Source organism: Cupriavidus sp. DF5525, assembly GCF_040149425.2.
Taxonomy (GTDB): Bacteria; Pseudomonadota; Gammaproteobacteria; order Burkholderiales; family Burkholderiaceae; genus Cupriavidus; species Cupriavidus pickettii_A.
Genome location: NZ_CP168266.1, coordinates 852439 through 965899, shown reverse-complemented (window position 1 = coordinate 965899; position 113461 = coordinate 852439). Strand labels below are relative to the sequence as shown.

Below are 113461 nucleotides of genomic sequence, written 5' to 3'. Positions count from 1 at the left end.
CGCTGCGGTACGGGCGCCCGCCGCCAACGGTCCGCTGCAAGGCGGCGCTGCGCACGGCGTTGCCATCGCGCCCGTGCCCGACGACTGGTGGCGGCTCTATGACGACCAACGGCTCGACCGCCTGGTGCAACAGGCGCTGGCCGCCAACACGGATATCCGTGCCGCCGCCGCCAACCTGCGCCGCGCGGTGGCGCTGCTGCACGAAGTCGAGTCTGAAAACCTGCCGCAGGGCGGCGCCAGCGCGAGCGTGTCGCGCGCGCAATTGTCGGCCGAGAGCTTCCTGCAGACCGAGAAACCGCCGGTGTTCAATCTCGGCGACTTCGGCCTGGGCGTGTCCTATCTGATCGATTTCTTCGGCAAGCTGGCCCGGGCCGACGAGGCCGCGCTGGCCGGCGCGCAGGCCAGCGAAGCCGCGCTTGACCAGGTGCGCGTCAGCGTGGCCGCGCAGACCGTGCGCGCCTACGTGCAGGGCTGCGCGGCCACGCATGAACTGGCGGCCGCCACGCGGCAGCTCGAGGTACAGCAGCGCACGCTGGGCGCAACGCGCCGGCTGGTGGCAGGCGGGCGCGGCGAGCCCGCCGACGTCGCACGCGAGCGCGCCCGCACCGAAGCGCTGCGCGCCGCCCTGCCCGCACTGGAGGCATCCCGCACTGCGGCGCGCTACCGGCTGGCACTGCTGCTCGGCAAGCCGCCCGCGGGGCTGCCGCCAGACGAGGTCGAATGCCATGGGGAACCCACGCTGCGCACGCCGCTGCCCGTGGGCGATGGCGCCACACTGCTCAGGCGCCGGCCCGATGTCCGCCAGGCCGAGCGCGAGCTGGCCGCCGCGACCGCGCGCATCGGCGTGGCCACCGCTGACCTTTACCCGTCGATCCGCATCGGCGCCAGTGCCGGCCTGACCGGCGTACTCAGTCACCTCGGCAGCGGTCCCACCGCACGCTGGAGCGTGGGGCCGTTGCTGAGCTGGTCATTGCCGACCAACGGCGTGCGCCACCGTATCCACGGCCATGAGGCCGCTGCGGAGGCGGCGCTGGCGCGCTTCGACGGCGCGGTGCTGCGCGCGCTGCAGGAAACCGAGACGGCGTTGTCCGCCTACACGCGCGAACTGGAACGGCACGAGGCCCTGCACGCCGCGTACGAGCATGCCGGCGAGGCCGCGAGGCAGCAGCGCCGGCTGCAGCAGGCGGGGCGCATTCCCTATCTGGCGCTCCTCGACGCGGAACGGACACTGGCCGATGCCGAGGCCGCGCTGGCGGCCTCGGAGGGTCACGTGGTGTCGCGCCAGGTCGACCTGTTCCTGGCGCTGGGCGGCGGCTGGCAGGCCGGCCGCATGGCCACGCCAGCCACATCGGCTCAAGATGAAAAAAGCGAATGATTTCACGCCGTTTAAATCATCACAGGAATGGATCAGCGTGACTACACTTCGTCCCGTGCCGCACGCTTCCCACGCCGCGGCACCGCCCACAAGGCGAACCGGACGGCATGTGGCAAGCAGATCCGCCGCTCCCGCAATGGCCCTGCCAGGCCATGCCGTCCTTCAACCCAACACAGCAGACATGCATAAAAACGATCTCAAAGCCCTCCTTGCCACGGCCATCTCCATCGCAGCACTCGGTGCCGGCGCCCTTGCCTGCAACGCCGCCGCGGCACAAGGCCTGAACGACCGCGGCGTCGCCGCCGACCGTGATGGCTACAGCATGCACAACGGCAAGCGCGATCCGTTCACCGAAGGCGCGCACGTCAACGGCAAGCGCGATCCCTTCACCGACGGCGCCCGCGTCAACGACAAGCGCGACCCGTTCACCGACGGCGCCAACCGCGCAGCCGCCGGCATGGAACTGGCCGGCATGGACCGCAGCGGCGTATCCGCGTCGCCGGCCCACGCCGCCGCGCGCACGCAGGCAGCCGCCTGACGCATCTGTCGCTGCCACGGCGCCAGCCGTGGCAGCAGCGCTGACCGGAATTGCCCGGTTCCGGCCAGTCTCCTTCCCCCCGCCTCCCGACCTCCCATGAAAACCGTCCTGCTCGCCCTGCTTGGCCTGGGCGCCATCACCGCATCCCTGCCGGCCGCCGCCGGCCCCGACTGGGCCGTCATCGAGCGCGCCCGCGCCGCGGCTCGCGCGCGTCATGCCGCCCATTGCGCACAACCGGCCGACTCCCCTACGCCGGCTACGGCATGCTGAACGCTGTCGACGCGCGCGCTCCGGTGCTAGATTGAGAAGGCGTGCGGCCGGCAAGCGCCAGCTGCGCCTGACAAGCCACAACCAAGCTACCCCACTACAAGCGAGGAGCCGCGCATGTCCCTGCCCCACCTTTCTTCCGGACAGATCGCCAGCGTGCTGCCATTGGGCACTCGGCTGGACCAGACCGCCACCCAGGCCTTGTTCAAGGAAGGCCCGCTGGAAGTGATGCGCCTGGTGCTGAAGGCGGGCAAGCATGTGCCGCCGCATTCGGTGGATGGCCCGATGACCGTGCACTGCCTGGAAGGCGAAGTGCGGCTGCGCGTGGACGGCGCCGAGCGCCACCTGCGCCAGGGCGACCTGCTCTACCTGGGGCCGTGCGTGCGCTACGACGTGACGGCCCTCACCGATGCCTCGGTGCTGGTGACGATGGTCTTGCCCGGCGGCTGCTGACCGCCTGCGCGGAGCCTACGCCACGCCAGGCTGCCAGCGGGCGCTGGCAGCCACGAAGGCATCGATCAGCGCCGCGACCGGTTCGCGGCGCAGCGCCGACTCGCGCACCAGCACCCCCACGTCGCGATAAAGCGGCCCGCCCGGCAGCGGCGCCTGCACCACGCCGGCTGCCTGCCGCAGCGGCACCAGCCCGGACGGGATGATGGCGCAGCCCAGCCCGGCTTCCACCATCTGCAGGATGACCGCCGGCTCGTCCAGCTCCATCCCTTCCCTGACCCATAGCCGCTGGCGCTTCAGGTAGCGCTCCACCAGCTGGCCGCCGGTGGAATGGCGGTTGTAGCGGATAAACGGCAGCGTCTCCAGCATCGCGCGCAGGTCCGGCGGCGCGCCGGCCGGGCCGATGCCGACAAAGCCCTCGCGCACCAGCGGCACCCACTTCAGGTCCGACGGAAGGCCCAGCCGTGGCCGGATCAGCACGGCGATGTCGAGTTCGCGCGCATCCACCTGGGTCAGCAGCTGGGTGGACATGCCCGGCACCACGTTGACGAGCGAGTCCGGAAAGCGCACGCGAAAGCGCCGCATCGCATCGGCCAGCAGGGTGGCCTGGACCGTCGAGACCGCGCCCAACTCCAGCGGCGCGGCGTCGGCATGCGCGCCGGCGCGGTCTTTCATCGACGCATAAAGCTCGACAAAGCGGCGCGCTTCCGGCACCAGCCGCCGCCCGGCCTCGCTCAGCGCCACGGACTTGCCGGTGCGGTCGAACAGGGTGCAGTCCAGTTCCTCTTCCAGGCGCCGGATCTGCGTGCTGACGGCCGACTGCGTCAGCGCCAGCCGCGCCGCGGCGGCGGAGAACGAGCCGGTTTCGGCGGCCACCAGGAAGGTCTGGAAGTAGCGGATCATCTATTGAAAACTCTGATACTCAGGTCAAAAATGATTCGCTTCATATTACGAGTCCTGCTGGCTACAATCAACCCACAGGCTTCGGCCCACCCTTCAGAATGCTCCCCGACAAAGGCCCCCGCATGAACGCAACCCCTTCCATCCCCCTGTTCCACCTGGCATTTCCCGTGCGCGACCTGGCCGAGGCCCGGCGCTTCTACGGCGACCTGCTCGGCTGCCCCGAAGGGCGCAGCTCCGAGGCCTGGGTGGATTTCAACTTCTACGGCCACCAGGTGGTGGCGCACCTGTCGCCGGAGGAATGCGGCCATCGCGCCACCAGCGCGGTCGATGGCGACGACGTGCCGGTGCGGCATTTCGGCGCGATCCTGCCAATGGCCGAGTGGGAGGCGCTGGCCGAGCGGCTGCGCGCGGCCGGCACGAAGTTCGTGATCGAGCCGCACGTGCGCTTCAAGGGCCAGGTCGGCGAACAGGCCACCATGTTCTTCCTGGACCCGTCGGGCAACGCGCTCGAGTTCAAGGCCTTTGGCGACATGAGCCAGGTGTTCGCCAAGTAAGGCGGCGCGCCGGGCTTCAGTCCGCCGCTGCGCTGGCGGCGGGCAGCACGTCTGTCAGTACCACCAGCGCAGCCTCGTAGTCATACCCTTCGATCGCATCGCCCAGCTGGCGCAGCGTGCCAGCCGGCATCGCCACCGCCAGCGCGGCGCAATGCATGGCGAGCGTCTGGCCGGCTTCGCTGGCGCCTTCACGCAGCTGCCGGCGCAGTACCTCCAGCACATGGGCATCCGGACCAGCGCCTGTCGCTACGGTCAACGCTGCCGGCACCGGCGGCAAATGCCGCCGCAGCGACGCCAGCAGGTCCGACAACGCCACCTCCAGCGCCTGCTGCAACGCCGCCTGCGCACCGTCGCTGGCCTCGCGCAGCGCGCTTTCCAGTGCCGCCGCGGCGCGGGACACTTCCATCGCGCCGAGATTGCCAGCGACCCCGGCCAGCGCATGGGCCAGCTGCCCCGCCTCCGCACTGCGCCCCTGCGCCAGCAGCGCGCCAGTGCGGGCGCCGGCATCGCCATAGTGGGCTTCGAACCGCGCCAGCAGGCCGCGATAGGTCTCGGCCTGACCGCCGGCACGCGCCAATGCCGCCGGCACATCGAGCTGCCGTTCGGCAGCCAGCGCGCGCAGCCACGCTGACATGGCTTCCACGGCGATAACCGTGCCTGACGTCGCCGGCAGCTTGCGCCCGCCGGTCAGCCAGGAGTGCACCGTGGCAAAAAACACCGCCGGGTTGATCGGCTTGGCGATGTGGTCGTCCATGCCGGCGGCCAGGCAGCGCTCGCGGTCCTCGGGCAAGGCGTTGGCGGTCATCGCGACCACCGCCAGGCCGGCCAGCCGCGCATCGGCGCGGATGCAGCGCGTGGCCTCGAACCCGTCCATGACCGGCATCTGCATGTCCATCAGCACCAGGTTGTAGGACTGCACCGCCAGGCGCTCCAGCGCTTGCAGGCCGTTCTCCGCCGTATCGGGCGTGATGCCGGCCTGCTGCAGCAGGTGTACCGCGACCTCGCGGTTGATCTCGTTGTCTTCCACCAGCAGCACGCGCCGCTGCGGCAGCGACCAGCCGGGTCCGGGCGCGGCGCGCACCGGCTTGTCAGGCCGCGGCGCATCCGGATCGGCCGCCAGCACGCGCAGCGTCGCATCGAACAGCACCGACGGGCTCACCGGCTTGAGCAGCAAGGCGTCGAAGCCGCTGCGCTCGCCCTCGCGCATCACCGCCTCGCTGCCGTTGGCGGTCACCATCAGCGGGCGCGGGCGCGGGCCGCGCAGCGGCAGGCCCGCCAGCCGGCGCGCGGTCTCGATGCCGTCCAGCCCCGGCATGCGCCAGTCGATAAAGGCGGCGTGATAGGGATCGCCGTGCGCATCGGCCTCGGCGATGGCGGACAGCGCGGCCTCGCCCGAGGCCGCTTCTTCCACGCGGAAGCCGAAGCCGCGCAGCATCGCGGCAATGACCTGGCGCGCATAGCCGTGGTCGTCCACCACCAGCAGCCGGCGGCCCGCCAGCTCGGGCCGCACCAGCAGCGCCGGCGCGCGCTGGCTGCCGGGCAGCAGCGACAGCTCGAACCAGAACCTGCTGCCCTGGCCCGGCGTGCTGTCCACACCGAGTGTGCCACCCATCAGCTGCACCAGCCGCTGGCTGATCGCCAGGCCCAGGCCGCTGCCGCCGTAGCGGCGCGTGGTCGAGCTGTCGGCCTGTTCGAAGCTCTGGAACAGCCTCTCGATCGCGTCGGGCTCGATGCCGATGCCGGTGTCGCGCACCTCGAAATGCAGCCGCACGCGCGGCATCGCATCCGCGCCCGTGCAGCGCGCCACGCGCACCACGATCTCGCCGCGCTCGGTGAACTTGACCGCGTTGGTGGTGAAGTTGATCAGCACCTGCCGGATCCGCAGCGGATCGCCGCGCAGCGCGTCGGGCACGTCCGGCGCCACTTCCACGATCAGCTCCAGCTGCTTGGCAGCGGCGCGCTCGGAGACCAAGTCGCCCACGGTGCGCAACACCCGCTCGAGCGAGAAGTCGATCTCTTCCACCTCGAGCTTGCCGGCCTCGATCTTGGACAGGTCCAGGATATCGTTCAGGATGCCCAGCAGGTGCTGGCCCGAGCGCTCGATCTTCTCGATATAGTCGCGCTGCTTGGGGTCGAGCCGCGTGCCCAGCGCCAGGTGGGCCATGCCGATCACCGCGTTCATCGGCGTGCGGATCTCATGGCTCATATTGGCCAGGAAGCTGGCCTTGGCCTGCGCCGCCGATTCGGCCGCGTGCGTGGCTTCGGCCAGCTCGGCGTTGGCCACCGCCAGTTCGCGCGTGCGTGCCGATACCTTGTGCTCGAGCGTCTGCGACAGTTCCATCAGCGCACGGTGCGCGCGCACCTGGCTGGTGATGTCGATGCCGACCGCGCCTACGCCGACCACTTCTTCGGTGGCCGGGTTGCGCACCGGGAAGCGCATCACCTGCAGCTCGCGCGGGCCCTGGCTGGAATACATCGTGTAGACCTGTTCCTCGGCCCGGCCGGTGGCCATCACGCGCTCTTCGATATCCCAGCGTTCCTGGGTGCCGTCCGGCATCACCGCGAGCTCGCGGTCGGTGCGGCCCAGCGCCTCGCGCTCGGTCAGGCCCAGTAGCGCCTGCGTGGTGGGGTTCAGCGCCAGGAAGGCATGGTTGCGGTCCTTCAGGTGCATGATCGCCGGCGCATGGTCGAGCATCGCGCGCAGGCGCTCCTCGCTCTGCGCCAGCCGCTGCTGGCCGCGGCGCAGCGCCCACGCCGCCAGCCCGATCAGCAGCAGGATCGACAACGCCATGCCGATCACCACGTTGCGCGTGGACAGGTACGAGTGGAAGGCCTCGTCCATGTCCTGCTCCAGCACCAGCGCACTCGCCAGCGCGGGCACCCACAGCCCCGCGCCGGCGACGCGCTTGCCGCGGTAGTCGCGGTAGCCGAACGCCAGCTGCAGGGTCTGGTGGCCCAGCACCTGCTGCGCCAACCGCGTCAGCGGCGCGCCGGGCGGCAGGCGCCAGGTGCCGTTGCCGTCTGCCACCGGCACGCGCGCCAAGGTGTTGAACATCGACGGCGTGCCGGGCGCCAGCAGCCCCTGCGCGGCCAGTTCTTCATCGAAGCGCGCAGGCGACACCAGCCGGCCATCGGCATCGATCATGTACAGGTCGCCGCTGCGGCCATAGCGCGCCGCGGTGACGAGCTGCAGCATCACCGCGTGTGGATCGATGCGCAGGCACAGCGTGCCGATGACGCGCTCGTCATCCCAGATTCGCGCGCATACCGCCTGGAAGGTGGGCACCTCCGCCCGGCCGGCGTGGTCGGCAGCGGCCGGCGGCGGTCCGGGGTACGGGGCCGACACCGCGGCGCCTTCGTGGCGCGCGCGCTGGGCCGTGCGGGCGGACTCCGGCATCAGCAACTGGCCGTTGCGCTCGGGCCGTTCGGACACCACGATCCGGTCGTCGGCCGTGACCAGGGCAAAGCCGATATAGCCATGCGAACGGTACAGCGGCGTGATCCAGCGCAGGAACCGGGCGGCCTGCACGGGATCGGCATCGCCCTGCGCGGCGAGCAGCGGCCGCGCCAGCCGTACCGTGGCTTGCAGCGCGGCGATCGACGCGGTGCGCCGCCGCTGCTCGCCGGACCAGACCTCGAGCAGGCGCGCCGTGGTGCTGACGGTGGCGCCGAGGCGCGCGCCCACGCTGGCCTGCTCGTTCTCGCGCACCAGCGAGGCGGCGGCAAAGGCCACCAGCCACACGGCCACCGCCAGCAGCGCGGCATAGGCCAGCAGCGGCCCGAACAGCCGCCCGCCAGTGCTGAAGCGTCCGCGCATGCCGTCAGCCTTGCGCGGGTGCCAGGACCAGCTCAGGTGCAGAGGCGGCGGGATCGGCGTACTGCAGGGCGATGGCGTGGAACTCGCCGGTGATTGCCAGGAAGGCGTCGACCACGCGCGGGTCGAAATGCCGCCCGCGGCCTTCTGCGATGATGCGCACGGCATCCTCATGCGTGAAGGCCGCCTTGTAGACGCGCCGCGAGATCAGCGCGTCATAGACGTCGGCCACCGCCATCAGGCGTGCGGACAAAGGGATGGCGTCGCCGGCGAGGCCGTCGGGATAGCCGCTGCCGTCCCATTTCTCGTGGTGGTGGTGGGCGATCTCGCGCGCATAGCGCAGGAAGGAGCTGGTGGTGCCGCACTGGGTTTCGGCATCGGCAATGGCGTCGCGGCCCAGCGTGGTGTGGGTCTTCATGACCTCGAACTCCTCGGCCGTCAGCTTGCCGGGCTTGAGCAGGATGCGGTCCGGGATGCCGACCTTGCCGATGTCGTGCAGCGGCGCGGACTTGAACATCAGGTCGATGGCCTTGTCGTCGAGCTGGGCGGCAAAGTGCGGGTCGTGCTGCAGCTTGCGCGCCAGCGCGCTCACGTAGTGCTGGGTGCGGCGGATATGGTTGCCGGTTTCGTTGTCGCGGGTTTCGGCCAGCGCCGCCAGCGCGATGATGGTGGCGTCCTCGATCAGCGTGATCTCGCGCGTGCGGCGCTGCACCTCCGCCTCGAGCCAGGCCGAGCGGTCGCGCAGGAAGTCGTGCGCCTGCTTGAGCGTGAGCTGGCTGGCAATGCGTGCGCGCGCCACCGGCGCGTTGACCGGCTTCATGATGTAGTCGACCGCGCCGACCTCGAAGCCGAGGGCCTCGTCGTGGGCCTCGGCGCGGGCGGTCAAGAAGATCACCGGCACGCTGGCGGTGCGCGGGTCGGCCTTGAGCTGGCGGCAGGCATCGTAGCCGTCCATGCCGGGCATCGACACGTCCAGCAGGATCAGGTCCGGGGGCGCCTCGCGCGCCAGTTGCAGCGCGGTGGCGGCGCGGGTGGCCACCTTGACGCGGTATGGGTCCTGCAGCAGCGCAACCATGGCCGCTATGTTCTCGGGAACGTCATCGACGACCAGGACGGTGGGCCGCTGGTCGGGGCTGGGAGCGCTCATGTATCGAAGTTGGCGGTTGGTCCGTCTTTTTCCTGCGCGCCGGGCGCGCGGGCCGCTTCGGGATTCCCGGATGGCGGGCTGGGTCGCGGCCGGCGGGTATGGCTGGGCATTGCGCGGGCGCGACTCTCTGCACAATCGGCAGAAAATGGCGCCGGCTATCCCCTCCCTAAGCGGGGTTCAGGTCCTCGATCTCCCGAAACCCAACCAAAATATGCCCAATAAGGCGCCAAAACAAGCTGAGGCAGGCCGCTCAGGCAATGCGGCGCATGGCCTCCCGGATCGGATCGGCCTCGGTGGGCCGCACCAGGCGCGCCACTTCCTGGCCATCGCGCAGAAACACCAGCGTCGGCCACAGCTTGATGCGGAACGAGCGCCCCAGTGGCCGGCCGCTGCCGTCTTCGATCTTGATATGGCGCAGCTGCGGATGCGCGGCAAAAGCCTCGGCCAGCGCCGGCTGCGCGCGCAGGCAGAAGCCGCACCAGGGCGCGCCGAACTCCACCACCGTGCCGCCCTTCAGGGCGTCCACCTCGGTGCGAGGCGGCTCGCTGGCCGCGTAGTGTTGGGTCATTGACATGGGTCTGGTTCCTGGTTGTGCTCACGATATCCGCCTTGCCTGCCAGATTCATTCCAGCGCCAGGGTGCGGGCAGGCAAGGGAAAGCGGACGATCTTGTCGAACCGACAGTGTAATTTCTACGCCGCCGGGCCGATTTCCCACCATGCGGGCAGCAACTGGCGCACCTCGGCGCCGGCAAAGCGGTCATCGATCAGGTACACCACGCCCCGGTCCTGCTGGGTGCGGATCACCCTGCCCGCCGCCTGCACCACCTTGCGCAGGCCGGGATACAGGTAGGCATAGGCATAGCCCTGGCCGAACACGGCCTGCATGCGGGCACGGAACTGCTCGTTGACCGCATTGAACTGCGGCAGCCCGAGCGTGGCGACGAAGGCGCCGATCAGGCGCTCGCCGGGCAGGTCCACGCCCTCGGCAAAGGCACCGCCCAGCACCGCGAAGCCGATGCCCTCGCCGCCTTCGACAAAGGCAGACAGGAATGCGGCCTGCGCCGCCTCGTCCATGCCGCGCGACTGCACCCAGTGCGGGATGTCGGGGTGCGCCTGGGCAAAGCGGGCGACCGCCTGCTGCAGGTACTCGTGGCTGCTGAAGAAGGCCAGGTAGTTGCCGCGCCGCTCACGGAACTGGCCTGCCATCAGCGCGACGATGGCGGGCAGCGACCGCTCGCGCTGTGCATAGCGGGTGGAAATGCGCCCGGCGATCCGCACCGACAACTGCTCGGGGCGAAACGGCGATGGTACTTCCACGCGCGCGCAGTCGGCCGGCAAACCCAGCGTATCGAGGTAGTAGCCGGCAGGATCGAGCGTCGCGGAGAACAGCGTGACCGAGTGCGCAGCGGCAAAGCGCGGCCGCAGGAACGGTGCGGGGATGACGTTGCGGAGGCACAGCCGCGTGTGGTTGCCACGTCCGCCGTGCGGCGACCGGTGCAGATCGAACAGCGAGTTGGCATCGAGCTGCTCGGCCATGCGGCCGAAATGCAGCGCGTCGAAATAGAAGCGCTGCAGCGCCGGGTCGTGCGCGCCGGGGTGCTCGGTCATATGCGTGAGCGCGGCGCCGCAGAATTCGTCCAGCGCGCGGCGAAAGGCAGCCGGCACTTCGGGCAGCACCTCATACTCGGCCTCGGCCTGCCGGGCCAGCGCGCGCCACTGGCGCGCCAGCCGTGCCAGCGGCTTCGCCACGGCTGCAGGCGCGCTGCGCCGCACCTCGCGCAAGGACTGCGGATCGAGTTCCACGGTGTACATCGCGCGGCCGCGCTCGACCAGGTTGTGCGCCTCGTCCACCAGCACGCTGGCGCGCCAGCCGTTGGCGGCAGTCAGCGCGTACAGCAAGGCGCTGCGGTCGAAGTAGTAGTTGTAGTCGGCCACCACCACGTCGCTCCAGCGCACCAGTTCCTGGGCCAGGTAGTAAGGGCAGATGTCGTGTTCGAGCGCCAGTTGGCGCACCGCGGCGCGGTCGCGCACCGGCACGCCGCGGGCCGCTTCGCGCGCGGCCGGCAAGCGGTCGTAGAAGCCGCGGGCCAGCGGGCAGGACTCGCCATGGCAGGCCAGCTCGGGATGCTCGCAGGCCTTGTCGCGCGCCACCAGTTCCAGCACGCGCAGCGGCTGCGCGCCGTGCCCGCGCAGCGCGTCGGCGGCCTGCAGCGCGACGCCGCGGCCGGTGGAACGGGCCGACAGGAAATAGGCCTTGTCGATGCCCTGCCCCGGCATGGCCTTGAGCACCGGGAACAGCGTGCCGACCGACTTGCCGATGCCGGTGGGCGCCTGCGCCAGCAGGCTGCGGCCCGTGCGATTGGCGTTGTAGACCGCCTGCGCCAGCTCGCGCTGGCCGGGGCGGAAGCCCTGGTGCGGGAAAGTCAGCTGCGCCAGTGCGGCGTCGCGCGCCCGCCGATGCGCCAGCTCCGCCTGCGCCCAGTGCAGGAAGCGCTCGCAGGTCTGCTCGAAGAAGTCTTCGAGTTCCGCCGCGGTGAAGTGCTGCACGACCGGATGCTCGCGCTGGCCGACGATGTCGAAATAGACCACGGCGATCTCCAGCCCGGGCAGCGCCAGCTTGCGGCACAGCAGGCAGCCGTAGATCCTGGCCTGCGCCCAGTGCAGGTGGCGGTGGTTGTCGGGCACCGCGGCGTCGCCGCGCACGGTCTTGATTTCTTCCAGCCGGTTGGCGGCGGGATCGTAGCCGTCGGCGCGGCCGCGCACGTGCAGGGGGCCGAAATCGGCGGACAACGCGACCTCCGCCTGGTAGCCCTCGCCGCGCCGGCCAGTCACCACCGCATGCCCGGCCACGCCCTCCTGCGCCGACGGCGTCGGCACGAAGCGCAGGTCCAGGTCGCCCGCCTTGGCGGTGAATTCGCACAGCGCGCGCACGGCGACGACGTAGGACGGCGCAGAAGGTGTGGCGGGAGGGGGCGGCAAGGCTATGGACACTACGAAGGAGGACAGCGGAGAAACTGTATGAATATACAGTATTGCCAGCGCGCTACCCCGCGGCAACCCGCCGGCATAAGGGGAGCCGGTGGATTGGCGACAGGATCGACTACTTCGTCAACTCCGGAGAACGTCTATCCGTGCGAGGCCGAGGATGCGCTGGTCGCTCGGTTCAGCTCAGCTCGCCGGCCAACCGCGCGTACGCAGCCGGCCGCTCTTGCCTCGCGCCGGCGTGCCACGTACCGGCCGCGCCCGGCGCGCAGGCTGGCCTTCCTGGCCTGCGCTGGTCGCTCCACTGCCACCTGACTGCTCGCGATACTCCGCCAGCAAGGCTTCGCGCTGCCGGACGCGCTCTTCCAGCACGGCCAGGGCCTGCCCGAGGCGGGTCATTTCGCTGCCCTGCTTCGAGGCAGACTCGGCGGCGTGGGCAAGCCGCTCCATGGCGGCCTTGCGCTCGGCCTCCAGCAGCTTCTGCGCATCCTTTGCCGCCACGCGCGCGGCATCCAGCTCCAGCGCCATGCGGCGCTCATTGGCGGCGGTGCGTTGCGTGAGAATTTCGCGCTCCTGGTCCCATGCCGCGCGCTGGGCGGCAAAGTCCCGCTGCAGGGCGTCGCGCGCCTCGAGCGCTGCGGCCGCTTCGGCGCGCAGCGCATCGACCTGCCGCTGCAAGGCCGCAGCCGCGGCTTCTGCGCGTGCGGCGCGGTCGGAGGCCTCGTCGCGGGCCCGCGTCAGTTCAGCCATGGCAGTCTCGGCACCGTCCAGGCGTGCCTGCATGACCTGGCGTTCCTGCGCCAGCGCTTCCTTCTCCTGCTCCAGCGCGGCCTGCTCCCCGGCCAGCGCCGCCTGGCGCTGCGTCAGCGCGGCTTCGGCCGATGCCCTGGCCACCTGCAGCGCGGCCTCCCATAGATAGCGCGCCGCTTCCGTGACCGGCTCCGGGCAGCCAGGCGCGGGCGCAAATCCCTGCGGATCCTGGATGCGCCCGCCCAGCGCGGCAAACCAGGCGTCCAGGTGCGGGCTGACCGTGTTGGGGGAACCGCGCCCCAGATGCAGGCGGATGCGTTCGATGGTCGGGCGCTGGCCCGCCTTCAGCAGGCTGTCGGCGGCCTGCCAGACGTCGTCGCGGGTGATGCCACGGCTGCGGAGGGTTTCCATGGTGGGAATCCGGCTAAAGGTCCAAGGGAGGGCAAATAAGGTTCGATAATGGAGACTTATCGGCTGTTATTCGTCATCTACGTATGATATATTACAGCATACATCATATTTAATATGATCAAGATCAAGCCAGCCCACGAGGCCTACTTTCCCCCCATCGTTCCCGATGTCGAACTACCGGCGCCGCTTCGCCCGTCCGAACTTGATCCTCTTGCCGAACAGGCCGCCAATGCGCTGCGCCGCGAAGGCGAATCGCAAAATACGGTGGCGAGCTACCGCTCTGCCCTGCGGTACTGGTCTGCCTGGTATGCCCTGCGCTACCGCCAGCCCGTGCAGCTCCCGCTCGCGCCTGCCGTCGTTATCCAGTTCATCGTCGACCACGCCACGCGCCAGACGCCGCAAGGTGTTGTCTGCGAGATGCCCGCGGCCATCGACCAGGCGCTGGTCGCTCATGGACACAAGGCACGACCCGGCCCGCCCGCGCTGTCCACGCTGACCCACCGGCTCGCAGTGGTGGCCAAGGCGCACCGCCTGCAGGACCTGTCCAACCCCTGTGCCGATGCCGCCGTACGCGAACTGATGGCCGGCATTCGCCGCGCCTATGCGCGCCGCGGACAGCGGCAGGCGCGCAAGGCCGCGCTCACGCGCGATCCGCTGCTGCGGCTGCTCGACACCTGCGACGACTCGCTGCGCGGCCTGCGCGACCGCGCGCTGCTGCTGTTCGCCTGGGCCAGCGGCGGGCGCCGCCGTTCGGAAGTCACGCGCGCGACCATGGACAACCTCACCCGGCTCGGGCCTGGTGAATTCGTCTACACGCTGGGATGGTCCAAGACCAACCAGTCAGGCAGCGCGCGCGCCGATACCGCCAAGCCCGTTACCGGCGCCGCCGGCCAGGCACTGGAAGCATGGCTGGCCGCCGCGGGCATCGGCAGCGGGCTACTGTTCCGGCGTATCCGCCGTGGCGGGCATGTGGGAGAGGGGTTGTCGGACGCGGCGGTCAACCGCATCGTCAAGGCGCGATGCGCGCAGGCGGGACTGGAAGGCGACTACTCCGCGCATTCGTTGCGCTCGGGCTTTGTCACGGAAGCCGCGGCCCAGCAGGTGCCGCTGGCTGAGACCATGGCCATGACCGGCCATGCGAGCGTGGCGACGGTGGTGCGTTATTTTCGTGCCGCGGACGCGCGGCGTTCGCGTGCGGCAGACCTGCTCGCGCCAACGCAAGCAACGGATGAGGACGCGTGACGCCCCTCCGCCCAAGCATGCGCCGGCGCCGCCGCAAATACGGGTATTTCGCTAGCCGTGGGCGCTGGTCCGGGCTGCATGGGCTGCCTATACTGGCAGCGCGCCGGACAGTGCCAGGTGAGCTGGTCCGGCCGCGCCCGGAGGTTCGGGCAGGCGATGGCGACCGGCCCGGACGTGCCCAGGATATGTCGAGGATGGGCCCCGGATGCGCTTTCGACCGCCTGCCTGGGCCCATACAAGTGGAAACGGAGATGGGCATGCCCAACGAACAATTCCTCGCCACTCAGGAAACGCGCCGCTCCGGGCTGAAAGCCCTGCGGGCGGCCTTGCTGCAGGTTCACAAGGAAGTCATCGGCTACGACAGGGGCCAGTACGAGCGCCTGAACGGCCCCATACCGGCCGGCCTGTTCGTGCAGTTGGTGACTGAAGACAACTTCTTCCGCTGGCTCGACCCGCTGTCGCGCCTGATCATCGAGATCGACGAAGAACTGGAATCAAAAGAACACCACGACGAAACCTGCCGTGCGGTGGCGCGTGCCGCCGAGAAGCTCTTCAGCGACGGCGCCGATGCGGGGTTCCGCAGGCGTTACCAGGAGGCCCTGCAGGATGAATCCGCAGTAATCGTGGCGCACGGACGGCTGATGTCCGTGATCGGACAGCTGCGCCAGTTGCCATAGCGGGACAGATCGCGCCCGGGAGGGCGGGACTGGCCGGCGGCCGGCCGCTATGGGCCTCTACTTATCCGGCGCGGGCCGGTGGGGCATGTGCGTGTCGACGGCGACCGGGTCGCTGGCCGGGAAGGTCTCTTTCAGCCCCTCATCCAACTCGCGCTCAAGCGCGTCGTCCTTTTCCTTTTGCTCGGCGGGGGTCGGGTAGGGCTGGTGCTTCTTCGGTGCGGGCTTGCTCATGGCATAGGGCTCCAGTGAGGCTCCGTTGGCGACCATGACCGGATCTCAGACGCCGCCCGGCATGGCCATCGTCGCGGCGCGCGGGTCAGTGGCCCCTGCCGCCACCTCCGCCGCGGCCAGCACCCCAGCCACCTCTTCCGCCGCCGCGGCCGCCACCATGCCAGCCCCCATGGCCATGACCATGATGCCCGTGCCAGTGGCGTCCGCCGTGGCCACCGCCGCGATAGATGTAGGAAAAGCTGCCATAGAAGCCGCCATAGCCGGGCCACGGTCCGTAGTACGGATAGCCTGCCGCGACCGGGTAGCCGCTGTAATAAGCGGAACTGACCGGATAAGCCGGGTAAGCCGCGTAGTCGTCCCCGGCATACGGATAGGCGACGCAGCCCGCCAGGGCCGCAACGAGGACTACTACTCCAACGCCATATCGCATGATCCCCTCCCGCCCGTGGCGACAGCCTGCATGAGGCCGTCTGTCAAAGTTAGACCACATCCGGCTCAGGGCAATTCCGCATAAAACGGGCCGGGTGCAGCCTGGTCCCGCGGGTGAGCCGGACGCCGAATTTGCAGGTCGCGACAATTCGCGCCCACATTTAGGACTTGTCCGATTTTCACTTGAGAAAGCCCGGAATACAGTCATCTTGCACCCGACCCACGGGTGCCCCGACTGAGCCAGGTTGACCCCCTTCCTGGCTCCTTAAGCTGCCACGATGGTTCCCCGCCATCGTGGCATTTTTTTGGCGCTGACTTTGGACGATGTCTTTGGAAAGGCGCAGGTCCTGCGGCTACAGGCCTTTCTCGACCATGTCGAGCAGCCGCTGGCCCAGTATCTCCGCCTGCTCCCTGGCGCGGCTGCGCAGCGGACCATCGATCAGCAGGATGGCCAGGCCATGGACCGCCGACCAGGCCAGGTACTCGGCGCCGGGCCGGCGCTCGGGCGGCAGCACGCCGGCCTCGACCAGCTTGTCGAGCGCCGCGCCCAGCAGCTGGAAGGGGTTCAGCCCGCTATTGCCTGCCTTGGCCGGGTCGGCGTCGTCTTCCACTTCATCCGGCACCGAGAACGCGGTGCGAAACAGCCCCGTCTCGGTCAGCGCAAAGCGCAGGTAGCCGGTGCCGACCGCGCGCAGGCAGGCGCGCGCATGGGCAGCGGCGCCGCGGCCCGGGCGCAGCCCGCCGATCTCGGCCTCCATGGCGATGGCCAGCGACGACAAGGCCGACGCCCGCACTGCCTGCAGCAGGTCCTGGCGGCTGGCGAAGTGCCGGTACGCGGCATTGGGTACCACGCCGGCGCGCCGCGTGGCCTCGCGCAGCACGACGGCGTCAGGGCCGCCTTCGCGGGCCAGGTCGATGCCGGCGTCGAGCAGTGCGCGGCGCAGATCGCCGTGGCGGTAGGTCGCGCGCGCCGGCGGCGCGGAGACGGCCCGGGTCATGCGGACCCCCTTGGATACGGATAGCGGTTCATTATGTATATCGACTTATAGTGAACAGTGTACACAATCAAACTGTCACAAGTTTGTTGCAGTCGAGAAATTTGGGGGCAATCCAGGGGCGGGATCAGAGAATTGGGGCGAACAGCTTGGCGACGTGCATCGCCACCCGCAGCGGCACCGGAGCGGCCAGGAATTCGTCGAGCCCGATGCGAATGGCCTGCGCGAAATCGGCCTCGAGCATGGCCGCCACGTCCGCGGCGAAGCCCTTGTCGGCGGTCATCACCATCAGCTCGAAGTTGAGCCGGAACGAGCGGTTGTCGAGGTTGGCGGTGCCGACCGCAGCCGCCTCGTCATCGATCAGGATGACCTTCTGGTGCAGGAAGCCGGGCTGGTAGCGGTACAGCTTGATACCCGCTGCCACGGCCTGGTACGCGTAAAGGGTGGAGGCGGCATAGACCACCAGGTGGTCGGGCCGCGCCGGGATCAGGATGCGCACATCCACGCCGCGCAGCACTGCCAGCCGCAGCACGGCAAACACGGCCTCGTCCGGCACGAAGTATGGCGAGGTGATCCACAGCCGGTGCCGCGCGGACTGGATCGCCTCGACAAAGAACAGGGAGCAGGTTTCCTGCGAGTCCGCGGGGCCGGACGGCACCACCTGGCAGGTCATGCGCCCGCCGGTTTCCGGTGGCGGCGTCAGCAGTTGCGGCACTTCACGAGCGGCCCAGTACCAGTCTTCGGCAAACGCCATCTGCAGGTCCAGCACGGCGCTTCCGCGCAGCGCGATATGGGTGTCGCGCCACGGCGCCAGCGGCGGGCGCTCGCCCAGGTATTCCACGCCCACGTTATGGCCGCCGACAAAGGCCTCGCGCCCGTCGACGACCACCAGCTTGCGGTGGTTGCGGAAGTTGAGCTGGAAGCGGTTGACGAAGCCGCGGTGCGTGGAGAACGGCCGCGCATCGACGCCAGCCTGCAGCAGCGTGCGCACATAACGGCGCGGCAGCGCGTGGCAGCCGATGCGGTCGAACAGGAAATACACCTTGACGCCGGCCTGCGCACGCTCGCACAGCAGCGCCTGCAGGCGTTGGCCCAGCGCATCGTCATGCACGATGAAGAACTGCACGATCAGCACCTGCCGGGCCCCTGCGATCGCGGCGAAGATGGCCTCGAAAGTCTGCACGCCGTTGACCAGCAGCTTGACGTCGTTGTTGGCCAGGCACGGCATGCCGGTCAGCCGTGGCAGCGCACGCATGCAGGCCTGCGGCGGGGTGTGGACCACGCAGGCGCTGCGCGCCTCGCGCTCGCGCGGGGTCATGCCATGGCGGATCTCGCGCAGGCGGTCGTCGTTGAAGCGGCGCGCGTCGACATAGCCGGCAAAGGTGCTGCGCCCGAAGATCAGGTAAGGCACCAGCGTGAAGTACGGCATCATCACCAGTGACCCCGCCCACGCGATCGCGCCGGGCGCGGTGCGCACCGTCATGACGGCATGCAGCGCGGCCACTACGCCGACGGCGTGAAAGGCCAGGATGACGAAGACGATGACACTCGGGCTCTGCAGCATTAGTGGGCTTGAGTCCCCGGACCGGAACGCGATGCGCGCTATTTTGGCACACCGCCGTCCGCTTGTTGTCAGCACGGCGTCGGCCCGGCCGCGTGGGGCTGCCTCCTTTTTTGGCACGCCGATGGGATGACGGCGCCAGGCCGTCGTCGGGCTGGCCGTCCCTGCCTTGTCCACAGGAACTGTGGACAACTTTCTTCTTCCGCCAACGGGCAGTTCGCATCCCTGCCGCCGACGCCACCGCCCTCGCCGGCTTCGCCCTAATAGCAAAAAGAAGCAAAAACCGCAGATCTTTCAGAAATGTCCGATTGTCCTTCGGATCACACCTTTTATACCCTTTGTGGTCGTCGATTTGCGTGAGGTCTTGGCCGTGCCGGTTTTAACCGCCGCGACACGCATTCGCTTCGATGCCTGCGGTTGTCGCTGTCGCTCCTTCACCAGTCGTCTCCGGTCCGATCGCGCTTGGCCGTTCCACTGCTCTGTTCTCGTATGTCGCCGTCGATAAATATTGCGTTGCTGCTGGGCAAGTCGCCCCAGCTCCAGGCTGTCTCCGAGCTGCTGGCACGCGCCGCCTTTCGCTGCAACGTCTTCGAGGCGGGGCGCGACCTGATACACAGCGTGACCCAGGCGCCCTACGACATGCTGCTGATCGACGACGAGCTGCCCGACATCCCGGCCATCGACGTGGTGCGTGCGGTGCGCGGCGCGCTCTCGCGTGACGTGCCCATCATGATGCCGCCACCGACAGCAGTGAAGACAGCCTGGTCGACGCCCTCGATGCCGGCGCGGATGACTACGTGTGCCGCCCGCTCAGTCCGCGCGTGCTGATGGCGCGCATCGCGGCACTGCGCCGCCGCGTAACCGGCGAGCGGCTGCGCCAGGGGCTGGTGGTGCGTGCCGGCGCGTACCAGCTCAACGGCGTAGGCCGCTTTGCCACGCTGCACGACGAACGCATCTCGCTGACACCGAAGGAATTCGACCTGGCGATGCTGCTGTTCTCGAACGTGGGCCGGGTGCTGCCCAACAGCCGCCTCGAGCAGACCGTGTGGCGGTAGGAACTGCCGCCGCTGTCGCGGGCGCTGGCCGGGCTGATTTCGCGCCTGCGCAAGACGCTGCGCCTCGGCATCGAGAACGGCGTCACCATCACCGTGGTCTACGCGCACGGCTACCGGCTCGATGTACTGGAAGAAGGTGCCGCGCCGCGCCTGCCTGCTGTGGGGCGCAAGATCACGGCGGGCAGGTTGACGGGCCGCTAGGCCGGCAACGTCGCGGCCAGCGACAGGAAGTCGAGCACGGCTATGCCCGAGGCCGAGCGCTTGGCCTCGCGCTTGGCCGCCGCGGCCGCGGCGCCGATCTGCTGGCTGCCCAGCCTCTGCAGCCCAGCCACGCCCTCTCCACTTACGCACACCACGCCCACTGCCATCGACACCGGCGGGAAGAATACCGGCTGGCCACGGCGGTCCTCGCCTTGCATGCCGCCGGCGGCGCGATCGGCGGCCGAGTACATCGCGCACGCCGCGTCGTTGAAGCGGCGGATCGCGCCCTCGATGCGCGCCCACCAGTCACCGCTCTGGTACAACACCAGGAAATCGTCGCCCCCCACGTGGCCGAGGAAATCACGCGCGGGGTCGCAGGCCTCGGCGAGGATCGCGGCCGCGCCCTTGAGCATTTCATCGCCCTTCCAGTAGCCGTACTTGTCGTTGAAAGGCTTGAAGTGGTTCAGGTCGACATAGCAGGCGCGGAACTCGCTCGCGGCCGCGATCAGGCGCTCGATATGCTGGTTCAGCGGGATATTGCCGGGCAGGAAGGTCAGCGGGTTGGCATAGCGCGCCGCCTCCATGCGCACCTCCGTAATCGCGCGGATCAGGTCCGCGCCGGTGCCCAGGCCGATATAGCGGCCCTGGTCGGTGATGACGAAGCCGTCGGCCAGCGAGCGCGTGTTTTCGCCCGACAGGATGTGCGCCATCTCTTCCAGGCTGGCGCGTCGGTCGAAGCAGGCCGGCTCGCGGTTTGCCATGGCGATGCAGGCCTTCTTGCCGTACAGCTCGCGGTGGAACGGCGCCGCATAGCGATCGATAAAGGCCTGCCGGCTGATGATCGCCAGCGGCCGGCCCTCGTCATTGACCACGGCCACCGCCTGCAACTCGGGCTGGCCCTGGAAGGTGCGCAGCACCGCATCGTTGCTGGTGGCCGGCGATACCGTCGGCGCCGGCCGCAGCAGCCTGCCCGCGGTCATGCCTGACCACCCCGAGCGCACCATCTGCGGAAACACCGCGATATGCCGCGACGCCAGCGCCTGGCGCACCTGCGCCGCCGCCTGCGCGGCTGGATGCACCACGGGCCGGCCCACGTAGTAGCCCTGCGCGCCGGTCACGCCGAGATCGCGGATCACCGCCAGTTCGTCCTCGTTCTCGATGCCTTCGGCAATCACGCGTCCGCCAAAGGCGCTCATCATGCGCAGCACGCCGCGCAGGATCTCCAGCCGGCGCGAGCACGAGGCAATGCCGCGCACCAGCGACTTGTCGATCTTGACGAACTGCGGCGACAGGTACGCCAGCAGGTCGAGGTTGGCATGCCCCGAGCCGAAATCATCCAGCGCGTATTGCATGCCGAGTTCGCGCAGCACCGACATCGCCTGGCCAAAACTGACGGCATCGCCGATCGGCGTCTGCTCGGTGACCTCGATCACCAGGCGCGACGGCGCGACGCCAGCCCCCAGCAGCGCCGCCATCAGTCGTCCGCGGTCGGCCAGCAGGTGCCGCAATGTCATCGGGCTGAAATTCAGGAAGACCTTGCCCGGCAGGTCCAGGCTGCGCCAGGCGGACAGCGCGGTGCGGGCCGCGTGCACCTCCAGGGCGATGGTGGCGGCGACGCCCTGCGCAAGCCGGAACAGCGCATCGGGCGCGGCCCAGGGCGAGCCCACCGGCCCGCGGATCAGGGCCTCGTAACCCAGGATCTCTGCATTGTCGACCTGCACGATCGGCTGGAACACCGCGTGCAGCGGTGGAATCCGCGCGAGCGCCGACGCCGGCTCGGCAGTGGCGCCGGGCGTGCGGTCGTGCGAGGGCGTGGCGGCAGCGTTGCCGGTCATGACGAGGAATCCGGGGGAAGTGGAGTAAGAGGTGGGCGGGCCACATTGCATGACATTTATATGACAGCACGATGACAGTCCATCTTTAGGACGTGTCACGCTGGCGTCACATTACCGCGTGACCATCCGTGCGCCGCTCCGCCACCGTCCCGCACAGAGGACGGGGCGTACGGCATTTCGGGTCAACCCCCGGGCCGCGCGCTCTCTGGAATCCGCACGCCCGTCTGGAGTCATCTCCGTGTTGCAAGTCCTCAAGACAAGCCTGCCCGGCCGGGGCCCCGCCGCCGCGCCCGCGCGGCTGGCCGCGCGGCTGGGCCGCCTGCCGCTGGTGGTGCGCCTGTGTGCCGCCTTTGCCCTGGTCTACCTGTTCGGCGCCGCCGTCGGATTGACCGGCATCGCCAACCTGGTGTCGATCAAGGCACGCACCGATACCCTGTACCAGCAGGACATGCACGGCGCCGTCTCGGCCGAGCGCGCGCAGTCGGCCCTGGCCGGCCTGGGCCGCGCGCAGCTGGCGCTGACCATGGCCACCAGCAGCACCGAGCGCGATGCGGCCGCCGACGACATTGCCGGCGCGCTGGCGCAACTCGATGCCGCGCTCGCCAGCGTGCACCAGGCGGGCGCCGCGCAGGCACAGGTGCTGGCGCGCGAACGGCAGCGTACCGCCGAACTGATCCAGGGCTATGTCACGCTGCTGCGCAAGCAGCCACTCGATCCGCTGCAGTTCGACAGCGCGGTCTCGGTCGACAGGCACTTTGTCACTGAGCAATTGCAGTCGCTCAGCCGACAGGTGGAAGACGTGCGCCAGCTGCAGGAGAAAAAGGCCGCCGCCACCGTGGCCAGCGTGGCGGCCAGCCAACTGCGCGCGCAGGCGTGGATGGTGGCGCTGCTCGGTGCCAGCCTGCTGGCCGCCGCAGCGCTGGCGTGGGTCGCGGCGCGCAGCCTGCGCGCCGAACTCGGCGGGGAGCCGCGCGACGCGGCCGAGATCGCGCGCCGCATCGCCGCCGGGGACCTGACTGCCACCATCGCACTGCGCGCTTCGGACCGCAGCAGCATGCTGCACCACGTGGCCGGCATGCGTGACCAGCTCGCCGGCGTGCTGGCGCGCATCCAGGCCTCCGCGCACGAGATCACCGCCGCCAGCCAGCAGATTGCCGAAGACAACCAGGCGCTGTCGGCGCGCACCAACCAGCAGGCCCGCGCGCTCGACGCCACCACGGACAGCATGCAGACCCTGGCCGCGCGCGTGGCCGAGGCCCATGCGCAGGCCACCGAATCGAGCCAGATGGCCAGCCAGGCACGCGCGGCCACCGACGCCGGCGCCGACGTGGTGCAGCAGATGCGCGGCGCCATGGACGCGCTGCATGGCCACTCGCGCCATATCGCCGAGGTCGTCGGCGTGATCCAGGGCATCGCCTTCCAGACCAATATCCTCGCGCTCAATGCCGCCGTGGAAGCGGCCCGCGCCGGCCCCGCGGGCCGGGGCTTTGCGGTGGTCGCGCAGGAAGTGCGTGCGCTGGCGCAGCGCAGTGCCGATGCGGCGCGCGAGATCGGCGCCATCATCGGCACCGCCACCGACGAGATCGAGCAAGGCGCGCGCCTGAGCGGCAACGTGGTGGCGGCGATGGACCGCATTGCCGCCACCGTCGAGCACAGCCACACACTGGCCGAAGCGCTGCGCACCCTCGCCGACGAGCAGGCCGGCAGCGTGCAGGCGGCGGGCCAGTCGGTGTCGCAGCTGCGGCAGACGGCGCAGCAGAATGCGGCGCTGGTCGGCGAACTGGCGGACCAGGCAGCGCGGCTGGATCACCAGGCGGCGGCACTTGCCGACGATGTGGCGCGCTTCCGTTTCTAGCCTTTTGTGGGGAATGTGTCGGGTAGATGTGTCTGCATGAAACATCTGACATGCCGGGGTAACCGGCATTTACGTCTTGCTCGACAAAGTTACAGATATGTTTCAACTAGACGGGCGCCGGTTACGTGTCAGCCCCGTCCTGGCGGGTAATCTTGCCTCACACCAACTGATCTGGCACCCGCACAGGAAATCATGGCTGAACGAATCATCATGCTGGACATCCCCGGCGTCCTGTACTCCGACCGCTCCCGCGCCCGCCTCGGCGGCATCCCGGATTCGGGCACGGTGCGCGACGTCAGGTTTTTCGATCCCGTGGCACTGGGCTTCGTCCGCCGGCTGTTCGGCGTGGCCGGTGCGCGCGTGGTGGTGTCCGACGCCTGGCGCCGCGGCACGCCGGCTGCGATCCTGCAGCAGCTGGATCTGCAGGTCGAAGGCATGACGCCGCCGGCCGCAGGTGGCCACGGCGCTGAAATCGCCGCATATTTTGCCCAGGGCAACGCCCCGATCCACTACGTGATCATGTCGTGCGCGGCGCCGGAATCGATCCCTGAGCCGCAGCGCGCACACCTGGTGAGCGTGGACCCGGCCGTCGGCCTGACCGTCGAGAACTTCCAGCAGGCCCTCGATATCCTGGGCATTGCCTGCCCTTCCACCGTTGCGCCCGCACCGCGCCTGGACCCGGACCTGAAGGCGAAGCTCGCGCAACTGCAGCAACTGGCTCGCGAAAATCCTGAGCGCTTCAACAGCGCGGCGCGCGCCGGCAACGAGCTGGAACAAAGGCTGGCGCACGCCTAAAGCGCGTTGTTGCCACGTTGATACCGCCGCAGGACGAACGGGGCGCCGCCATGGCGCCCCGTTTGCATTGGCGCCGGCCCCAGCCAAAGGCGTCGTCGAGATACAGCATCAGCCGCGCGCCGGCATGCTCGACGGAGCACCTGCCGGCTGCGCCGTCGGGCAAGATCGCTGGCGCGCGCATCGAGGCCGCACTGGGTTCCCCAAAAGCCTGAACGGCGGCAGGCATCTCACGGCTCTTCATCGCCGCTGCGGTCGCGGGTCTTGCCGGGATCGGCCTCGTCCCGCTGCGCACGGTCCTCATGCTTGTGGCGCAGATCTGTGCCGTTGTGCCCCTCCAGCACCCGGTGCAGGGCCACTTCGAAACGTCCGCCGAGCCACAGCAGCGCCATGCCCAGCAGCAGCGCAGTTCCCGTGACCACGTAATACCCTGCCCCGGCCGCCGCGCCCAGCACTGCGGCCAGCCAGATCGCGGCGGCGGTGGTCAGCCCCTGCGGACGCGCGTGCGTGCCATGCTTGGCGATCACGCCCACCCCCAGGAAGCCAATACCGGTCAGCACCCCCTGCAGCACGCGCGACAGCGCATCCGGCGGATGCCCGCCCAGCGTCACCAGGCACACGGCGGTGGCCGCGCCGAGCGACACCAGACCGAGCGTGCGCATGCCGGCCGCCTTGCCGCGCAGGTTGCGGTCCAGCCCGATCAGGGCACCGGTCAGGAGCCCGGCAAGCAGGCGCAGCACGAGATCAAGGCTGAACATTTCCATGGTGTCTGGCCGACGCATGCGGGATCGTGTGACGACCATGTGAGCTTACTCCAGCGCAACGATCCCGTATCATGCTGGCTTGCGCCGGCACTTGCGCCGCCCACAGTCGACTATTGCTTAGAACGCCACCATGCCGCACCTCGTCATCGAACTCACCGAAAACACCCGCCTGAACTGCTCGCCGGACGAGCTGCTCGATGAAGCCAATGCGGCGCTGCTGGCCTCGGGGCAGTTCCAGGAGGCGGACATCAAGTCGCGCTGCATCACCCTGCAGACGTACCGGCAGGGCGTGGATGCCGTGGAGCGGGCATTCGTCCATGCGCGCTTGTCGATCCTTGACGGCCGCGACACTGCCGTGCGTCAGGCGCTGGCGCAGTCGGTGTGCGACGTGATTGCCGAAGCGGTGCGCACCGGCGCCGACGGCGGGCGGAACGTGCAGGTCTCGGTGGAGGTCTGCGAGATGGAACGCGCGACCTTCGCCAAGCAGGTGGTGGCCTGAGCCGCTGGCAAATGGCTGCCAAATAAAAAGCCCGCGACCATTGCGGCCGCGGGCGGAAGCTTCCGGGGAAGACGCCGGGAGCTGCGTCATGGGGAGCGCCCCCGCACCCATGACCTGACCGATTCTATGGGGGAGTCCGGGGCCCCCGTTTGACGTGGATTAAATCCGCGCCAGTTGGCAAAGCCCGGCGCGCCTCGTCATCCCGCATCCATCACTTCCTTCGCCGCATCGGCGGTATGCACCGCATGGGCGGCAGCGGCCGTGCCGGGCGAGTCATCTCGCCGCACCGCTTGCACGATCTGGGCGAATGCCGCGTCTGCCTCCGGCATCGGCAGCAGCATCCAGACGTGGAACATCCCCTCATATTCGAAATACTGCAGCGGCAGGCCCTGCTCCTGCGCCAGCTCGCGGAAGCGCCTGCAGTCCGGCAGCAGGATGTCGTGCGTGCCGATGAACAGGGTGGTCGGCGGCAGCCCGCGCAGCACGCCGCGCATCGGGCTGACCTGCGGCAGCGTCACCGGGTCGGCGCCGGCATAGACCCGCCCGCATTCGATGCCCCCGGGGCGCGACAGCATCGGGTCGAACGGTTCCAATGCATCGATACCCGGGTTCTCTCCGGTAGCGTCCAGGAACGGCGACAGCAGCACCAGGCGGCGCGGCAGCGGCTGGGCGCAGTCACGCAGCACCTGCGCCAACGCCAGTGCCATGCCGCCTCCGGCGGAGTCTCCCATCACCGTCAGGTCGGCATCCGGATAGCGCTGCTGCATGGCCTGCCACAGCGGCAGCATGGCGCCGAAAACATCGCGATGGGTGTGCTCCGGCGCCAATGGATAGATGGGCACCGTCACGGCGCAGCCGAGCGCGTCGACCAGCTTGCCGATGAAATCCCAGTGCTGGCTGACGATGTCGAACACGTAGCCGCCGCCGTGCAGGTACAGGATGTGGCGCGCTTTCCCCGAGGCCGCCGCGGCCCTGGGCTGCACGGTATAGACCGCCATCCCCCCCACCCGCTCCAGGCTGACCGCATGCCGGGCGCACAGGCGCTTTGAAGGAAAGGCCCGGCCGGCCTCGCGGCGCCGGTGGATTTCATCATGGAGCGCCTGCGCGCTGGCAAACCGCTGCTTGCGGCGCACCAGGCGCAAGGCCATCCGCCACAGGCGGCATTGCAAACTGGGCATGTTCTCTCCCCCATGCGCCGGTCTGCGCCGGCGGCGACAGCATGTGCGCGCGGCACCAACGGTGCCAGCGCACAGAAAAAAAGGAGCCGGCAAGCGGCTCCTTCTTCATCAGGACAACGTGGCGCAGATCAGGCTGCGGCGTCCTTCAGCTTCTTCAGCGGACGGACCTTGACCTTGACGCTGGCAGGCTTGGCCGGGAACCAACGCTCTTCGCCCGTGAACGGGTCCTTGCCGAAGCGCTTCTTCTTGGCCGGCACTTGCTGGGCCGTGACCTTCAGCAGGCCGGGCAGCGTGAATTCGCCGGCGCCCTTCTTGTTCAGCGCGCTGACGATGGTGTTTTCCAGGTGGGCCAGCACCGTCTTCACGGCCTTGGCTTCCAGCTGGGTCTGGGCTACCAGGTGAGCGACCAGGCTCGACTTGTTGAAGGTGTCCTTCAGCGGGCGCGCAACGGGCGCAGCAGCGGGAGCAGCCTTCTTGGCCGGCGCGGCCTTCTTGGCGGCAGCCTTTACGGGTGCCTTGGTTGCCGCGGCCTTCTTGGCAGCGGGCTTGGTTGCAGTCTTCGCGGTCGGTTTCGCTTTGGTCGCCATATCGATATACATGAGTTGAACAATGGATGCCGGCGGATCGTTTTGCATTGCTTGGCAGCGCTGCTGAATCGCCCTGTCGGCGCCCACTGAATCATAGCGGAAACAGCCGTAAGTCAAGGGGTTTTCGTGCATGCGAAACGCAAAACCCCGTGAAAACCCCGTGTTTTGTCGCGGCTTTGCCTCAGTGGAAACGCGAAGAAGGCCTACGTCCCCCCGCTTTCGTGTTTGCGGCGGCCGCGAAAACGCCCCGCGCGCAGTGCGATGCGATGCCGTAGCGCGGCGTTTTTCATTCACTCGCCCACGCAAAACGCGAGCAGCGGACCCGCAACCAGGGCGCCGAGCGCGATCATCGGCAGGCTCGCATCGGCATGCTGCCATGCGTACCACAGCGCCGGCAGTTCGACCTGCATGCCGAAGATGCTCGCCACGGTCAGCAGCGAAAACGGCGCGGCGACGGCCAACGCCAAAGTGCGCAGCCGTCGCGTCGGCGGCGATGGAAGATGGCGGGCGAGGGTCTGCGGGTGCGGCATGGCCGGGCTCCTTGGCTGGGATGGCGGCATTGTGGGCACCGGCAGCTGAACGCGGCCTGAGGCTTCCGTTCAGCCCGCGTTCAGGCTTTTTGATGCAAACTTCGAGCCATGAAGCGATACTCTGCGGCGCTGCTGCGCCGCCCTGCCCGCGTGCTGATGGCCGGCGCGCTCGCTCTGCTGGTGCTGGCGAGCGTGCCGGCCGCGCATGCCGACAAGGATGCCGACCGCGCCCGCGCGGCGGTACAGTCGGGCGAAATCCTGCCGCTGTCGCGCATCCTGGAGACCGTGTCGAGCCAGTACGCGGGCGACGTGATCGGCGTCGAGCTGGACCGCGACGACGGCATCTGGCAGTACGAGGTCAAACTGCTGCTGCCGGGCGGCTCGGTGGCCAAGCTCGAATACGACGCGCGCACCGCCGCCCTGCTCAAGGCCAAGGGCCGTGGGCTGGAAGAGGCGCGCAAGAAGCGGTGAGCGCAGGGAGACGCTGATGCGCATCTTGCTGGTCGAAGACGAACCCACCCTCTGCGCGCAGGTCCGCGCCAGCCTGGCCGACGCCGGCTATGCGGTCGACACGGCCGCCGACGGCGTGGACGCCTGCCACCTGGGCGAGCAGGAACCTTACGACGCCGTCATCCTCGATCTCGGCCTGCCGCGGCTGGACGGGCTCTCGGTGCTGCGCCGCTGGCGCGCCGCGCAGGTCAACGTGCCGGTGCTGATCCTGACCGCGCGCGACAGCTGGACCGAGAAGGTCGAAGGCATCGACGCCGGCGCCGACGACTATCTCGCCAAGCCGTTCCGCATGGAAGAGCTGCTGGCGCGCGTCCGCGCGCTGATCCGGCGTGCGCACGGCATGCCCACACCGGAGCTGCAATGTGGCCCCGTGCGGATGAATCCGCGCGCGGGCAGCGTCACCGTGGACGGCGTGCCGGTGGTGCTCACCTCGCATGAATTCCGCGTGCTGGACTACCTGATGCACCACCCCGGCGCCATCGTCAGCAAGACCACGCTGACGGAACATATCTACGCGCAGGACTTCGACCGCGACAGCAATACCATCGAGGTCTTTGTCGGCCGGCTGCGCCGCAAGCTTAGCGTGGACGTGATCGAAACCGTGCGCGGACAGGGCTACCGGCTGCGCCCGCCTGCCGGCACGCAGCCCTAGATGCCCGCCCGCCTGCGCCGCTCCCTCGCGCTGCGCCTGCTGGTGGTGGCCGCGATCTGGCTCGCCGGGGCGCTGGGCGTCAGCGGCTGGCTGCTGTCGACGCTGTTCGAGCGCCACGTCAACCAGACCTATGTACGCCAGCTCGACCACCAGCTGGCAAGCCTGGCCGCGGCGCTGGACTGGAGCGCCGACGGCAAGCTGGTGCTCACGCGCACCCCTGCCGATCCCCGCTACGAGCTGCCTTATTCCGGCGCCTACTGGCAGGCGCGCGCGCCCGGCGCGCTGCTGCGTTCGCGCTCGCTGTGGGATACGGAGATGCCGGTGATAGTGGAACGGCACGTGGCCGGCACCCAGGCCGACGTGCGTCCCGGTCCCAGCCACCAGTCGCTGCTGGTGGTGTCGCGGCGGCTGGTGCTGGCATCGTCCGACACGCCGGTGGATGTCTCCGTGGCGCTGGACCGGACCGAACTGCGCGCCGCGCGCCGCAGCTTCGACCGCACGCTGGTGTGGTCGCTGACGGCGCTGGGGCTGGGGCTGATGCTCGCCGTGGCCGCGCAGGTGAAGTTCGGGCTCGCCCCGCTGGCAGGGCTGCGCCGCGCACTGGGCGCGATGCAGGCCCGGCGCGAGGCGCGCCTGGGCGGCGCCTGGCCCACGGAAGTGGAACCGCTGGTGACCGAGATCAATGCCCTGCTCACACGCAATGCGCAGGCGCTGGAGCGCTCGCGGGGACAGGCGGCGGATCTGGCGCATGCGGTCAAGACGCCGCTGGCGGTGCTGGCCAACGAGGCCGCGGCGCTGCCGGGCGCGGCTGCGCAAGCCGTTGCGGCGCAGGTCGAAGCGATGCGCCGGCAGGTCGACCGCCACCTGGCGCGCGCCCGTGCCGCTGGCGCTGCCGCGGCACGAGGCGTGCGCATCGACGCCGGCCCGGCCGTGCGGGAACTGACGCGCGCGCTGTCGCGGCTGCACGGCGAGCGCGCGCTGGCGCTGACGGTGGCGGGCGAAGGACACTTTGCCGGGGATCGGCAGGACCTGGTCGAGATGCTTGGCAACCTGCTCGACAACGCCTGCCAGTGGGCCCGCACGCGCGTGCAAGTCACGCTGCGCGAAGCGGATGGGGCGCTGGAAATCCTGGTGGAAGACGATGGCCCCGGCATGCCGCAACAGGCGCGCGAACTGGCCTCCGCACGCTTTGGCCGGCTGGATGAAACGGCTGCCGGCAGCGGGCTGGGCCTGGCGATCGTTACCGAGATCGCCGCGCTGTATGAAGGCAGCCTGGCGCTGGCCTCGAGCCCGCTGGGCGGGCTGGCGGCGCGCCTGCGGCTGCCGGCGGGACTGCCTTAGAGATTGCCTTAGAGATTGCCGTAGAGACTACCTTGGCGCGGCTCATTGCGTGCGGGCCGCCATGGCCTCGCGCGTATCGTGCGCCAGGCCCAGTGCAAAGGCGGTTTCGGCCACCAGGAACAGCGGGCCGATCAGCAGCCCGACCAGGTCATCGACAAAGGCCGGCTTGCGCCCCTCGTAGTAGTGGCCGACGAACTGGATGATCCAGCCCACCACGAACAACCCGATGCCGATTACCAGCCACCAGACGGTCGTCATTGCGGCAATCCGCGCACCGCCATAGAGAAACGCCGCCAGGATCGCCGCCATCGCCACCCCGAAGCCCAGCGACAGGCGCAGGTAGAACAGGCAAGACAAGATGTACACCAGCATCGCCGGCGTCATGTAGGCCGAACCGTCGCCCAGCGCCATCGCCGGGCGTGCCAGCAGCGTCGTCACCGCCAGCACGATCATCGGGATGCCGATGAAATGCGTGAAGACGTTGCGCGGGTCGCGGTGGTAAGCGGCATAGTTGGCCAGGTGTTCGATCAGGGTTTTCACGGGGGCGTCTCCTTTGTGCGCGGGCGTGCGCGTCCGGCGCGGCGTTGGCGCCGGTCGCTGCCGTCCGCTGCTGCACGGCGTGCGCGATGTGGATTTATAGTAGTGGGCGCGTGCCGGCCAGGTCTGTCAGGTTTTTGACAGTCCGCTGCGCTACAGCATGCCGTTGCGTGTGCTGGCAGACACGCCGGCGCAAGCCCCCGCGCAAGCGGGATAACCAGACAGGAGACCGGCATGGGACTGGCGCCCCCTCCGCAACGCCCCCACGCGCATTCCGCCAACGCCGCGCTGCCCGGCACCGCATCGCAACATGACGACCCGCTCGCGGCGGTGCGCACCGGCACCTGGTTCAGCCAGCTGCCACCAGCGCTGCAACAGGCACTGCTCGATGACGGCACCCTGCGCCGCCTGGTGCCGGGCGAAACGCTGTTTGCCCGCGGCGACCGCTTCGACGGCCTGTACTGTGTCGCCAGCGGCACCGTGCAGATCCACGCCAGCGGCGAATCCGGCAAGGCGGCGCTGCTCGGGCTGCTGGAGCCCGGCACCTGGTTTGGCGAGATCTGCCTGTTCGACGGCCTGCCCCGTACGCACGATGCTCGTGCGGTCAGCGCCACCACGCTGTGGCACGTGCCGCGCGCGCCCCTGGAACGGCGGCTCGCGCAGCAGCCGGCGTGGTGGCAGGCGTTTGGCCAGTTGCTGGCGGCCAAGACGCGCCAGGCCTTCGACTATGTCGAAGAGGCGCAGCTGCTGCCGCCGCCGGCACGCATTGCCCGGCGCCTGGCCGCGATCGCACGCGGCTACGGCAACCTGCCGGTGCAGGCGCATGCAGCGCAGCGCGTGCGCATCCCGCAAGAGCAGCTCGCGCAGATGCTCGGGCTGTCGCGCCAGACCGTCAACCACGCGCTGCGCGAACTGGAAGCACGTGGCCTGCTGCGGCTCGAATACGGCGGCATCGAACTGCTCGACCTGCCCGCGCTGGAAGCGCTCAACTGACCCATTCGCATCGGAGCCTCACACGCCATGATCTCGCTCGACGCGCCGCAACTGGACGCCTTTCTCGCGCGGCTGGGCATCGCCGCCCCGCCCTCGCCCACGCTGGAAGCGCTGGATACCGTGCTGGCCGCGCACCTGGCCAGCATCCCGTTCGAGAATGTCGACCCGCTGCTGCGCCGGCCGGTGCGCATCGAGCTGGACGCGGTCTTCGACAAGCTCGTCACGCAGCGGCGCGGCGGCTATTGCTTCGAACTCAACACGCTGCTGGCGGCCGCGCTGGCGGCGCTCGGCTACCCCGTGACGCCGCTGGCCGCGCGCGTGCGCTGGGGCATGCCGGAAGACGTGCCGACCGTCACCTCGCATATGCTGCTGCGCGTGGAAGTGGCGCATCAAAGCTATCTGGCCGATGTCGGCTTTGGCGGCCCCACGCCGTTCCGGGCGATGCCGTTGTCGGCGCCCACCGATGACAGCTTTCCCTACCGGCTGGTCTCGTCTCCGTCCGAAGCGGCTGGCACCGCCTTCCACAGCTATGACCTCGAGGCGCGTGGCGATGCCGGCTGGATCAAGGTCTACCGCTTCGACCTGACGCCGCAGCCGTGGATCGATTTCGTGCCGCGCAACTGGTACATGTCGACGCATCCGGACAGCATATTCCTGCACCGGCTGATGGCCGCGCGCACCGACGGCGGTACGCGCGTGACGCTGGCCGATGGCGACCTGGCCGAGCGCGATCCGGACGGCACGGTGCGGCGCCAGCGGCTGGAAACGCCCGAGGCCGTGCTGCAGGTGCTGTCGGCGCGCTTCGGCCTGCAACTGGACGATGTGCTGCGCCGCGCGCTGATGGCCGCCCTGCCGCCGCTGCTGGCTGGCTCCACGTCCCCCTGAAGCGCCTGATCCGCACCGGCGTTCCGCTGTGCGGCATGCTGCCATGCACGGCGCGCATTGCCCTCAGAAAGAATACTGATATGGCTCGCGCGCGCCCCCTGGGGCTGTGGACTGGGTGCACAGGCGCCACCATAATGTCCCGTCGATGCCGCCCGCGTGGCGCATCGCCAGGACAACAGCGCGGCACATGCCGCCTGCACAAAGCCGGCCCCTGATGCCGGCGCAGCCATACAGGAGACTCCATGTCATTGTTCGATCTGACGGGCAAGGTTGCCATCGTCACCGGCTCCTCGCGCGGCATCGGCCGCGCCATCGCCGAGCAGATGGCCGTACAGGGCGCCAAAGTCGTCATTTCTTCGCGTAAGGCCGAGGCCTGCCAGGAAGTGGTGGACGCCATCAACGCCCGCCACGGCGACGGCACCGCGATCGCGGTCCCCGCCAATATCTCGTCCAAGGATGACCTGCAGCACCTGGTCGACGAGACCAACCGCGTGTTCGGCAAGATCGACGTGCTGGTCTGCAATGCCGCGTCCAACCCGTACTACGGGCCCATGAGCGGCGTGACGGACGACCAGTTCCGCAAGGTGCTGGACAACAACGTCATTTCCAACCACTGGCTGATCCAGATGGTGGCGCCGCAGATGATCGACCGCAAGGACGGCTCCATCATCATCGTGTCGTCGATCGGCGGCCTGCGCGGCTCGCCCACCATCGGCGTGTACAACATCTCCAAGGCCGCCGACTTCCAGCTGGCGCGCAACCTGGCGGTCGAGTTCGGCCCGCACAACGTGCGCGTGAACTGCATCGCGCCGGGGCTGATCAAGACCGACTTCGCGCGGGCGCTGTGGGAAGACCCGGAGCGCTACAAGCAATCCACCCAGGGCGCCCCGCTGCGCCGTATCGGCGAGCCGGTCGAAATCGCCGGCGCAGCCGTCTACCTGGCCTCCGCAGCCAGCACCTTCATGACCGGGCAGGCCCTGGTCGTCGACGGCGGCGTGACCATCTGAGCTTTTGACGCAAGCGTTGCGCGGACGCCGGCGAGACCGGCGCCCGCCGCTTTCCTGCATTTCCCTCAACCTGCAGTGCAGTTCCGGGAGGCAGTCATGTCGAGCAATCCGCAAGTGGCCGGCAGCTGGCCGGTCATGTCCCTGGCCGAGGCCCACGCCCGGCTTACCGCGCCCGGCGCGCCGTTCGAAACCGAAACGCGCACGATCCGCGGCATCCCCACCAAGGTCTGGAAAAACGCCCCGCACACGCTGCGCGAGCTGTTCCTGGCCACGCGCGCCTTTGCCGACCGCACCTTCGTGGTCTATGAGGACGAGCGCGTTTCCTACGATGCCTTCCAGCGCGCCGCCATTGCGCTGGCCCATGCGCTGGTGCGCGACGGCGTGCGCAAGGGCGATCGCGTCGCAGTGGCCATGCGCAACCTGCCGGAGTGGCCGGTGGCGTTCTACGGTGCGCTGCTCACCGGCGCGATCGTGACGCCGCTCAATGCGTGGTGGAGCGGAGCGGAGCTCCAATACGGCCTGGCAGATTCCGGCAGCCGCGTGGCCATCGTCGATGCCGAACGGCTCGACCGGATCCTGGAGCACCTGCCGGCCTGCCCGGCGCTGGAACGCGTCTACGTGTCGCGCGCCGGCGGCACGGTGGCCGAGGCGCGCGTGGTGCCGCTGGAAAACGTGATCGGCCCCCCTGTTGCCTGGGCAACGCTGCGGGACCAGGCACCACCACAGGTCGAGATCGATCCGGAAGACGACGCCACCATCTTCTACACCTCGGGCACCACCGGCAAACCCAAGGGCGCGCTCGGTACGCACCGCAATTCTGCTTCGGTGGTCGCCGCCGGCAGCTTCAGCGTGATCCGCAACCTGCTGCGCCGGGGCGAGCCGATCCCCGCGCCCGACCCCGCCGCACCGCAGAAGGCCGCGCTGCTGGCAGTGCCGTTCTTCCATGTCACCGGCTGCATGGCGGTGCTCAACGGCGCGCTGGCGACCGGCGCCAAGATCGTGCTGATGCACCGCTGGGACGCACTGCGCGGCATGGGGCTGATCGAGCGCGAGCGTTGCACTTCGGCCGGCGGCGTGCCCACCATCGCGTGGCAGATCCTGGAGCATCCGGAGCGCGCGCGCTTCGACCTGTCGTCGCTGGAGAACGTCAACTATGGCGGCGCGCCGGCTTCGCCCGAGCTGGTGCGGCGCATCCGCGAGGTCTTTCCGCAGGCCGCGCCAGGCATTGGCTGGGGCATGACGGAAACCTCGTCGACCTTTACCAGCCACAGCGCGGAAGAGTACGAGATGCGCCCGGACAGCAGCGGCCCGGCCTTGCCGATCGGCGAAATGAAAGTCGTCGACGGACGCGGCGATGCGCTGCCGCCAGGCGAAACCGGCGAGCTGATGGCGCGCGGCGCCAATGTCGTGCGCGGCTACTGGAACAAGCCCGAGGCCACGGCGCAGACCTTTGTCGACGGCTGGCTGCGCACCGGCGATATCGCCCGGCTGGACGAGGAAGGCTACGTCTATATCGTCGACCGCATGAAAGACATGCTGATCCGCGGCGGCGAGAACATCTACTGCATCGAGGTGGAAAGCGCGCTGTATGAGCATCCCGCGGTGGTGGACGCGGCCGTGGTTGGGCTCGCACACCGGACGCTGGGCGAAGAACCCGCCGCGGTGGTCAGCATCAAGCCCGGCATGCAGGCGACCGAAGCCGAGCTGCAGGAGTTCGTGCGCAAACGGCTGGCGGCGTTCAAGGTGCCGGTGCGCATCCTGGTGTTCCCGGAGATGCTGCCGCGCAATGCCAATGGCAAGATACTGAAGTCGAACCTGCGCAAGCTGTTCGATGCCACCAACAACAAGGACACGACCAATTGAATCGAGCCCCATTGCATCCGATGCGGCAAATCGCCGCCGTGGCACTGGCCGCGCTGCTCGCGGGCTGCGCGGCCGGCGGCACCAACCTGTCCGCGGTGCCCGAGTTGCGCCCGGGCGTGCCGGCCGGCTACCTGGCGGCCGAAGCGCGCCCTGACAGCCTGAAGCTGCTGCCCACGCCGCCGGCGCAGGGTTCGGCGGCCCTGGCGATGGATGAGGATGCGGCGCGCCAGGCCGGCACGCTGCGCGGTTCGCCGCGCTGGCAACTGGCCAGCGACGATGCCGTGCTGAAATTCCCGCAGGCAGCCACGGCGTTCTCGTGCGCGCTCGGCGTGCCGGTCAGCGAGAAGGACACGCCCTACCTCTACATGCTGCTGCGCCGCAGCCTGGTCGATGCCGGCCTGTCCACCTACGGCGCCAAGAACCGCTACCAGCGCACGCGCCCGTTCGTCGCCAACAAGACGCAGATGTGCACGCCGGCCGAAAGCGCCCACCTGGAAAAGGACGGCTCCTACCCGTCCGGCCACAGCGCGATCGGCTGGGCCTGGGCATTGATCCTGGCCGAGGTCGAGCCGGAGCGTGCCAATGACATCCTGGCGCGGGGGCGCGCGTTCGGCCAGAGCCGCGTGGTGTGCAATGTGCACTGGCAGAGCGATGTCAACGAGGGCCGCATGATGGCCGCGGCCACCGTGGCGCGGCTGCATGCCGACCCGGTGTTCCGCGCCGACCTGGAAAAGGCCCGCCAGGAAGTGGCCGCGGTACGTGCAAGTGGCGCCCGACCGGCACGCGACTGCCAGGCGGAAACGGCGGCGCTGGCGCCCTGAGCGGCGCGCTGCCGGGGCCTGTTACTTGACGGGGATCACCGTGCCGGCCGGCACCGGCACGGCCGTCACGCTGTTCTGCGGGCTGCCGCTGACGATGCGGTCGGAATACGTCAGGTACACGAGCGTATTGCGCTTGCGGTCAACCGCGCGTACCACGTGCAGCGTCTTGAACAGGATCGACATGCGCTCCGAGAAGACGTTGTCCTGCTGCTTGAGTGGCGCCTTGAAGGCGATGGTGCCGACCTGCCGGCAGGCGATCGAGGCCTCGGGCGGATCTTCTGCCATGCCGAGCTGGCCCTTGATGCCGCCGGTGCGGGCGCGCGACACGTAGCAGGTCACGCCGTCCACCTGGGGGTCGTCATAGGCTTCGATCACCACCTTGTCGGAGCCGGTCATGCGGAAATTGGTGCTGACGCTGCCAATCTCCTCGGCCTGCGCGCCTGTCGCCGCCGCCACGCAGGCGGCCGCGGCCAGGATGGTACGGATGCGATTGGACTTCATGGCTGGGCCCGCGCTCCTCAGGTCACTGACGTCTTGATGTCGTCGTGGCGCTTTTCCATTTCCTGGCGCAACGCGCGGCGCTGCTGCGCGGCGGCAAAGCGCTGGCGCTCCACCTCGTCGCGCGGCTCCAGCGGCGGCACCTCGGCGGGCGATCCGTTGTCATCCACGGCCACCATGGTGAAGTAGCAGCTGTTGGTATGCCGCACCAGCTTGCTGCGGATGTTCTCGGTCACCACCTTGATGCCGATTTCCATCGAGCTGCGGCCGGTGTAGTTGACCGAGGCCAGGAAGGTCACCAGCTCACCCACGTGGATGGGCTGGCGGAACACCACCTGGTCGACCGACAGCGTGACCACGTAGCGCCCGGCGTAGCGGCTGGCGCAGGCGTAGGCGACCATGTCCAGGTACTTGAGGATGGTGCCGCCGTGGACGTTGCCGGAGAAATTGGCCATGTCCGGCGTCATCAGCACGGTCATGGAAAGCTGGTGGGACTGGTCGTTCATGATGCGGAGTCGGGGATTGCGGGGGCTGGATGGCCGGGGCGGCACTGACGACGACCCGGGCGCGCCGGCAGTTTAACCCGAGCGCAGCGGCACTGGTGTGCCCAGGCGGCCCCAAAAGAAAAAGCGGCCTGCCAGGCCGCTCTTCTAGCTGTGGACGCAGACCACTTACTTTTTCTTGTTCACGGCGTCCTTGAAACCCTGTCCGGCAGAGAACTTGACCGTCTTGGCGGCCGGGATCTTGATGGTTTCGCCGGTACGCGGGTTGCGGCCGGTACGGGCGGCGCGCTTGCCGGCGCTGAAGCTGCCGAAGCCCACCAGCGTCACCGAGTCACCCTTGGCCACTGCCTTCTTGATACTGTCCAGCGCTGCGTTGAGCGCACGCTCGGCAGCGGCATTGCTCAGTTCTGCTTCCGCGGCAATGGCCGATACCAGTTCACCTTTATTCATGGCTGATTTCCCTTGTTGGTCGTCGTCACCGATGAGCTGGCCTGGCGGCAAGCCATCGATCGGCGCAGTCTAATCTGCCCTTCGCGCGTTGAGCAATCCCCAGTGGCACCAATGCAACGAAAAAACCCGCAAATCCTTGATTGAGGCCGGTTAGCGGTCAATTTCCCACTCTTTTTCCGCTTGCCAGCGGCGCGATTTCCCGGGCTGTAGCGTTTGCCTGGGAATCTCGGCTGCGACTGCCACGACCGTCCCTACCCGCGATGGAACATATGCCCACTCTTGGGGCGCTGCACCACAACGGATCAACCAGACCTCGCACCAAGGCTCCATTCTGGCGCATTCCAGGCCCCGCCGACCAGCCGTTTCCGATTTTCACCCCGTCTCCGCAAGCTTGCCACGCGGCATTCCGGTGCGGTTTTGCTCAGGAAGGTGCAATGAGCACCAGGATGCAGCGAAAGCTGGAATGCTTTTTGCATACCCACGCTCCCATTTTGAGCATGAGGTGACTATGGACAACTGGAAGACTGGCACCGACGCCATGTTTATACTGCTTGGCGCCATCATGGTGCTGGCCATGCACGCCGGCTTTGCCTTTCTCGAACTGGGCACGGTGCGCAAGAAGAACCAGGTCAATGCGCTGGTGAAGATTCTGGTGGATTTTGCGGTTTCGACAATCGCCTATTTCTTTATTGGCTACACCATCGCCTATGGTGTGCAATTCATGGCCGGCGCAGAAACCCTGGCCCAGAAAAGCGGTTACGAACTGGTCAAGTTCTTTTTCCTGGCGACATTTGCCGCGGCCATTCCGGCGATTATCTCGGGCGGTATTGCCGAGCGTTCGCGCTTCAATCCGCAATTGGTCGCCACCTTTGTGCTGGTGGGCTTTGTCTATCCGTTCTTCGAGGGCATAGCCTGGAACCAGCGCTACGGCATCCAGGACTGGATCACGCACGTGACCGGCGCGCCGTTCCACGACTTTGCCGGCTCCGTGGTAGTGCATGCGGTGGGCGGCTGGATCGCACTGCCCGCGGTGCTGCTGCTGGGCGCACGGCGCGGGCGCTACCAGAAGGATGGCCGCATCAGCGCCCATCCGCCGTCGAACATCCCCTTCCTGGCGCTGGGCGCCTGGGTGCTGGCGGTGGGCTGGTTCGGCTTCAACGTGATGAGCGCGCAGACGGTCGACAAGATCAGCGGCCTGGTGGCAATCAATTCACTGATGGCGATGGCCGGCGGCACGCTGGCGGCCTGGGCGGCCGGGCGCAACGATCCCGGCTTTGCCTACAACGGCCCCTTGGCGGGGCTGGTGGCCGTGTGCGCGGGCTCGGACCTGATGCACCCGCTGGGGGCGCTGATCACCGGCGGTGTGGCCGGCGCGCTCTTTGTCTACCTGTTTACGCTGGCGCAGAACAAATGGCATATCGATGACGTGCTCGGCGTGTGGCCGCTGCACGGCCTGTGCGGCGCCTGGGGCGGCATCGCCGCGGGCATTTTCGGCGCGAAGGCGCTGGGCGGGCTGGGCGGCGTGTCGCTGGGCGCGCAGGCGATCGGCACCACGCTCGGCATCGCGATTGCGCTGGCCGGCGGCACCCTGGTATACGGCACGCTGAAGAAGCTGGTGGGCATCCGGCTCGACGCCGAGGGCGAATTCAATGGCGCCGACCTGACGCTGCATCGGATTTCCGCGACACCGGAGCGTGAAACCAACTGGTAACCCCGGCGGGACGGCCAGATTCAGACAGGCAAGCTGCCCGGACGCAGCTTGCCTTCACGATTATTTGCTTGCACTTCCCCGCACGGCGTTCCAATAATTGCCGTGCCCTCGTATTGCGCCGCGTCAGCGCGCAGGGCTTGCACCCAGTAGCCGGCAAAATCGGTATGGATGTTGCCGCCGGCAGCCGGGCGGACTCCCCAAACCGAAAGGAAACGCCGATGGAAGCCACCACGCTGGACAACCTCAAGACCCTGGTTGTCGCCTATGCCACGCAGTTCGGGGTCAAGATCCTCGCCGCCCTCGCCTTCTGGGTCATTGGCCGATGGCTGATCCACTTTGTCGTGCGCATGGTGCAGAACGCGCTCGGCAAGCAGAAGGTCGATCCGACGCTGCTGCGCTATGTCGGCTCGATCGTCACCGTGACGCTGAACGTGGTGCTGGTGATCGGCATCCTCGGCTACTTCGGCATCCAGACCACCACCTTTGCCGCACTGATTGCCGCCGCCGGCGTGGCTATCGGCATGGCCTGGTCGGGCCTGATGTCGAACTTCGCCGCAGGTGCGTTCCTGGTGGTGCTGCGGCCGTTCAAGGTCGGAGACTTCGTCACCATCGGCGGCGTCACCGGCACGGTGCGCGAGATCGGCCTGTTCGCGACCAGCCTGGACACGCCCGACAACGTCCAGACCGTGGTCGGCAACAACAAGATCTTCAGCGACACCATCCAGAACTTCACGGCCAATGCATTCCGGCGCGTGGAACTGAAAGCGCAGCTGGCGGGGAGCACCGACGTGGCCGAGGCGGTGGCGCTGTTGAAGGAGCGCATCGCACAGATCCCCAACGTGCTGGCCGAGCCCCCCGTCGACGTGGAGATCCTGGAGTTCACGCTGGTCGGCCCGGTACTGGCGGTACGCCCCCACTGCCACAACGACCACTATTGGCAGGTCTATTTCGACACCAACCGCGTCCTCCGCGAATGCTTCGGCCAGGCCGGCTATGCCGCGCCCATGCCGGCGCACATGGTGGTGGTGCAGCAGGCCGCGGCGGCCTGAGGCTGGCCGACGTCGGCGGGCGGCATCAGCGCGTGCCAGAGCGGCCGTAATGCCGCATCAGCACCGCGCCGATACCGCATACCGCCATCACCACCGCCAGCGGCAACGCGGTGCCGTCGCGCCACACGCTGACGGCACCGCCGCCCAGCGTGCCCAGTGAAAACTGCAGCGTGCCCATCAGCGCCGAGGCTGTGCCGGCGCGATGGCCCTGGTGCGCCAGCGCCAGCGCCGACGCATTCGGGGTGACACAACCCAGGGCCGCAATAAAGACGAAAAAACCGGCCAGCAGCACCGGCAGCACGGCCACGCCCGCGAGCGCCGCGACAGCCAGCCCGATCCCTGCCGCGCACGCCCCCAGCAGCGCGCGCCCCAGCACATGGTCGAGCGAGCGGCCGCGCACCAGCCGGCCATTGAGCTGCGACATCGCGATCAGCCCCAGCGCATTGGCGCCGAACACAAAGCCGTAGTGCGACGCCGCGATGCCATGCAGCTCGATCAGCACGAACGGCGAGCCGGAGATATAGGCGAACATGCCCGCCGAGCCGAAGCCGGCTGACAGCGAATAGCCCAGGAATTCGCGGTCGCGCAGCAGTTCGGCATAGCTCCTGGCCACGGTGCCGAGCCGCAGCGGCGCCGCACGGCTGTGGTCCAGCGATTCCTCCATGCGCCAGTGCACCAGCAGCAGGATCATGGTCCCGGCCGCCGCCAGCACCCAGAAGATCGTGCGCCAGCCCGACGCCGTCAGGATCGCCCCACCGAGGATCGGCGCGAGGATCGGCGCCAGCCCCATCACCAGCATCAGCGACGAGAACGCGCGCGCGGATTCATGCGCCTCGAGCCGGTCGCGGATCACCGCGCGCGCCATCACCATGCCCGCGCAGCCGCCCAGCGCCTGCAGGAAGCGCCACAGCATCAGCGACTCCACGTTGCGCGCCAGCGCGCAGCCAACGGCGGCCACCACATAGAGGCCCAGCCCGACATACAGCGGCGGCTTGCGCCCGAAACGATCGCTGAACGGCCCGTAGAACGCCTGCCCCAGCGCCAGCCCCACCAGGAAGGTGCCGAGCGTGAGCTGCACCTGGCCGATGTCCACGCCGAGATCGCCGGCCAGCGACGGGAAGCTGGGCAGGTACATGTCGATCGACAGCGGCGCGATCGCCATCAGCGAGCCGCAGATCAGCAGCCAGGCGGGAAAGCGCGCCGGCGAGGCAGCGCTCGGAGAACGAGACATGGAAGGCATCCGGGAACGGCGGTGGTCACGCGCAGCCGGCCTGCTTGTGAAACAGCCGGCCGTGCAACGCGTGCAAAGGACAATTGTTGCACAGCATAACGAAAACGCTGCGGCTCGGGCGTGCTGCGGTTTGAAACTGTCGTTCAGGAAAACTGGTGTTGAGCGCCGGAAAGTTCGGTCGCGCACCATGGCAACGCCACGCCAACGCCGGCTTCGATGAAGATGGCATGCCTGGCATTTTTGTTGGATAGTGATATCAGGCAAGCGCTTGCATGCATGCAGCAAAAACGCGCTCCCGATGCAATCCGGACGTCCTCGCAGTGTGCCGTGCCTTTCACGCCTGCCGGGGTGGAGAGTACAATGCGAGCCTGTCGGCGCGAGAGAGATCGCCAGAGCGCCGGCGGCCACGCAGAGACGGACGACAGTACCGGTCCCGGCAACGTTAGCTTGCATGAGAATACGACAAACGCCGCTTTCCGCTTCGCTTGGCCCGGCCGCACTCGCGGCTGCGCTGCTGTGGGTGCTACCCGTGCCATTGATGGCCACGGCCGCGCCGGCACTGACGCGCAACGCCGCCGCCTCGGCGCCGGTCGCCCCAGTGATCGATGAAGCCGAGGCCTTGTCGCGCATGCTCAAGGGCGCGGCCACCGGCCAGAACACCGGCGCCGCGGGCGTGCCCGAACTTCTGCGCAGCACCGCGCGCCCGGACAACGTGCTGGCGCGCGCCTGCCGCCAGCTCAACGACGCCCTGCCGATCGAGATCGATGGCGAGACGCGCCTGCGCCGCTGCCAGTCGATCCCGGGCAAGCACGTGCTGTTCCAGCTTGAACTCACCAACTATCGCGGGCCGATGCTGGACCTGGCCAGCTTCGAGGTCAATTACGCCGCGCCGCTGCAGCGCAATATCTGCGCAAACCGCGACGTGGAAATCCTGACCAAGCTTGGCGTCAGCCTGATGTTCCGCTATATGACGCGCAAGGACCGCGGCGAGCGCCGCGTGGGCGACGTCTATATCAACTCGCCGATCTGCACCGCCGCGCTGCGCTGAACACGATAACAAGAATCGGTTGCAACAGGAGATTGGTTGCAGCCAACGACAACGGCCCGCATGAAGCGGGCCGTTGTCGATTTTGCTGCTGTTGCCGCTTTCGGCTGCGTGCCTCAGGCCGCGCGCGGACGCAGCGGCAGAACGTTGGCGGCGCGCCGCATCAGCACGCGCGTGTCCTTCCAGCCGGCATCGGCCAGCGGCGAGCCCCACACCAGTTCATGCAGGCGCGCCAGCGCGAACGGGTTGCCCAGCAGCATATGCTTCTGCGCCGGGGTCAGCGCGCGCGGCCCATGGGTCAGCGCATGCACGACCAGCCCCTCGTGGCGCTTCCGTGCCGAATCCGGCTGGATGGTGCGCGGCGTGGCGGTCGCGCACATCAGTGCGTTGGTGACCGGGTCGACCACGGCATCGACAAAGTCCGGCGTCTCCGCGGCATTCTCAACATGCTGCTGCGTCTCGACGATCTCGCGCGGAACCAGCGTCTCCTCGGGGATCATGAACAGCCCCGCATTGCGCGAGGCACGTCCGAACGACACCCGCGACAACATCACCGACAGCGGGATCGACAGCGCCAGCGAGCCGACGATTGGCAGCAGCCACAGCACGTAGGACGGGTTCAGCCAGTACACCAGCCCGCCCCATGCCAGCCCCAGCGCGGTATGCCAGCCGTGGCGGCGGAAGGCCTCGCCCCAGGACGTCTCCGCGTCTTCACGCGGCGGCGACTTCCACGAGATGCCCCATCCGCTGTACGCCGCGATCACGAACTTGGTGTGGAACAGCATGCGCGTAGGCGCCAGCAGCGCGGACAGCAGCACCTCGATCAGCATGCTGGCGAACAGCTGCACCGCGCCACCGTAGCGCCGCGCCTGCTTCATCAGCAGCACCACGCTGGCCAGCTTGGGCAGGAACAGCAGCGTCGCGGTGGCGGAGAACAGCGCCAGCGCCTTTTCGGGATGCCACTCGGGCCAGGTCGGGAACAACTGGTACTGCTGCGTGAAGTACTCCGGCGGCACCAGCGCGTGCTTGGCCAGCATCGCGGTGGACAGCAGCAGGAACAGCAGCCACAGCGGCGCCGACAGGTAGGCCATGATGCCGGTCAGGAACACCGCGCGGTGCACCACGTGGAAACCCTGCTTGAGCCACAGCCGGAAGTTCATCAGGTTGCCCTGGCACCAGCGGCGGTCGCGCTTGACCTCGTCCAGCAGGTTTGGCGGCAGTTCTTCGTACGAGCCTTCCAGGTCGTAGGCAATCCACACGCCCCACCCCGCGCGGCGCATCAGCGCGGCTTCGACGAAGTCGTGCGACAGGATCTCGCCCGAGAGCGGGCCACGGCCCGGCAGCGGCGCCAGCGCGCAATGCTCGATGAACGGCTTGACGCGGATGATGGCGTTGTGGCCCCAGTAGTGCGATTCACCGAGCTGCCAGTAGTGCAGCCCCGCGGTAAACAGCGGCCCGTACACGCGCGTGGCGAACTGCTGCACGCGCGCATAGAGCGTTTCGCGGCCCACCGCCAGCGGCGCGGTCTGGATGATGCCGGCGCCGGGGTTGGCTTCCATCAGCCGCACCAGCGTGGCCAGGCAGTCGCCGCTCATCACGCTGTCGGCATCGAGCACCACCATGTAGCGGTACTTGCTGCCCCAGCGGCGGCAGAAGTCGGCCACGTTGCCGGTCTTGCGCTTCACGCGGTGGCGGCGCCAGCGGTAGAAGATGCGGCCGAAGCCGCCGACCGCGCGGCACAGTTCCATCCACGCATCGTGCTCGGCGGTGCGCAGGTCGGGGTTGCCGCTGTCCGACAGCACGATGAAATCGAAGTTGGCCAGGTGGCTGGTGCGCGCCATCGATTCATAAGTGGCGCGCAAGCCCGCGAACACGCGGGTCACGTCCTCATTGCAGATCGGCATGATGATCGCGGTGCGCGCCTCGGGCGCGAGCGGCCCGTCAGGCGCGGCCGAGCGCGAGATCAGGTGGCGGTCGCCGCCCTTGGCCAGCACAAGGAAGCCCATCATCGCCGTCCAGAAACCGGCTGACACCCACGAGAACAGGATGGCGAACAGCCCCAGGACCGCGATCTCGAGCGGGTCGGCGCCGTGGTACGGCAGCACGCTGGTCATGAAGTACGTGGCCAGCACGGTCTGGATCACGACCAGGCCCAGCAGGAACCAGCGGCGGTGCGAGCCCGCCGGGTGCCACTTGCCTTCGGCATCGGGGCCGTCGTGCAGGGTGTCCCAGGTCTCGGGCACCGGCGGGCGGCCCAGCATGCGGCGCCAGGTATTGCGCAGCCAGCCGGTGACGATATGCGGCGGCCACTGGCGCGGCACCATCGAACTGCGCTCGGGCTCGGGGCCGGTGTCGACCTTGACGGTGCCGTCTTCGCGCCGCTGCAGCAGCGATTCGCCGCCTACCTGCGGATTGCCGTACGCCATCGTGAAACGGCGGCCAACGGAGGCGTAGGCGCTGCCGCCCTGCGCGGCCGGCGTGTCCTTGGCCGCAAGGCGCGACTGCAGGCGCGCGATCGCGTCCTGCGCGTCGCGGCCGTCCGGAGTGACGGATATCACGGGGGCACCGGATGCCACGGGTGTCAGGGGTGCGGCAGGCGTGGCCGCGGCGCTTGGGCCGTCTGCCAGCAGTTCGCTGCGCACTTCAGGCGATACGGGCAGGCGGTCGACATAGCGCTCGCATGCCGCCGCCTGGGCCGGTCGCTGCTTTAGCCGGGGGGTAAGATGTAGCTCCACGTCTCGGATAGGGTTGTATTGCCGTTGCGAAGATAGCCGCGCAACTCTACCGGCTTGGTTTCGTCCTTGCGTCGCATCACCATGGTCATGCGCCAGCCGCCGGTCGCCTCATTGCGTTGCACCGACGTCTTCAGCAATTCACCGTTGGCATCGGCCGAAACCACCGGGTCGATGCGAACGTCAGCCGGCAGCCTGCGGAAGGACGGGCCTTCGAAGTCCACCACCAGCGAAAAGCTCATGTCCTCCTTGTTGCGGGTCTGGCCCTGGCCCAGACGGGTCTGGGTCACCCACGACAGCGGCGGCTGTTGTTCGCCGTCCTTTTGCCACAGCAGCCGGTATTCATAGTCGAAGGGTTGCTTCGGCTTGGGCGGGTTGTCCGGCACCCAGTACGCGACGATGTTGTCGTTGGTCTCGTCCGGCGTCGGGATCAGCACCAGCTCCACCCGGCCCGAGCCCCAGTTGCCGCGCGGCTGCACCCAGCCGCTGGGCCGGCGCTCGTACCACGCGCCGAGTTCCTGGTAGCTGTTGAAGCTGCGGTCGCGCTGCATCAGCCCGAAGCCCTGCGGGTTGGTCGCCGCGAAGGACGTCACCAGCAGCCGCTTGGGATTGACCAGCGGGCGCCACACCCATTCGCCCGTGCCCAGGTGGATCGACAGGCCGTCCGAGTCATGCACCTCGGGCCGGAAGTCCTGCGCCGGCGACGGCTGGTTTTCGCCGTACAGGTACATGCTGGTCAGCGGCGCCAGCCCCAGCTTGGTCACGTTCTCGCGCAGGTACAGGCGCGACTTGACCTCCATCGCGGTCTCCTCACCGGGCTTGATGGTGAAGCGGTACGCGCCGCTCATGCGGCGCGAATCCATCAGCGCGTAGATCGTGATCTCCTTGGCATTGGCCGCGGGGCGTTCGATCCAGTATTCGACGAAGCGCGGGAACTCCTCGCCCGAATTGAGCGCGGTGTCCACCGCCAACCCCCGCGCCGACAGCCCATACCACTGGTCCTTGCCGAGCGCGCGGAAATAGCTCGCGCCGAGGAACGACGCCAGCTCGTCCTTGCGCTTGCCGTTGAGCGGATAGAGGATGCGGAAGCCCGCGAAGCCCAGCGTCTTGAGCTTGGCGGCATCCACCTTGTGCGGGCCGTAGTTGAACGCAGAGGGGTCGAAGCGGAACTCGCGCACGCTGTTGCCCACCACTTCATGGATGCGCACTGGCTGGTCGAACACCATGCCCTCGTGGAAGAACGACAACTCGAACGGCGAGCGCGTGCCGCGCCAGGCGAAACGTTCGGGCTTGTATTCGATTTCACGGTAGCGTTCGTAGGACAGCTCGCGCAACTCGCGCGGCAGGTTCTGCGGGGGCGCCTTGTACGGCGATGCCGCCAGCTGGCGCGCGCGCGCCGCCACGGTGTCGAAGTCGAACGCATGCGCGGCCATGGCGCACAGCGCCAGCGCGCCACCGCCAAGCCATGCCGCAATCCGCAAGCCTGCGCGCTGCGCGCGGTGGCGGGCGCCCGGGCCGGCGGTGATTGCGCGAGCGGGCCGGGATAGCGTTGCGGACAGGTGTGGCGTGGCGGTCTGTGACATGTATGCCAGGGTGAGCGGTTAAATCGGGGTGACCGGCATCGGCGGTCGGAACGAAGGACGGCACAGCAAGAGACGGACCCGGCGCGAAGTGGCGTGGCCCGGACACGAAGCGAACGGCCCGTGGGGTATGTGTCTGGTTTGTTGCGATGCGCAATAGACCATAACAATTCGAGACGCCAAAGTCACGTTTCGATCACGCAAGGTTTGAAACAAATTGTTCACCAGGTTGCCCGAAAGCCGCTCCAGGCAAGGCTTTGCGGGCGTTGGGGTCACACGGCCACCCACCCGGCGTAGGCAATGCTTGCCGGCCCCTCACAATTCGCTGGATATCCGGGTCCGCCGCCCGGCGGACCCCTTAATACAGTGTTACTTTTTGGCCCCTTCCGAATACGTATCGAACTTGCCACTCCTGGCGCCGTCGGAATACGTATCGAACTTGCCGCTCTTCATGCCGCCCTGGCTGTAGGAGTCGAAGGACTTCTGCGCACCGTCCTGAATCGGCTCCAGCTGGTCAGGTCGCGCACCCGGATTCAGCGAGGTCACGTTGTCGCTTTTTGCGCCATCCGAGTACGGGCTGAATTTGTCCTGCTTGGCGCCGTCGGTGTAGGGATTGAACTTGTCGGTCTTGCCCGAGGTCTGGGCGTGCAGCGTGCCGAAGGCGCAGGCAAGCGCCAGGCCGATGGTGAGATAGCGCAGCTTCATGGGATCTCCTCTCGCAGGGATGGCTTGCCATGGCTATATAGAAAGGGGCGCAGCGGCAGCAGTTGCGGCGCGTGAGGGACGGCAAGCGTCGGGGCAACAATCAACGCTAGGTCAGGGCCTTGCATGTGTCAACCACGCGGCGCGGCATGCGCGCTCGCTGCGGCAGCGTAGCCTGCCGTGGTTGCCGTCGTCGGCAGCCCGGCATTCGCTTACAATGCCACCCAAACGCCACCACGAAGCCATAAAGGAATCGTCATGCTGCCTCGGCCCACACAACATACCGCACGCCCAGCCCAGCGTGCCGCCATCGCCGGCGCGCTGGGTGCCACCCTGCTGCTCGCCATGACCGCGCCCGCGCAGGCGTACTTCGACAACTACCTGAGCGGCACCATCATCGGCACGATGAACGAAAAGGAAGGCACGTCGTTTGCCAAGTCGGTGCGCAAGGCGCTGAACGATACCGCCGACGGCCAGGCCGTCGAATGGACCTACCCGGCCGCGGGACGGCGCCAGCAGATCGACGGCACCATCACACCCATCGAAAGCAAGACCGACAAGGGCCAGCCGTGCCGGCGCGTGAAGTCCGACCTCAAGCGCGGCAGCGCCGAGGAACACTGGAACGGCTGGTTCTGCAAGCAGCCCAGCGGGCAATGGAAGTCACGGCACGTCGGTGACTAAGCCGCGCTGATCCGGCACGTCGCGGCGCACGTGTCATGTTGTCTGCGACGGTGACCGGTGCGGATGCGCCGCCGGATCGATGTCCGGCGCGCCCGGCCGCTCGTACCACTTGGCCTCCGGCACATAGACCGTCTTTTCCGGCTGTGCCATGAAATGCGGCGACATGATCTGCACGCCGTGCGCATTGAACTGGTCCTGGATCGCCGCATGCAGCGCCGACAGCGCGAAGAAGCGGTTGCGCGGCTGGTCCAGCGCGGCGAACAGTTCGTACTCGACGTAGAAATCCGACAGCCCGCGCTGCAGTACATACGGCGTGGGCGACGGCGCCAAGTGCGTGGCCTCGGCGGCGGCCGCGAGCAGCATGGCATGGACCTGCCGCCACGGCGTGTCGTAGCCGATGGTGACCGAGGTCGAGATCATCGCCGCCTGCCAGCCCTCGTGCGCTTGCGGATCGCGCACGCTGCCGTGGCGCGTGTAGTTGTGAATGGCGCTGCCGACCACCACCGCATTGGGCAGGGTCACTTCTTCATTGCGCAGGTTGATGACTTTCACTGACAACGCGTCGAGCGAAGCCACGGTGCCGACGGTCTCGCCGATGCTCACCATGTCGCCGCGCCGCAGCGCGCGCGAGTAAACCACCACCATGCCGCTCATCAGCTGGTTGACCACATTGGCCGATCCCAGCGTCACCATAAAGCCGAGCAGCACCGACAGCCCCTTGAACACATCGCTCTCCGAGCCGGGGATATATGGGTAGGCAAAGGTAAAGCCCAGCGCCCAGATCAGCACGGCCGCCACCCGTCGCGTCGCACCTGCGGTTTCGGGGTGCATGCCGGGCACGGTGATCTGGCCCTTCTGCACGGCCTTGAAGATATTCGACACCAGCCGCTGCACCGCGCGCGTGATCAGCAGGATCACCGCCACCGTGACCAGGCCCGGCACTGCCGCCACCATCGACAGGGCGATGCGCGACAGCAGCCCGGCGATAAACGCGCCCATGCGGTCGCCCATCGGCTGCGTCAGCGGAAACTGCTCCAGCGCAAAGTCCAGCCAGGCAAAGGCGAGCACCAGCACCAGGCCGATGGTCAGGATCTGCACGATGCGGCCGATCAAATGGTAGAGCGCGCCGGTCCAGTCGAACTCCGCGCCGGTGCGCTGTTCCAGGTGCCGCTGCAGGGCCACCTGCACCCGGGTACGCAGCGCGATGCCCGCACGCCCCACCCCCCACGCGAGTGCGACGAGCACCGCCAGCCCCAGCGCGCTCAGCGCAGCGCCGCGCAAGAGGTTGGGCCAGTGCAGGTGCGCGCGCCGCGCCTCGACGGCCTGTTGCAGCCCGGCCGCGGCGCGCGTGGCAGCGGCTTCCAGCGTGAGGTTGTCTTCCGGGGACAGGTCCTGCGCGGTGAGCACGAACAGCAGCCAGTCGCCCTGCCGGAACGCGATCATCGGGGCCTCGCCTAAGGTGCCGCTGACCTGGCCAGACGGCAGCGCGAGTTCGGCTTCGGAGAGTTCGTCAAACGCCTGCTGCGCCCGCGCCACGCGCGCAGCCGGGCCGGCGCCTGCAATGCTGGCGCGCAGTGTGGCGACCGGCCGGTCCATCAGCCGCAGCTCGGCCGCGTCGCCGGTGTGTACGACAATCGCCGCCGGCGCTGGGGCGGACACTGAGGCTGGCAATGGGGCTGGCGCCGCCGCCAGGCCGGCATGCGTCCAGCCCATGCAAACCAGCCAGGCCAGTCCGGCCACCCATGCTGCCGCCGTCCGCTGCCACCGCCGCCATGCTGCAAGCGCTGCCATAAACGCTCCCGTCCGAGTTCGCCTTGCCAGCGCGACGGCCACACGCCATGCCTGGCACGATGCCCGCAAGCATAGCGTGGGCCGGTGCATGCGCAAAGCCGGCGCGGCGGGGCCACCGCGTGCGGCAGACGAAAAAAAGGAGGCCGAAGCCTCCGTTCTGATCCGCCTGACACGCCCTCCCCCCGGACGGCACGCATTGCGTGCCACAAGGCTGTCATCTCGCGCAGCGGTGGCGGCCGGCCCGGCCCGCCATCGATGCGTGGCGGCATGGCGGTAAGGGCGCCGCTTGCGTCCCCGCTTGCCGGGGAGCCGTGCGTCCGCCCGCCAGTTTGGCAGCGGCGCTCAGGCGCCTTTCTTCGCCATCGGGTCCTTGGTGCCGGTTGCGTGGCTCTTCTTTTTCTTGGCGCTGGTCTTCTTGGCCTTGGCCTTGCCGCTGTCGGCCTTGGCCGGCGCAGCCTTGGTCGCCGCCGGAGCTGCCGGCGTGGCCGGGGTTGCCGGCGTCTGCGCCATCGCGCCCGCGCCAAACATTGCCATCGACAGCATGACGATCCACTTCTTCATTTCGGTCTCCTCGTGAGCCCCTGCATGTGGGAATGCCTGCAATGACCGGGGCGCATTGTTCTGCGCCCTGTCATCAGCATCAACGAGGATGGTTTGTACGCGGTTGACGGGGACAAACCCTGAGACGATGTACTTGTGCGCCGTGAATCGCCGCCCGGCTCAGCGGCACAGCCGCCGCAGCAGCTCGCCGGCGATCGTGCCCGGCCCGGCCGGCTGGAAGGTACCGTACTGCGGCGCGCGGATCGTATAGAGCGATTCGCCTCGGGCAAAGCGCTTGCTGTACAGCGTCTGCTCGACCACCGCGAACATCGAGTTGGCGCAGTTCAGCACCATGCGCTTGAGCGACGAGCGGATCGGCTCGCCGCTGGCGGTGCGGATCACGCCCGACGGGGAATTGCGCATCACCACCACGCCTACCTCCGTGCCCTGGCGGCGCACGGCGGACTGGTCGAAATAGGAGATCACCCCGTTGGCGCCCATCAGCGGAATCCAGCGCTGCGGGTCAGGCGCGCCCGGATCGGGCGCCACCACCAAGCGGCAGCCTTCCCTGGGAGTGGAGCGGAACACGGTGCCGGCGCCAGGCACCTGGCACTCGTACAGCCCGGCGGCGGCGGCCGGGCGGGAGGCCGGCGCGGCGCTGCCTTCGGCATGCGCCAGCGGTGCAGCCAGCCCGAGCACGCAGCCAGCGAGCGCGGCTGCGTACCCAAAAATGCGGAACGTCATGGAATTGCCCTCGTATTGACGGGAAAAGCGATCCGCATTGTCGCACACGGGTGCCGCATTCCGACACATCCCGATACGTTTTCAGACCGGAACGTGCGGCAGGCACACCGCCGTCAGCCGTGCAATTCCCGCCAGGCCACCAGGTCCTCGATGGTCAGCACCGGCAGCCGGTACATCTCGGCGAAGGCCAGCGCCTCGGGCCGGCGCGCCATGGTGCCGTCCGGGTTCATCAGCTCGCACAGCACCGCGGCCGGCGACAGGCCCGCCATGCGCGCCAGGTCGACCGAGCCCTCGGTATGGCCGCGGCGCTCCAGCACGCCGCCGTCGCGCGCCACCAGCGGGAACACGTGGCCGGGGCTGACGACTGCATCGGTGCCCGCGTCTGCGGCAATGGCGGCGCGAATGGTGGTGATGCGGTCGGCGGCGCTGACGCCGGTGCTGACCCCCTCGCGCGCCTCGATCGAGACCGTGAAGGCCGTGCCGTACTGGCTGCGGTTGTGCTCGACCATGGGCCGCAGGCCCAGCTGGCGCACCTTGCCCGTGGTCAGGCACAGGCAGACGATGCCGCTGCATTCGCGGATCATCATCGCCATGTTGGCGGTGGTGAGGCGCTCGGCGGCGAGGATCAGGTCAGCCTCATTTTCGCGGTCGTCATCGTCGAGCAGCACGACGGGACGGCCTTCGCGCATGGCGTCGAGCGCCTGCGCGATGCGCTCGGCAAGCGCACGCGTATCGGTATCGACGGCAAAGGCCGCGGACACATCGGGATCGACAACTTCGGTGGAATGGCCAGGCATTGAAACGCTCCTTGTTCAGATCATTTGGGCGTTCCAGGGGAAGGGTCGACAGAGTTGCCACGCTGCGCACGGCACGTGCACAGACAGCCCCGCCCTGCGCGCGCGGCGCAAGGCAACGGCAAGGCCGCGGGCCAGGGCAAATGCGCCAGGCCACGCGGGCAAGCTCCGCCCATCTTCTTTCATCCGGACTATGACCGTCGGCCCTGGCCTCTCACCAGGTCTGCTGACCTCGCACGGGAATGCGAGCGCTCGCGGGCTCGCCGGGCACGCATTGCGCACCGCGGCATACCGCCGGTGGGGACTTTCACCCCGCCCTGAAGACGTAACGTACCGGTGCGGCCCTGCGGCCAGCACCGGCCCGCGAATGTTAGCACGATTGAATTTTTCTATTTGCTCTCCGCAGCGCCCCCCTCGGCGCTGCAACGCGCGTCGCCGTGTACTACAAATAGGTTAAGGAGGCTGAGCCTACGCAAGCGGCGCCGTCGCGGCTGCCGGGCCATGCCACGCCTGACAACCACGCAGCATCGTTTCTCCGTGCTTCCCATGCTCCGACAAGATCAAGAAGCCAGGCCAGACCGCCATGCGAGTTGTTCCTCCTTTGACCCCACGCCATCCCCGCGAGCGCAGCCGCGATGGCTGCCGCGACGCCGGGCGCGCCACGCGGCCCTCGCGGCGCTGGTAGCGCTGCCCTTGTGCCTGGGCTCCGCGGCCCGCGCCGCGCCGGCCGTGCAGCTGAACTACGGCTTCGACAATGACCATGATGTACAGAAGGCCGAGGTCGCCCTGCTGTGGGATTCAGGCTGGGCCTGGGGCAATCCGCAGGGCTGGCAGGTTGACCTGCAATGGGAAGTCAATGTCGCGCGCTGGTTCAGCAACAGCGATCACAACCCGAACGACCTGTGGGAGTTCGGCGCCTCGCCGGTGGTGCGCATCGCGTGGTGGCGCCACAACTGGGTGCCGTTCCTGGAACTGTCGGTCGGGCCGCGCCTGCTGACCGGCACGCGTACCTCGGATGACCACGTCATCTCCACCGCCTTCCAGTTCTCGGAATATGCCGGCATCGGCGTGACGGTCGGCAAGGACCGCCGCTTTACCGCGGGCTACCGCTACCAGCACCTGTCCAACGCCGGCATCAAGGACCCCAATCCCGGCACCACCTTCCACGTCATCTACCTGCGCTACCGCTTCTGACGGCGGCACAGTCCGCCTCGCCCAGCGTTTCAAACAGGGCGCGCGTGCCGTCGTCCGCCGGGAAGAAGCATTCGATGCGCAGCTCCTGCAGGGTGATGTCCTGCGGAATGCCGAGCGTGGTCAGCGTCGAGAACAGCGACGCGCGGAACGCGCCTGCGTGCAGTACCACAGGCAGCACCGGCGGCGGCGAGCCCTCGGCGCCGTCGTCCTCGGGCAGCAGCACGCCGCCCGGCCCCACCATGTCGGGATGCCAGGCGGCGATGCGCCGGAAGATCTCGCGCGCGGTCTGGTCGTGGGCCTGCACCTGCAACTCCTGCCAGACGCGCCGCACCAGGTAGCGGCCGACCTGGCGGGCATTCTCGATCATCGGCCACAGGCCCTCGGGATCGAACACGGTCAGCATCAGGTTGATGCGCCGCCGTCCGGCGTTTTCCTCGTCCGACAGCGACGCCGGCGCGCGGCCGTCGAGCAGCGTGTCGAGCATGCGCCGGTAGGCCCCGTTGGCGTCCACCAGGTTCCAGAACCGGTCCAGCACCACGGCCGGGTAAGGCTCCTGCTTGGACAGGATCAGCGTGATCGCCTGCTGCACCATCTGCAGCGGCGGCGAGGCCAGCGCGTGTTCGCTATAGGCCGGGGCAAAGCCGCTGGCCAGCAGCAGCCGGTTGCGCTGGCGCAGCGGCACGCCAAGCCGGTCGGCCAGTGCCAGCACCATTTCGCGGCTGGGGCGTGCGCGGCCGGATTCCAGGAAGGAGATGTGGCGCTGCGACACCCCGGCGGCCAGGGACAGCGCCAGCTGGCTGTAGCCGCGCTTGCCGCGCCAGTAGCGCAGCAGGCCGGGGAAGTCGAGGGTGGCTTCGGAAGCGGGGGTCAGCGTCTCCATGGGATGCATTACAGCATGCACCGCGGCGAATAACCATTACCTGGCAGGTAGTGGCTCCAATTCAGTGGCATGCGGATCGCCGGCCCCCGCCGCGCGCACTGCGTCGATCAGCAGGCGCATGGCCGGCGTGGCGGCACGGCGCCGGCGCACCACGATCCCATAGGGCACCAGCCGCCCGCGCATCGGCACCGGCAGCACTGCCAGCGCGCCCAGCGAGCCGAAGTAGTCCGCGATGGCACCCGGCACGACGGCAATGCGGTCACTGTCCGCCAGCAGCGGCAGCGTGCCCATGATCGACGAGGTCTCGATGATGTCTTCCGGCAGCGGCACGCGGTTGTCGCGGAAGGTCTGGTCGATGATCTGCCACATCGGCACGGCCGCTGGCGGGATGATCCAGGGATAGCCAGCCAGGGAAGCCAGCTTGACGCTGCGCTTGCCTGCCTGCGGATGGCCGGCACGCGCCACGATGGCCAGCGACTCCTCGAACAGAGGCTCGAAGTCGAGATCGTCGGCCATCGTACCCTCGGGGATGCGTCCGATCACCACGTCCAGCGCATCCTGCCGCAGCGCCTGTACCAGCACGTCGCTGGTGTCGACCTGCATCACGATATGCAAATGCGGATAGCGCGCCTTGAGCGCGTTGATGACGCCGGACAGCACCGAAGGCACCGGGGCCAGGATCGAGCCGAGCCGCACCTTGCCCACCTCACCCGCGGCGATGGCGGCAAATTCATCATGCAGGGCATCCAGGTCGGCCAGCACCACGCGCGCGTAGCGGATCAGCGCCTCGCCGAATACCGTCGGCTCGATGCCGCGCGCATGGCGCGTGAACAGCAGCGTGCCGACCACGCTCTCGAGCTCGTGCAATGCCTTGGTGACGGCTGGCTGGGACAGCGCCATCTGTGCGGCGGCGCGCCGCAGCGAGCGGTGCTCGGCCAGGGCCAGGGCCAGGCGCAGATGCCGCATATGCAGGCGTTTGCGCAGCGTGGCAGCGCTGGAGAGGGGGGCGGAGAGGTCTGGCATGGTGGCCGCTCAGGAGGAGCCTCGGCGAAGAGCGGCCTTTATAGCATGCGTGCGGCGGCTGGCAGCGTAGTGGGCGTGTCCGTTGCCGCTGGCTTTCTCCCCTCTCACGCTTGCGGGAACGTCATCATTTGCGCCGGCGCAATGCGATAGAACCTCGCCGCATTCCCGGCCAGCACGCGCTGCCTGGACACAGGATCCGGCAGCGCCTCGCACACCGTGCCGAGGATCGTACCGAAGTCCGCGCTCAGGCCCGAGACCGGCAGGTTGCTGCCGAACATCGCCCGCTCATGCCCGAATATCGCCAGCACCTCGCGCACGATGCGGCGGTTGCCCTGCGCATCCCAGCGCCCGCCGGCCAGCCCGAACTCCGACAGCTTGACCGACACATTGGCGCAATCAGCCAGCGCCTCCATGCCGGCACGCCAGCAAGCCAGGCCCTCCTCCGAGCGATCCAGCGGCAGGCCCGCGTGATTGAGCGCAATGAGCACCCCCGGCAAGGCCGCCGCCACCTGGGCCGCCTCGCGCAAATGCCAGAACGGTACCCGCAGGTCCCACGACAGGCCATGGCGTTCCAGCCGCGCCAGGTCATCCAGCCAGTCCTGGTCCTGCATCGACCCCGGGCGGCCGGCCACCGACTCGCCCGGCGCCGCCGCGGTCAGCGGTTTGCATCGCGTCCCCCTGACCCGCGCGAAGCCAGCCTGGCGCGCCAGCAGTTCGGCGCACCCGGGAGTCCCGAACGGCGCGTAGGCCACCACCGCTGCAGCCATGCCGGGGCGCCAGGCCTGGCGGTGCAGCCACGCGGTCTCGTCGACGGCTTCGCTGCGCTCGCGTTCGGCCTCTACATGCACGGTGGCCAGCACGGTGACGGCGCTGGTGTCATGCGCGTACTGGGCCTCCAGGTAATCGCTGCGCAGGGCCTGGTAATCGCCGAGAAAAAAGGCCTGCGGCCGGTATTCATCCTGCAGCCAGGGATAGCGGCCGCGACCGAGTTGCCACAGGTGGTGGTGCGCGTCGACGATGGCCAGGCCTCGGGGCAGCGCCCCGTTTGCTCCCCGGTTCATCGGCACCGCCCCGGCAAGGTAGCGGCCAGGACGCTGGCCAGTAGCAGCGCGGCGACCAGCAGGTAGACACCGGCGCCCGCGCCGACGCGCTCGATCAGCACGCCCGCCGCGTAAGGGCCGCAGAATCCGCCCAGGTTGCCGAGCGCATTGATCACGCCGCGCGCCACGCCCGCGTGCTCGGCGGCCAGCAGCCGCGGTGGCAGGGTCCAGAACACCCCCGCTGCGGACTGCAGGAAGAAGCCACTGCCGACCAGCAGGCCATAGGACAGCCAGGTATTGTCGTGCCACCAGACCGAACCGGCCAGGCAGGCGGCGAAACCCAGCAGCGGCCAGACCACGAAAGCCTTGCGCCGGCCGGTGCGGTCGGACAGCGAGGAGATCGCGAGGATGCCGGCCATGGTGCCCAGATATGGCAGCACGGCCAGCATGCCGACCTGCCCCATGCCGCCTCCGGTCAGGCCCTTCAGGATGGTGGGCAGCCACAGCGTGTAGCCGTAGATCCCCATCTGGTAGAGAAAATTGACGGCGATCAGGCGCCAGATCACGTCCTGCGACAGGATGTGCGCCAACACCGCCCGCGTGCCGCCGGCACCCTGCCCCACGTCCGCGCCAGCGGCGGCCGCCTGCTGCTCTTCCTCGCGCAGGCGGGCCAGCAGATAAGCCTTCTCTTCGGCCGAAATCCAGCGCGCCTGCTCCGGCCGGTCACAGGCCAGCTTCCACCACACCCCGAGGCAGGCCAGCGAAATCAGGCCTTCCACGATAAACAGCCAGCGCCAGTCGAGCGCCGCGATCACCAGGCCCGACAGCGGCGCGGTGATGATGCCGGCGATCGGCACGAACAGGATCACCAGGGCGTTGGCGCGTCCGCGTTCGTGATCGGGAAACCAGTTGCCGACCATGGTCAGCACCACCGGCAGCATGCCGCCCTCGGCCACCCCCAGCGCAAAGCGCAGAATCAGCAGTTCGGCCTCGTTGCGCACCAGTCCGGTCAGCACGGAAATGACGGCCCAGGCCAGCATCGACCAGGCGATGAAATTGCGCCCGCTGCCGCGCACGGCCAGCTTGCCGCCGGGAATCTGCAGGAAGAGATAGCCGACAAAGAAAATGCCGCCGGCCAGGCCGGCCATGCTGGCGCCGATGCCGAGCGCGTCGCCCATCCCGCCCGGCATCGCGAAGGCGATATTGACGCGATCCATGTACGAGACGATGCAGACCATCAGGATCGGCGGGATGATGCGCCACCAGCGCTGGGCCGGAATGCTGGCGGCACCGGTAACGGGTGCCGCATCGATGGCGACGGACGTGCCGGCGCCGGCTTGGTCCAAGCCTTTCATATTCTGTCTCCGTACTGATTTCTGGTGTCAGCCGCCGGCTTCTGCGCTGCCTTCGCAGCCTTGTCGGTTGAAACGCCCGCTGGCTACCGCGGCGGCAAAGCCAGGATGGCAAGGCCGTCCGGTTCCTTGCCGGTAGTGAAGGCATGGCGCAGGGTCAGGCCAGGCAGGTCAAGCTGGCCGACGGTGTGGTCGTTGAGCGCGACATAGGCGCGGCTCGGGTCTGCGGGATGGAAGGCGAGCGCGATCGGCTTCGCGCCGGTATCGACCCGACCGGTTTCGGCGAGCGTGTCGGGATCGAAAATGCGGATGCTGCGCTCGCCGTAGTTGAGCACGAACAGGCGATCGTCCGGCGACCAGTAGATACGGGTGGGGTCCTCGCCGGTCGGCACCGTGCGCAGCGCTTCCATCGTGCGCGCGTCCAGCCGGGTGAGAGTGTGATCGTCGCGGCTGGCGACGTAGAGCGCTGCTTCGTCGCGGCTCAGGCAGCAGCCCTCCGGGCGCCTGCCGGCGTTGGCCGCGCGCGGTGCGCGGGTGGCATCGTAGGGGTGCACCAGTGTCACGGTATGCGACAGCAGGTTGGTCACGTAGGCCCGCTCGCCATCGGCCGACAACACGAACAGATGGCTTTTCACCCCGCCCGCCGGCACGGCGCGGTCCGGCACCGGGCGCTCCAGCGGCGCCTCGAACACCAGCAGCATATTGTCGCGCTCGCTCAACGCGTAGACGCGCCCTTGCCGGTCGATCTGCAGGCCATGGATGCGGTGATAGGGCGAGCAATCGAGCCGTGCCCCGACCGCGCCGCGCATCAGGTCGACTGCGATCACCGCGGCGCCGCCGTCGCCGGCATGCGCGAAGGTCTGCACGCCATAGTGGCCGACGTAGCCACACAGGCGCTCGCGGTCCACCACGAATTCATGGGGATAGTCCGGCAACTGCACGCTGAAGCGGCGCTGACCGCCAGCCAGTTCGTAAGCGCTGAAGCTATGGCCGAATTTCTCCACCAGCACGGCCGTCCATCGGTTGTCCATTCTGTCTCCTTGTGATTCGCACGCCTGTGGGATCCAGGCTTTTTGCATGGCGGCACAGGTGCTGCCACGGACAGAAGTTTGGCGCAGCAAACGATAACTATCTATTGAATATTAGGCAACGAGCTATATCCATTGGTTATCGCTACGCCGACCGCGGCAGCCGCGGCCACCATCGCCAGCCGGCCCGGCGCCGAGTCGTCATGTGCGGATGGTATGCTTGGTGCTTTCAACTCACACGCAAAGGGCGCGCACCCTGATGGAAATTGCCATACTGCTGGCGCTGATTCTGCTCAACGGCCTGTTCGCCATGTCCGAGATCGCGCTGGTCACGGCCCGCAAAGCACGTCTGCAGCGCCAGATCGAGAACGGTGACCGTGGCGCCATTGCCGCGGTCCAGCTGGGCGAGGACCCCACGCGCTTCCTGTCCACGGTGCAGATCGGCATCACGTCGATCGGCGTGCTCAACGGCGTGGTCGGCGAATCCACGCTGGCGCAGCCGCTTGGCCTCTGGCTGCAGGGCTTTGGCCTGGCCGCGGGCACCTCCGGCTATGTGGCAACCGCCATCGTGGTGGCCGGCCTGACCTACTTTTCCATCGTGCTGGGTGAACTGGTGCCCAAGCGCCTGGGCCAGATGGCCCCTGAAGCCATCGCGCGGCTGGTGGCACGCCCGATCGGCTGGCTGGCCGTCGCTTCCACCCCGTTCGTCAAGCTGCTGTCCAGCTCCACGCGGCTGGTGCTGCGGCTGCTGGGCACCAAGGTCGATCGCGGCCCGGGCGTGACCGAGGAAGAAATCCATGCGCTGCTGGTCGAGGGCTCCGAGGCCGGCGTGATCGAGCAGCACGAGCACACCATGGTGCGCAACGTGTTCCGCCTGGACGACCGCCAGCTGGCATCCCTGATGGTGCCGCGCGGGGATGTCGTCTACCTGGACGTGGAATCGCCGCTGGAAGAGAACCTGCGCCGCATCGAAGAATCGGACCATTCGCGCTTCCCGGTGGTGCGCGGCGGCATGCACGACATCATCGGCGTGGTCAGCGCGCGCCAGTTGCTGGCGCGCCGGCTGCGCGGCGAGCAAGCCGACCTCCTGGCCGTGCTGACGCCGGCGGTGTTCGTACCGGAAAGCGTGACCGGCATGGAACTGCTGGAGAACTTCCGCGGCTCCGGCGGCCAGATCGCCTTTGTCATCGACGAGTACGGCGAGGTGCTGGGTTTGGTCACGCTGCAGGACCTGATCGAGGCCATCACCGGCGAATTCAAGGCCGATGCCGCCGGCGAGGAATGGGCGGTGCAGCGCGAGGACGGCTCGTGGCTGCTCGACGGCCTGATCCCGATCCCGGAACTGAAGGACCGCATCGGCCTGCGCCAGGTGCCGGAAGAAGAAAAGGAGCGCTACCACACGCTGTCCGGCATGCTGTTGCTGCTGCTCGGCCGCCTGCCCCAGATCGCCGACACGGTGCAATGGGGCGACTGGCGCTTCGAGATCGTCGACATGGACGGCAAGCGCATCGACAAGGTGCTGGCCGCGCGCCTGCCGCCACAAGACGGGCCGGAGGACGAAACCACGGGCTGAGCCGCGAGGGCCATGCCCGGACGGTGTTCCTCCCCGCTGCCGGAACCGCGCGGCAGAGTCAACCTTCGGTCCTCCTGATGCGGCTTTGATCGACGTCAGATGAAAGTTGCGGGCCGGTCACTGTGCCCGCAACTTCCAGTGCTCCGCCGCTTCCCTTGGCTTATGATCGGACCCTGCGGCCGGCACGCGGCTGCGGCAGGCACGGTTCGCCAGGTGCCTGGACGGGGAATCCATGCCGCGCCAGCGGCTTGCAAAAAATACACAAACTGACAAAACAGGGAGACGCGGCCAGCGCAAGCGCCACCATCTGCTGTCCGCCATACCATCCATGCATCCAGACGCCGATGACATCGCCGCGCGTGCGGCCGGGGGCGCGAATGTGCCGAATGGCCCGACCGGAGCATCTGGCCCGGTCAGTGCCACGGCCCCTGCCAGCCTGGTCTCCGCGCTGGCGGCGCGCCGCACCCGCGCCGGGCAGCCGGAGGCCATCCTGGCGATCCGGCTCGACCGTTTTGCCAGCGCCTGCGAAACGCTGGGCGCGCAGCGCGCGGGCCGCCTGCAGGCCCTGGTAGTGGCCCGCATCGTGGGCCTGCTGCCGCCGGGCGCCGTCATGCACTGGGTAGCGGCGGCCGACCTGGGCGTGATCACGGCGCTGCCTGACGGCACCGTCGACCCCGCGCCGCTGGCCAGCCGCATTGCCAACGACCTGGGCCGGCCGTTCTCGCTGGATGGTTTTGAACTCTTCCTCTCCTGCAGCATCGGCGTGTCCGCAGACCATGCGGACATCCCGGCCGAGCGCAGTCTGCAGCAAGCCTTCGACGCCATGCTGCGGGTCGACCGCCAGGGCGGCGCCGGCCTGGCGCGCGCCGACAAGCCTGCGGCACCCCCGGCCGCCCCGCTGCTGGCCGCCCTGCCCGCCGCGCTCGAGCGCGGCGAACTGAGCCTGCAACTGCAACCACGCGCCGACTTTGCCGACGCCAGGGTCAGCGGCTATACGGTGCGGCTGCGCTGGCACAACCCGGCGCTGGGGCGCGTAGCGCCGCAGGATTTCCTGCCCGCGGTGGAAGCGCTCGGGCTGGTCGGGCCGATCGGCAGCTGGTTGCTGGAGAGCGTGCTGCCGCTGGTACGCGCCGCCGACGTCATCGCCCCGCTGCAGTTCACCCTGCTGGCCTCCAGCGCCCAGCTGCACCGCCCGCAGATGGTGGACGCGCTGGTCCACATTCTCGACGCCGGCGGCATCGCGCCGCAAAGCTTGTGCATCGAGGTGCCGGCCAGCGCCGTGCCGGCGGACGCCGACATCCTGGCACGCTTCACCGCATTGCGGCGCCGCGGTATGCAGCTGGCGCTGGGCGACTTCGACGACAGCACTGGCTGCCGCCACGCCCTGGCGGCGCTGCAGCCGGACCGCGTCACGCTGGACGTGCGCCGCCTGGGCCATGCCGACCAGCCCGGCGACAGTTCCGACCGCCTGCGCGACGCCTGCCTGCTGGCGCGCCGTGCCGGCGCAGCGGTCTGTGCCAAGGGCATCGAGAGCCGCCAGCAACTCGACGCCGTGCGCGCGTGGGGCTGCCATAGCGTGCAGGGCTACCTGCTGGCACAGCCGTTCCCGGCCACCTGGCTGCTGCAGACCCATGCGGCTATCCAGCAACGCGCGCAGGAACTGCTGGGGAATGTCGACTAAAGCGCCGACTGAAGCGCCCGGGCACCGTTGCGTCCGTTGCACGATTTACAAATTGGCACATACCAGATATCAAAGGCGCTCACGGCAGCGGTAAAATCTGCGGCAAACCCTCAATACAAGAATCCGTCGATTCTCAACATTCTCGAAAGGAGCCCGGCGTGAAGAAAGGTTGGATCTGGTGCGTTTTGTTTGCCACCCTGTTGGCTGGCTGCAACACGATGGCGGGGCTCGGCCAGGACATTCAGCGCGGTGGCCAGAAGCTCGAAAGCTCGGCGGACCGCCACAAGTAAGCTGTCCGGACCCAGTCCCGCGGGCGCGGTCCCAGACCGCGTCGACATGAAAAAACGGCACGCCAGCGCGTGCCGTTTTGCTTTGCTGCCGATGGCTTTTTCAGCGCTCAGCCTTGCTTGCGCAACGCCCGCGCCTGCTCGGCCAGCGTACGGATACGGCCCCAGTCGCCGCTGGCGACGGCATCCTTGGGCACCACCCACGAACCGCCCACGCACACCACGTTGGGCAGCGCCAGGTAGGACGGCGCCAGCGCGACGTCGATGCCGCCGGTCGGGCAGAAGCGCAACTGCGGCAGCGGGCCGCCCAGCGACTTGAGCATCGGCACCCCGCCCGCGGCCTGCGCCGGGAAGAACTTGAGGAAGGTGAAGCCGGCTTCCAGCGCCGCCATCGCCTCGCTGGCGGTGGCCACGCCCGGCAGCAGCGAGATCCCCGCCCCTTGCGCGCCCGCGGCCAGCGCCGGCGTCAGCCCCGGCGACACGGCAAACTGCGCCCCCGCGCCGCGCACGGCGTGCAGCTGATCGACGGTGAGCACCGTGCCCGCCCCCACGCAAGCCTGCGGCAGCGCGGCGGCCACGGCCTTGATCGCCTCCAGCGCCACCGGCGTGCGCAGCGTGATTTCCAGCAGCGGCAGGCCGCCGGCGACCAGCGCCTCGCTCACGTGCAGGGCTTCGTCGACCGAGTGGAACTCCAGCACGGGAATCACCGGCACGTCGGCCAGGCGTTGGAGCAGCGGGGAAGTCTGGTTTTGCATGGTGGCTGTCTCGGGAGGAATGGTTAAAAAAACGCAGAGATTTCAGGGATGTCGGCTCACGCGATCACCGACACCGACTGCGCCAGGCGTGCCAGCACAGTCTGCGAATCGGGGATCGGCGCCACCGCGCCGTAGCCGGTGGTGGACAGCGCCGCCGCCACGTTGGCGTAGCGCGCCGCCTCGAAAGGATCGGCACCCGCGGACAGGCGCGCGATAAAGCTGCCGCCGAAGCAGTCGCCCGCGCCGGTGGCATCGACCGGCTTGACCGGGTACGGCGGCACCAGCGTGCGCGATTCAGGCGTGGCGACATAAGCGCCCTCTTCGCCCAGTTTCAGCGCGACCAGTCCGATGCCGCAGCCAAGCAGGTAGTCCGCGATGGCATCGCGGTCGTCCAGCCCGGTCAGCACCGTGATGTCGTCCCAGCTCGGCAGGCACACGTCGGTGAACGCAAAGGCCTCGCGCATGATGCCGCGCGCGCGGGCCAGCGACCACAGCCGCAGCCGCAGGTTGGTGTCGAGCGAAACCTTGACCCCGGCCTTGCGCGCATGCTCCATCGCCGCCAGGCCGGCATCGCAGGCGCTGGTGCTGATCGCCAGGCTGATGCCGGACAGATGCAGGTAGCGTGCCGCGGCAATGGCGCCCAGCGGCAACTGCTCATGCTGGTAGCGGCTCGCGGCCGAGCCTTCGCGCAGGTAGTCGAAACGGTGGCCGTGGTTGTCGTGCGTGACAAAGTAGACGCCGGTCGGCGCGCCCGGGTCGACGTACACGTTGCGCGTATCGACCCGCTCCTGCGTCCACAGCGCGCGCAGCCGCTCGCCGAAGGTATCGGCACCAACGGCACAGATATAGCCCGTGCTGGCACCCTGGCGCGCGGCCGCGATGCAGAAGTTGGAAGTGTCGCCGCCAAAGCCTTGCAGGTAGCGCGACGGATCGTCGGGCAGCTGGTTGAACTCCACCAGCGGCTCGCCATAGGCCAGGATATCGATGCTCATGGGGCAGCCCACCTCAGAAGAAGGTTTGCACGATGTCGATCACGCGCAGGTCGCGGTCGAGTACCGGGATATGGCGCCACTTGTCGAAGGTCAGGCACGGGTGCGAGATATCGAAGGCGATCATGTCGCCGACCTGCACGTCGTCGCCCGGCTGGATCTTCAGGTACGCGTGCTGGTCCATCATGCCGGTGACCTCCCAGTGCGCAGGCACATCCACCGGCGCCTCGCTGCCCGGGCGATACAGCCGCGCCGGGATCGGCATGCCGGCGTCGAAGGCCGCGTCGCGCTTGCCCATGCCGATGATGGCGCGCTCCGGCTCGGGGATCGACTGCACATAGGCCCATAGCTGCAGCGCCGGCAGCAGGCCTTCGCGCATCTTCTGCGCGACCGGGTTGCTGGCCAGGATGCGCTGCTGCGCGGCGCGGTAGATGCCCACGTCGTGCGTCAGGTAGCAGCCCGGGCGCAGCACGATGTCGATCGGCGCGCCGATGTCGGTGCGCGCGAATTCCTCGGCGACCACGTCGTACCAGGCCGACCCCGCGCCCGACATCACCACCGGGCTGCGGCCAAAGCGGCCGTCCTTTGCGAGTTGCCGCGTGACCGCGACGGTACGCTGCAGGAAGCGGCGGATATCGGCCTCTTCCTGCAGCACGCCTTCATAGATCTCCACGCCCGCCAGCGACAGCGCATCCGGCCAGCGCGCCAGTGCGTCGAGCACGGCCTGCTGCTGGGCGTCATCGCGCACGCCGGTGCGCCCACCTTCCACGCCAAGCTCCAGCAAGACCTGCAACTTCTGCCCGCGCTCGCTGAAGAACTTGCCGAGCTGGTCGACCAGCGCGGCCGAATCCACCAGCGCGAAGAACTCGAACTCCGGATCGCGCAGCAGGTCCGCGATGATTTCCATATTGCGCCGGCCCACCAGCTGGTTGGCCATCAATACGCGCTTGACGCCATGCGCGTGTGCCGCGGCGGTCTGGTGCGCGGTGGCGAGCGTGATGCCCCACGCGCCCGCGCCCAGTTGGCGCGCGAACAGCTTGGGCGCCATCGTGGTCTTGCCATGCGGCGCAAGCAGCACGCCGTATTCGTTCATGAAGCGGCGCATCCATTCCAGGTTGTGCGCAAGCCGGTCTTCATAAAGCACCGCGGCCGGCAGGCTCAGTTCTTCCTGCAGCAGGCTCCAGCCGGTCTGGCCGGCATCCGGGGCCAGCGGGGCTTCCATCCGGCCCAGCGCCTTGTTGAGTGGATCGATCACGCCGGCCTGATACTTTATTTCACGCATCCTTGTCATCACCCTGAAAAAATCTGATTGACGTAATGATAGCCCTGAAAATAAGATATTTCATCCTTGTTATAAAGTAACACGCAGTCGGACCGAAGTGTGCCCCGGCAGCCTCCGGACTGGTGTCCGCGACGCGGCGCCAGTCACTGTTATAGCCCCTGTGCGCAGGGGCTGCCGACTCCGCCACATTGCGCCCGGACCACTTTCCGACCCGACCAGCCCGCCCATGACCGCCCCCTTCGACATCCTGACCCGCATCGCCGAGCGCGGCCCCGCGCTGCGCCTGGCCGAGCAGAAGGTCGCGCAGGTGGTGCTGGAAGACCTGGCCGGCGCGGCCGCCGCCAGCATCAACGAGCTGGCGCGCAAGGCCGGCGTCAGCGAGGCCAGCGTGACCCGCTTTGCCAAGGCGATCGGTTGCCGCGACGTGCGCGACCTGAAGCTGCGGCTGGCGCAGGCCACCGCGGTGGGCGCGCGGTTCCTGCAGCCGGGCGGCGTGCCCGGCGGCGAAGAAGCCCCGGCCACGCTGGCCGACAGCATCCATGCCGAGATCATCAACGCGCTCGAAGTCAATCGTGGCCTGATAGATGCGCAGCGCATCGAGCAGGCCGCGCGCCTGTTGCTTGGCGCACGCATGGTCTACGCTTTTGGCATGGGCGGCGGCTCGTCGTTCATGGCCGACGAGGCGCGCCACCGGCTGGCGCGACTGGGACAGCCGGTGGCGAGCTACCAGGACGCCCTGCTGCAGAAGATGGTGGCGGCGACATTGAGCCGCGACGACGTGGTGCTGGCGTTCTCGGCCAGCGGCCGCGTGCCGGAGATGCTGGCCAGCTGCGACATCGCGCGCGAATACGGCGCGCGGCTGATCGCGGTGACCGCGCTGGGCTCGCCGCTGGCGGCGCGCGCCGACGTGCTGCTGCCGGTGCGCACGCTCGAGACCGATTTCATTTTCAAGCCGTCCGCGTCGCGCTACGCGATGCTGATGGTGCTGGACGTGCTGGCCACACAGTGCGCGCTGCTGCAGCAGGACCAGAGCAAGGAGCGGCTGCGCCGGCTCAAGTACGTGCTGGACAGCCACCGCGGCGAATTCAGCCCCGGCACCGGCCCTGACAGCCGCCAGCCGCTTGGAGACTGACATGCCTCACCTGTTCGATACCCTGATCCGCTGCGTGACGCTGCTCGATGGTTCGGGCGCCACCGCGCGCCTGGCCGACGTGGCGCTGCGCGACGGCCGCATCGCGCGCATCGATGAAGCCGGCGCGATCGATCCCGATGCCGCCGCGCACGTGGTCGAAGGCCACGACCTGGTGCTTGCGCCGGGCTTTATCGACGTACATACGCACGACGATACCAACGTCGTGCGCCAGCCCGAGATGACGCCCAAGCTGTCGCAGGGCGTCACCACGGTAATCGTCGGCAACTGCGGCATCAGCGCCGCGCCGGTGACGCTGGCCGGCGAGCCGCCCGACCCGATGAACCTGCTCGGCCATGCCGACGCCTTCCGCTACCCGGATTTCAAGGCCTACGTCGATGCGGTCGAGGCCGCGCAGCCCGCTGTCAATGTCGCCGCGCTGGTCGGCCACACCGCGCTGCGCAGCAACCATATGGACCGCTTCGACCGCGCCGCCACACCGGCCGAGATCGCGGCGATGCGTGCGCAGCTGGAAGAAGCGCTGCAGCACGGCGCGCTCGGCCTGTCCACCGGCCTGGCCTACGCCAACGCCTTCAGCGCGCCGACGGAGGAAGTGCTGGCGCTGGCCGAACCGCTGGCCAATGCCGGCGCGCTCTATGCCACCCACCTGCGCAGCGAGTTCGCCGAGATCCTGGACGCGATGGACGAAGCCTTCCGCATCGGCCGCCATGCGCGCGTGCCGGTGGTGATCTCGCACCTGAAATGCGCGGGGGTCGACAACTGGGGCCGCAGCACCGAGGTGCTCGACGCCCTCGACGGCGCGCAACGCTGGCAGCCGGTCGGCTGCGACTGCTACCCCTACACCGCCAGCTCGTCCACGCTGGACCTGAAGCAGGTCACCAGCGACTTCGACATCATGGTGACCTGGTCCGAAGGCGCGCCCGAGATGGGCGGCCGGCTGCTGGCCGATATCGCCGCCGAATGGCAGGTCGACCTGCACGAGGCCGCGCGCCGGCTGATGCCCGCGGGCGCGGTCTACCACTGCATGGAGGATGCCGACGTCGACCGCATCCTGAGCCACCCCGCCACTGTGATCGGCTCCGACGGCCTGCCCAACGACCCGCTGCCGCATCCGCGCCTGTGGGGCGCGTTCCCGCGCGTGCTGGGCCACTATGCGCGCGACCGCGAGCTGTTCCCGCTGACGGTGGCCGTCAACAAGATGACCGGCCTGTCCGCCGAGCGTTTCGGCCTGCACCAGCGCGGCTTCGTGCGCGAAGGCTACTGGGCCGACCTGGTGCTGTTCGACGCGACCACCATCCGCGACGCGGCCAGCTTCACCGATCCGATGCAACCGGCCGAAGGCATTGCCGCGGTCTGGGTCAACGGCGAGCTGTCATGGCAGCAGCGCCAGAGCACCGGCGTGCGCGCCGGCAGGTTCCTGGCGCGCGGCGCGGCCTGACCCCGGCTTCCTTTCTCAATCTTTTCCCTGCAACAAATTCCAGGAGTTCCCATGGATATCAAACGATTCGGCGTCGAAGGTGGCACCGGCACCGGCGGCCAGCACATGCCCTTTGCCCGCGCGGTCGCGGCCGACGGCTGGCTCTACGTTTCCGGCCAGGTGCCGATGGTCAACGGCGAAGTCATCGACGGCGGCATCGTCGCGCAGACCCACCAGGCCATCAAGAACGTGCTGGCGATCCTGGCCGAGGCCGGCTACGGCCCCGAGCACGTGGTGCGCTGCGGCGTGTGGCTGGACGATGCGCGCGACTTCGCCTCGTTCAACAGGATCTTCAAGGAATACTTCGGCGCCAATCCCCCGGCGCGCGCCTGCGTGCAGTCGAGCATGGTGGTGGACTGCAAGGTCGAAGTGGACTGCATCGCCTACAAGAAGCCGGCGGCCTGAGCCTACTGCCTGCTTGCCATCGCTGAGGGTGTGTGCCCCTCTCCCATGAAATGGGAGAGGGGCCGTGGGAGAGGGCCGGGCGTATCCATGATGCGCCGCCGGCCATGGAACCTCCTGCCCTCTCCCCCGCCCCTCTCCCGCTTGCGGGAGAGGGGAGAAAACCAAAAAACCTGAATCGCTGCCGCCACAAGCGGCTTTTTTTCCACGCAAGGAGACAATATGGGTGCCGTCACCGGAACCACGCTCTTGGTGTATGCGCTGATCGCCGTGATCGCCCTCGTGGTGCTGATCGCGCGCTACAAGCTCAACCCCTTCATTACCCTGGTCGTCGTCTCGGTGCTGCTCGGCTTTGCCGTGGGCATGCCGATGGGCGACATCGTCAAGTCCTTTGAAGCCGGTGTCGGCGGCACGCTCGGCCATATTGCGCTGGTGGTGGGCCTGGGCACCATGCTCGGCAAGATGATGGCCGAGTCCGGCGGCGCCGAGCGCATCGCGCGCACGCTGATCGATTTCTTCGGCGAAAAGAACGTCCATTGGGCAATGGCGACCATCGCCTTTATCGTCGGCCTGCCGGTGTTCTTCGAGGTGGGCTTCGTGCTGCTGGTGCCGATCGCCTTCAACGTGGCCAAGCGTACCGGCACGTCGATGGTGCTGGTCGGCATCCCGATGGTGGCCGGCCTGTCGGTGGTGCACGGCCTGATCCCGCCGCACCCGGCCGCGCTGCTGGCTGTGACGGCGTATGGCGCCGATATCGGCAAGACCATCATGTATGCGCTGATCGTCGGCATCCCGACGGCGGCGCTCGCCGGCCCGCTGTTCGCCAAGCTGATGGACCGCTACGTCAAGCTGCCCGAGGTCAACCCGCTGGCCGACCAGTTCACCGAAGAGGATGAGAGCGTCAAGGAATCGCACCATCTGCCGAGCTTTGGCATCACGGTGTTCACCATCCTGCTGCCGGTGATCCTGATGCTGATCGGCAGCTGGGCGGACGTGTTCACTACGCCCAAGACCTTTGCCAACGACTTCCTGAAACTGATCGGCAACTCGGTGATGGCACTGCTGATCGCCGCGCTGGTGAGCTTCTACACCTTCGGCAAGGCGCGCGGCTTCAATCGCGAGATGATCCTCAAGTTCACCAACGAGTGCGTGGCGCCCACCGCCATCATCACGCTGGTGGTCGGCGCCGGCGGTGGCTTCGGCCGCATCCTGCGCGACTCGGGCATCTCCACCGCCATCGTCGACGTCGCCACCGGCGCCAACGTGTCAGTGCTGGTGCTGGGCTGGCTGGTGGCGGTGATGATCCGTATCGCCACCGGCTCGGCCACGGTGGCCATGACCACCGCCGCCGGCATCGTCGCGCCGATCGCGGCCAGCGTGCCGGGCACCCGGCCCGAGCTGCTGGTGCTGACCACCGGTGCGGGCTCGCTGATCCTGTCGCACGTCAACGACGGCGGCTTCTGGCTGGTCAAGGAGTACTTCAACATGACCGTGACCCAGACCTTCCAGACCTGGTCGGTGTGCGAAACCATCATCTCGGTGGTGGCGCTGCTGCTGACGCTGGGGCTGGCCACGGTGATCTGAGCGTTTCCCTTCCGCGCCCCCCTTTCGACGGGGGCGCACCGCGAGGCCCCGGCAGCAACCGGGATTGCCTTGCCCCCGCCCGGCCCTTTGCGCACTGGCTCTGAAGCAACGGTTTACAACCCTACGGCCAGCGCCTAAGGTCAACCAGTGTGACTCGCCGGGAACCGCCCCATGTCGATCGACCGCCGCTCCTTCCTTGGCCTGGCCGCCGGGCTGGCCGCCACCGCCGGATTTGGCGCCGTCGTGCCCGCTGGCGCCGCCACCGTGGCCGCGCCGATGCGCCGCAACATTCCGGGCACCACCGAAGCCCTGCCCGTGATCGGCATGGGCACCGCCGACACCTTCAACGCCGGGGCCACCGCTGCCGACCGCAAGCCGCTGGCCGAGGTCATGGGCCTGCTGCTGCAGACCGAAGGCTCGGTGGTCGACACCGCGCCCAGCTACGGCACCGCCGAGGCCGTGACCGGCGACCTGCTGCGCGCGGCCAATGCCCGCAACCGCGTGTTCCTGGCCACCAAGATTTCGGCCCCGGCCGGCGCCCCCGCGCAGGCGCAGTGGGCCCATTCGCTCGCAGACCTGCACGTGGACAAGGTCGACCTGTTGCAGGTGCACAACCTGATCGACTGGCAGGCCAACCTGCGCTGGCTGCGCGAGCTGAAGGAACAGGGGCGCATCCGCTACCTGGGCATCACCCATTACCGCGAAGACGCGCACGAAGCGCTGGAAAAGATCGTGCGCAGCGAGCGCATCGATTTCGTCCAGGTCAACTATTCCATCGCCGAGCGCAATGCCGAGCGTACCCTGCTGCCGCTGTGCGAGTCGCGCGGCGTGGCGGTGCTGGCGAACCGGCCGTTCCAGGACGGGCGCCTCTTCCGCGCCGTCAAGGACCGCCCGGTGCCGCCCTGGGCCGGCGATATCGACTGTGGCTCCTGGGGCCAGCTCTTCCTCAAGTTCATCGTCAGCCATCCGGCCGTGACCGCGGCCATCCCGGCCACCTCCAAGCCGCGCAATATGGCCGACAACCTGGGCGCGGGGCTGGGCCGCATGCCCGATCCCGGCCAGCGCGAGCGCATCGCCGCGCTGCTGGCCTGACGCGCAAGGCGCCCGCGCCGTGGACGATCCCGCCGTTCCCGATCCGCCCGCTTCCGGTGGCGTGGCGCGGCTGCGGCGCAGCTTCGGCATCCGCCCTGGCGAGGCCGGCGCGGTGGTGGCCGGCTTCCTGTTTTTCTTCTGCCTGTTCGCCAGCTATTTCATGCTGCGCCCGGTGCGCGAGACCATGGGCATCGCCGGCGGCGTGAAGAACCTGCAGTGGCTGTTCACCGCCACCTTCGTGGTGATGCTGGCGGCGATCCCGGTGTACGGCGCTGTCTGTGCATGGCTGCCGCGGCGGCGCTTCGTGCCGTGGGTGTACGCCTTCTTCATCGCCAACCTGCTCGGCTTTGCGCTGGCCACGCGCGCGCTGCCGGACAACGTCTGGCTGGCGCGCGTGTTCTACGTGTGGCTTTCGGTGTTCAACCTGTTTGTGGTCTCCGTGGCATGGAGCCTGATGGCCGACGTGTTCCGGCCCGAGCAGGCACGGCGCCTGTTCGCGCTGCTGGCCGCCGGCGCCAGCGCGGGCGGGCTGACGGGGCCGGTGCTGGGCGGCTGGCTGGTGCCGCAGATCGGGCTGACCGGCCTGATGCTGCTGTCCGCCGCGCTGCTGGCGGCGACGCTGCCCGGCGTGGGCTGGCTGTTCGGCTGGCGCCGCCGCGCCGGTGCGGGCCAGGCTTCGGCTGGCGAGGCCCAGGCCGCGGCGGATGCGCACGATCCTGCCAACCCCGTCGGCGGCGGGCTGTTTGCCGGGCTATCGCTGTTGCTGCGCTCGCGCTACCTGCTTGGCATCGGCCTGTTCGTGATCCTGCTGGCCACCGCCAGCACCTTTTTGTATTTCGAACAGGCGCGGCTGGTGTCCGAAACCTTTCCCGACCGCACCCGCCAGACCCAGGTTTTCAGCGCGCTGGACGCCACCGTGCAGGCGCTGACCATCCTGGTCCAGCTGTTCTTCACCGGTCGCATGGCGCGCCGCTACGGCGTTTCGCTGCTGCTCACCGCGGTGCCGCTGGCGGTCGCGGGCGGTTTCCTGGTGCTGGCGCTGCTGCCGACCTTCGGCGTGCTGGCCGGCGTGATGATCCTGCGCCGCGTGGGCGAATACGCGCTGTTGCGCCCCGGGCGCGAGATGCTGTTCACCGTGGTCGACCCGGAAACCAAGTACAAGGCCAAGAACGTGATCGACACCGCGGTCTATCGCGCTGGTGATGCGGTCAGCGCATGGGTCAAGACCGGGATCGATGCGCTGTCGGGGCATCCTGCCACGGTGGCGCTGGCGGGTGCCGCACTGGCGCTGGGCTGGGCCGGGCTGGGATGGTGGCTGGGGCGGCGGCACGAGGGGCAACTGGTGCAACCCGGGGCTGCCAGCGCCAGCGCGACGAGCGCCCACGCCGCGCCGTCATCGCCGCCGTCGCACTGAAAGCGCGCCTTGCGCGCCGCACAGGCTGGCCTCCGGCAGCCGGATGGCCGTATAGTCTTGCCCTCGGGCCCCGCATCGTCGCCATCGGCCACCCGCGGCCGCGCCCATCCGTATCCCTACCCCGGAGGACCCCACATGAAGACGAAAGCCGCCATCGCCTGGAAAGCCGGCGCCCCGCTGACCATTGAAGACGTGGACCTGGACGGCCCGCGCGCCGGGGAAGTGCTGGTGGAAGTAAAGGCCACCGGCATCTGCCATACCGATTACTACACGCTGTCCGGCGCCGATCCGGAAGGCATCTTCCCCGCGATCCTCGGTCATGAAGGCGCGGGCATCGTCACCGACGTCGGCCCCGGCGTGACCTCGCTCAAGCCGGGCGACCACGTGATCCCCCTCTACACGCCGGAATGCCGCCAGTGCAAGTTCTGCCTGTCGCGCAAGACCAACCTGTGCCAGGCGATCCGCGCCACGCAGGGCAAGGGCCTGATGCCGGACGGCACCTCGCGCTTCTCGCTCGACGGCAAGCCGATCTTCCACTACATGGGCACCTCAACCTTCGCCAACCATATCGTGGTGCCGGAGATCGCATTGGCCAAGATCCGCCCCGATGCGCCCTTCGACAAGGTCTGCTACATCGGCTGCGGCGTCACCACCGGCGTGGGCGCGGTGCTGTTCACCGCCAAGGTGGAGGCCGGCGCCAACGTGGTGGTGTTCGGCCTCGGCGGCATCGGCCTGAACGTGATCCAGGCCGCGAAGATGGTCGGCGCCGACAAGATCATCGGCGTGGACCTGAACCCGGCGCGGGAAGCGATGGCGCGCAAGTTCGGCATGACGCATTTCATCAACCCGAAGGACGTGGAGAACGTAGTCGACCACATCATCCAGCTGACCGACGGCGGCGCGGACTACTCATTCGAATGCATCGGCAACACGCAGGTCATGCGCCAGGCGCTGGAGTGCTGCCACAAGGGCTGGGGCAAGTCGATCATCATCGGCGTGGCCGAGGCCGGCGCCGAGATCTCGACGCGCCCGTTCCAGCTGGTAACGGGCCGCGAGTGGAAAGGCTCGGCCTTCGGTGGCGCGCGCGGCCGCACCGACGTGCCGAAGATCGTCGACTGGTACATGGAGGGCAAGCTCAATATCGACGACCTGATCACGCACACGCTGCCGCTGGAGCGCATCAACGACGGCTTCGACCTGATGAAGCGCGGCGAGTCGATCCGCTCGGTGGTGCTGTACTAAGGACGGCGCCGACATGGAACTGATCTCGCAACACGGCTGCCATGGCGGCGTGCAGCGCTTCTACCGCCATGATTCGACGGCCATCGGGCTACCGATGCGTTTCTCGGTCTACCTGCCGCCGCAGGCGCAGGGGGGTGCCAAGGTGCCGGTGCTGTTCTACCTGGCCGGCCTGACCTGCACCGAGGAAACCTTCATGATCAAGGCCGGCGCGCAGCGCTTCGCCGCCGAGCACGGCCTGATGCTGGTGGCGCCCGACACCAGCCCGCGCGACGCGGGCCTGCCGGGCGAGGCCGACGCCTGGGACTTCGGCGTAGGCGCCGGCTTCTATGTCGATGCCACCGAGGCGCCCTGGAGCAAGCACTGGCGCATGGAGAGCTACGTCGCCACCGAGCTGTTCGACCTGGTCACCACGGCGCTGCCGGGCGATGCCGGGCGGGTTGGAATCGTCGGGCATTCGATGGGAGGCCACGGCGCACTGGTGCTGGCGCAGCGCCATCCGGATCGCTTCCGCTCGGTGTCGGCCTTTGCCCCGATCGCCGCGCCCACGCGCTGCCCTTGGGGCGAGAAGGCCTTCACCGGTTATCTCGGCCCCGACCGCGCCACATGGGCCGAGCACGACGCCAGCGAACTGATGGCGCGCCAGGAAGCGGCGCCCTTCCCGGCCGGCATCCTGGTCGACCAGGGCCTGGATGACCAGTTCCTGCAGAGCCAGCTGCATCCGCATGCTTTCGAGGCCGCCTGCCAGGCGGCGGGCCAGCCGCTGACGCTGCGCCGGCACAGCGGCTACGACCACGGCTACTACTTCATCACGACCTTTATCGCCGACCACGTCCGCCACCACGCCGCGCAACTCTAGGCAATCGTGCCGATGTGACCGCGCCGGCCCCCAATCAGGGGATGTCCGGCGCGTGGGCTGGCTCCCATAATGACAATCCGACCGGCCACAGAAGCCGGGACAAGAAGATGGGGTCGAACAATGAACCAGGTCACTTCGGTTGGCGGTTATATCCTTGCCTTCCTCGCGGCGCTGCTGATCGCCGTGCGCTGGCTGCTCAGGAACGATCCGGTGTTGCGCGCGGACGAGCCGCCCGAGCCGCCCGAGCCGCCGCGGCGAACCGACTAGGCACGCGCCGCGCCACTCCCGACGCAGGCGTCGGCGACCTCACATCCTACGGACAGCGCAATGGCGCGCCCTTTGCCAGCGCCCACGGGCCCTGCTCGCCCCGTATCATTACAGGTCTCGCCGGACCGGGGCATTCTAGTCGCGCCGCCGACAGCCCCTGACCGATGTCCGTCCGGTTCGCCCTGCTCACGATCACGACCGCGCTCAGCGCCATGATGCTGGCCACCGTGTGGTCGCTGCGCCGCTGCGGGCTGCCCGGTGTTGGCGAATGGTGCAATGCCAACCTGACCGCGACCGGGGCGCTGGTGCTGTTCTCGCTGCGCGGCATGATCCCAGACATGCTTTCGGTCGGCGTTGCCAACGCCGCGCTGGCGTGGTCGCTGGCGCTGTTCTACGCCGGCAGCGTGCGCTTCTGCGGCGGCGTGCCGCCCTAGCACCGGCTGGTTGCAGCCACGGCAGTGACCACCGCCGGCGTGATCGTGTGGCGCTAGCCGTCGACGAATTCACCACGCGCGTCGTGATCGTCTCGGCATTCCACGCCGCTGCGCGCCCTGGTCGGGCTGACTTTGCTGCGCCGACGCCCGCGCGGGAAGTCGGCGCGCTTCTTCATCACGACCGCCTGCTTTGCGCTGTTCTTCGCCACCGGGCATGCGGTGCGCGGCACGCCGTCGGCGCTTCAGTGGCTGGGCAACCCCTACATGGCGCAACCGCATTGCGGCGCACAGCGAGCCTGCCTCGACTACGCAAGCGGCACCGGAGGCCGCGCACGCGCTCTGATCGTTGGAGACCATGTGGGTATCAATCCGATGAGGATGGACGCCATGTTTGCGCCAGATGCGTTATATCGCGGAGAACGACACATCGCCAAGTTCGGCTGCCAACTTGCGGCTGCTCCAGTGTGTCGAGCCGTCCTTGGGAGTATGCAAGTTCGCTCCAACACACGCGCCTCCAGCTTGGCCACCGGGCGCTTGGGCGCCCTGCCAAGATGGAACGACACCAGACCGGCCAGCCCTTGCGCCTCTTACGCCGACGTCCATCGCGAGATGAATCCGTCGTTGCAAGCAAGCTTGGAGCGAGTATCTATCCGGCGCTCTCCATCGGCCCAAAGTGCGCGTCACGCAAGGGCCGCATTGCCGTGGCGCTCGCGCATGACGGCCTCCAGGTCAGTACGTTGTCCGCTCGTCCGCATCGTTCGTTGCATGCCCAAGCATGTGGTCACGATACATCCAGTGATTCAATGGACTAGAAGATGCACGCCGCCAGCGCGATGCGCCGCGCTGCCCTCCGAGGTCTTCAGCGTCGGCGTCTGCCTCCGGGCATGAAGCTTCCTTGTAAATGAGCGGTTCATTTGATGGGCGACAGCATGACTGCGCCGAATGAGACCGGCAGCAAGAAATCCGGATGGCATGGATACCGATTTATGATCGATGGAAAACGGTTGCCGCAGTGGTATGCGTCGATGGCGGCAGCCTGCGGGGCGGGAAACTCGTCTCGGGAGGGCGGGTGGAACCCCATGGACCGCAGTGGAACTATCCCCAGGGGATAGCCCAGGATACGCCGCAGGTGAATCGCCTCGGCCTGTGCCATGTTGCTAGCGCATTCCTTGGCGTGGCAGGCGACGCTGTGGGTCAGGCTGATCTGCATGTTCAGCGCGATGCGCTGCAGCTCCATCGCGTACAGGTCGTCGATCAGCGAGGCCGGAATTGCGGGGTGGCCGAGCAGCGATTCCCACAAGGCCACGCCCGAGGATGAGCGGTCAATATTGCGCCAGCGCAGGACGGTCGTCCCTGCGCCAGTGGTTTGCAGGGCCAGTTGCACATCGAGCAGGTTGAAGGGGTAGGCCCTCGCCTGGGGCAGCACGCGCCGCTGTGCCAGGACGATCAAGCTGTCGCGCAGCGCCAGGCACTGGCTGGCCCAATGCCTCCAGACCCCCCTTACCTTTAAAAGGTTGTAAAAGGCACCCCTTTCAAGGTGACGAAAATTGGGGCACCCTCCGTGTTCTCGAACAGAAACCGGAGTCAATGGCGTGGTACTGGACGCAGTGGTGGAACGCTTTATCGAACACAGCCCGATCAGCGTGATGGCGCGCCTGGGGTTGCAACGCGCCCTTGATCCGGCCTGGATCGACGAGTTGTTCGAGCAAGAGCGTGAAACGCAGTACACGCGGGAGTTATTGTTCTCGACGACGGTGGAAATCATGTCGCTGGTCGCCGTGGGGCTGCGCCCGTCGGTGCATGCGGCAGCCAAGGCCAGTCCGGCGCTGCCGGTTTCCATCACCGCGCTGTACGACAAGCTCAGCCGGACCGAGCCGGGGCTGGTTCGTGCCCTGGTGCAAGGCAGTGCGCAGCGATTGGGGCCGGTCGTGCAACCGATGTTGCGCAAGCAGCCGCCATCGGTGAATGGCTATCGCCTGCGCATCGTGGATGGCAGCCATTTGCCGGCGAGCGAAAAGCGCCTGAAACCATTGCGGGGGTTTCGGGGTGCGGCCTTGCCAGGGCAGTCATTGGTGGTCTATGACCCGGACACGGCGATGATCGTCGATCTGGTGCCCTGTGAAGATGCGCATGCCCAGGAGCGGGCCATCATGGAAACCCTGCTCGCATCGGCCCAGCCGGCCGAACTGTGGATCGCCGATCGCAACTTCAGCACCCGGGCGATTCTTGCCGGGTGGCAGCGTCGCGGCAGCGCCTTCATCGTGCGGGAGCACGGCCGCAATCCGAGCCCCAGCGAGCTGGAGCCGTTACGCGAAATGGGCCGGGTCGAAACCGGCATCGTGTACGAGCAAGCGGTCAGCATCCCAGATGAATCGAACGCGCCGCTGGTGCTGCGGCGCATCGAGCTGCATCTGGATGGCGCCACCGAGGATGGTGACACCGTCATCCGCCTGCTGACCAATGTCCCGGCCGCCCATCTGACGGCCGAGGCAGTCGCCCGGCTATACCGGCGACGCTGGAGCATAGAGAATCTGTTTCAGCGACTGGAATCGGTGCTCAACAGTGAGATTCGTTCGTTGAGCCAACCGCGCGCGGCGCTGCTGGCCTTCGGCGTGGCGGCGCTCGCGTATAACGTACTGAGCGTGATTGCGACTGCGGTGAGAATCCGGCATGAGCTGGATACCAGCGACATCGAGCTCTCACCGTATTACCTCGCCAGCGAAATCCGGGCAACTTATGCCGGCATGATGATCGCGGTGCCGCCCGAGGTGTGGCAGGCCTATGACCTCCTCACCCCAGCTCAGCTCGGTCGCGAGTTGATCAAGATGGCGACGCACGTTGATCCCCGCGCGATGCGCAAACATACGCGGGGACCGAAAGCGCCGAAGAAGAAAGGCTATGTGGCCGGATGCGTAGCACGGCGGCATGTTTCTACCGCCCGTGTCATCAAGGCTGGACGTGTCGTCTAATCACCTTGAAAGGGGTGGTTGTAAAAGGCCTTTTAGGTAGGCTGCGTGTTCCAGTCGCTGGAAGTCCGCCTGTTCCAGCGCCGTGAAGCACGTCGGCTGGATGGGAATAGTGGGTACCGTCATTCCGTCGCACCCTCGTCGCGTTCGGCGGTGCCGGCCTGGTCATCGATGTCCATACCCCACTTTGTGCGGGTGAGGTGGAAGTCCGTCCACTGCCGCACGCACGGCGCGTTCTTCTCCGCAAAGTCATCGCGCGTCGTGCCAGCGAAGCGGTGCTGCTGGGCCAGCGAAAACAGGCTGCGCAGGCGCGCCATCGTTGAGCCAGCGCTCCAGCGTGTCAAGGTCGATCAGCGCCGCATGGTAGGCAAGGATCAGCTTGCTCGCGAGGTCATCGTAGTCGGCCAGCAAGTAGTTTGCGGCGAAGCCGAGCTGGGCGTTGACGAACAGCGGGAGTTTCACCGGTTGCACGTTCAGGTTCTCACCCAGGCTGAGCGCCGGAGGCACGCCGGCCAGCGCCTGCTCCACCTGTTCGCGCAGCGTCTGTAGACTCGTCTTGGTGTCGGCCAACTTGTCCTCGATGCGCAGCATCCACCAGCCCTAGTAGGGATCGTCCTGCTCGGCGCCGCACTTCATCTTGCTCATCACGCTAATGTAGCCGTTGAGCCCGATAATGCCGGGACGCCCCTCCGCGGCAGCGCGGCCATGCTGGTTCGATCCCGACTGATCTCGATCCATGACCCCCACACGGGGTGGACGTGCAACAGCCCGGGGTGGAGCCCCTGTATCAGCCACGAACCTGTAGTGGTTTGACGGCTGCTGCAGGTCAGCGCTACTAGCTAAGGCGGCGACATGCAGCGGCCCATCTTTGCCAACTGTGTTACGACTACTTCAGTCGCACTTGGCAGAATGTGCTAATTAAGGCGTATTCTCGCTTGCAAACGCGATCACAGCGGCTCGATGCTTCTTTGAAAGCCTATGAAATACAAGCAGCAACTCGGCTTCGTCGTCTGCTGATGCATAGAAGTAGGACGTAGGCACCTTCAGCACGGCGGCTATCCTTTCGACAAGCAGCCAATCAGGCGTTCTTTTCCCGAGTTCGTACCGATTCATTCGCGTGCTGGCAGACATAGGGTCTAGCCCGGATTCAATCCCCAGCTTTTCTTGCGATAACCCGGCACGCTGCCGCGCCTCCTTAAGTCGTTTCGCGAGTACTGACATTTCTGCCTTCTGATTGGTGAAGACAGGATCGTCCGGCGTTGTTCTGGCGCAAATACTACCGATTTGGTAGTATTCATATTCTTAATGATGATCGGGAGGTTCGGGGCTTCACTTGATTGTGGCAAGGCGGCAATGGCCGAGCCCAGTGTCGCCTCGCTCCTCCATGGAGTGAATCTTATGGAGGCTGTGACCATGAACCCATCCCTCATCACCTCGGAACAACGCGCGCAACTGCTCGCCAACGGCCAGGCAAACGCAAGCCGGCCATGCTGGCGACCCGTTGCCCGTGGTGCGGCTGTTTACCCTGGACGAGCATGCGACCTGGCTACTGGCCGCACTGGACCCGGCCGATAGTGACACCGCCTACGGTCTGTGCGACGTGGGTATCGGCATGCCCGAACTCGGCCATATGAAGGTCCGACCTTGCATCCATCGTTGGGCCGCTCAAAAAGCCGATTCTTCGCGACCTGTACTTCCGGCCTACGCGACCGCTATCGGCGTATGCGCAGCTGGCGCAGGTCGACGGTTTGATCCCCGACTGACCGAACCGGCTGGCCCACTCTGGTAGGCCGGCCCGAGAGGTTGTGCTTTGGGCCGCCGCTGTCGCTCAGAGCAAACAACCTGGAAAGACCGATAAGGCGGGACCTGAGGCGCTTGCTCTAGCCCCGGAAGATCCAAAGCCTGACGCCTCAGGCGATATCTCGTTGACGAGCTGGTAGAGCTGCTGTGAGAAGAGGCCCCGCCTGAGATACGGCTTGATGTCTCAGCGGCTGGCCGTTTCCATGCAGGCGTGGCGCATCGGACGATGCCGGGGCGGCATCGCTCTCGGGCGACCGTCCGGGTCTTGGCCTCAGAAGGCGAGCCCTAATCGAAGTCCGTTTGATCACTACCCGACGAGGACTGAACGTGAATCCACAACAAGAACCGCAGTTGAAACCCCTGAACGCACCGGGCGGCGTCTTTCCCGTTCCGGCACGCTCGCTGGGTCCTCACGACTACAAGACCTTGGCCCTGGCTGCCCTTGGCGGCACGCTCGAATTCTACGACTTCGTCATCTACGTCTTCTTCGTCACGGTGCTGGGGGCGCTATTCTTCCCGGCCAACATGCCTGACTGGCTGCGACAACTGCAGACCTTCGGTATTTTCGCCGCGGGCTACCTGGCACGGCCGCTGGGCGGCATCGTGATCGCACACTTTGGTGACCGGCTGGGCCGCAAGCGCATGTTCACCCTCTCCATCCTGCTGATGGCCGCGCCCACGCTGATGATCGGCCTGCTGCCCACCTACGCCAGCATCGGCGTAGCCGCGCCGCTGCTGCTGCTGGCGATGCGCGTGCTGCAGGGCGCGGCCATCGGTGGCGAGATGCCCGGTGCCTGGGTGTTTGTCGGCGAACACGTGCCGAGCCGGCATTACGGTTTCGGCATCGGCACGCTGACCGCTGGCATCACGGGCGGCATCCTGCTGGGTTCGCTCGTTGCCGTCGCCATCAATCGCCATTACTCGCCTGAGCAGGTGAGCGATTTCGCCTGGCGCATTCCCTTCCTCCTGGGCGGTGTCTTCGGGCTTGTGTCCGTGTACCTGCGCCGGTTTCTGCACGAGACCCCCGTGTTCCGCGAGTTGGCTAGCCGCAGCAACCTGGCGCGCGAACTGCCGATCCGCACCGTGCTGCGCGATCACCGCTCGGCCAGTCTGTTCGTCGCACTGCTGACCTGGGTACTTTCCACCTCGATCGTCGTGGTCGTGCTGTATACACCCGCCTACCTACAGAAGGTGCACCACATTCCCGCCGCGCTCGCGCTCGAGGCCAATGCTTTCGCCACCCTCACGCTGACCATCGGCTGCGTGATCGTCGGATGGGCGAGCGACCGCATCGGCACCCGCGCCGTCATGCTGATCGGCTGGGGCGGACTGTTCATGACCGCCTACCTCTTCTACGGCAGCCTGCCCGGCACGCCTGGCACGCTGTTCTGGCACTACGGACTGCTGGGTCTGTTCGTCGGCACCATCGCCACCGTGCCGATTGCCGGCGTGCACGCCTTTCCGGCGCCGGTGCGCTTCACGGGTCTCTCGTTTGCCTACAACATGTCTTACGCAGTCTTTGGCGGCCTCACGCCGATGATTCTCACGCTGTGGCTGCAGCACGACACCATGGCGCCTGCTCACTATGTGGCAGTGCTGGCCGCTGTCGGATTCTTGCTTGCGTTCTGGCCCCTCGCCAGGTGCGGCCATGCCATGCGCAATGGCGTGGCCAGCACGGCTGGCCACGCCGGTCGATAACGAAGGAGCACGAAATGAACGCGACGGAAAACACGCCACCAGTACGCCTGCTGACCCCCGCCGAGCTGGCTGTCTGCATCAAGGTGTTCCGCGACGCCCGGCAATGGACTCAAGAGCAGTTGGCCGTGATCGCCGGGCTCAACGTGCGAACCGTTCAGCGCGTCGAGCAAGGCTGGCCCGCCGGCCCCGACACCTGCCGGGCGCTGGCCAGGGCGTTCGATTTCCTGGACATCGACGCGCTCAACAAGCCATTCGCGATTCCACCCGAAGACGAACTCAAGGCTGCGCAGGAACAGTTCGAGCACGAGCACGTCACCTTCGCGGCGATTCGGCTGACCACGGGTAAGCAGTTGGCCGAGCTGGCGCAGACCAGCACGATGGACATGTCGCAACTGGCCTTCGAGATGGGCCGCGAAGCGGATAAAAGCTTCGCCGCGCTGATGGAATATTTCCGCGACTACCGGGATGGCCTGGACTCTTACACCGAAGCGCAGAAGCGCGAGGCGTCTGACACGATGCAAGCCAACATCGATGTGCTCAAGACCCTTGGCGTTTCGCTATGCTATGCCGAGCGCAAAGTGCTGCTGAAGGGGGGCTCGGACCCGGACAGGCCAATGCCAGCTAACGTCCTGTACGTGATCGGGTTTCCGCTCGGCAAGGAACCCAAGCTATTCGCCACGCCAACTTCCGTTGATATTCGTCTGTAGATCCTATGAAGTGAAGCACTCCACGAGCTGACGCCTACAATCAGCTGCTGAGGTTTGCTCACAGGAGAACATCATGCGTACCGATCAGTCATACACGGATAGTAGTGACGTACTGGTGTTGGCTGTGTCACTCGAGCTCGCTGCCGAAACGTGGATGGTAAGCGGGCCGCCAGGTACAGAGCTCGAGAGGGTATGGCGCCCACAGCCCTACATGAACTAGCCGAACACTGCCGTGCTATCCCCAGGGGATAGCACGGCACACCAAGCCTTCCATGCCCGTCCAGCCGACGTGCTTCACGGCGCTGGAACAGGCGGACTTCCAGCGACTGGAACACGCAGCCTACCTAAAAGGCCTTTTACAACCTTTTAAAGGTAAGGGGAGTCTGGAGGCATTGGGCCAGCCAGTGCCTGGCGCTGCGCGACAGCTTGATCGTCCTGGCACAGCGGCGCGTGCTGCCCCAGGCGAGGGCCTACCCCTTCAACCTGCTCGATGTGCAACTGGCCCTGCAAACCACTGGCGCAGGGACGACCGTCCTGCGCTGGCGCAATATTGACCGCTCATCCACGGGCGTGGCCTTGTGGGAATCGCTGCTCGGCCACCCCGCAATTCCGGCCTCGCTGATCGACGACCTGTACGCGATGGAGCTGCAGCGCATCGCGCTGAACATGCAGATCAGCCTGACCCACAGCGTCGCCTGCCACGCCAAGGAATGCGCTAGCAACGTGGCACAGGCCGAGGCGATTCACCTGCGGCGTATCCTGGGCTATCCCCTGGGGATAGTTCCACTGCGGTCCACGGGGTTCCACCCGCCCTCCCGAGACGAGTTTCCCGCCCCGCAGGCTGCCGCCATCGACGCATACCACTGCGGCAACCGTTTTCCATCGATCATAAATCGGTATCCATGCCATCCGGCTTTCTTGCTGCCGGTCTCATTCGGCGCAGTCATGCTGTCGCCCATCAAATGAACCGCTCATTTACAAGGAAGCTTCATGCCCGGAGGCAGACCGATTGCGGCTGACGGACGATGGACCGCCGGAGTTGCGACGTCCACAGATGAGCCCCCAAAGTGAAACAAAGCTTCGCGAACCCGTTTCACGAAAGGAGCTTGCAAAATGAATGCGTCTGACACAGCCCTTCCATAGCATTTAGCCCCCTCCCCTTTGACCGGCCGGCGGCGGTCAGGCCTCGTCCGCAAACTTACGGTACGCGCCGGGACGCGACCCGGTCCAGCGCCGGAACGCGCGGTGGAACGCGCCCGGTTCGGCAAAACCCAGTTCCGCAGCGATATCCGCCACCGGCCGGCCGGAATGGCTTAGCGCCTCGATGGCCAGGTCGCGCCGCAGAGCGTCCTTGAGGTCTTGGTAGCTGACGCCTTCGTCCATCAGCCGGCGCCGCAGCGACGACGCCGACAGGTTCAAGCTGTGCGCCAGCGCTTCAAAGGTGGGCCACTGCTCCGGCCGCTGGTTGCGCAGCAGTCGACGCACACGCGCGCCCACGCTGGCGCGGTCCGAGTACTTCACCACCACGTTGTGCGGGGCCTCGCGCAGGAAGGACTTCAAGCTGCGTTCGTCCTGGCGCACCGGCTGATCGAGCAGCGCGGCATCGAACACCAGCGCCGTGGCCGGCTGGCCAAAGGCCAGCTGGCGCGAGTACATGACGCGGTACTCCGCGCTGTAGGCAGGCTCGTCATAGTCGAACGCCGCCAGCAGCACTGGCACGCGCCGGCGCAGCAACCAGCTCATCAGGCCGAGCAGCATGATCAGCATGGTTTCCTTGGCGAACACGCCGGGCCGCCGGCCTAGTTGGCCGCTCGGCGCGGTCAGCACCAGCGCCGCCTCGTTGCCGTGCCGGTCCAGCCGCACGCCGATATCGTCCAGCAGCAAGCGAAAATACCGCGTGATTCGCTCCAGGCCCTGCCCCAGCGTGCGGCTGCCCGCCACCGCGTGACACAGCATGGCAAAGCTGCCGCACTTCATGCTGCGCGAATCCTGGCCGAAAAATTCATCGTCGAGCGCCGCCGCCACGGCCAGCCACAGCTCGCTGTAGCTGGCGGCCGACACGCGCGCCTGCGGCACCGCCAGCAGCGCCGGCGCAATGCCGGCGCCGCGCAGCACGGGTTCCGGGTCGATGCCGCGCGGACGCAGCCCGGCAATGGCGTGGTGGACGAAACAGATGGCAACGCTGCCTTTTTCCATGGCGCTAGGTGATGGCGTGCAAGCCGGCAGGCCCGCTGGCAAAGCCATCGGCAAAGCTGCCGGGGCGCCAACGTGGCAAACGAGTTCAGGAAGATTGGCGGATTTTGGCATAGGAGCCCGCCCGCGGCGTTCCTACACTGCCCGCAGGTCAACGCCGAACGCGCATTCTGCCTCACTTGCCGCGTGGCGCCAAACGGAGCCCTGAACAGGCTCCCCATACGCCAGCCCCCATAGCCATGCACAGCGACTACACCGAACAGCAAACAATGATCCGCGACAGCGCGCGCGCCTTTGCCAGCGAGCGCCTGGCCGCGGGCGCCGCACAGTGGGACCGCGACGGCCGCCTGCCGGAAGACGTGGTGGCCGAGATGGGCGCCCTGGGCCTGCTCGGCATGATCGTGCCCGAGGAATGGGGCGGCACCTATACGGACTATGTCGCCTACGCCCTTGCCATCGAGGAAATCGCAGCGGGCTGCGCAGCCTGCGCCACGCTGATGAGCGTGCACAACTCGGTGGGTTGCGGGCCGATCCTGCACTACGGCACCGACGCGCAGAAGGAGCGCTACCTGGCCAGCCTAGCCAGCGGCGAAATGATCGGCGCCTTCTGCCTGACCGAGCCGCAGGCCGGCTCCGAGGCCCACAACCTGCGCACCCGCGCCAGGTTCACCGACAACGGCTGGGTCCTCAACGGCAGCAAGCAGTTCGTCACCAATGGCAAGCGCGCCGGCGTGGCGGTGGTGTTTGCCGCCACCGAGCCCGAGCGTGGCAAGAAGGGCATCTCCGCCTTTCTCATCCCCACCAATACGCCGGGCTTTATCGTCCATGCGCCGGAAAAGAAGCTGGGCATCCGCGCCTCCGACACCTGCGCGATTACCCTGGAAGACTGCACCGTGCCGCACGACGCGCTGCTCGGCGAGCCCGGCGAGGGGCTGCGCATCGCACTGTCCAACCTGGAAGGCGGGCGCATCGGCATTGCCGCGCAGGCGATCGGCATCGCGCGCTCGGCCTTCGAGGCGGCGTGCCGCTATGCGTCGGAGCGCATCCAGTTCGGCCGTGCGCTGCGCGAGCATCCGCCCATCGCCAACATGTTGGCCGACATGGCCACCGAACTGAACGCCGCGCGGCTGCTGGTGCACCGTGCCGCGCGCATGCGCAGCCAGGGCGTGCCGTGCCTGTCCGAGGCCTCGCAGGCCAAGCTGTATGCGTCCGAACTGGCCGAGCGCGTCTGCTCCAAGGCGCTGCAGATCCACGGCGGCTACGGCTACCTGGAAGACTACCCGGTCGAGCGCCACTACCGCGACGCCCGCATCACCCAGATCTACGAAGGCACCAGCGAGATCCAGCGCATGCTGATCGCGCGCAGCCTGTAACCCTTGCCCTGCCCATACAACCACACCGTCCGGAGACAACCATGAGTGCCGTGCCCAAGACCGACAACGCCGTGCCGACCGTACCGCTGCTGATCAACGGCGAATGGGTGGAATCGTCCGCCACCGAATTCCGCCAGGTGGTCAACCCCGCCACGCAGGAAGTGCTGGCACGCGTGCCACTGGCCACGGCCAGCGAGGTCGCCGCCGCTGTCGGCGCCGCGCACCGCGCCTTCGCCACCTGGCGCCACACGCCCATCGGCGCGCGGCTGCGCATCATGCTGCGCTACCAGGCCCTGATCCGTGAGCATAGCAAGCGCATCGCCGCGATCCTGACCGCCGAGCAGGGCAAGACCCTGGCCGACGCCGAAGGCGATATCTTCCGCGGGCTGGAGGTGGTCGAGCATGCGTGCTCGATCGGCACGCTGCAGCAAGGCGGCTTTGCCGAGAACGTCGCCGCCACGGTGGATACCTACACGCTGCAGCAGCCGATCGGCGTGTGCGCGGGCATCACCCCGTTCAACTTCCCGGCGATGATCCCGCTGTGGATGTTCCCGATGGCCATCGTCTGCGGCAATACCTTCGTGCTCAAGCCCTCGGAGCAGGATCCGCTGTCGACCATGGAACTGGTCAAGCTGGCGCTGGAAGCCGGCGTGCCGCCGGGCGTGCTGAACGTGGTGCATGGCGCCAAGGACGTGGTCGACGCGCTGTGCACGCACCCGGATATCAAGGCGGTGTCGTTCGTCGGCTCGACCGCGGTCGGCACGCACGTCTACAACCTGGCCGGCGCGCACGGCAAGCGCGTGCAGTCGATGATGGGCGCCAAGAACCACGCCGTGGTACTGCCCGACGCGCACAAGGAACAGACGCTGAATGCGCTGGCAGGCGCAGGCTTCGGTGCGGCCGGCCAGCGTTGCATGGCCACCTCAGTGGTGGTGCTGGTGGGTGCGGCGCGCGAATGGGTACCTGACCTGGTGGCACGTGCCAAGACGCTCAAGGTCGGCGCTGGCGCCGAAGCCGGGACCGATGTCGGCCCGGTGGTGTCGGTGGCAGCAAAGGAACGCATCCTCGGCCTGATCGCCGCCGGCGAGCGCGAAGGCGCCACGCTGGCGCTCGATGGCCGCGGCGTGCAGGTGCCGGGGTATCCGCAAGGCAATTTCATCGGCCCGACCATCTTCACCGACGTCGGTACGCAGATGTCGATCTACACCGAAGAGATCTTTGGGCCGGTGCTGGTGGTGATCGGCGTGGAAACGCTGGATGACGCCATCGCACTGGTCAACCGCAACCCCTTCGGCAACGGCACCGGCGTATTCACGCAGAGCGGTGCCGCGGCGCGCAAGTTCCAGAGCGAGATCGACGTGGGCCAGGTGGGGATCAACATTCCGATCCCGGTGCCGGTGCCCTACTTCAGCTTCACGGGCTCGCGCGGGTCCAAGCTGGGCGACCTCGGACCGTATGGCAAGCAGGTGGTGCAGTTCTATACGCAGACCAAGACGGTGACGGCGCGGTGGTTTGATGACGCGACGGTGAATGATGGGGTGAATACGACGATCAGTCTGAAGTAATGCGAGGCACGTCGCAGGGCCGGCGGTTTGCTCCCCTTTCCCGCTTGCGGGAGAGGGGCCGGGGGAGAGGGCAGGCGCTGGCAGGACCTCTGACCTACGCGAACCACCGGCACGCGAACTTTCATGGCTGCTGAACTGACGCAGTAGCGATTAACATCCCCGCCCTCTCCCCCGCCCCTCTCCCGCAGGCCGGAGAGGGAGAAAAACAGGCAGGGATTTGACACCTTGTACGAAGGAGACACCCCATGCATATCGCCTTCATCGGCCTCGGCAACATGGGCGCCCCCATGGCGCTCAACCTGCTCAAGGCCGGCCACACCCTGACCGTCTTCGACCTCAACGCCACCGCAGTAGCCTCACTGCGCGCCGAAGGCGCCGCCGCAGCCGATTCCGCTCGCAAGGCGGTAGCCGAAGCCGACTTCGTCATCACCATGCTGCCCGCCGCGGCACATGTTCGCAGCGCCTACCTGGGTGAAGACGGCGTCCTCGCCGGCGTGCGTCCCGGCGTGCCGCTGGTCGACTCCAGCACCATCGACCCCGCCACCGTGCGCGAACTGGCCGCTGCCGCGGAAGCCCACGGCAATGCCCTGGCCGATGCCCCGGTCTCCGGCGGCACCGTCGGCGCGCAGGCGGGCACGCTGACCTTCATGGTCGGCGCCACCGAAGCACTGTTCGCCCAGGTGCGCCCGATACTGGCCGGCATGGGCCGCAACCTGGTCCACTGCGGCGGCACCGGCACCGGCCAGGTCGCCAAGATCTGCAACAACCTGATCCTCGGCATCTCCATGATCGGCGTATCCGAGGCGATGGCGCTGGGCGTCAAGCTCGGCATCGATGCCAACGTGCTGGCCGGCATCGTCAACACCTCCACCGGCCGCTGCTGGGCCTCCGACACCTGCAACCCCTGGCCAGGCGTGATCGAGACCGCACCGGCCGGGCGCGGCTACACCGGCGGCTTTGGCGCCGACCTGATGCTCAAGGACCTGGGCCTCGCAGCGGATGCCGCGCGCAGCGTGAAGCAGCCGCTGTTCCTCGGTGCGCTGGCGCAGCAGCTCTACCAGGCCATGAGCCATGGCGGCGACGGCCAGCTCGACTTCTCCGGCGTGATCCGCCAGTACCTGGAGCCCAAGCAATGATCGAGTTCGCCCTGCAAGGCCACGTCGCCACGCTGACGCTGAGCCGCCCGCCCGCCAACGCCTTCACCGCCGAGGGCCTGCAGCAACTGCGCGAGCTGGTGGCAAAGATCGACGCAAACCCGGAAGTCCGCGCCGTGGTCGTCACCGGTGCCGGGGAGAAGTTCTTCAGCGCCGGCGCCGACCTGAACGGCTTTGCCGAAGGCGACCGCGCCCATGCCCGCGTGATGGCACAGCAGTTCGGCAGCGCCTTCGAAGCGCTGCAGAACGCCCGCCCCGTGGTGATCGCCGCAATCAACGGCTATGCCATGGGCGGCGGCCTGGAATGCGCGCTGGCCTGCGATATCCGCATCGCCGAGGAACACGCGCAGATGGCGCTCCCGGAAGCCGCGGTCGGCCTGCTGCCGTGCGGCTGCGGCACGCAGACTCTGCCGTGGCTGGTCGGCGAAGGCTGGGCCAAGCGCATGATCCTGACCAACGAACGCGTCGACGCCGCCACCGCGCTGCGCATCGGCCTGGTGGAAGAAGTCGTGCCGCGCGGCCAGGCATTGCAGGCAGCGATGGCGATGGCGCAGCGCGCCGGCAACGTGAGCCCGCGCGCCGCCGCGCATAGCAAGCGGCTGGTGCACCTGGCGCGCCAGGGCGTGCCGCGCCAGGCCGCGCTGGCGCTGGAGCGCGAGCGCTTTGTCGACCTGTTCGACGATGCCGACCAGCGTGAAGGCGTCAACGCCTTCCTCGAGAAACGCGCGCCGCAATGGCGCAACGCCTAGGAGCCGGCCATGCGCCTGACTGAGGAGACCACGGCCGCCAACCTGGACGCCGCCGAACCCGAGGTGCTGTTCCACGCCGTCAACGGCGTCGGCATCGCCACGCTGAACCGGCCGCGCCAGCTCAATGCGCTGTCGTACCCGATGATCGTCGCGCTTGGCGCGCAGCTGGAGGCGTGGGCGCAGGACGACGCCATCCGCGCGGTCGTGCTGCGCGGGGCCGGCCCCAAGGCCTTCTGCGCCGGCGGCGACATTCGCGCACTGACTGACAGCTACCGCGACGGCACCCCGCTGCACCGGCGCTTCTTTATCGACGAATACACGCTGGACTACCGCCTGCACCGCTATGCCAAGCCGCTGGTGGCGCTGATGGACGGCATCGTCATGGGCGGCGGCATGGGCCTGGCGCAGGCGGCACACCTGCGCATCGTCACCGAGCGCTCGCGCGTGGCCATGCCGGAGACCGGTATCGGGCTGGTGCCGGACGTGGGCGCCAGCCACTTCCTGTCGAAGCTGCCGGTAGAGCTGGCCTTGTACCTGGGGCTGACCGGCGTCACCATCGGCGCGGCCGACGCGCTGCTGTGCGGGTTGGCCGACGCGGCTGTCGACAGCGGCTCGCTGGCCGGCCTGGAGCAGACACTTGCCGGCATTGCCTGGGGCAAGGACGTGCTGTCAGACCTGCGCCACGCACTGGTGCGCGAGCCGGTGGCAAGCGCCGCCGATGCGCCGCTGCTGCAGACGCTGCCGGCATTGCTGCGGCATTTCCCGGCACACGCCACGCTGCCCGAGATCCTTGCCGGGCTGGCCTGCCAGGACGATCCCCAATACACCGCGTGGGCAACCCGCACCATCGACGTACTGCGCACGCGCTCACCGCTGTCTGCCTGCGCCACGCGCGAACTTCTGCTGCGCGGCCGCCGCATGGACCTGGCCGACTGCTTCCGCATGGAACTGGCAGTGGTGGTCAATACGTTCTCGCAGGGCGATTTCATCGAAGGCGTACGCGCGCTGATCGTCGACAAGGACAACGCGCCGCACTGGCGCACCGCCAGCTATGAAGCCGTCGACGACGCCGCGGTGCAGGCGCTGTTCCGGCCGTGGTGGGCACCGGGCGAGCAGCCGTTGCCCCTGCACGCCTGAGCGGTTGCGGTGCCGTGAGCCTGGACGCGCTGCTGGCGCGCAGCGCGTGGGCCGGCTTGCTGACGCCGGAGCAACGCCAGCGCGTGCGCACCGAACTGCGCGAGCGCCTGGTGCCGCAGGGCGCCTACGTCAGCCGCAAGGGTGAGCCTGCGGATTGCTGGCTGGGTGTCGCGCAGGGATTGGTGAAGGTGCATTGCTCCGTCGCGTCGGGCAAGCGCGCCACGCTGACCGGCGTACCCGCCGGCGGCTGGCTGGGCGAAGGTTCGCTCCTCAAGCGCGAAGCGCGGCGCTATGACGTGGTGGCGCTGCGCGATTCGCGCATCGCCTGTCTGCCGCTGGCCACCTTCGAATGGTTGCTGGCCAGCAGCCTGCCCTTCAATCGCTATCTGATCACGCAACTGAACGAACGCCTCGGGCATTTCATCGCCACGGTCGAACATGAGCGCATGCATGGCGTCGAAGGCCGCGTGGCGCGTGCCCTGGCGGCGCTGTTCCATCCGGTGCTGTGCCCCGCCCTCGGTGCCGACGCGGCGTCGAGCCTGCACCTGACGCAGGAAGAAGTCGGCCTGTTGGCCGGCATCTCGCGCCAGCGCGCCAATGCGGCGCTGAAGGTTCTGGAGGATGAAGGCTTGCTGGCGGTCGAGCACGGCATGGTGCACGTGCTCGACCTGGAGGCGCTGCGACGTTACTGAGCCGCGCGCTTGGTGGTCTTCGCGGGTTTTGCCGCGTTTTCACCGTGCTCCGGCGCAGGCACCTTCACCAGCCCGTCCGCACGGAACATCGCCTTGATGCCCCGCACCGCCTGCCGGATGCGCGATTCATTCTCGATCAGCGCAAAGCGCACGTACTCGTCGCCATAGTCGCCAAAGCCGATGCCGGGCGACACCGTCACCTTCGCCTTCTCCAGCAGCTGCCGCGCAAACTCCAGCGAACCGAGGTGGCGATACGGCTCCGGAATCCGCGCCCAGATATACATCGACGCCTTCGGGATATCCACCGGCCAGCCCGATTCGATCAGCCCGCGCGCCAGCACGTCGCGGCGCGACTGGTACTGCGCAGCAATCTCGCGCACGCATTGCTGGTCGCCTTCGAGCGCCGCAATGGCCGCCACCTGCAGCGGCGTGAAGGTGCCGTAGTCGTGATAGCTCTTGATGCGCGTCAGCGCCGCCACAAGGTCCGGATTGCCCACCATGAAGCCGATGCGCCAGCCCGCCATGTTGTAGCTCTTGGACAGCGTAAAGAACTCCACCGCAATGTCCTTGGCGCCCGGCACCTGCATGATCGACGGCGCCTTCCAGCCATCGAAGACGATATCCGCATACGCCAGGTCATGCACGACAAAGATGTCATGCTTGCGCGCCAGCGCGATCACCCGCTCGAAGAAATCCAGCTCCACGCATTGCGCCGTCGGGTTCGACGGAAAGCCCAGCACGATCATCTTGGGCTTGGGATAGCTGCCGCGGATCGCGCGCTCCAGCTCGGCAAAGAAGTCGATGCCCGGCACCAGCGGGACCGAACGGATATCCGCACCGGCAATGACCGCGCCGTAGATATGGATCGGGTAGCTGGGATCAGGCACCAGCACCGTATCGCCGCGATCCAGTGTGGCCAGCATCAGGTGCGCCAGCCCTTCCTTGGAGCCGATGGTGACGATGGCCTCGGTATCGGGGTCGATCTCCACGTCATAGCGCTCGCGATACCAGTGCGAGATCGCACGGCGCAAGCGCGGGATACCCTTCGAGGCCGAGTAGCCATGCGTATCGGGCCGCTGCGCCGCCTCGGTGAGCTTGGCCACGATATGCGCCGGCGTGGCGCCATCGGGATTGCCCATGCTCATGTCGATAATGTCCTCGCCACGGCGGCGGGCGGCCATCTTCAACTCGGCAGTGATATTGAAAACGTACGGGGGAAGGCGATCGATGCGCGCAAAGCGGCGCTTGCCAGAAGCGGCAGTCATGGAGGGAGTCCTTTACGTAAGCGCCCGGAACCGTCCGAGCGACGTCGGCGGCCGTTGTCTCGGCCACCAGGGACTCATGTTAGCGGGGATGCGGCCGTTGCACAACGGCTGCGTGCGATCCTTACAGCCTTCCGCCGGGCACATGCGTGGGCCGGTTCGCCGGCAGGCTGCGCACGATGCAGTCCAGCGCGGGTGCGTCGGAGCGCCCGCCCAGCGCCGCACTGACTGAATCGCGGTATTCCTTGACCGAGATGCGCTGGTAATACAGCCGCGAGGTCTGGTCCAGCCAGTAGACGTAGTTGCTGTCATCGCTGTCGCCACTGGTACGGAGCCAGTCGCTGATATTGCTCGAGCCCATGACCAGGTTCGGGCACGCGGTCTTCAGCGAATCGAGATAGGCATTGAAGTCTTTCGCCTGGATATTGCGCACCGAGTCAGGCGCACAGGCGGCAAGGACAACCGCACTGGCAGCGAGCGCAAGGCGCAGGCTGGATGGGAGGCGGCAAGGCATGGCGGCGTGCGGCACAGCGAGTCCTCCTGAGCGCGGCGATGGCCTGATGGGCTTATCTTAGGCCATCGCGGCGGGCGCGTGCATCGCAGCGCAGGTACCTTGCGCCGCTTCGCCTCAGTCGTCCAGCGTCTCATGCACCGCCGCATCGCCGCGCTTCCAGTACGCCGATGCGCGGATGCGGCGCTTGTCGATGCCGCGCTCGCCGACCAGGTACTGGCGCACCGCCTTCATCGCCGCGGCTTCACCGGCGGCCCAGACATAGCCTTCGCCGCGCGGCAGCGTGAGCGTGCGCAGCGCTGCTTCCAGCTGGCTGCCTTCGGGCGCATCGCCGCGATGCAACCAGTGCAGGTCGAGGGGCGCCTGTGTCGGCAGCGGGGTCTGCGCGGCTGCATCAGCCACTTCCACCACCACGATGGCGCGGGTATCCGGGCCGAGTTCTTCAAGCCTTCGGCCGATTGCCGGCAGTGCGGTATCGTCGCCGATCAGCAGGTGCCAGTCGAACGCCGCCGGCACGACGAAGGAGCCGCGCGGTCCGCCAACGCCGAGGTACTGGCCGGCGCGCGCCTGGGCCGCCCACGTCGACGCGGGACCGTCGCCGTGCAGCACGAATTCGATATCCAGTTCGCGCTTTGCCGCGTCATGGCGGCGCGGCGTGTAGTCGCGCGCGGGCGGGCGCGGCTGGCCTTCCGGGAAGACGATGCCGTCAGGCGTCACCTGCGGTAGCACCGGCTTGTCGGCGCCATTCACCGGGAAAAACACCTTGACATGGTCGTCGAACGACGCCGAGGCAAAGTCCTCCAGGTCGGCGCCGCCCAGTGTCACGCGCAGCAGTTGCGGTGAAACCTGCGTGGTGCGCAGCACCTGCAGCAGGCGCATCTTGAGCGGATGACGCACGCGCTGGACCGTCAGGTCGCGTGCGGATTCAGGGGCGTTTGCAGTCATATTGGGATTCATTGATTTCGAGCCCGACGCTTGCCGGGTCCAGTTGCCGATGGCGCAGGCCAGTGTCAGCGCCACGGCTCAGGCCTTGGGACCTGCTTCGATTTCGGCCACCGCGCGAGACAGGATCTCGGCAAGGCGGCGCTGTTCGTCCACGCCCGCCTCGCTGCGCAACATCAGCGCGCGCTTGAGCGCGGTACGCGCCTGCACCAACTCGGGCAGCCAGCCGCCCTGCTCCGGCTCGACCTGCGGCTCGCCGCTCATCGCCCGGCGCATCCACTCCATCTTGCGCGCCACATGGCGCAGCTTGCCGAACATCACGTCGACACGCTCGCGGTTGGCCGAGAGATGGGCCCTGCCGGTGTCGGAGAGCTGGTAGCGCTTCTTGTTGCCTTCCGTATCGACGGTGGCGTAGCCGACCTCTTCCAGGTAAGTCAGCGCCGGGTACACCACGCCCGGGCTCGGCTTGTAGAAGCCGCTGGTGCGCGTTTCCAGCGCCTTGATCAGCTCGTAGCCGTGACTGGGTTTTTCCTCGAGCAGGGCCAGCAACAGCAGTTGCAGGTCGTCGGCGCTGAACTTGCGGCCGCGGCGCCAGCCTTCGCCGTCGAAGCCGCCGGGACCTTCGGGACCACCGGGCCCGAAGCCGTCATCGGGGCGCCCCCCCCAGAAGCCTCCGCCCTGGCGACCCATGGCGTAGTGCGCAAGGTGCGGGACAAGTCGCATAAAGAGGTGCCGGCCGTGGCCGGAGAAGCCGGAGTGATGGCGGGGGTGGCGCATGACGCCCTTCGCTATGTCGTAAAACATATCGTACGATATATATCGTAAGAGCGAATGTCAAGCTAAGGCAGATCGGCTTCCCGGGTCGGGCCCGTGTCCGGGCACACACAACAGGGTTGTATAGGGGCTTTCGGCTTTCCAACATTCAATTAGCGCCAAGCACCGCGACAGACGGTGGGGGCCAGGTAGCAAGACCACGAAGAATAAGAAGGCGAACGGGGAGACAACATGGGCGCCATCACGCAACGCAGGCTCAGAGCAGCCAGCATCGGCGCCATGATGCTGGCGTCATGGGGAACGGCGCTCGGCGCCATGGAGGATGCGCTGCTCAGCGCGGAACCGGTGGTTGCTGCGGCGCGGGGGTATGCCGCGGAAGGCGCCTATGACGTGGGCAGCCATTACCAGGGGGGCCATGCCCGCGCGGGCTACAAGTTTTCGCCGGCGTGGTCGCTGGAGGCCGGATACTGGCGCCGGCACCTCAGCTACGCCGACGACTCTGCCGGCATAGACAGTTGGCTTGCCTCAACGAGTTATGGCCTGATCGTGAGCCCGGATGCCGGCAGGAAGCTGACGCTGCGGCTGTCCGCATGGGGCAATTACACCGACAGTCTGAGCAAGTCCGGGCAGACGTACGCCAATAAGCTCGCCAACTTCACCATCGCACACCCGAACGATACGCAGGTGCAGGCAGATCTGATCTACACCGGGCAACCGTGGACCAACCAGTTCCTGACCGGCTTCATCAGTGCGGGCTATAGCTGGGTGCGGGCCGGCGATATCCAGGGCATGCTGCAACAAGGCGCGTGCCAGTATAACGTCAGGGTTGGTGCCGACAACATGGCCATCGGCACGCTGGCGGCGCCCTGCCGGATGGGTCGCGCCACCATCGCCAATGGCGGCTTCCGCGTCAACGCCACCCAATTCGGCCTGGATGCCGGCAACGGCTTCAATGACAGCGGCGCGTTCATCGGCGCCGGCGGATCGTGGCGATGGCGCTACGGCTCGCTGAGCCTGCTGGCCGGCTACCACGTCCAGTATTTCTTCCGTGAACTGGATGATCGCTATGCGACATATGGCGCGCCAAAGGCCCAGTTCAACCAGACCGTCGCACTGCAGGCGTCGTATGCGATCAACCGTTACGTGGATTTGTTCGTGCGCGGACAAGGCGCCCAGAACAGCCTGGTCGGATATGTGCCGATGCTCTACAACCCGGTCACGGCCAGACGGCTTGACCGATCATACGGGCTGTTCGCGATCGGGCTGCGCATCAGCGGGTTCTAGCCTTGCGGCGGGCGCCGGTTAGCGGCGATGCAGCTTGACACGTACGCCGTTGCCGGAACGGATCGTCACGCGCCCAACTACCTTGGGAACATGGTCCGGATCGGCTTCGACGCGATAGCGCCGCACGATGCTGGCGAGGATCAGCACCGCCTCCTGCGTGGCATAGGCGGCGCCGATGCACACGCGCGGCCCCTTGCTGAACGGGATATACGCGCACTTTGCCGATTCCTTGCCCGCGTCCGTGTCGAAGCGCGCGGGATCGAACTCGTCGGGCCGCTCCCAGAGCGTACGATGGCGATGTAGCAGCCACGGCGAAATCAGGATCGGCGAGCCTTCCTTCACCTCCTTGTCGCGAATACACTGGGACTGCGATGCCTCACGCACGAAGAAACCGACCGGCGGATACAGCCGCAGCGTTTCGCGGAACACATTACCCACTGTAGGCAGGCTCTTGATATCGCTCAGTTCGAAATCACGGTCCCCTACCTCGGCCTGAATTTCTTCAAGCATCTTGTCCTGCAGGTGCGGGCATTGCGAGATCAGGTAAAGCGCCCATGTCAGCGCACTGGCGGAGGTCTCATGGCCGGCCAGGAACAGCATGCAGACCTGATCCACCAGTTCTTCATAGTTGAAGCGATCGCCGTTGACGGGATCGACCGCCTCCATCATGCCGGCGAGAATATCCTGGCGACCGCCCGCCTGCCCGCTGTCACGCTCGGCAAGCCGCCGCGCGATGATATCGGACAGAATCACGCGAATCTTCTTCGCCGCACGCCTGCTGGCCCATGCCGAAAACACCGGCGGCAGGCGATAGATCATCAGGATCATCGCCCGCTGCGCGTGGTGCTGGAACTCCAGGAACGCGTCGTAGATCTCCTTGGCGGCAGACGCCTCCAAATTCTCCGACAAGATTGTCCGGAAGATGATGTCGGCGGTCACGTAGGTCATCTCGCCATCCACCTCATACGAGCGCCCGTCCGCCACCGCATCCAGTCGGCGGGTCATGCCCGCCACCGAATCGGCCATCAGCGAGAACACCAGCTTCAGCCTGGCCTGCGCGAAGGCCGGCTCCACCAGGCGGCGCTGGCGCTCCCACACCTTGCTGTTGGTGGTGAAGATGCTGGTGCCCAGCAACGGCTCCAGCATCCGGTGCATCAGCTTATGCTTGGGATACGCATGCGTATCGCCAAGGATCTTGCGCACCCAGTCGGCATCGTTGACCATGAAGATGTCCATGCCGGGCTGCGAGATCTTGCCCATCTTCATCGAGTAGCTGCGCTCGAACAGCACATCGATCCAGGAATTCCAGCCGCGCAGGAAGCGCAACAGGAAAGAACTCTTGCGCACGTGGGGCTTGGGATACGGGGGCTGGAAATTCATGAAGGTGGACTGCCGGAATCAAAAGGGCTGGATGCGGCGCGGACCGGCCGTCATTCGGAAATAGTCGTACTCGTTAGGCAAGGCACTTGCCATCAGGTACTGGAAATGAAGACGCTGCTTGCTGCGCTTCATCCGCGAATATTCCTTCTTGCCGAACATGCGGAAGGGCCGCACCACTTGCGCGGTGGGACGGCCGACCCCGGTGCCGGTAATACCGGAGATATCCAGCGGATTCGCCTGCGAGAAACATAGCGAGTCCGCGCGCGCGTTCATGTCAAACCACTGCATGTCACGCTCTTCAGACAGCCGCTGCAGGTCACTGAGGAAAGCCTTTGCCGACGGCATCAGGCTCAGCAATGGAATGCACTGCCCCAGGGTGATCAGCGTGATATTGCGGCGCTGCGCAGGCGTCAGCGCACCTGCCAGCCGAGCAGCGAGTGATGCAGCGACAATCGAACCGACGCTATGGCCGACCAGCAATACCTCGTCACAAGGCGACGCTTGCTGGTCGCGGCGAATCCAGTCGGCAAAGGCATCGATCCGTTCCTTGACGTCATTGGGCTCACGCACCCCCCAACCCTGGACGAACCGGTAAATCCGTAACAGCCAGAACACCGCCAGCCGATTTGCCAGCGTGACCCCAGCCCAGATCAGCACGACGCCACAGGCAATACCACCGGCCCAAGCGAACAAGTCATTGCCTGCGGCGCTGCCGATAGCTGCCTTGGCCGCCATGCCACCGGCAAGCGCCAGCATCAGCAACAAGAAGAGGTAGGCCAGCGGGTACAAGGCACTGTAAAACGGACCGCGGAACGTCTTGCCCAGGCGGCCAAACGCACCGCATCCGACATAGCCCGCGTAAGTCGCCAGCGAGGACAGCAGCAACTTAAGCAGATTCGGCTCCCAGTGCCGCCGTACCAGGTCGTCCCAATGCAGGAACTGGTACTCCGTCGACACTTCCTGCCCTTGCCATTGGCTGCTGACGTTCCACGCGCTGACATGTTTGTCCAGGCGCGAACGCGCGCCCACCTGAACGGTGGTGCCCAAATGAACCGATTGCTTGGCTGATTCTTCGCGATACAAGCGGTGATAGAAACCCGCGCCGCGTGGGTCGAAGCCGCTGACGTAGTACACCTTGCGGCGCCGCACGCCGCGAGCTGCCGCCGGCGCGGGCTGTTTTTTGGTGGCAGTCTGCGTCATTGTGTTCTGTGGTGCAGCTTCTTCTTCAGCACCAGGTCAACTACGGGTTGCTCGCGCTTGTTGGCGCGCCGGCAATGGTCCTTCTGGAACTTGTCGGTAAACCAGATGATGAAGCGCGCCCACCACCTATGCTGCTCCCGCCAGGCATGCGACGAGACCGACTCCCACGCGTAGCCGTTGAGCAGGGTCGCATTTACGAAATGATCCATTGCCCTCACCCCTGCCCGGCCCCGCTCGGTCTTGCCAAAGAAGCCGATATAGACGATCAGCAGATAACCTAGGACGGCCAGGGGCACGATGAAAATCATCAGCAAAAAGCCGGCGATTCTTTCTCTCATGACGATGGAATTGTGGTGATGAATGGGGCTGGTGGCACAGCGGTGGTGAGGCTGAGGGCCTGCTGCCAAGGGAAGACAGATCGGGGGAATCAGGCGCTCTGCAGTATACCGAGCACCATGGTTAACAGAGGTCCGCCGGGCTGTAAGACGGTTCTTGCCGCATTGATTGTGTGAATTCTGTTGTAGTTTTGGTACACAAGGGCACGCGCGGGAAGCCAATGCCCTCGGCAGCCCTGTCTACTCCTGCAGCGAGACGGGCCTGCTCCTAACTAGTACACTGCGTCAATTAAATGGCACCGGGCGAATTCGCCGAGTTGGGTCGTTGTACTTCCACTTGATGGGTGCCGGATTCTCGTTGTGCTGACGGATATAGCGCATCAGCTTCCGGTCCAGGTCCTTCACGGAAGTAAAGATACCGCGACTAATTACGTCACGCTGGATACGGGAGAACCAATTCTCCACCTGGTTCAGCCACTACGAATATGTGGGCGTGAAGTGCATGTGCACGTGCCGATGGGCCCGCAGGAATTCCTGGACGCGCGACGTCTTGTGGACGCTCACGTTGTCACAGATCACGTGGATTTCCTGACCATCTGGCTGATGGGCCACGATATCAGTCAGAAACGCCACGAACTGCACGCTGGTGTGGCGCGCCGCGGTCTTGCCTAGCACTTCTCCGGTGGCCGTGTTCAACGCGGCAAACAGGCTCAAGGTGCCGTTGCGCTTGTACTCGAATCCATGGCTTTCGGCACGCAGGCACGCCCGGGCGACAGCGGCAACATGCGGTCTTTGCGGTCCAATGCCTGGATCGCGGTCTTCTCATCCACGCAGAACACCACCGCATGCGCCGGCGGGTTCAGGTACAAGCCAATGACGTCGGCAGTCTTGGTCTCGAAGTCCGGATCGTTGGAGATCATGTGCTGTGCCAGTCGATGGGGACGCAGACCATGTTTGCGCCAGATACGTTGCACGGTCGAGACCGACACGTTGCCCAACTCTGCGGCCAGCTTGTAACTACTCCAATGCGTGGAGCCGTCGGCTGGCTTGCGCTTGAGCGTGGTGTTCAACACACGCGCCTCAAGCTTCTCCGGCGCACGCGCGGGGGCTCTGCCGGGATGGCGTGCGTACAGGCCCGCCAGCCGCTCGGCCAGAAACCGGCGCGACCAACGCGCGATAAAGCGCGAATCGCAACCGAGCCGCTGCATGATCGCGTCGCGCGGCTCCCCGTCTTCGAGCATCAGGATCAACCTGGCCCGACGCACATCCGCCACACGCACCGTTTGGCTGCGCGTGGCTGCCAACAATTGCTCTCGTTCGAGCTCGTCCAAGTTCATTTTCCCATGCATCCATCATAGATGAATGGGGTGCTATTTCAAAGACGCGATGGACTAGCATCGGAGACAATTCACGCAACCGGTCGCGTGCGAACGCGAGAAGGGCATTCGAACTCGTATTGCCCAGCAGCCTGTTCAGATTCGACGCGGGGCGCATCGTAGTGGACGACACAACAATCGATAACTCATGGCACAGATATAGCCAGCTGGCCGGATGAGCTATTGCAAATGGCAGCGCCTGCGCACCTCCATTCACCATCCGACCACTGATGCCATTCGCATGGCCGCATGAGTTGCCAAAGCGAGGCGCGGACCGGAACTTTAACTCCACGACGTTAGCGCAGCGCGAAATGCATGGACGGTGGCCCGCAAAAACGGTACGCTACTGGGCCATTTAGAATGGCGACAGCCGTCACACGATCATCCCCGCCGATTCACACATGCGATGATTTTTGCTGCATCCGAGCTCTTCGCAAGAGGTGTCTTCTGTTCCCCCGAAGCCCGAAACCATACCTTCGCCGCCCAATGTGCACCCTGCAACATTGGGCGGCGATAGCTGGATCGATCCGATTTCGAAATAAAGCCTGCCAAGCTGGTAGTGATTGGATCGATGCTTTTGTTCATGGACAATGAGTTCGCTCAAGAACTGGGCGCATTAATCCGCCAGCATTTCCATTGCACCCTGCATCAGTGAAGTGAGCGCCGAAAGATCGATCGGCCACCAGTCCATCGAGATGGCCTGGGTGATCACCAGGGCCATGGCGCACACAAAGCGGCCACTCCGCTCTCGGAGCCACAGCCGCGGCGATACCCGTTCCTTCAGCGTGGCGTCCGCATAGAAGGACGAATTGATCTGTGACACGCGCACTAGATAGTTACGGAAGCGCCGGTATGCGCCCATGTCTACAGGCGTGGGATTGCGCCAGAAGTCGTCCAGACTGCCCTGATAGGTCAGACCCGGCTTGTCATAGAAGCAGCGGCCCAATGTGATGACTGGTGCGCGATGATGCAACGCCTGTAGGCCGGTGGTGGAATTGACCGTCACCACTCCGTCACAGCGCTGAAGCAGCGAGGGAAGATGAACGTCATGGATATATGCCACGCGGCCTTCTAAGTCATAACGGCGCGAGCATTCGGCAATGCAGGCAGCATAGTCAGTATGCCCCCGATCCATCGGATGATGCTTGATCACCAGCATGGTCTCGCTCGACGCATATTGTGCAAACGAGAACATTGTCCACTCGATGAAATCCTCCATGCGGCGCCAGGGGCTGTGCACGCGGATCTGCGCGTCGTTGTAGACCTGGAGCGCAACGAGAAAGAAAGGCGGATGCGCGTCCGACAGCAGGCGGGCAGCGATTGGCTGTTCCAGCCGAAGGTACCAGTGTTTACGTGCCGCGGCACGCAACCACAAGGCGATCTCATGCACACCGAACGGCTTGTGGTGACGATAGTCTGGATATTGCTTGGCTCGCGCCATGCCTCCAGCAAAATACCAGAATGAATACCAGGCCATCTTGCTGAAGGCATGCTGGAACCGTCGGCGCCGCGCTATGCTTGCTAACACCGGCAAATCGTCGAGCGCGACGGCGGCCAGTGGCGAATCGGCGTTGACACCTCCCCGCTCCAACGTGATGTAATCGGGTCGCACATAGCCCTCCTCGAAGACCCAAAAAGCGATGCCAAGAGATTGCGCCACGCGCGCAGCGATCCGGTGTTGGCGCCGCGCGCTGCCAAAGACCACAACGGCATCGATGGACAGCCTCGTTAAGACACTCCGCAGAAACGACTCCCACATAGGCATGGGGTGACGAAAGCGGATGGTCGCCTTGCCAGGGAAGAAGAGTTCGTCGCCGCCGTTGAAATTGATCTTCCAGACTTGCGTTCCTGCCGCCTGAAGCATCTTCTTAAGACGCGCGAAGAAGGGACCGTTAGGACCTTGCAACATCAGCACGCGCGAGTAAGCGGTCAACTGGTCGAAGCCTTCGCGCGCGGCCGAGCCGGCCCCTTTACGCTCATCAGGCGGCCTTGCCGCATTGCTTGATGGCCGCGACGCGGCCTCTCCTGCCGGCGCTCTTACGGGCTGGCCTTCAGACTCCCGGAAAGACAACATGATGCTGACGACCCTTGCAATTCTTGCTGCCTCAGGAAAGCAGGACAACCAATCACTTTCCCGGCAGCGAATACTTTGTTTTCAGGCAAACTCGACAAAAGATTGCGGGCACGCCTGGTGCCACCCGCGCTCGATTGCGACCCTATCGGGCACCGACAATGACCCGAACCAGTTGGCGACCCTTGCGCCATTGCCGGCTGATCCAGTGGCTACCCCCAGTCGCCGTGCTGCGCTCACGGGCTGTGATCAGGAAATCCACCACATCCTCGGCTGCGCAGAATCCCACAACACCGGGAAGCCGGTAGCGCGGATATTGGCATAGCGCCACATACACAAGTTCGTCCATCGACAACCTGCGCCGTCGATGAAGCAGTTCCATATGGTCCACCGTCAGGCCCCACCCGGCATAGAATGGTCCACCGTAGCAATGCACCGTCTTGCCAAACAACAGTGCCTCGAATCCTGTCAGTGACGTCATAGTGTGGACTTCGTCGGCGGCCGCAATGCATTCGCTGACATTCGCCTTCTCTACGACCTGGTTTGCGAGTTCGGCAAGTTCGTCGGCGGCGATACCGCCAAGCCGGTTTCCCGCAACCACATCCGGATGCGGCTTGTAGACAATCCAGGCATTCGGATTAGCCTTACGCACATTGCGCAGCAGGTCCACATTGCGCCTGACGAACGGGGAGCCCGCTAGAATGGACGCGTCATCCTCCACCTGCCCCGGCACCAGCAGTACGCGGCGGCCCGTGCTTGCAGGTGACAAGGTGAAGCTGCCACCTACGTTGTATTTGCTGACTTTCTGTCGGACCAGAGTCTCTCTCAGTCTTGCGGCACGGGTACGCGATGCCGCGTCCAACTGAACCGTGGCCAGCAACTGTTCCATCCTGCTGCCGGAAAATGGGTCATAGTAGATGCCAGGGCCGTCCACAGCGAGTGAGAGGGGACCATGGAGGTCCGAGCCAAGACCGGTGGAACGAAGAAACGCGTCCTCCAGCCTCACTACCGGTATTCCCCTTGCAGCCGCAGCTGCACACAATTCCACATGCCGGTTGCCCCATACCACCAGGCGCGCATCTGGCGGTAAGATGGAAAGTTGGTCGTGGCGAATCGAGCGAACGAACCTCACTCGACTGGCGGGCGTCTCCAAGAACGGCGCCACGATGGCGCGTTTCCACAGGCTCATTCCGACGCACCAGTACGTGCCGCGGCTTTCGTCGTTGATCGTCTTATTGCGGACAATCCAATCCATGACATCGACCAAGGTGCCCGGCGCACCCGAGATTGGTTTGATGTACCGTGAATACTGCAGATAGGCGGCCGCGAACAATTGCTCGATGCTGCGAGGTCCCGGCCTTCGCTCGCGCAATGCATCAATATCGGGATGCCGATCGTCTGTCAGCCCCCAGCCGGCATACCAGGGCCGCCCGAACACCGTGACCGGCTTGCCAAGCATCAATGCCTCGAATCCCATCTGTGACGTGACAACGTAGACGCGATCGAATTGTTCGAGCAACGACAGCGGGCAGCAGTCATCCGCCAATATGCGCAGTCGGCCGCCGGCGTGCCGGGCATCGAGATACCCCCTCTTCTTGCCCGACAGCACGTCGGGGTGAGTCTTGATCCATATCTCGGCATCCGGAAACTCTATCTCCGCTGCAGCAAGCATGTCCGCGAAGGTCTGTGCACTGGCACCTCCCAGAACGACGGACATGTCTCCCGCGGTTTGGTCGATTAGAAGCACTCGGACCCTGTCGTGGTTCACGATCGCCTTTGCCATCGGAGCATGGTTGTACTTCGACAGTCGCTCCGCCCGAATCCTTGCGATGCCGCGCCGGGCCTCGGCGAGCAAAGCGTTGTCGCCCGCGCAATCGGTAATTAGACGCTCAAGGCGCGATGGCCGAGTCGCGTCGTAGTAGATACCGAGGTCGTCGATCACAAGAGACAATGGTGCGATATGCCCGTGCACACCTAGGCCCACGGAGCGCAGAAAACCGTCTTCCAATAGCAGAGCACGTAAGCCATTTCGGCGTGCCCGCTCGGTTGCCCTTATCCCGGACGGACGGCACCCCCAGCCCACGACAAAGCCGGCATCGTGCTGCATGGCGCCAGCGGTGCCAAACAGCAAGGGACGCCGTTGCACAATCATGTCGCCACCCAGCAGCGCCGCAAGATGCGGAATACGCGCGATACCGACCGACTCTATCCACACCCGCTGCACATGGCAGCTCTGTGACACCGTGGATTGACTGGCCGCTTGATTGCCTGCATGACAGATACGCATTTCGGACACGGTCAGTTAGACTCCGAAACCGACCGCGTCAAGTATCGATCGGGCAGGATCGGTGCGATCGTCCTGTCACCGGACTCGAGCTCCTCTTTCCCGCTGCGCAAGGCCAAGACGGTTTGAATCGCGATCATCCGGTCCAGCGTCGAGGCCGGGACCTCCGTCGGATGACAGCGGATCGCGCAGGCATAGCCGTGCTCCGCCTCCGCAAGATCACCGTGCAGATAGCAGACTTCAGCAAGAAGCAACCAGTCATTCACGGAACAGGGAGGCGCCATCTCGCTGAAGCGTAGCAGCCGATAGGCGCCTGCAACATTGCCGAGGGCCCGCATTGCTCGAACGCGGGTCCACATGTGCATCGATTCCAAATGCTTACCGTGTTCCAACGCCGCTACAATGCTGGCCCTGTCCCCCGTCTGCATCGCCATCTCCAACTCCGCACGCACAAAACGCTCTTCGGCGGGATGAATGGCACGCAGCGAGCAAGCTACCTGGTGAGCCTTCTGAGGAGCTTCCGAAGCTTCCGTAGCGTTGAGAAAGTGTATGGCTAGGTCGAGGGGCATTTGCTCGATGCGATCGGCATAGAGGTAAGTCACGTGATTCTTCACTACCGACCACCTCTCCTCCTCTCCGGCAAGCCGCATTACTTCCCAGCGAAGCGGAATGTCGGAATAGCCTTTGCGTTCCAGTCGGAGAAGAATCGCTCGCGCATTCTCGAAGCGCCTGAGCCGCCGGTTCGCCTCAGCAAACAACAGCGTCGCACGATAGTGGAGCGAAGCGAACGCATGAGTTTCGGCAATCTTCCCCTCCAAGCGAGTCGCAACCTCCTCCCAATCGCCATTGGCGGCAGAGAGCCATGCACCCAACAGCGCCTGATCGGCAGGCGCAATGCCAAGCCGCGTGACCTCATCTACCATGTGTGTTGCCGCTGCCACGTTGCCGGCCATCGCGTGGCACTGAAGTGCAAGCGCAGCAGCAGCCAAGACGAGTGACTCGTCCTGCGCGAAAGACATGATTGTGCCGAGTGACGCCACTGCGCCCTCCGAGTCTCCCTCGGCTTCACGCAGCATTGCCGCTTCGTATGCCAGCACGGTGCGCGGCAGCCCGTTGATTCGCAGCAGTTCCTGACCACCATCGTACAAGTTCAGCGCTTTGGACAACTGCGCGCTGGAGAGCGCATCCAGTATGTCGCCACGTGTAATCGCAATGGCTTCCTCAGCAAAGGCCACCGACCTTCCGCTCCGGCCCCATTGTAAGCACAGGGTCTTGACTTCTTCCCGCCGTCCGAGTCGACGCAGAAGCTCCAGCCTTTCGCGTGCCGCGTATTCCGGCATGCCGTCGACGGGCGTCGGAAAGGCCCACCCAAGATAGCAGAGCGCCTTTTCCCAATGTTCGTTCGCAGCCGCGGTCCTGGACATTTCAAGAAGCCAAAGCGGATCATCCTCGAAGCCCGGTTCCAAAGCATACAGAGCGTCTTCGGCCTCCGAAATACGACCCATGCGACGTAAGGCCGCACTTTTCAATTGCCATAGACGAAGCTCGCCCCACGTCTGCCGTGGGGCAATGTTCTCGGCCTCCTTCACGTGTCGGAGGACAGCCGCATCGTCGCAGGCGTGGGCGGAAATCAAGGCTTGGCAAGCGCATGCGTACACCGGATCATCGTTGTCTTTGGCGAGCTCAAGCGCCGCCTCAGTGCCCCGCATTTCGATATTGGCTTTGAATCGGTGGATGTCCCACACCAAAGTGCTGGATGCAGCTGCGCCGGCGGCAGCCTGCGCTTCAGCAATCTCCTGCCAGTGCCCGTCCGCAATCATCCTTGAAAGGTCGGAGATACGCACATTGCCCTCCTGCCCCGACGCTCCATCGCTGCCAATGGCTGCGGTCAGCGCATGGATATCGGTCAGATCCACGACATGCGGGAAACGCTTGACGATCTTCAGGTGGTCCTCAATCAGGGCACAGCCGTCCTCGTCGGCTCCGGCGGATGAAGCGACTCGCACCCGACTGACAAACCAAGCACCACAGGAGTACACCGCCGTATCCGGACTGACCTGCGGGGCATAAACCAACGCTGTGGAGGCGAGGCCAAGGACCGCATACGGCTGGGCGATCGAAATCGCGGGCTCAATCAGGAAGTCCGCCTCGCAGATGATTACGATGCGATCCGCGCTTCCCGGATGTGCGGCAATTGCTGTCTCGAAATTTGAAATGACAGCGGGAGAATCCTTCGGGTGGAACTTGACGAACACTCGCGCGCCCAGGCGCTCCGCAATCGTGGTCAAGATTTCGCAGATGGTAGCGGCGAAAAGCCCGGCTTCCACCGGGTACCGCTGATTGACATAGATGATATCTTCGCGGCCGATTGAATACTTGGCCACCAGTTCATGTGCCCTCGCACTGGTGGTCATTCCACCGGCATGCAGGAAAAAACGCTCCTTGCGCCCAATGGAAAATGCACTACCCAACAATCGCGGGAAAGCTACAAAGGCTTGGTCAAATTCTTTCACATGGCTAAGTGCCGGACGAATGGTCGCAAGGAAAGGCAGAACCGCGATGAGCCCGCTCACGAGGCGGGTCTTTGCCTGCTTCGACGGTACCACGGCCGCCATATTTGTGCCGTCGTCCGCCAGCTTGTATGTAGCCGTGCCTTCCTCGACAAGATTCACTCGATAGCTGGCCTGCCGTGCAAGGGTTGCCAGCACGGCATAGTGGCGCTCGAAGCTCAACATGTAGAGCGAATTTGCCGTCGTACTGGCCAGCAGGTCGCGGTAGAGTGCTGCAATGCGCCTAAGCTTTCCGATGTCAATTTCGTTGGGGGAGCGCGGCAGGACGCATTCGCGCACGTCCACAAACAGGCCTCGATCAACCTGCGCCAGGATAGCCCGAGGCACAGAACGGTTTGCCGGTGTCGACAGGACCACCAAATAGTTGTTACGCAGGCCTTGGAAACGGATCAGCGATTGAATCTGCACCAACTGACCCAAGTGGCTCAGAATAAACAGATTGTCTGCTCTCGTCCTGGGAAAATCGTGCACAAGCCCGCGTTTCTTCAACATATCCCGCCAGAAGAGACGAGGATTATCCACCAGCTTGGTCAGCTTTGACATATTTCCCAACGAACCAAATTCAGCGCGTTCCGCAACTTGCGCAATGTTAATCGAGGCGAATGAATGAACTGTGGCAATACCCGCAGCCACAGCCGGAGCACCACGCCGGGTCCCCAGCGAATCTCGCGAATCGACTCCTGCTTACTCAGCAATATCTGTAGCTGACCAGACGTCAACTCGGGATATCGGACATTGTCAGCAAGCCATCGCCTGCTAGCCCGCGACAATTCCGTGGGATCCAGACTCTCCAGCTTGCGAAACAGCCGGCTACCAGCGAAGAAGTTCGAATAATGCTTTCGTGACGCGAACTCTGAAACCAGGAACACCTTTTGTCCGGCCAGCAGCCATTCAATCGCCGCCGAACTTGAGACCGTGACACAAGAGTCGGTCTTGCTGACAAATTCCTGGACCTCATCGCTGCAGACACGCAGGTTCGCCGGGTAGCCCGTTTCGCCTAGCAAGCATGAAAGCGATGCAGGAAGCCGCTTATTGTGCTCTCTGGTCGCCTTCTCGGTCCGTGTCTTCACATAGAAATTGCGTGACGGATTGCGCAGCGCCAGTCGAATCAACATGTCAGCCAGCTTCTGCCGGTCGTATCCCAACCTTGGCACATCGATCTGCTCGAAGAACACCGTGCCGGCCGTGACTTCAGCTGCTGTCGCGACCTTTTCATCCGCCTCGCTGTCGAACCACGATGCTCCATAGACGATTCCGTTGAACTCGAGCCCGAGCGCGCGACAAATACGTCGATATCGCCTCGCGTCCGCCGGCGAATTCAGCAGTACGTGGTCGCAACGTGCCCGTGTCAGAAATGCGTCGAACTGGCTGCGCACCACGATGCCAGGAAACAATGAGGCCGTCGCCGGCCGCTGCGGCAGCGCCCGCAGTCGGGCGAGGATCGAATTGATGTCCCGCCCGCCGCAACTGAGCACTACCAGGTCGGATGAAGCCAGCTTCGCGCACAGGACATCCATATCCGGCTCGTCGGAAAGACTATGGTGCAGAAGTTCGCATCCTGCCCGTTCGCTCAGGATTCTCGCAAGCCTGCGTGTGGCTTTCTGGTGTGCAAAGCTGCGGTACACTAACGAGACCGTCCTCCGCAGCACGCTCAGACGTCCTCGGTCCGCAACTGAGCGCCTTTCTGGATGCTCCGTTTTGCGGTCTTGCCCAGCAGCCGCTCATAGTCATCGGCGCCGAAGTCCCCCGTTCCCGGCCGACGAACCCACAGATTCTCCCCGGACAATACTTCGCCCGCCACGATATCCCGGTCGGCAATAACGGAGGCGAAGGCAAAGCGCATCGTCACCTCTTCCTGCTCGACGGCCTCTTTCTTACCACCGCGCGCTTTGAAGATAGCCCGCGATCCCTTGATCAGTTCCGCCATCGAGGTGGGGTCCATCGAGCATTCGATATCCGGCCCTGGGCGATCCATGCGGTCGGTGAAATGACGTTCTAGGATGCTAGCACCCAGCGCCACCGCACCGAGACATGCGTAGTTGTCGAGCGTGTGGTCTGACAAACCTACCACCGCATCGGGGAATGCTTCGGCAAGGTCGCACATACCCCCCAGGCGTACTAGCTCATGGGGCGTGGGATACACGTTCGTGCAGTGAAGCAGCGCGAAAGGGACCGACGCATCCCGCAGGATCTGCACCGACTTACCCACGCTGGCGATGTCGTTCATGCCAGTAGAAAGAATCACCGGCTTGCCGAAGGATGCTACAAGGCGGATCAACGGATAGTTGTTGCACTCACCAGACCCGATCTTGTATGCCGGCACGTTCATCCCCTGCAGTCGCAGCGCAGCGGCGCGTGAAAACGGGGTACTGATGAAAATCATTCTCTTGGAATGAACATAGTTCATCAGTTTTGTTTCGTCTTCCTCACCGAGGGAGCACCGCTTCATGATCTCGTAGATGGAAACATCGGCATTTCCGGGGATAACCGACTTGGCCTCGTCCGACATTTCGTCTTCAACGATATGAGTTTGATGCTTGACCATTTCGGCGCCCGCCCGATGGGCCGCATCGACCATGTCGATTGCGGTATCGAGGCTGCCTTCGTGGTTGATCCCGATCTCGGCGATCACCAGAGGTTCGTAAGCTGCGCCGATGTTCCTGCCTGCAATAGAAAAGGAGCTATTCATAGTTTTGTCTCAACAAGATGATTTGCCAATGCCAAGTCAGCCTCACTGTCAATATCGATGGAGCGTGACATCGGCATTAGGTAATACGCCATGGGCTCGCAGAAGAACGTACGCTGCACCAACAGGTCTTCAATCCGATTCGCATAGATAGCACCGTTCAGCTGCACGGCCTGGGGCAACGCCTGGCGTGGCGCCTCAAAGGCGCGCATATCGAGAACCGGCCGGTATTGGCCGTCTTGCAGCAGGAGTGTCTTGTACGGATGATGCGCAGACTCGCAAACCGACACGACCGAACCGCGCCCACTTTTCGTGTAGAGACGGACAGCTTCCGCAATATCGGCGCCCGTGCGCAATGGGCTAGTGGGCTGCAGCAGCAAACACAACCCTTGGGTAACCCCGAGCGCTTCGAGCGCATGACAGACTGCATCGATCGACCTGGAGTGGTCTTCCGCCAAGTGAGGCGGACGCATGGCCACCTCCGCCCCACAGCGCCTCGCTTCCTCCGCAATCGCATCTCCGTCCGTGGTAACGAGGATTCGGTCGATCACGCCGGAGGCATGGGCCGCGTCAATCGCTCTCCCGATCAGAGAGATACCGCCAACCCGCTTCAGGTTCTTCCCCGGCAAACCTTTTGAGTTGGCGCGGGCCGGGATCATTGCGATAGAGGTCATACCAGATCGACAAACGACTTTTGCACAGCTGTCTCCCAGAACGAGGACTGTCCAAGGGCCTCGGCGAACTTCTGCACGCTTCGTCCGTCGCCAAACCATTGCGACTTCTCAATCGTCTTGTGGCTGTTGACCTTCGCAATGGCGTTACAGACGTCTCCGGTGGCGTAACCGCAATTGACGATGGACGGCCCAAAGAAGCGTCGACTCTGGCGTGTGCCCACATTGACAGTCGGAACGCCATAAAATGGCGCTTCACGAATACCCGCACTGGAATTTCCCGCGATGAAGTCCGCATGCTTCAACAAAGTCAGGAAATACTCGAAGCGCACGGACGGAAACACCGAGAAGCGCGACCCCCTGCATTGCTTGTCGATTGCATTGAGGATGGCATCGCTGCCCGCATCGTTGTTCGGGAATATGACGACATAGTTGCGACCGGACTGATGGAGAGCGGCAAAAAACTGTTCCGCATAGTCAGCAATATCGCTCTCTTCCGTCGTCACTGGATGGAACATAGCGATCGCGTACGACTCGAAATCAATCTGATAGCGTTCCCGCACATCCTGCAGGCTCGGCAATGCGGACGACGTCATGACGTCAAGGTCAGGCGAGCCAATGATGAACACAGAGGCCGGATCTTCTCCCATCTGCAATAGACGCGCCTGCGCCTCGGTGTTGGCCACCATATGAATATGGGCGAGCTTGCTGACCGAATGGCGAATGAGGTCGTCAATGGTGCCAGACAGCTCTCCCCCCTCAATATGGCACACGAGGGTGTTGCTGAGCGCTCCCACCGTCGCCCCGGCGAGCGCCTCAAGGCGATCACCATGGACGACGATCATGTCAGGCGCGATCTCCTTCGCTATCCGCGAAACGATCGATACGGTATTGCCCAACACCGAGCACATGGGTTCGCCCGGATGCTGGTTCGATACGAGGTAGATATTGGAGAAACCTTCTCTGCGTACTTCCAGATGGGTTCCGCCGTACCGCTTCAACATGTGCATGCCCGTGACAAGGACATGCAGTTCCATGTCCGGATCGTCATTGACATAGTGCATCAGGCGCTTCAGCTTGCCAAAATCGGCTCGCGTGCCAGTCAGGAAGAGAATTTTTTTCATACGTTTTTATTCCACCAATCTGAAGCGTAAAGGCAGCGGTGAAGATAGCTTGCAAACAACGTTGACTACAGACCCAACACCACTTTGGCGCTGATCGCTAGTTGATAGAGAATTTGAAATACGTCTTTAGCAAACTGCCGCGTCTTCATGTCCACGCGCGGCAATACCAAGATTTCGTCTCCGGACTTGATATCCGGGTCCCGCTTGCCGTCGGTGAAACTCCCATCGCGATGCGCAACGACCACGCGGGACGTGTCGGCGGCTTGCGAGAAACCGCCCGCCTGCTGAATGTAGTCGTCCAGGTCCATGCTCTTGTCGAAAGCGATGGCGTTCGGGAACAACACTTCGCCGTTGACGATGACAAGACCGTCCCTCACCGGTACACGTAGAATGTCACCGTTCTCAAGCAGCAGATCATTGCGGTTGCTCGATTTGGCGATAAGGGTCTGGCCGGTAGGCTCTATCTTGCGCGCGCGCTCGACCCACTGGAGCACAAGTGCGGCCTCTTCCTTGCGCAGTTGAGCTTCTTCGGCCGTGCCGGAGCGAGCCGTAAGCACGCTCGATTCCAGGCTGCGCAGCGCCGTGGCCAGCAGAGTCTTCTGCCTATCCTTCACACTGTTGCGAAACAACTGGATGCTCTCGGCGTCGGACTGGGGCGTATATTGGACCTGGCTCAACAACTCTCCAACACGGCTGCCATATGGAAGAACAAACTCTTGTGGGCCCAGATGCTCGCCTTCGACGCGCACAGTTATCGTGCCCGGGCGCTTATCAGCAGTAAATTCGATTTCATCGCCGTCCTGGATCGTCACGTCCCTGCCCTGCGAAATGGGGAAATATTCGACATTACGCACCGTGCCGGTATTGCGGATCACGCGCACATTGGTAGCCTGTGCCAGAGGCTTGGCCAATTGAGCGATCTGATCGAGGCCAGCGCTCGCACCTGCGAACTCGAAACGTTTGGCGTTTTCCGCGAGGCCGCTCACCTTTACAGTCTTCTTCCGCGGCTGGACAAAGATGACGTCCCCATTATTGAGCTGACGCGAAGCTAGCTCGCCCTTTAAGAGAAACTCGTAGAGATTGACTACAGCGAGAGTCTGAGCCCCGCGCTTGATCGCGACGTCGAGAAACGATCCACGCTCGGGATCGATACCGCCTGCCTGATCGAGATAGCGCAGGATGCTGTCGCTTGAGGTGCCCGTATAGAGTCCCGGACGGTAGACCGAACCGGTGACATACACGCGCACCGGTTGCGCCGCCAGTAGGCTCGCATAAATTGATACACGCCCAGCGAACACCCGGCGGAGGGCGCTGGTGATTGCGGGCTGCAGATTCTCATTGGTAACACCCTGCACTCGGAAAGGCCCCACCTCGGGCAAAACGATGTTGCCCGCTGCATCGACTACGAGAACCGTATCCAGCGTATAGCCGTTCCACATGCGCAACTGGATGCGGTCACCCACCGAAATAACGTGGCTGGGATTGAATACCGAAGCGCTGTCACGGCTGAAGGCGCCGGTAAATAGCTGCGCGCCGAACACCTCGCTGGCAAGGTTGGCGCTGTAGTCGGCCTGCTGCGGCGCCGTGCCCGGCGGCATTTCGGGCGGGAGTTGCTGGGATGCCCCCGAAGCGACGTTTGCGGCGTTGCCCTGCGTGGGCATGCCGGCCGCTC

105 protein-coding genes, 4 pseudogenes and 1 riboswitch (2 of these 110 running past the window's edge) are annotated in these 113461 nt (G+C 66.4%); of the genes and pseudogenes, 51 read left to right on the top strand and 58 right to left on the bottom strand.

Going from position 1 to position 113461, the window contains the following annotated elements:
* From ABNX08_RS25670 to ABNX08_RS25655, 4 genes are all read left to right on the top strand, one after another.
* Window positions 1-1375, top strand: the 3' portion of a protein-coding gene (locus ABNX08_RS25670; RefSeq protein ID WP_022538506.1) for an efflux transporter outer membrane subunit. 86 nt of this gene lie to the left of the window's left edge; 1375 of the gene's 1461 nt are visible here — the last part of the coding sequence; the start codon falls outside the window, past its left edge; the stop codon is at window positions 1373-1375.
* Between the two features lie 181 nt (window positions 1376-1556).
* Window positions 1557-1913: a hypothetical protein gene (locus ABNX08_RS25665; protein WP_041681769.1), complete on the top strand. Its 357-nt coding sequence runs from the start codon at window positions 1557-1559 to the stop codon at window positions 1911-1913.
* A 96-nt stretch (window positions 1914-2009) separates the two neighbouring features.
* Window positions 2010-2183: a hypothetical protein gene (locus tag ABNX08_RS25660; protein WP_349605959.1), complete on the top strand. Its 174-nt coding sequence runs from the start codon at window positions 2010-2012 to the stop codon at window positions 2181-2183.
* A gap of 114 nt (window positions 2184-2297) precedes the next feature.
* Window positions 2298-2633: a cupin domain-containing protein gene (locus tag ABNX08_RS25655; protein ID WP_022538504.1), complete on the top strand. Its 336-nt coding sequence runs from the start codon at window positions 2298-2300 to the stop codon at window positions 2631-2633.
* Between the two features lie 15 nt (window positions 2634-2648).
* Here the strand turns inward: ABNX08_RS25655 and ABNX08_RS25650 are convergent, their stop codons facing one another.
* Window positions 2649-3533, bottom strand: coding sequence for a LysR family transcriptional regulator (locus tag ABNX08_RS25650; RefSeq protein WP_022538503.1), 885 nt, complete (start codon window positions 3531-3533; stop codon window positions 2649-2651).
* Between the two features lie 122 nt (window positions 3534-3655).
* Here ABNX08_RS25650 and ABNX08_RS25645 point away from each other — a divergent pair, with 122 nt between their 5' ends.
* Complete coding sequence (locus ABNX08_RS25645; protein WP_022538502.1) at window positions 3656-4087, top strand: VOC family protein; 432 nt, start codon at window positions 3656-3658, stop codon at window positions 4085-4087.
* Between the two features lie 16 nt (window positions 4088-4103).
* On the opposite strand, the gene ABNX08_RS25640 is transcribed toward ABNX08_RS25645, so the two are convergent.
* The 5 genes from ABNX08_RS25640 to ABNX08_RS25620 all read right to left on the bottom strand — a co-directional run bounded on the left by ABNX08_RS25640 (window position 4104) and on the right by ABNX08_RS25620 (window position 13192).
* Entirely contained in the window at window positions 4104-7904 is a 3801-nt protein-coding gene (locus ABNX08_RS25640; protein ID WP_022538501.1) for a response regulator, read from the bottom strand.
* Between the two features lie 4 nt (window positions 7905-7908).
* Window positions 7909-9048 (bottom strand): two-component system response regulator, encoded by a 1140-nt coding sequence (locus tag ABNX08_RS25635; RefSeq protein ID WP_022538500.1) that lies wholly within the window; start codon window positions 9046-9048, stop codon window positions 7909-7911.
* A 250-nt stretch (window positions 9049-9298) separates the two neighbouring features.
* Window positions 9299-9622: a thioredoxin family protein gene (locus ABNX08_RS25630; RefSeq protein ID WP_022538499.1), complete on the bottom strand. Its 324-nt coding sequence runs from the start codon at window positions 9620-9622 to the stop codon at window positions 9299-9301.
* Between the two features lie 117 nt (window positions 9623-9739).
* Window positions 9740-12028 carry an ATP-dependent DNA helicase gene (locus ABNX08_RS25625; protein ID WP_022538498.1) on the bottom strand — a complete coding sequence of 763 codons (2289 nt, stop codon included), beginning with the start codon at window positions 12026-12028 and terminating at the stop codon, window positions 9740-9742.
* A gap of 189 nt (window positions 12029-12217) precedes the next feature.
* A complete protein-coding gene (locus ABNX08_RS25620) occupies window positions 12218-13192 on the bottom strand; it encodes a DNA-binding protein (protein ID WP_022538497.1) in 975 nt (324 codons plus the stop codon).
* Between the two features lie 114 nt (window positions 13193-13306).
* On the opposite strand from ABNX08_RS25620, the gene ABNX08_RS25615 reads away from it, so the two are divergent.
* Both ABNX08_RS25615 and ABNX08_RS25610 read left to right on the top strand, forming a co-directional pair.
* Window positions 13307-14434 (top strand): site-specific integrase, encoded by a 1128-nt coding sequence (locus tag ABNX08_RS25615; RefSeq protein WP_022538496.1) that lies wholly within the window; start codon window positions 13307-13309, stop codon window positions 14432-14434.
* A gap of 251 nt (window positions 14435-14685) precedes the next feature.
* Window positions 14686-15111, top strand: a complete 426-nt coding sequence (locus ABNX08_RS25610) for a hypothetical protein (protein ID WP_041681768.1) — start codon at window positions 14686-14688, stop codon at window positions 15109-15111.
* Between the two features lie 57 nt (window positions 15112-15168).
* Here the strand turns inward: ABNX08_RS25610 and ABNX08_RS25605 are convergent, their stop codons facing one another.
* The 4 genes from ABNX08_RS25605 to cls all read right to left on the bottom strand — a co-directional run bounded on the left by ABNX08_RS25605 (window position 15169) and on the right by cls (window position 18330).
* Window positions 15169-15342, bottom strand: a complete 174-nt coding sequence (locus ABNX08_RS25605) for a hypothetical protein (protein WP_349605965.1) — start codon at window positions 15340-15342, stop codon at window positions 15169-15171.
* A gap of 45 nt (window positions 15343-15387) precedes the next feature.
* Complete coding sequence (locus ABNX08_RS25600) at window positions 15388-15588, bottom strand: hypothetical protein (protein WP_349605966.1); 201 nt, start codon at window positions 15586-15588, stop codon at window positions 15388-15390.
* Window positions 15589-16124: 536 nt separating this feature from the next.
* The gene (locus tag ABNX08_RS25595; RefSeq protein WP_022538492.1) at window positions 16125-16769 is read right to left on the bottom strand and encodes a TetR/AcrR family transcriptional regulator; all 645 of its coding nucleotides are present in this window, start codon (window positions 16767-16769) and stop codon (window positions 16125-16127) included.
* Window positions 16770-16893: 124 nt separating this feature from the next.
* Window positions 16894-18330: a cardiolipin synthase gene (cls, locus tag ABNX08_RS25590; protein ID WP_022538491.1), complete on the bottom strand. Its 1437-nt coding sequence runs from the start codon at window positions 18328-18330 to the stop codon at window positions 16894-16896.
* Between the two features lie 486 nt (window positions 18331-18816).
* Between cls and ABNX08_RS25585 the strand changes: the two genes are divergently transcribed.
* Both ABNX08_RS25585 and ABNX08_RS25580 read left to right on the top strand, forming a co-directional pair.
* Window positions 18817-19155 (top strand): response regulator, encoded by a 339-nt coding sequence (locus ABNX08_RS25585; RefSeq protein WP_349605967.1) that lies wholly within the window; start codon window positions 18817-18819, stop codon window positions 19153-19155.
* Window positions 19125-19382 (top strand): winged helix-turn-helix domain-containing protein, encoded by a 258-nt coding sequence (locus ABNX08_RS25580; protein WP_349605968.1) that lies wholly within the window; start codon window positions 19125-19127, stop codon window positions 19380-19382. The genes ABNX08_RS25585 and ABNX08_RS25580 overlap by 31 nt, the downstream gene beginning before the upstream one ends.
* Before the next feature lie 197 nt (window positions 19383-19579).
* Here ABNX08_RS25580 and ABNX08_RS25575 read toward each other — a convergent pair whose 3' ends face one another.
* Window positions 19580-21418, bottom strand: coding sequence for a phosphodiesterase (locus tag ABNX08_RS25575; RefSeq protein WP_022538490.1), 1839 nt, complete (start codon window positions 21416-21418; stop codon window positions 19580-19582).
* A 238-nt stretch (window positions 21419-21656) separates the two neighbouring features.
* Between ABNX08_RS25575 and ABNX08_RS25570 the strand changes: the two genes are divergently transcribed.
* Window positions 21657-23273, top strand: coding sequence for a methyl-accepting chemotaxis protein (locus ABNX08_RS25570; protein ID WP_022538489.1), 1617 nt, complete (start codon window positions 21657-21659; stop codon window positions 23271-23273).
* A 192-nt stretch (window positions 23274-23465) separates the two neighbouring features.
* Window positions 23466-24068, top strand: a complete 603-nt coding sequence (locus ABNX08_RS25565; RefSeq protein ID WP_022538488.1) for an HAD domain-containing protein — start codon at window positions 23466-23468, stop codon at window positions 24066-24068.
* Window positions 24069-24295: 227 nt separating this feature from the next.
* Here the strand turns inward: ABNX08_RS25565 and ABNX08_RS25560 are convergent, their stop codons facing one another.
* A complete protein-coding gene (locus ABNX08_RS25560) occupies window positions 24296-24829 on the bottom strand; it encodes an MgtC/SapB family protein (RefSeq protein WP_022538487.1) in 534 nt (177 codons plus the stop codon).
* Window positions 24830-24959: 130 nt separating this feature from the next.
* Between ABNX08_RS25560 and ABNX08_RS25555 the strand changes: the two genes are divergently transcribed.
* Complete coding sequence (locus ABNX08_RS25555; RefSeq protein WP_022538486.1) at window positions 24960-25328, top strand: 5-carboxymethyl-2-hydroxymuconate Delta-isomerase; 369 nt, start codon at window positions 24960-24962, stop codon at window positions 25326-25328.
* A 197-nt stretch (window positions 25329-25525) separates the two neighbouring features.
* On the opposite strand, the gene ABNX08_RS25550 is transcribed toward ABNX08_RS25555, so the two are convergent.
* The 3 genes from ABNX08_RS25550 to ABNX08_RS25540 all read right to left on the bottom strand — a co-directional run bounded on the left by ABNX08_RS25550 (window position 25526) and on the right by ABNX08_RS25540 (window position 27623).
* Window positions 25526-26506, bottom strand: coding sequence for an alpha/beta hydrolase (locus tag ABNX08_RS25550; protein WP_349605970.1), 981 nt, complete (start codon window positions 26504-26506; stop codon window positions 25526-25528).
* A 128-nt stretch (window positions 26507-26634) separates the two neighbouring features.
* On the bottom strand, window positions 26635-27093 hold the full coding sequence (locus ABNX08_RS25545) for an HU family DNA-binding protein (protein ID WP_041682054.1): 459 nt from the start codon (window positions 27091-27093) through the stop codon (window positions 26635-26637).
* A 290-nt stretch (window positions 27094-27383) separates the two neighbouring features.
* Window positions 27384-27623: a hypothetical protein gene (locus ABNX08_RS25540; protein WP_022538483.1), complete on the bottom strand. Its 240-nt coding sequence runs from the start codon at window positions 27621-27623 to the stop codon at window positions 27384-27386.
* Window positions 27624-27731: 108 nt separating this feature from the next.
* On the opposite strand from ABNX08_RS25540, the gene ABNX08_RS25535 reads away from it, so the two are divergent.
* From ABNX08_RS25535 to ABNX08_RS25525, 3 genes are read left to right on the top strand one after another with little or no spacing between them, the layout of a single operon-like run.
* Window positions 27732-28094 (top strand): PepSY domain-containing protein, encoded by a 363-nt coding sequence (locus ABNX08_RS25535; RefSeq protein WP_022538482.1) that lies wholly within the window; start codon window positions 27732-27734, stop codon window positions 28092-28094.
* Between the two features lie 16 nt (window positions 28095-28110).
* Window positions 28111-28785: a response regulator transcription factor gene (locus ABNX08_RS25530; protein WP_022538481.1), complete on the top strand. Its 675-nt coding sequence runs from the start codon at window positions 28111-28113 to the stop codon at window positions 28783-28785.
* Window positions 28786-30126 carry a sensor histidine kinase gene (locus ABNX08_RS25525; RefSeq protein ID WP_022538480.1) on the top strand — a complete coding sequence of 447 codons (1341 nt, stop codon included), beginning with the start codon at window positions 28786-28788 and terminating at the stop codon, window positions 30124-30126. It begins immediately after the preceding gene.
* A gap of 42 nt (window positions 30127-30168) precedes the next feature.
* Here the strand turns inward: ABNX08_RS25525 and ABNX08_RS25520 are convergent, their stop codons facing one another.
* Entirely contained in the window at window positions 30169-30666 is a 498-nt protein-coding gene (locus ABNX08_RS25520; RefSeq protein ID WP_022538479.1) for a DUF962 domain-containing protein, read from the bottom strand.
* 231 nt (window positions 30667-30897) lie between these two features.
* Between ABNX08_RS25520 and ABNX08_RS25515 the strand changes: the two genes are divergently transcribed.
* The 5 genes from ABNX08_RS25515 (at window position 30898) to ABNX08_RS25495 (ending at window position 36232) form a co-directional block, all read left to right on the top strand.
* Entirely contained in the window at window positions 30898-31656 is a 759-nt protein-coding gene (locus tag ABNX08_RS25515) for a Crp/Fnr family transcriptional regulator (protein ID WP_022538478.1), read from the top strand.
* Window positions 31657-31683: 27 nt separating this feature from the next.
* Entirely contained in the window at window positions 31684-32541 is an 858-nt protein-coding gene (locus tag ABNX08_RS25510) for an arylamine N-acetyltransferase (protein ID WP_349605971.1), read from the top strand.
* Window positions 32542-32783: 242 nt separating this feature from the next.
* A complete protein-coding gene (locus ABNX08_RS25505; RefSeq protein ID WP_022538476.1) occupies window positions 32784-33548 on the top strand; it encodes an SDR family oxidoreductase in 765 nt (254 codons plus the stop codon).
* A gap of 96 nt (window positions 33549-33644) precedes the next feature.
* Window positions 33645-35411 (top strand): class I adenylate-forming enzyme family protein, encoded by a 1767-nt coding sequence (locus ABNX08_RS25500; RefSeq protein ID WP_022538475.1) that lies wholly within the window; start codon window positions 33645-33647, stop codon window positions 35409-35411.
* Complete coding sequence (locus ABNX08_RS25495; RefSeq protein WP_022538474.1) at window positions 35408-36232, top strand: phosphatase PAP2 family protein; 825 nt, start codon at window positions 35408-35410, stop codon at window positions 36230-36232. The genes ABNX08_RS25500 and ABNX08_RS25495 overlap by 4 nt, the downstream gene beginning before the upstream one ends.
* 21 nt (window positions 36233-36253) lie before the next feature.
* Here ABNX08_RS25495 and ABNX08_RS25490 read toward each other — a convergent pair whose 3' ends face one another.
* The 3 genes from ABNX08_RS25490 to ABNX08_RS25480 form a co-directional block, all read right to left on the bottom strand.
* Window positions 36254-36733 carry a CreA family protein gene (locus tag ABNX08_RS25490; protein ID WP_022538473.1) on the bottom strand — a complete coding sequence of 160 codons (480 nt, stop codon included), beginning with the start codon at window positions 36731-36733 and terminating at the stop codon, window positions 36254-36256.
* Between the two features lie 17 nt (window positions 36734-36750).
* Entirely contained in the window at window positions 36751-37236 is a 486-nt protein-coding gene (locus ABNX08_RS25485) for an acyl-CoA thioesterase (protein ID WP_041681765.1), read from the bottom strand.
* A gap of 165 nt (window positions 37237-37401) precedes the next feature.
* The gene (locus tag ABNX08_RS25480; protein WP_010814166.1) at window positions 37402-37683 is read right to left on the bottom strand and encodes an HU family DNA-binding protein; all 282 of its coding nucleotides are present in this window, start codon (window positions 37681-37683) and stop codon (window positions 37402-37404) included.
* A gap of 508 nt (window positions 37684-38191) precedes the next feature.
* On the opposite strand from ABNX08_RS25480, the gene ABNX08_RS25475 reads away from it, so the two are divergent.
* Together ABNX08_RS25475 and ABNX08_RS25470 are read left to right on the top strand one after the other, a co-directional pair.
* Window positions 38192-39394 carry an ammonium transporter gene (locus tag ABNX08_RS25475; RefSeq protein WP_022538471.1) on the top strand — a complete coding sequence of 401 codons (1203 nt, stop codon included), beginning with the start codon at window positions 38192-38194 and terminating at the stop codon, window positions 39392-39394.
* Window positions 39395-39612: 218 nt separating this feature from the next.
* A complete protein-coding gene (locus ABNX08_RS25470; RefSeq protein WP_022538470.1) occupies window positions 39613-40443 on the top strand; it encodes a mechanosensitive ion channel family protein in 831 nt (276 codons plus the stop codon).
* A gap of 25 nt (window positions 40444-40468) precedes the next feature.
* Here ABNX08_RS25470 and ABNX08_RS25465 read toward each other — a convergent pair whose 3' ends face one another.
* Entirely contained in the window at window positions 40469-41674 is a 1206-nt protein-coding gene (locus tag ABNX08_RS25465; protein WP_041681764.1) for a Bcr/CflA family multidrug efflux MFS transporter, read from the bottom strand.
* A 451-nt stretch (window positions 41675-42125) separates the two neighbouring features.
* On the opposite strand from ABNX08_RS25465, the gene ABNX08_RS25460 reads away from it, so the two are divergent.
* Window positions 42126-42722: a hypothetical protein gene (locus tag ABNX08_RS25460; RefSeq protein ID WP_041681763.1), complete on the top strand. Its 597-nt coding sequence runs from the start codon at window positions 42126-42128 to the stop codon at window positions 42720-42722.
* A 113-nt stretch (window positions 42723-42835) separates the two neighbouring features.
* On the opposite strand, the gene mdoH is transcribed toward ABNX08_RS25460, so the two are convergent.
* The 3 genes from mdoH to ABNX08_RS25445 form a co-directional block, all read right to left on the bottom strand.
* The gene (gene mdoH, locus ABNX08_RS25455; protein ID WP_022538467.1) at window positions 42836-45454 is read right to left on the bottom strand and encodes a glucans biosynthesis glucosyltransferase MdoH; all 2619 of its coding nucleotides are present in this window, start codon (window positions 45452-45454) and stop codon (window positions 42836-42838) included.
* On the bottom strand, window positions 45427-47034 hold the full coding sequence (locus tag ABNX08_RS25450; protein ID WP_022538466.1) for a glucan biosynthesis protein G: 1608 nt from the start codon (window positions 47032-47034) through the stop codon (window positions 45427-45429). Before ABNX08_RS25450 ends, mdoH begins: the two co-directional genes overlap by 28 nt.
* A 366-nt stretch (window positions 47035-47400) precedes the next feature.
* Window positions 47401-47736 carry a hypothetical protein gene (locus tag ABNX08_RS25445; protein WP_022538465.1) on the bottom strand — a complete coding sequence of 112 codons (336 nt, stop codon included), beginning with the start codon at window positions 47734-47736 and terminating at the stop codon, window positions 47401-47403.
* A 255-nt stretch (window positions 47737-47991) separates the two neighbouring features.
* Here ABNX08_RS25445 and ABNX08_RS25440 point away from each other — a divergent pair, with 255 nt between their 5' ends.
* On the top strand, window positions 47992-48414 hold the full coding sequence (locus tag ABNX08_RS25440; RefSeq protein ID WP_022538464.1) for an RT0821/Lpp0805 family surface protein: 423 nt from the start codon (window positions 47992-47994) through the stop codon (window positions 48412-48414).
* A gap of 33 nt (window positions 48415-48447) precedes the next feature.
* Here ABNX08_RS25440 and ABNX08_RS25435 read toward each other — a convergent pair whose 3' ends face one another.
* From ABNX08_RS25435 to ribB, 4 genes are all read right to left on the bottom strand, one after another.
* Entirely contained in the window at window positions 48448-50205 is a 1758-nt protein-coding gene (locus ABNX08_RS25435) for a mechanosensitive ion channel domain-containing protein (protein ID WP_041681761.1), read from the bottom strand.
* Window positions 50206-50547: 342 nt separating this feature from the next.
* Complete coding sequence (locus tag ABNX08_RS25430; protein ID WP_022538462.1) at window positions 50548-50766, bottom strand: hypothetical protein; 219 nt, start codon at window positions 50764-50766, stop codon at window positions 50548-50550.
* A 159-nt stretch (window positions 50767-50925) separates the two neighbouring features.
* Complete coding sequence (locus ABNX08_RS25425) at window positions 50926-51489, bottom strand: surface-adhesin E family protein (RefSeq protein ID WP_041682052.1); 564 nt, start codon at window positions 51487-51489, stop codon at window positions 50926-50928.
* A 113-nt stretch (window positions 51490-51602) separates the two neighbouring features.
* On the bottom strand, window positions 51603-52286 hold the full coding sequence (ribB, locus tag ABNX08_RS25420; protein ID WP_022538460.1) for a 3,4-dihydroxy-2-butanone-4-phosphate synthase: 684 nt from the start codon (window positions 52284-52286) through the stop codon (window positions 51603-51605).
* 167 nt (window positions 52287-52453) lie between these two features.
* A riboswitch (FMN riboswitch) is annotated at window positions 52454-52612 on the bottom strand.
* Window positions 52613-52976: 364 nt separating this feature from the next.
* Between ribB and ABNX08_RS25415 the strand changes: the two genes are divergently transcribed.
* Window positions 52977-53477, top strand: a complete 501-nt coding sequence (locus ABNX08_RS25415) for an acyloxyacyl hydrolase (protein WP_374063713.1) — start codon at window positions 52977-52979, stop codon at window positions 53475-53477.
* Here ABNX08_RS25415 and ABNX08_RS25410 read toward each other — a convergent pair.
* The 5 genes from ABNX08_RS25410 to ABNX08_RS25390 form a co-directional block, all read right to left on the bottom strand.
* Window positions 53452-54357 carry a helix-turn-helix domain-containing protein gene (locus tag ABNX08_RS25410; protein WP_022538458.1) on the bottom strand — a complete coding sequence of 302 codons (906 nt, stop codon included), beginning with the start codon at window positions 54355-54357 and terminating at the stop codon, window positions 53452-53454. The two genes, ABNX08_RS25415 and ABNX08_RS25410, sit on opposite strands and share 26 nt — an antisense overlap.
* Window positions 54358-54393: 36 nt before the next feature.
* Window positions 54394-55380, bottom strand: coding sequence for a LysR family transcriptional regulator (locus ABNX08_RS25405; protein ID WP_022538457.1), 987 nt, complete (start codon window positions 55378-55380; stop codon window positions 54394-54396).
* A gap of 104 nt (window positions 55381-55484) precedes the next feature.
* A complete protein-coding gene (locus tag ABNX08_RS25400) occupies window positions 55485-56441 on the bottom strand; it encodes an amidohydrolase (protein ID WP_022538456.1) in 957 nt (318 codons plus the stop codon).
* On the bottom strand, window positions 56438-57775 hold the full coding sequence (locus ABNX08_RS25395; RefSeq protein WP_022538455.1) for an MFS transporter: 1338 nt from the start codon (window positions 57773-57775) through the stop codon (window positions 56438-56440). The genes ABNX08_RS25400 and ABNX08_RS25395 overlap by 4 nt, the downstream gene beginning before the upstream one ends.
* Before the next feature lie 83 nt (window positions 57776-57858).
* On the bottom strand, window positions 57859-58803 hold the full coding sequence (locus ABNX08_RS25390; RefSeq protein WP_022538454.1) for a YncE family protein: 945 nt from the start codon (window positions 58801-58803) through the stop codon (window positions 57859-57861).
* Window positions 58804-59059: 256 nt separating this feature from the next.
* Here ABNX08_RS25390 and ABNX08_RS25385 point away from each other — a divergent pair, with 256 nt between their 5' ends.
* From ABNX08_RS25385 to ABNX08_RS25375, 3 genes are all read left to right on the top strand, one after another.
* Window positions 59060-60373 carry a hemolysin family protein gene (locus ABNX08_RS25385; protein WP_022538453.1) on the top strand — a complete coding sequence of 438 codons (1314 nt, stop codon included), beginning with the start codon at window positions 59060-59062 and terminating at the stop codon, window positions 60371-60373.
* Between the two features lie 328 nt (window positions 60374-60701).
* Window positions 60702-62054 (top strand): GGDEF domain-containing protein, encoded by a 1353-nt coding sequence (locus ABNX08_RS25380; protein WP_022538452.1) that lies wholly within the window; start codon window positions 60702-60704, stop codon window positions 62052-62054.
* A 158-nt stretch (window positions 62055-62212) separates the two neighbouring features.
* Window positions 62213-62344: an entericidin A/B family lipoprotein gene (locus ABNX08_RS25375; RefSeq protein ID WP_010814145.1), complete on the top strand. Its 132-nt coding sequence runs from the start codon at window positions 62213-62215 to the stop codon at window positions 62342-62344.
* 107 nt (window positions 62345-62451) lie between these two features.
* Here the strand turns inward: ABNX08_RS25375 and ABNX08_RS25370 are convergent, their stop codons facing one another.
* Genes ABNX08_RS25370 through ABNX08_RS25360 form a run of 3 tightly spaced genes read right to left on the bottom strand, consistent with a single transcriptional unit; the run spans window position 62452 to window position 65367 of the window.
* Window positions 62452-63096, bottom strand: a complete 645-nt coding sequence (locus ABNX08_RS25370; RefSeq protein ID WP_022538451.1) for a bifunctional 4-hydroxy-2-oxoglutarate aldolase/2-dehydro-3-deoxy-phosphogluconate aldolase — start codon at window positions 63094-63096, stop codon at window positions 62452-62454.
* A 56-nt stretch (window positions 63097-63152) separates the two neighbouring features.
* A complete protein-coding gene (locus ABNX08_RS25365) occupies window positions 63153-64088 on the bottom strand; it encodes a sugar kinase (RefSeq protein WP_022538450.1) in 936 nt (311 codons plus the stop codon).
* Window positions 64089-64101: 13 nt separating this feature from the next.
* Window positions 64102-65367 (bottom strand): amino acid deaminase, encoded by a 1266-nt coding sequence (locus ABNX08_RS25360; protein WP_022538449.1) that lies wholly within the window; start codon window positions 65365-65367, stop codon window positions 64102-64104.
* A 226-nt stretch (window positions 65368-65593) separates the two neighbouring features.
* Here ABNX08_RS25360 and ABNX08_RS25355 point away from each other — a divergent pair, with 226 nt between their 5' ends.
* From ABNX08_RS25355 to ABNX08_RS25310, 10 genes are all read left to right on the top strand, one after another.
* Complete coding sequence (locus ABNX08_RS25355) at window positions 65594-66499, top strand: MurR/RpiR family transcriptional regulator (protein ID WP_349605976.1); 906 nt, start codon at window positions 65594-65596, stop codon at window positions 66497-66499.
* A gap of 1 nt (window position 66500) precedes the next feature.
* The gene (locus ABNX08_RS25350; protein WP_022538447.1) at window positions 66501-67955 is read left to right on the top strand and encodes an amidohydrolase family protein; all 1455 of its coding nucleotides are present in this window, start codon (window positions 66501-66503) and stop codon (window positions 67953-67955) included.
* Between the two features lie 51 nt (window positions 67956-68006).
* On the top strand, window positions 68007-68399 hold the full coding sequence (locus ABNX08_RS25345) for a RidA family protein (protein ID WP_022538446.1): 393 nt from the start codon (window positions 68007-68009) through the stop codon (window positions 68397-68399).
* A gap of 219 nt (window positions 68400-68618) precedes the next feature.
* Window positions 68619-69980 (top strand): GntP family permease, encoded by a 1362-nt coding sequence (locus tag ABNX08_RS25340; protein ID WP_022538445.1) that lies wholly within the window; start codon window positions 68619-68621, stop codon window positions 69978-69980.
* A 171-nt stretch (window positions 69981-70151) separates the two neighbouring features.
* Complete coding sequence (locus ABNX08_RS25335; protein WP_022538444.1) at window positions 70152-71072, top strand: aldo/keto reductase; 921 nt, start codon at window positions 70152-70154, stop codon at window positions 71070-71072.
* A 19-nt stretch (window positions 71073-71091) separates the two neighbouring features.
* Window positions 71092-72486: an NTP/NDP exchange transporter gene (locus tag ABNX08_RS25330; RefSeq protein WP_022538443.1), complete on the top strand. Its 1395-nt coding sequence runs from the start codon at window positions 71092-71094 to the stop codon at window positions 72484-72486.
* 135 nt (window positions 72487-72621) lie between these two features.
* Window positions 72622-73728, top strand: a complete 1107-nt coding sequence (locus ABNX08_RS25325) for an S-(hydroxymethyl)glutathione dehydrogenase/class III alcohol dehydrogenase (RefSeq protein ID WP_022538442.1) — start codon at window positions 72622-72624, stop codon at window positions 73726-73728.
* Between the two features lie 13 nt (window positions 73729-73741).
* Entirely contained in the window at window positions 73742-74584 is an 843-nt protein-coding gene (gene fghA, locus ABNX08_RS25320; RefSeq protein ID WP_022538441.1) for an S-formylglutathione hydrolase, read from the top strand.
* 120 nt (window positions 74585-74704) lie between these two features.
* Window positions 74705-74851 carry a hypothetical protein gene (locus ABNX08_RS25315; RefSeq protein WP_022538440.1) on the top strand — a complete coding sequence of 49 codons (147 nt, stop codon included), beginning with the start codon at window positions 74705-74707 and terminating at the stop codon, window positions 74849-74851.
* A 164-nt stretch (window positions 74852-75015) separates the two neighbouring features.
* Complete coding sequence (locus ABNX08_RS25310; RefSeq protein WP_022538439.1) at window positions 75016-75285, top strand: hypothetical protein; 270 nt, start codon at window positions 75016-75018, stop codon at window positions 75283-75285.
* Between the two features lie 53 nt (window positions 75286-75338).
* Here ABNX08_RS25310 and ABNX08_RS25305 read toward each other — a convergent pair whose 3' ends face one another.
* Entirely contained in the window at window positions 75339-75494 is a 156-nt protein-coding gene (locus ABNX08_RS25305; RefSeq protein WP_349605978.1) for a hypothetical protein, read from the bottom strand.
* A 701-nt stretch (window positions 75495-76195) separates the two neighbouring features.
* Window positions 76196-77050 carry a DUF3158 family protein gene (locus tag ABNX08_RS25300; RefSeq protein ID WP_374063712.1) on the bottom strand — a complete coding sequence of 285 codons (855 nt, stop codon included), beginning with the start codon at window positions 77048-77050 and terminating at the stop codon, window positions 76196-76198.
* On the opposite strand from ABNX08_RS25300, the gene ABNX08_RS25295 reads away from it, so the two are divergent.
* Entirely contained in the window at window positions 76932-78254 is a 1323-nt protein-coding gene (locus ABNX08_RS25295) for an IS4 family transposase (protein WP_374063686.1), read from the top strand. The genes ABNX08_RS25300 and ABNX08_RS25295 overlap by 119 nt on opposite strands.
* 15 nt (window positions 78255-78269) lie before the next feature.
* On the opposite strand, the pseudogene ABNX08_RS25290 reads toward ABNX08_RS25295, so the two are convergent.
* The 3 genes and pseudogenes from ABNX08_RS25290 to ABNX08_RS25280 form a co-directional block, all read right to left on the bottom strand.
* Window positions 78270-78377, bottom strand: a pseudogene (locus ABNX08_RS25290) (DUF3158 family protein); the annotation flags it as partial.
* A 104-nt stretch (window positions 78378-78481) separates the two neighbouring features.
* Window positions 78482-78959: pseudogene (locus tag ABNX08_RS25285) on the bottom strand (PFL_4669 family integrating conjugative element protein); the annotation flags it as partial.
* A 210-nt stretch (window positions 78960-79169) separates the two neighbouring features.
* Window positions 79170-79472 (bottom strand): helix-turn-helix transcriptional regulator, encoded by a 303-nt coding sequence (locus ABNX08_RS25280; protein ID WP_349605127.1) that lies wholly within the window; start codon window positions 79470-79472, stop codon window positions 79170-79172.
* 192 nt (window positions 79473-79664) lie between these two features.
* On the opposite strand from ABNX08_RS25280, the pseudogene ABNX08_RS25275 reads away from it, so the two are divergent.
* The 5 genes and pseudogenes from ABNX08_RS25275 (at window position 79665) to ABNX08_RS25255 (ending at window position 83422) form a co-directional block, all read left to right on the top strand.
* Window positions 79665-80014, top strand: a pseudogene (locus tag ABNX08_RS25275) (DUF2958 domain-containing protein).
* A gap of 364 nt (window positions 80015-80378) precedes the next feature.
* Entirely contained in the window at window positions 80379-81749 is a 1371-nt protein-coding gene (locus tag ABNX08_RS25270) for an MFS transporter (RefSeq protein WP_022538437.1), read from the top strand.
* A 14-nt stretch (window positions 81750-81763) separates the two neighbouring features.
* Window positions 81764-82456, top strand: a complete 693-nt coding sequence (locus tag ABNX08_RS25265) for a helix-turn-helix domain-containing protein (protein ID WP_022538436.1) — start codon at window positions 81764-81766, stop codon at window positions 82454-82456.
* 272 nt (window positions 82457-82728) lie between these two features.
* A complete protein-coding gene (locus tag ABNX08_RS25260; protein WP_374063711.1) occupies window positions 82729-83010 on the top strand; it encodes a DUF3158 family protein in 282 nt (93 codons plus the stop codon).
* Window positions 82907-83422: a DUF3158 family protein gene (locus ABNX08_RS25255; protein ID WP_374063710.1), complete on the top strand. Its 516-nt coding sequence runs from the start codon at window positions 82907-82909 to the stop codon at window positions 83420-83422. The genes ABNX08_RS25260 and ABNX08_RS25255 overlap by 104 nt, the downstream gene beginning before the upstream one ends.
* Window positions 83423-83635: 213 nt before the next feature.
* Here ABNX08_RS25255 and ABNX08_RS25250 read toward each other — a convergent pair whose 3' ends face one another.
* A complete protein-coding gene (locus tag ABNX08_RS25250; protein WP_022538434.1) occupies window positions 83636-84652 on the bottom strand; it encodes an AraC family transcriptional regulator in 1017 nt (338 codons plus the stop codon).
* Window positions 84653-84888: 236 nt separating this feature from the next.
* Between ABNX08_RS25250 and ABNX08_RS25245 the strand changes: the two genes are divergently transcribed.
* The 6 genes from ABNX08_RS25245 to ABNX08_RS25220 all read left to right on the top strand — a co-directional run bounded on the left by ABNX08_RS25245 (window position 84889) and on the right by ABNX08_RS25220 (window position 91319).
* Window positions 84889-86022, top strand: a complete 1134-nt coding sequence (locus ABNX08_RS25245) for an acyl-CoA dehydrogenase family protein (protein WP_022538433.1) — start codon at window positions 84889-84891, stop codon at window positions 86020-86022.
* Between the two features lie 41 nt (window positions 86023-86063).
* Window positions 86064-87587, top strand: coding sequence for a CoA-acylating methylmalonate-semialdehyde dehydrogenase (locus ABNX08_RS25240; protein WP_022538432.1), 1524 nt, complete (start codon window positions 86064-86066; stop codon window positions 87585-87587).
* 245 nt (window positions 87588-87832) lie between these two features.
* Entirely contained in the window at window positions 87833-88723 is an 891-nt protein-coding gene (gene mmsB, locus ABNX08_RS25235) for a 3-hydroxyisobutyrate dehydrogenase (RefSeq protein ID WP_022538431.1), read from the top strand.
* Entirely contained in the window at window positions 88720-89490 is a 771-nt protein-coding gene (locus tag ABNX08_RS25230; protein WP_022538430.1) for an enoyl-CoA hydratase, read from the top strand. Before mmsB ends, ABNX08_RS25230 begins: the two co-directional genes overlap by 4 nt.
* 9 nt (window positions 89491-89499) lie before the next feature.
* Window positions 89500-90627, top strand: coding sequence for an enoyl-CoA hydratase/isomerase family protein (locus ABNX08_RS25225; protein ID WP_022538429.1), 1128 nt, complete (start codon window positions 89500-89502; stop codon window positions 90625-90627).
* 14 nt (window positions 90628-90641) lie between these two features.
* Complete coding sequence (locus tag ABNX08_RS25220; RefSeq protein WP_022538428.1) at window positions 90642-91319, top strand: Crp/Fnr family transcriptional regulator; 678 nt, start codon at window positions 90642-90644, stop codon at window positions 91317-91319.
* On the opposite strand, the gene alaC is transcribed toward ABNX08_RS25220, so the two are convergent.
* From alaC to ABNX08_RS25200, 4 genes are all read right to left on the bottom strand, one after another.
* Window positions 91313-92584, bottom strand: coding sequence for an alanine transaminase (alaC, locus tag ABNX08_RS25215; protein WP_022538427.1), 1272 nt, complete (start codon window positions 92582-92584; stop codon window positions 91313-91315). The genes ABNX08_RS25220 and alaC overlap by 7 nt on opposite strands.
* 121 nt (window positions 92585-92705) lie before the next feature.
* Complete coding sequence (locus ABNX08_RS25210; RefSeq protein WP_041682047.1) at window positions 92706-93095, bottom strand: hypothetical protein; 390 nt, start codon at window positions 93093-93095, stop codon at window positions 92706-92708.
* Window positions 93096-93209: 114 nt separating this feature from the next.
* Window positions 93210-94037, bottom strand: coding sequence for a siderophore-interacting protein (locus ABNX08_RS25205; protein ID WP_041681759.1), 828 nt, complete (start codon window positions 94035-94037; stop codon window positions 93210-93212).
* Window positions 94038-94115: 78 nt separating this feature from the next.
* Window positions 94116-94811: a PadR family transcriptional regulator gene (locus tag ABNX08_RS25200; protein WP_022538424.1), complete on the bottom strand. Its 696-nt coding sequence runs from the start codon at window positions 94809-94811 to the stop codon at window positions 94116-94118.
* A 228-nt stretch (window positions 94812-95039) separates the two neighbouring features.
* Between ABNX08_RS25200 and ABNX08_RS25195 the strand changes: the two genes are divergently transcribed.
* Window positions 95040-96092 carry a hypothetical protein gene (locus tag ABNX08_RS25195; RefSeq protein ID WP_022538423.1) on the top strand — a complete coding sequence of 351 codons (1053 nt, stop codon included), beginning with the start codon at window positions 95040-95042 and terminating at the stop codon, window positions 96090-96092.
* An 18-nt stretch (window positions 96093-96110) separates the two neighbouring features.
* Here the strand turns inward: ABNX08_RS25195 and ABNX08_RS25190 are convergent, their stop codons facing one another.
* The 13 genes and pseudogenes from ABNX08_RS25190 to ABNX08_RS25130 all read right to left on the bottom strand — a co-directional run.
* A complete protein-coding gene (locus tag ABNX08_RS25190) occupies window positions 96111-97472 on the bottom strand; it encodes a cytochrome P450 (protein WP_022538422.1) in 1362 nt (453 codons plus the stop codon).
* Between the two features lie 18 nt (window positions 97473-97490).
* Window positions 97491-98672, bottom strand: a complete 1182-nt coding sequence (locus tag ABNX08_RS25185; protein ID WP_022538421.1) for a hypothetical protein — start codon at window positions 98670-98672, stop codon at window positions 97491-97493.
* Complete coding sequence (locus tag ABNX08_RS25180; RefSeq protein ID WP_041681758.1) at window positions 98669-99010, bottom strand: hypothetical protein; 342 nt, start codon at window positions 99008-99010, stop codon at window positions 98669-98671. The genes ABNX08_RS25185 and ABNX08_RS25180 overlap by 4 nt, the downstream gene beginning before the upstream one ends.
* Window positions 99011-99292: 282 nt before the next feature.
* Window positions 99293-100344: pseudogene (locus ABNX08_RS25175) on the bottom strand (IS630 family transposase).
* Between the two features lie 412 nt (window positions 100345-100756).
* Window positions 100757-100987 (bottom strand): hypothetical protein, encoded by a 231-nt coding sequence (locus tag ABNX08_RS25170; protein WP_349605121.1) that lies wholly within the window; start codon window positions 100985-100987, stop codon window positions 100757-100759.
* A 12-nt stretch (window positions 100988-100999) separates the two neighbouring features.
* Window positions 101000-102457, bottom strand: coding sequence for a capsular biosynthesis protein (locus ABNX08_RS25165; protein WP_349605120.1), 1458 nt, complete (start codon window positions 102455-102457; stop codon window positions 101000-101002).
* A gap of 142 nt (window positions 102458-102599) precedes the next feature.
* Entirely contained in the window at window positions 102600-104741 is a 2142-nt protein-coding gene (locus tag ABNX08_RS25160) for a capsular polysaccharide biosynthesis protein (RefSeq protein WP_349605130.1), read from the bottom strand.
* Between the two features lie 11 nt (window positions 104742-104752).
* The gene (locus ABNX08_RS25155) at window positions 104753-107851 is read right to left on the bottom strand and encodes an alpha-2,8-polysialyltransferase family protein (RefSeq protein WP_022538415.1); all 3099 of its coding nucleotides are present in this window, start codon (window positions 107849-107851) and stop codon (window positions 104753-104755) included.
* Window positions 107839-108825 (bottom strand): DUF6716 putative glycosyltransferase, encoded by a 987-nt coding sequence (locus tag ABNX08_RS25150; protein WP_041681756.1) that lies wholly within the window; start codon window positions 108823-108825, stop codon window positions 107839-107841. The genes ABNX08_RS25155 and ABNX08_RS25150 overlap by 13 nt, the downstream gene beginning before the upstream one ends.
* A 134-nt stretch (window positions 108826-108959) precedes the next feature.
* A complete protein-coding gene (locus tag ABNX08_RS25145; RefSeq protein ID WP_349605118.1) occupies window positions 108960-109940 on the bottom strand; it encodes an N-acetylneuraminate synthase family protein in 981 nt (326 codons plus the stop codon).
* Window positions 109941-109993: 53 nt separating this feature from the next.
* Window positions 109994-110668 carry a cytidylyltransferase domain-containing protein gene (locus ABNX08_RS25140; RefSeq protein ID WP_022538412.1) on the bottom strand — a complete coding sequence of 225 codons (675 nt, stop codon included), beginning with the start codon at window positions 110666-110668 and terminating at the stop codon, window positions 109994-109996.
* Window positions 110665-111789 carry a UDP-N-acetylglucosamine 2-epimerase gene (gene neuC / locus ABNX08_RS25135; RefSeq protein ID WP_022538411.1) on the bottom strand — a complete coding sequence of 375 codons (1125 nt, stop codon included), beginning with the start codon at window positions 111787-111789 and terminating at the stop codon, window positions 110665-110667. The genes ABNX08_RS25140 and neuC overlap by 4 nt, the downstream gene beginning before the upstream one ends.
* Before the next feature lie 65 nt (window positions 111790-111854).
* A protein-coding gene (locus ABNX08_RS25130) for a polysaccharide biosynthesis/export family protein (protein WP_022538410.1) crosses the window boundary here: on the bottom strand, window positions 111855-113461 show its 3' portion. 199 nt of this gene lie beyond the right edge of the window; 1607 of the gene's 1806 nt are visible here — the last part of the coding sequence; its start codon lies off the right edge, out of view — the gene reads right to left on this strand; it ends in the stop codon at window positions 111855-111857.

Coding starts and splice junctions, on each gene's coding strand:
- ABNX08_RS25665 (WP_041681769.1), top strand. CDS start 1,557: ATGCATAAAAACGATCTCAAAGCCCTCCTTGCCACGGCCATCTCCATC.
- ABNX08_RS25660 (WP_349605959.1), top strand. CDS start 2,010: ATGAAAACCGTCCTGCTCGCCCTGCTTGGCCTGGGCGCCATCACCGCA.
- ABNX08_RS25655 (WP_022538504.1), top strand. CDS start 2,298: ATGTCCCTGCCCCACCTTTCTTCCGGACAGATCGCCAGCGTGCTGCCA.
- ABNX08_RS25650 (WP_022538503.1), bottom strand. CDS start 3,533: ATGATCCGCTACTTCCAGACCTTCCTGGTGGCCGCCGAAACCGGCTCG.
- ABNX08_RS25645 (WP_022538502.1), top strand. CDS start 3,656: ATGAACGCAACCCCTTCCATCCCCCTGTTCCACCTGGCATTTCCCGTG.
- ABNX08_RS25640 (WP_022538501.1), bottom strand. CDS start 7,904: ATGCGCGGACGCTTCAGCACTGGCGGGCGGCTGTTCGGGCCGCTGCTG.
- ABNX08_RS25635 (WP_022538500.1), bottom strand. CDS start 9,048: ATGAGCGCTCCCAGCCCCGACCAGCGGCCCACCGTCCTGGTCGTCGAT.
- ABNX08_RS25630 (WP_022538499.1), bottom strand. CDS start 9,622: ATGTCAATGACCCAACACTACGCGGCCAGCGAGCCGCCTCGCACCGAG.
- ABNX08_RS25620 (WP_022538497.1), bottom strand. CDS start 13,192: ATGGAAACCCTCCGCAGCCGTGGCATCACCCGCGACGACGTCTGGCAG.
- ABNX08_RS25615 (WP_022538496.1), top strand. CDS start 13,307: ATGATCAAGATCAAGCCAGCCCACGAGGCCTACTTTCCCCCCATCGTT.
- ABNX08_RS25610 (WP_041681768.1), top strand. CDS start 14,686: ATGGGCATGCCCAACGAACAATTCCTCGCCACTCAGGAAACGCGCCGC.
- ABNX08_RS25605 (WP_349605965.1), bottom strand. CDS start 15,342: ATGAGCAAGCCCGCACCGAAGAAGCACCAGCCCTACCCGACCCCCGCC.
- ABNX08_RS25600 (WP_349605966.1), bottom strand. CDS start 15,588: ATGGCAGCTTTTCCTACATCTATCGCGGCGGTGGCCACGGCGGACGCC.
- ABNX08_RS25595 (WP_022538492.1), bottom strand. CDS start 16,769: ATGACCCGGGCCGTCTCCGCGCCGCCGGCGCGCGCGACCTACCGCCAC.
- cls (WP_022538491.1), bottom strand. CDS start 18,330: ATGCTGCAGAGCCCGAGTGTCATCGTCTTCGTCATCCTGGCCTTTCAC.
- ABNX08_RS25585 (WP_349605967.1), top strand. CDS start 18,817: ATGTCGCCGTCGATAAATATTGCGTTGCTGCTGGGCAAGTCGCCCCAG.
- ABNX08_RS25575 (WP_022538490.1), bottom strand. CDS start 21,418: ATGACCGGCAACGCTGCCGCCACGCCCTCGCACGACCGCACGCCCGGC.
- ABNX08_RS25565 (WP_022538488.1), top strand. CDS start 23,466: ATGGCTGAACGAATCATCATGCTGGACATCCCCGGCGTCCTGTACTCC.
- ABNX08_RS25560 (WP_022538487.1), bottom strand. CDS start 24,829: ATGGAAATGTTCAGCCTTGATCTCGTGCTGCGCCTGCTTGCCGGGCTC.
- ABNX08_RS25555 (WP_022538486.1), top strand. CDS start 24,960: ATGCCGCACCTCGTCATCGAACTCACCGAAAACACCCGCCTGAACTGC.
- ABNX08_RS25550 (WP_349605970.1), bottom strand. CDS start 26,506: ATGCCCAGTTTGCAATGCCGCCTGTGGCGGATGGCCTTGCGCCTGGTG.
- ABNX08_RS25545 (WP_041682054.1), bottom strand. CDS start 27,093: ATGGCGACCAAAGCGAAACCGACCGCGAAGACTGCAACCAAGCCCGCT.
- ABNX08_RS25540 (WP_022538483.1), bottom strand. CDS start 27,623: ATGCCGCACCCGCAGACCCTCGCCCGCCATCTTCCATCGCCGCCGACG.
- ABNX08_RS25535 (WP_022538482.1), top strand. CDS start 27,732: ATGAAGCGATACTCTGCGGCGCTGCTGCGCCGCCCTGCCCGCGTGCTG.
- ABNX08_RS25530 (WP_022538481.1), top strand. CDS start 28,111: ATGCGCATCTTGCTGGTCGAAGACGAACCCACCCTCTGCGCGCAGGTC.
- ABNX08_RS25525 (WP_022538480.1), top strand. CDS start 28,786: ATGCCCGCCCGCCTGCGCCGCTCCCTCGCGCTGCGCCTGCTGGTGGTG.
- ABNX08_RS25515 (WP_022538478.1), top strand. CDS start 30,898: ATGGGACTGGCGCCCCCTCCGCAACGCCCCCACGCGCATTCCGCCAAC.
- ABNX08_RS25510 (WP_349605971.1), top strand. CDS start 31,684: ATGATCTCGCTCGACGCGCCGCAACTGGACGCCTTTCTCGCGCGGCTG.
- ABNX08_RS25505 (WP_022538476.1), top strand. CDS start 32,784: ATGTCATTGTTCGATCTGACGGGCAAGGTTGCCATCGTCACCGGCTCC.
- ABNX08_RS25500 (WP_022538475.1), top strand. CDS start 33,645: ATGTCGAGCAATCCGCAAGTGGCCGGCAGCTGGCCGGTCATGTCCCTG.
- ABNX08_RS25490 (WP_022538473.1), bottom strand. CDS start 36,733: ATGAAGTCCAATCGCATCCGTACCATCCTGGCCGCGGCCGCCTGCGTG.
- ABNX08_RS25485 (WP_041681765.1), bottom strand. CDS start 37,236: ATGAACGACCAGTCCCACCAGCTTTCCATGACCGTGCTGATGACGCCG.
- ABNX08_RS25480 (WP_010814166.1), bottom strand. CDS start 37,683: ATGAATAAAGGTGAACTGGTATCGGCCATTGCCGCGGAAGCAGAACTG.
- ABNX08_RS25475 (WP_022538471.1), top strand. CDS start 38,192: ATGGACAACTGGAAGACTGGCACCGACGCCATGTTTATACTGCTTGGC.
- ABNX08_RS25470 (WP_022538470.1), top strand. CDS start 39,613: ATGGAAGCCACCACGCTGGACAACCTCAAGACCCTGGTTGTCGCCTAT.
- ABNX08_RS25465 (WP_041681764.1), bottom strand. CDS start 41,674: ATGTCTCGTTCTCCGAGCGCTGCCTCGCCGGCGCGCTTTCCCGCCTGG.
- ABNX08_RS25460 (WP_041681763.1), top strand. CDS start 42,126: ATGAGAATACGACAAACGCCGCTTTCCGCTTCGCTTGGCCCGGCCGCA.
- ABNX08_RS25450 (WP_022538466.1), bottom strand. CDS start 47,034: ATGTCACAGACCGCCACGCCACACCTGTCCGCAACGCTATCCCGGCCC.
- ABNX08_RS25445 (WP_022538465.1), bottom strand. CDS start 47,736: ATGAAGCTGCGCTATCTCACCATCGGCCTGGCGCTTGCCTGCGCCTTC.
- ABNX08_RS25440 (WP_022538464.1), top strand. CDS start 47,992: ATGCTGCCTCGGCCCACACAACATACCGCACGCCCAGCCCAGCGTGCC.
- ABNX08_RS25435 (WP_041681761.1), bottom strand. CDS start 50,205: ATGGCAGCGCTTGCAGCATGGCGGCGGTGGCAGCGGACGGCGGCAGCA.
- ABNX08_RS25430 (WP_022538462.1), bottom strand. CDS start 50,766: ATGAAGAAGTGGATCGTCATGCTGTCGATGGCAATGTTTGGCGCGGGC.
- ABNX08_RS25425 (WP_041682052.1), bottom strand. CDS start 51,489: ATGACGTTCCGCATTTTTGGGTACGCAGCCGCGCTCGCTGGCTGCGTG.
- ribB (WP_022538460.1), bottom strand. CDS start 52,286: ATGCCTGGCCATTCCACCGAAGTTGTCGATCCCGATGTGTCCGCGGCC.
- ABNX08_RS25410 (WP_022538458.1), bottom strand. CDS start 54,357: ATGGAGACGCTGACCCCCGCTTCCGAAGCCACCCTCGACTTCCCCGGC.
- ABNX08_RS25405 (WP_022538457.1), bottom strand. CDS start 55,380: ATGCCAGACCTCTCCGCCCCCCTCTCCAGCGCTGCCACGCTGCGCAAA.
- ABNX08_RS25400 (WP_022538456.1), bottom strand. CDS start 56,441: ATGAACCGGGGAGCAAACGGGGCGCTGCCCCGAGGCCTGGCCATCGTC.
- ABNX08_RS25395 (WP_022538455.1), bottom strand. CDS start 57,775: ATGAAAGGCTTGGACCAAGCCGGCGCCGGCACGTCCGTCGCCATCGAT.
- ABNX08_RS25390 (WP_022538454.1), bottom strand. CDS start 58,803: ATGGACAACCGATGGACGGCCGTGCTGGTGGAGAAATTCGGCCATAGC.
- ABNX08_RS25385 (WP_022538453.1), top strand. CDS start 59,060: ATGGAAATTGCCATACTGCTGGCGCTGATTCTGCTCAACGGCCTGTTC.
- ABNX08_RS25380 (WP_022538452.1), top strand. CDS start 60,702: ATGCATCCAGACGCCGATGACATCGCCGCGCGTGCGGCCGGGGGCGCG.
- ABNX08_RS25370 (WP_022538451.1), bottom strand. CDS start 63,096: ATGCAAAACCAGACTTCCCCGCTGCTCCAACGCCTGGCCGACGTGCCG.
- ABNX08_RS25365 (WP_022538450.1), bottom strand. CDS start 64,088: ATGAGCATCGATATCCTGGCCTATGGCGAGCCGCTGGTGGAGTTCAAC.
- ABNX08_RS25360 (WP_022538449.1), bottom strand. CDS start 65,367: ATGCGTGAAATAAAGTATCAGGCCGGCGTGATCGATCCACTCAACAAG.
- ABNX08_RS25355 (WP_349605976.1), top strand. CDS start 65,594: ATGACCGCCCCCTTCGACATCCTGACCCGCATCGCCGAGCGCGGCCCC.
- ABNX08_RS25350 (WP_022538447.1), top strand. CDS start 66,501: ATGCCTCACCTGTTCGATACCCTGATCCGCTGCGTGACGCTGCTCGAT.
- ABNX08_RS25345 (WP_022538446.1), top strand. CDS start 68,007: ATGGATATCAAACGATTCGGCGTCGAAGGTGGCACCGGCACCGGCGGC.
- ABNX08_RS25340 (WP_022538445.1), top strand. CDS start 68,619: ATGGGTGCCGTCACCGGAACCACGCTCTTGGTGTATGCGCTGATCGCC.
- ABNX08_RS25335 (WP_022538444.1), top strand. CDS start 70,152: ATGTCGATCGACCGCCGCTCCTTCCTTGGCCTGGCCGCCGGGCTGGCC.
- ABNX08_RS25325 (WP_022538442.1), top strand. CDS start 72,622: ATGAAGACGAAAGCCGCCATCGCCTGGAAAGCCGGCGCCCCGCTGACC.
- fghA (WP_022538441.1), top strand. CDS start 73,742: ATGGAACTGATCTCGCAACACGGCTGCCATGGCGGCGTGCAGCGCTTC.
- ABNX08_RS25315 (WP_022538440.1), top strand. CDS start 74,705: ATGAACCAGGTCACTTCGGTTGGCGGTTATATCCTTGCCTTCCTCGCG.
- ABNX08_RS25310 (WP_022538439.1), top strand. CDS start 75,016: ATGTCCGTCCGGTTCGCCCTGCTCACGATCACGACCGCGCTCAGCGCC.
- ABNX08_RS25295 (WP_374063686.1), top strand. CDS start 76,932: ATGGCGCGCCTGGGGTTGCAACGCGCCCTTGATCCGGCCTGGATCGAC.
- ABNX08_RS25300 (WP_374063712.1), bottom strand. CDS start 77,050: ATGATTTCCACCGTCGTCGAGAACAATAACTCCCGCGTGTACTGCGTT.
- ABNX08_RS25280 (WP_349605127.1), bottom strand. CDS start 79,472: ATGTCAGTACTCGCGAAACGACTTAAGGAGGCGCGGCAGCGTGCCGGG.
- ABNX08_RS25265 (WP_022538436.1), top strand. CDS start 81,764: ATGAACGCGACGGAAAACACGCCACCAGTACGCCTGCTGACCCCCGCC.
- ABNX08_RS25260 (WP_374063711.1), top strand. CDS start 82,729: ATGCCCGTCCAGCCGACGTGCTTCACGGCGCTGGAACAGGCGGACTTC.
- ABNX08_RS25250 (WP_022538434.1), bottom strand. CDS start 84,652: ATGGAAAAAGGCAGCGTTGCCATCTGTTTCGTCCACCACGCCATTGCC.
- ABNX08_RS25245 (WP_022538433.1), top strand. CDS start 84,889: ATGCACAGCGACTACACCGAACAGCAAACAATGATCCGCGACAGCGCG.
- ABNX08_RS25240 (WP_022538432.1), top strand. CDS start 86,064: ATGAGTGCCGTGCCCAAGACCGACAACGCCGTGCCGACCGTACCGCTG.
- mmsB (WP_022538431.1), top strand. CDS start 87,833: ATGCATATCGCCTTCATCGGCCTCGGCAACATGGGCGCCCCCATGGCG.
- ABNX08_RS25230 (WP_022538430.1), top strand. CDS start 88,720: ATGATCGAGTTCGCCCTGCAAGGCCACGTCGCCACGCTGACGCTGAGC.
- ABNX08_RS25225 (WP_022538429.1), top strand. CDS start 89,500: ATGCGCCTGACTGAGGAGACCACGGCCGCCAACCTGGACGCCGCCGAA.
- alaC (WP_022538427.1), bottom strand. CDS start 92,584: ATGACTGCCGCTTCTGGCAAGCGCCGCTTTGCGCGCATCGATCGCCTT.
- ABNX08_RS25210 (WP_041682047.1), bottom strand. CDS start 93,095: ATGCCTTGCCGCCTCCCATCCAGCCTGCGCCTTGCGCTCGCTGCCAGT.
- ABNX08_RS25205 (WP_041681759.1), bottom strand. CDS start 94,037: ATGACTGCAAACGCCCCTGAATCCGCACGCGACCTGACGGTCCAGCGC.
- ABNX08_RS25200 (WP_022538424.1), bottom strand. CDS start 94,811: ATGCGCCACCCCCGCCATCACTCCGGCTTCTCCGGCCACGGCCGGCAC.
- ABNX08_RS25195 (WP_022538423.1), top strand. CDS start 95,040: ATGGGCGCCATCACGCAACGCAGGCTCAGAGCAGCCAGCATCGGCGCC.
- ABNX08_RS25190 (WP_022538422.1), bottom strand. CDS start 97,472: ATGAATTTCCAGCCCCCGTATCCCAAGCCCCACGTGCGCAAGAGTTCT.
- ABNX08_RS25185 (WP_022538421.1), bottom strand. CDS start 98,672: ATGACGCAGACTGCCACCAAAAAACAGCCCGCGCCGGCGGCAGCTCGC.
- ABNX08_RS25180 (WP_041681758.1), bottom strand. CDS start 99,010: ATGAGAGAAAGAATCGCCGGCTTTTTGCTGATGATTTTCATCGTGCCC.
- ABNX08_RS25165 (WP_349605120.1), bottom strand. CDS start 102,457: ATGTTGTCTTTCCGGGAGTCTGAAGGCCAGCCCGTAAGAGCGCCGGCA.
- ABNX08_RS25160 (WP_349605130.1), bottom strand. CDS start 104,741: ATGCGTATCTGTCATGCAGGCAATCAAGCGGCCAGTCAATCCACGGTG.
- ABNX08_RS25155 (WP_022538415.1), bottom strand. CDS start 107,851: ATGTCAAAGCTGACCAAGCTGGTGGATAATCCTCGTCTCTTCTGGCGG.
- ABNX08_RS25150 (WP_041681756.1), bottom strand. CDS start 108,825: ATGGATGTCCTGTGCGCGAAGCTGGCTTCATCCGACCTGGTAGTGCTC.
- ABNX08_RS25140 (WP_022538412.1), bottom strand. CDS start 110,668: ATGACCTCTATCGCAATGATCCCGGCCCGCGCCAACTCAAAAGGTTTG.
- neuC (WP_022538411.1), bottom strand. CDS start 111,789: ATGAAAAAAATTCTCTTCCTGACTGGCACGCGAGCCGATTTTGGCAAG.